A 113,394-nucleotide genomic window follows, 5' to 3' on the forward strand; every position below is an offset into this window, starting at 1 on the left:
CGCCCGCGAGCTGCGGGAGCCGAAGCCGGGCGGCGATGCCGTCGCCACGCGCCTCGCGGACGTCCTGGTCGTCGAGACGGTCCGGGCCTGGCTGGCCGATGCCGAGGCCGACTCGAGCGGGTGGCTCGCGGCGGTGCGCGACCCGCAGCTGGGCGCAGCCCTTGCCGCCGTCCACCGTGATCCAGGGCATCCGTGGACGCTGGACGCCCTGGCTCGGCGCGCCACGATGTCGCGCTCGGTGTTTGCGGCGCGCTTCGCGTCCGTCGTGGGAACGCCGCCGATGACCTACGTGTCGGCGGCGCGCATGCGCGGCGCTCGCGCGATGCTCGCGGAAGGCCGCAGCGTGGCCGCGGTGGCCGCGGCGCACGGCTACGGATCGGAAGCCGCGTTCAGCCGCGCGTTCACGCGCGTGACGGGGGAGACCCCCGGCCGGGTGCGCCGCAGCGCGGCGTGACACGCGCGGTCGGGCCGGGCGTCAGGTGCGCGCGCGTCGGCGCAGCCGGTCCTGCGCGAGGAGGATGCCGAGGAAGACGACGAGCGCGCCGATCGGCTCGTTCCATGTCACCGTCTCGCCGAGGATCACGATGCCGAGGATCACGCCCACGACCGGGGTGATGTAGGTCACGGTCGAAGCGCGGGTCGGCCCCCACGCGCGCACGGTGTTCTGGTTCCACACGTACGCGATGCCGGTGCCGAGGCAGCCGAGCAGCAGCAGGCTGACGATGATCGGGACGTCGAGCCGCACCGGAGTCAGCACGAGGAACGGCGTGAGCAGTGCCATGACGACGCCGGCCATCGCGATGTAACCGAAGGTGAACGCGAGCGCCGACATGCCCGTGTTCGAGACGAACCGCCGCATGTAGGCGAAGCTGAAGCCGTAGCTCGCGGTCGCACCGAGGATGGCGAGCTCGGCGACGAGGCTGCCGTCCAGGGCGATGCCCTGCCATGGCGCGATGATCACGACCACGCCGAGGATGCCGACGCCGATCCCGACGACCTGCAGAGCCTTGAGCCGCTCGACGCGGAAGACGAGCCACGCCATGATCGCGGTCATGATCGGGGTGGTGGCGTTGAAGATGCTGGCCACGCCCGAGCTGACGTGCTGCTGCGCCCAGGAGAACAGCAGGAACGGGATGACGCAGAACGTGAGGCCGAGCACCGTCAGGTGCGCCCAGACCTTGACGCTGCGGGTCAGGTGCTCGCGCCGCAGGAGCACAAGGGCGCCGAGGGTCAGGGCGCCGAGGAGGATGCGGGTCCACGCGACCTGCGCGGGGGAGATGCCGGTGAGCGACACCTTCATGAAGAGGAAGCTCGCGCCCCACACGATGCCGGCGAGCACGAACTGCACCGTGATCCAGCGCGGGGACGGCAGCCGCTCCGCACGCAGTTCCGGGGGAGCGGTTCGAGTCGAGGTCACGGGGGCCACGGTACGCCCGCCCGCCGACGTCGGAGCGCGAGCGGGGATGCGACGTCCGAAATCCGCCGATGTGCGGCGGTCAGGCTACGGTTCGGGTGCCGTCGTCGACCTCGATGCGCTTGATGCGCGCGGTGTGGCCTCGGAGGATCGTGACGCGGCTCGGCGCCACACCGAAATGGGCGGCGAGGGCGCGCACGACGCCCTCGTTCGCGGCGCCGTCCACGGCCCGCTCCTTCACGTGGACGACGAGACCGTCGTCGGATGCCTCGACCAGCGCTCCGCGCCGGCTTCCGGGCTTGACGCGCACGGTGAACTGCACGCGTTCGAGCGTACCCGGGCCGCTCGACGGCCGGTTCGCCGCGGCATCCGTTCGCTGGTAGACTCTTCAGGTTGCCGTTGGATCGGCCGCGGAGAAAGAGAGCTCGCACATCGGGTGACGGGCACCGCGCAACTAGCAGAGAGGGGATCACCTATGGCACTGGAAGCAGACGTCAAGAAGGCGATCATCGAAGAGTACGCGACGCACCCCGGTGACACCGGATCCCCCGAGGTGCAGGTCGCGATGCTGACGCAGCGCATCAAGGACCTCACCGAGCACCTCAAGGAGCACAAGCACGACCACCACTCGCGTCGTGGGCTGTTCCTGCTCGTCGGTCAGCGCCGCCGCCTGTTGGGCTACCTCCAGGACATCGACATCAACCGTTACCGCTCGCTCATCGAGCGCCTCGGTCTGCGCCGCTAAGCGCAGTTCACACTGAGCGAGTCCGCGAGGCGGGCGAGACGAAGTGTCGATAAGGCATCGACCAGCGTTCAATCGCGCAAAACATTCTTGGAAGGCCTCCCCACGGTGTGGGGAGGCCTTCGCCGTCCACTCAGGATGCCGCGGTCCGGGCCGCGACGAGATCCGCGTGGTGGATCTCGGCGACATCGGGGTGCGCGCGCAGGCGCGACTTCAAGGCGTTCTCGCCGTACAGCGCGTGGATCGGGTTGGACGGGTCCTGCGTGACTCCGCGCGCCTGCGCCGCGAGCTCGGCCGGCAGCTCGATCAGGGGCAGGCGCTTGTCGAGGGCGGGGTTGAAGAAGAACGGCACCGAGATGCGGTCGTCGGGGTAGCGCGGTGAGATGACACGGTGCTTGGTCGCGATGAGATAGCCCTGCGTCGCGTACTCGAGCAGTTCGCCGATGTTGACGACGAATGCGCCCGGCACCGGCGGAGCGTCGACCCAGTGCCACTCCCCGGTGGCTCCGTCCTTGCGCTCGACCTGGAGGCCGCCCTTGCCGGGCTCGACCCACAGCAGCGTCAGCACGCCGGAATCCTTGTGGGCGCCGACACCCTGCTGCGGGGTCGGGTCCTCCTTGCCGGGGTAGCGGACGATCTTGATGAGCGTCGAGGGCTCGCCGAAATGCTCGTCGAAGTAGTTCTCTGGGGCGCCGAGTGAGAGGGCCCAGGCGCGCAGCAGCTTGCGGGCGACGCCCGACAGGTGGTCGTGCCACTCCGAGACGACCTCGCGGAGCTCGGGCTGCGCGCTCGGCCACAGGTTCGGGCCGATGAGCCGCGAGAAGTCGGGAGCGTCGGCGTCGGTGATCGCCTCGCGCTCCGGGCCGATGTCGATCTGCTCGCGCCAGTCGACCGTGCCCTGCGTGCGCTCGCCGCCGACGCGCGTGTAGCCGCGGAAGTGTGGGCTGTTGACGTTCTCGATCGCGAGCTTGTCGGCCTCGGGGAGGGCGAAGAAGTCGCGGGCGGCCTGATGCAGGCGCGCCTCGAGCTCGGGCGACACCCCTGTGCCGGTCAGGTAGAAGAAGCCGACGTCGTGGGTCGCGGCGCGCAGGTCGTCGCGGAACTGCGTCGCGGCCTCCGGGCCCGCGTCGAGCCGGGAGAGGTCGAGGATCGGCAGGTTGAGGTCGGTCATGGTGCGAGAGTAGGCGGAGGGCGCAGCATCCGTCCCGTTTGTTGCCGCGGGTTACCGGCGGCTCGCCGTTGCGCGCCCGGCGTTCGTCAGGTGTGCTGGACGCATGACGCGTCCCCCACGCAGCGTGCTCGTGACCGGCTGTTCCACCGGCATCGGCCGTGAGACGGCATCCGTCCTCGCCCTGCGCGGCTGGCGCGTCTACGCGACGGCTCGGCGCCTCGACGCCATCGCGGATCTCGAGAGACACGGATGCCGCCTCCTCGAGCTCGACGTCACCGACGAGGCCTCGCGGGCCGCCGCCGTCGACGCGGTCGTCGCGGCGGAGGGCACGGTCGGGGTGCTGGTCAACAACGCAGGCATCAGCGAGCTCGGGGCGACGGCGGCCATGCCGGTGGCGCATGTGGAACGGATGTTCGCGACCAACGTGTTCGGCATGCTGAGCCTGACGCAGCTCGTCGTGCCCCCGATGCGCGCCCGGGGCGCCGGGCGCATCGTGAACATCGGCTCGATGAACGGGCGCTGGATGATGCCCGGCATGGGCTCGTACTCCGCCACCAAGCATGCGCTCGAGGCGTTCACCGATGCGCTTCGCTACGAGCTCCGGCCCTTCGGGATCGAGGTCTCGCTCATCGCGCCCGGCATGGTGACGACGGGGTTCGGCCACACGGCGGCAGGGCGCAGCGACGCCGCCGTCGATGATCCGCAGTGGGGGGACTTCGCCGCCCGTGTCGCCGACCTGACGCTCACGTGGGATGCCGGGCCGCGCGCCCGCCTCGCGTGTTCGCCGCGTGACGTCGCCGAGCGCGTCGTACGCGCGGCCGAGTCTCCGCGACCGCGGGCCCGGTACCGCGTGGCGCCGTCGGCGACGATGATGCTGGCGCTGCGCCGCGTGCTGCCGGAACGGGCATTCGAGCGCGTGCTGCGCACGCAGTTCCCGTCGCCCCGGCCGTGAGCCTGCGCCGTCGCCGAGGCTCAGCCGTTCTGGCGTGGGTCGGGTCGGGGCATCCGCGGCTGCTCCCGCGGTCGGCGCGAGCCTGTGGGGTCGTTGCGCCGCCCCTCGCGGCGGGCGAGCGTGGGATCGGTGAACAGCCATACGGGGCGCGGCTCGACCAGGGGACGGAAGATGCGGCGCACGGGTTTCGTCGCCAGCCCGAGCGCGATGAGCACGGATCCGACGATCACGAGCGGCAGCCAGAGCCACGTCGGCTCGGCGTTGCGCAGCAGGCCGCTCTCACGGAACGGATAGAGCACGAACGAGTGCAGCAGGTAGACGTACATCGTGTACTGGCCGAAGTGCGTCCACCAGTGCGAGTCTCGCGGCACCAGCGCGAAGAACGCGGCCGACAGCACGACCGCGACGGCCATCAGCGCGAGGCGCACGCCGCCCGCCCACCACTGGGTGCCGCCGATCGACGCGTAGTTCTCGTCGTAGAACAGCCACTCGCGCAGGTTCATCGCGCGCCAGTCGTCGACGAAGAGCCATGCCGCCCATCCGGCGACGGCGAAGAGTCCGAAGCCGCCGGCGAGCACCCACCAGGGGCGACGGTCGAGCAGGCGCAGGCGTGTAACGATGTCGTGCTCGCGCAGCCACCACCCGAGCGTGAAGAACGGCAGCAGTCCGAGTGTGCGCGACAGCGAGAACGTCGAGTCGATGTTGGGCACGTAGCCCGCGCCGATCGAGATCAGGACCGTCCACAGCAGCGGCCAACGCAGCAGGGCCAGGTACGGGAGCACGAGGCGGAAGATGCCGAGGGCCAGCAGGAACCACAGCGTCCACGAGGGCTGGGTGATGTTCGGGTTCGCCTGGCCCTCGACCAGCCACTTGGTCAGGGTCCATAGCCCTTCGAACACGATGTAGGGCACCAGGATGTCGGTGATCACGCGCGCCATCTGCGTCTTGGTGGGCGCATCCGACTTCGAGAAGTAGCCCGAGATGATCGCGAACGCGGGCATGTGGAACGCGTAGATCACCAGGTACAGGCCCAGCGCGATGTCGGAGTCGTACGTCAGTCGCTGCACCGCGTGGCCGAGCACGACGAAGACGATGCACGCGAAACGCGCGTTGTCCCAGAACGGCGTGCGCCGCCGCGGACGGGCGATGGATCCCGTCGGGGTGGGGGTCGTCGCCATGGGCGGAACGCTGCTGCCGGTCATCGTCACCTCTCGCCGGGGCGCAGACCAGACTAGCCGCGTGCGACTTGCCGCGGTGTCGCTTGACACCGAGTCCCACGCTGGCTGAGTCTGAGTACGAGCGTGCCGACGACGGCGGCCGGGAAGGGGACATCGATGACGGATGCTGCGACCCAGGCCGGATCGACGGAGCCCGCGACCGCACGTCCGGTGGTGACGGTCAGCACCGGCGCCGTCCGCGGCACCCGCGAAGGCGAACTCGACCGATTCCTCGGGATCCCCTACGCCGCTCCGCCCGTGGGTGAGCGCCGATTCCGTGCTCCCGAGCCCGCCGTGGCGTGGGAGGGGGAACGGGATGCCTCGGCCTTCGGCCCGACCGCCCCGCAGACCCCGTACAGCCCGGCGATCGCGAGATACCTCGCCTCCGTCGACGTGCCCGGCGACGACATCCTCACCGTGAACGTGTGGACACCCGCCGACCGTGCGCCGGACACCGCGTTGCCTGTGCTGGTGTTCGTACACGGCGGCGCGCTCACGCGGGGCGCCGCAGCGCTGCCCACGTACGACGGCGAGCGGTTCGCCCGGCACGGGATCGTGTATGTGTCGATCCAGTACCGGCTCGGCCAGGAGGGCTTCGCGGTGCTCGACGACGTGCCCGAGAACCTCGGCGTCCTCGACCAGGAGCTGGCCCTGCGGTGGGTGCGGCGCGAGATCGCGGCGTTCGGCGGCGACCCCGCGCGCGTCACCGTCATGGGCCACTCGGCCGGGGCCAACACGCTGACGGCCCTCCTTGCCCTGCCGCACGCGAAGGAACTGTTCGACCGCGCGATCCTGCAGTCCGGACCGCTCGAGGCGCGGACGCCCAAGAAGGCGGGCCGGATGACGCGGGAGATCGCCCAGCGCCTCAAGGTGCCCACCACCCGCGCGGGGTTCTCGTCGGTCCCCGCGCACGACCTGGTCGCGCAGCAGACCGCGCTCGCCGCGGGCGGATCGCCGCTCGGCGGCGGCCCGACGGTCGCTCTCGTCGTCGGCGGCGAGGCCGTGCCCCGCAATCCGCTCGAGGCCCTGCTCGCGGGTGCGGGCCGCGGCATCCCGGTGCTCATCGGCTCGACCAGCGAGGAGTACCGGCTGTGGCTGGTGCCCTCGGGCGCGGTCGACAAGGCGACCTGGCTCACCGTGACCGTCGCGCGGTTGGCCGCACGCGTGCCCGCGCGTATCGTCCGCGCGCACCGCGCGCGCCGCCCGGGCGCGAAGCCGGGGGAGGTGCTGGGCGAGGTCATCGGCGACATCCTGCTGCGCGGCCCGATCACGCGGTTCGCCGACAGCCGGGTCGGGGCGTCGGATTCGCCCACGTGGGTGTACGAATTCCGGTGGCGCAGTCCCGTCGACGGGCTGGGCGCCGCGCACGTCATGGAGCTGGGCTTCGTGTTCGACCGGCTCGCCGAGCCCGACGCGGTCGGCATCGGCGGTCCCGACGGGCCGCAGACGCTCGCCGACGCGATGCATCACGCGTGGGTGTCGTTCGTGGTCGACGGCGATCCGGGCTGGGAGGGGTGGTCGGCGCGCCGTCCCGTGCAGGCGTTCGACGCCGACGGCGGCCACATCGACTACGCGCCGCGTCAGGACGAGCTCGACGGTCTTCCGCAGGGGTAGTCTCACAGGCGCGATGACGACGATCGACGACGCGCTGCAGCGCGACCAGGCCATTCCCGACCTCGACTGGCATATCTTCCCCGCGGGCGCCGAGCGCGACGTGTTCCTCGCCCCCAGTGGCGGTCTCGCACGCGTGCGCCTCGGCGACCCCGACGCGCCGCGGGTCGTGCTCGTGCCGGGCGTCGCAGGTTCCAAGGAGGACTTCGTCCTGCTGTTCCCGCTGCTCGCCGCAGCCGGGTACCGGGTCGAGTCGTACGACATCGCGGGGCACTACGAGTCGGCGGGCGCCGGCCCGCAGCATCTCGACCCGCCGCGAGATCACTACGACTACGCGCTGTTCGTCGACGACCTCGTCGCGATCCTCGAGGACGGCGGCCCTGCGCATGTCCTCGGCTACAGCTTCGCCGGGCTGGTGACCGAGCTCGCGCTCGTCGCGCGGCCCGACCTGTTCCGCAGCCTCACGCTGATGGCCGCTCCGCCCGCGACCGGGCAGGTGTTCCGCGGTGTGAAGCACATCGGGCCGATCTCCGACATGTCGCCGCACCGCGCTGCGGGGCTGATCCTGTGGGGCATCCGCTACAACCTCAACCGCACGCCGCCCGGACGCATCGCCTTCGTGCGCGAGCGGCTCGGCGTCACGGGCCGTGCCTGCATCGACGACGTCGTGGGCCTCATGATGACGACGCCCGACTTCGCCGACGCGGTCGCGGCCACGGGCATCCCGAAGCTCATCGCCGTCGGCGACCAGGACCTGTGGCCGCAAGCGCAGCACGACGCCTATGCGGCGCGCATCGGCGCTCGTGTCGCGACCTATCCCACGGGCCACGCGCCCTGCGAGACCGCCCCGCACCAGCTCGCGCGCGACATGCTGCAGCTCTTCGCGGACGCGCAATGAGGAGGACGGATGCCGCGGGGCGCGGCATCCGTCCCGGTCTCACTTGATCGAGCCCCGCGTCACTCCCGAGATCACCCAGCGCTGGCTGAAGATGTACACGATGAGCAGCGGGGCCATCGCCATCAGGTAGGACGCGAACGCCACCGTGTAGTCGGTGTTGAACTGCCCCTGGAAGACGTACTGCGCGAGCGTCAGTGTGCGGGCCGACGGATCGGTCAGCACGACGAGCGGCATGATGAAGTCGTTCCAGGCCCAGACGCACGTGAGGATGCCGACGGTGGCGTTCATCGGCGCGAGCAGCGGGAAGATCACCGACCAGAACACCCGCCACGTGCTCGCGCCGTCGATCCGGGCCGCCTCCTCGAGCTCGATGGGAATCGAGCGGATGTAGGCGGTGTAGATGAAGATGTTCAGCGACAGTCCGTAGATCGTGTACAGGATGATCAGCCCGGCCTGGTTGTCGAGCCCCAGCAGGGCGGTCTGCTTCACCAGCGGCAGCATGATGATCGGGAACGGGATGAACAGCGCCGCCAGCAGGTAGAAGAAGACTCCCTTGAAGAACGGCCGGTGGATGTTGCGGGCGATCGCGTACGCGACCACCGAGCTCGTGAGAAGGGTGAAGACGACGGAGCCGACCGTGATGAGCGCCGTGTTCATGAGCGCCTGCGGGAAGCTGGTTCGCTCCCATGCTTGGGCGAAGTTCCCCCAGTTGAGGGGGTTCGGCCACTCGAAGCCCGTGCCTTCGGTGAGCTGTGCGGGTGTCTTCAGCGCGACGACGACGGCGAGGTAGAGCGGGACCAGCACGGTGAGCGAGCACACCGCGATGAGGGCAGTCGCCCACCAGTTCGTCCTGCGGGTGTCGTCCTCGTCGCCGGAGCGGCGGCGCCGGCGACGGGGCTGGAGCGCGTCGGCGGACTGCTCGAACTGCGTCGCGGTGGTGGTTGCGGTGGTCATCAGAAATCGGCCTCTCTGCGCTGAAGGACCCGGAACTGCAGGAGCGAGACGATCGTGATCACGATGAAGAAGATCACGGCGTTCGCGGATTGGTAGGCGAACTCGCCGCCGCTGAATCCGCCGCGGAAGATCAGGAGCGTGACGGATTCGGTGGCGGTTCCCGGTCCGCCGTTGGTGAGTGCGACGATCTGCTCGAACACCTGCAGGAAGCCTCGGAGGCTCAGCACGATGTTGATCGTGAAGAACGCGCCGATGAGCGGGAAGGTGATCGACCAGAACTGACGTGCGGGCTTGGCCCCGTCGATGGATGCTGCTTCGTACAGCTCCGCCGGGATGGTCTGGAGTCCCGAGAGGTAGATGATGATCGAGAACGCGCACGCCTGCCAGACCGCGAGACCCACGATGGCGGTCCAGGCCCACGTCTCATTGGTGAGGATGTTGTCGGCGAAGAGCGGGACGCCGGCCAGGATCTTCGGGAGCGAGTTCGAGAAGAAGAACTGGAAGACGTAGCCGATCACCAGGATCGCCAGGACGTACGGGACGAAGTAGACGCCTCGCCAGAAGTTGCGTGCCTTGATCTTCGCGTTCAGCCCGAGCGCGATCGCGAGGGAGATGACGTTGGTCAGGATCGTCGCGACGATCGCGAAGAGGAACGAGAACCCGTACGCGTGCAGCACCCTGTCGTCCTTGAACAGGTTGAGGTAGTTCGACAGCCCGACGAAGTTCCAGTCCCCGTAGCCGGGGTAGTTGGTGAAGCTGAAGAAGATCCCGACGACGACGGGGAGCGTATGGAAGAACGCGAAGGCGATGACCGCCGGCCACACCATCCAGTAGTACGCGCTCGGCGCGCGCCTCGTCTCGGTCCGGGTGCGAGCCGCGCGCTTCTTCGCGTCGCCGCCCGTCGACGAGGCGCGCACGGCCTCAGTCATGGTCGTCACGATCAGTCTCCTGTCACGGGGATCGTGCGAGCGGCCACCTTCGCCCACTCGCTGTCGAGGGTGGCGAGCGCCGCGTCGGCGTCGCCGCTGAAGAGGAACTGCTGGATGATCGCGGCCAGCGGGATGCTGGGCGGGATCTGGTGATCGATGAACCCGGTGATCCTGCCCTCGTCGAAGTACGGCTTCACCGACTGCAGGGCGGGATCGTCGCCGAGCTGGGCGCCTTCAACGGAGGGCACCATGTTCTGGGACGCGGCGAACTCCTCGATCACTCCCTTCTCGAACATGTAGTCGATGAACCGCAGGGCCTCTTCCTTGTGCGGCGTGTCCTTGCCCATCGTCACGACCACGTCGACGCCCGAGACGAGCAGGCGATCCTCGGGATCGTCGGTCGCCGGATAGGGGAAGATGCCGGCGCGGATGTCGGGGTCGACCTGCTTGATGGGGTTGGTCGCCCAGATCCCTTGGAGCAGCATGGCGACCTCGCCGTTCGCGAACGCGGCGTTGCCGTCGTCGTAGGTCTTGCCCCGATAGCCGTCCTGCATGTACTTCGAGTAGAGCTCGTACTGCTGGTCCAGCGCTTCGGGGAATTCCTTCTGGAACGACACCTCGGAGTCGGGACCGACGTTCTCGCCCTCCGCCCGCATCTGGTCCCAGAAGTCGCCCTGCGACGGGTAGGCGCCGAGGGCGTTGAACGACGGGAGGCCGGTCCACGAGTCGGCCAGCGTCCCGTAGAAGGGAGTGATGCCCGCGTCCTCGAGTGCGTCGCAGACCGCGATGAACTCGTCCCAGGTCTCGGGAACCTCGAGCCCCTGCTCTTCGAAGATGTCCTGGTTGTAGATCACGCCGTTCGCGTTGTTGACATAGCCGAGGCCGTTGACCTCGCCCTCCTTGTTCCCGAGGTCGGCAAGGATCTCCTGAACGGCCGGGCTGATCGTCTGCAGCACGGGCTCCTCGGAGAAGTCGTAGAAGACGCCCGCCTGGGCGAGTTTGCCGAACCCTCCGTTCGCATTGAGTGTGATGACATCGGGTGCCTTGTCTTTCACGAGCAGGGTCCGGATCACCGTGTCGGCGTCCGCGACCTGGTTCTGCACCACCTTGATGTCGGGGTTCTCGGACTCGAAGTCCGCGATGATCTTGTCGAAGTCCTCGAGCGCCTCGCCCTTGAACTGGAAGAAGTTCAGGGTGGTGACATCGTCCGACGGATTCTGGGCGCAGCCGCCGAGCGCGGCGGCTGTCGCGGCGAGGGCGACGACCGCGAGCGGCCGGATCCATCGTCGGTGAAGGGTTCTCATCGTGCGCCTCCTTGCGCGTGGGGGTGGGAGTGTTCAGTTCTGGGCGGTGAGTTCGACGACCGTGGCCTGCTGCGGCCGTTGCACGGGTGGCCGCACGCCCACTTCGGCCAGCTGCCGTCCGGTCAGCACAGCGTCGGACTCGGCCCACTCGAGCGGCGACTGCCCCGCGTCGTCGCCGTCGCGTGTCATCACGCGAAGCCGGTACGTCCGGGCGGGGTCGAGCCCCGGCATCCGGACTCGTCCGGGCGGATACGCGGCGCTGGACGCGGTCTGGACGATCGTGAAGACCGCGGAGGTGGCATCCGCTGCCACCACGCCGCGCACGTCGATCCCGGGGTCGATGCCGTCGACATGGACGACGCGCCCCGTCGCGACGAGCGGGCGCAGGTGTTTCGCCAGCGCGACCCATCCCGCGACGTCGGCGCGGCCGGCGTCGTCGAGGGTGGTCAGATCCCATTCGATGCCGAAGTGGCCGAAGAGCGCCACCGCGCCGCTCAGACCGACCGAGACCGTCCGACCCGACGAGTGGACGACGGGGCTCGTCAGGTGCATTCCCAGCATCTCGGGCGGCACGACGAGCCCGGTGTGCTTCTGGTTGTCGAGCCGCTCGAGCGGATCGAGGCTGTCGCTGGTCCACACGCGGTCGGTGCGATCCAGGATGCCGAGATCCACGCGTGCCCCGCCGGAGGCACAGCTTTCGATCTCGAGTCCGGGGTGCGCCGCCTTCAGTTCGTCGATCAGCCGGTAGACGGCGAGCGTGTGCGCGTGCACTCGCGCACCACCGGCCGGTCCGCTCGCGGCGTCGACGAGATCGCGGTTGTGGTCCCACTTGAGGTAGGCGATCGGATACTCGTCCAGCAGGGCGTGCAGACGCCCGGCGATCTGGGCATACGCCTCAGGCTGGGAGAGGTCGACCACCTGCTGCTGACGGGCGGACGGCGGCAGCGACATCCGTCCCCGCAGGATCCAGTCCGGGTGTCGCCGAGCGAGGTCGCTGTCGGGGTTGACCATCTCGGGCTCGACCCAGAGGCCGAACTCCATCCCGAGCGCGCGCACGTGGTCGACGAGCGGGTGCAGGCCGTCCGGCCACACGCCGGTGTCGACCGTCCAGTCGCCGAGACCCGCGGTGTCGTCGCGCCGGCCCTCGAACCAGCCGTCGTCGAGGACGAACCGTTCGACGCCGACGGATGCTGCGGCATCGGCGAGTGCGGTGAGCCGATCGAGCGAGTGGTCGAAGTAGACCGCCTCCCAGGTGTTGAGGGTGACGGGGCGCGGGCGGCGCGGGTGCTGGGGGCGGGCGCGCCACTCGTCGTGGAAGCGCGCCGACAGCTCGGTCAGGCCGTCACCCCATGAGCCGATCACCCACGGGGAGCTGTAGGCAGCGCCGGCGGCGAGCACGATCTCTCCGGGCAGCAGCAGCTCACCGCCCGCGAGGAAGGCGTCGCCCGTGGTCGTGCGCTCAGCAAGCGCGCGGTGGTTGCCGCTCCAGGCCACGTGGATGCCGTGGACGCGCCCGTGCTCGAAGCCGAATCCGGGCCGGCCGGCAGCCAGGAGGATCGTGGAGTCGGCGCCGGGACGGCCACGGCGGGTCTCGCGGACGTGGGCGCCGAGGCCGAGGGAGCTCCGCTGCGGCGAACGCTCGCGGAGGTGGTGGCCCGTGGTGTCGAACACCTCGGTGGCATCCCACGGAATCGGGAACGTGGGCTGCGCGGTCTGCAGCGTGTACGGGGTCGATCCCGCGTTGCGCACCGTCACGCGTTGGTGGAACAGGCCGCTTGGCCCGATCCGCAGCTCGACGCGCACCGCGAGGGCTGCCTCCGCGTCGGCGAGTGCAATGCTCGCGCGGTGCTCGCCGGCCTGCACATCGGCGAGGACGAGACGGATGCTGACACCCGAGCCTTCGCGGTGTCCCTCCAGCCCAGGGGTGGCGAACCACCCCTCGGCGCCGGTGGGTACGAGCGTGAGCGCAGGGGTCGCGTCGAGGCCGCCGGACACCCGCTGTCCGCGCGCGGCGACCGCCAGCGACCGGAGGGTCTCGGGCATGGAGCCCTCGAGTGCCGCGCCCCAGTGCACGATCGCCGGCGCGGGCGTGGCGTCCAGGTCGACGACGACGCTCGTTCCTCCGCGGGTGAGGTGGAGCACGCGGGGTTCGAGGGAGAGGGCGGTGCGTTCGGCGTCGAGCAACCGATCGGTGCTGTGCATGAGTTAGTTCTACCATGGAAGTAATCTGAGGTGCAAGAGGATTCCAGACCTCAAAGCTCTGGGCAATTTGAGGCCTATTCGTGCCACAATGGAACCATTGCCGGTGTGCGAGGGGAGCTCGACGACGATGCTGACGGACAGCGAGCGCGCCCTCGCGCGGGCGGTGCTCATCCACGGCCCGATCTCCCGCAGCGCGCTCACCAACCGGCTCGGCCTGTCGCCGGCGAGCCTCACGCGCCTCGCGAAGCCGTTCCTCGATCGCGGCTACCTCGTCGAATTGGAAGATCTCTCCGACGGCACCGTCGGCCGCCCGGTGCGACCGCTCGATGTCGCCCCCGGTCTCGGGGTCTTCGCGGGGGTCAAGGTCACCGGCGACGCCGTCCACGCGGTGGTGACCGACGTCCGCGCCGGGCTTCTCGACCAGCAGGTGGTACCGCTCGACACGCATGAACCGGAGGGCGTCGCTGCGGTGATCGCCCGAGCGCTCCGAGCGATGACGGACGACGTCCTCGTCGGGGTGGGCGTGGCTCTCGGCGGTGCGGTCGACGACGGCACGGTGCGCTACGCGCCGTTCCTCGGGTGGGAGAACCTGCCCTTCGCCTCGATCCTCGGGCATGAGCTCGATGTGCCCGTGGTGCTGGAGAACGACCTCGTCGCGCTGACCGAGGCGGAGCGCTGGTTCGGCCTCGGGCGCGGCATGCCGGGCTTCGTCGTCCTCACGATCGGGGTGGGCGTCGGCTACGGGCTCGTCGTCGGTGGCGAAGTGGTGCACTCGACGGAGGCCGGTCTCGGACTCGGCGGGCACATCCCGCTCGCTGACGGCGGCCCGCTCTGCCAGGAGGGGCATCGCGGGTGCTCGCAGGCGATGTTGACGTCGGGATCGATCGCCGCGCAGGTGTCGGCGGCGTTGCAGCGCACGGTGACCTACGACGAGGTCCTCGCTATGGCGATCGCGGGCGAGCCGGCCGCAGCCGCGGTGGTCGACGCCGCGGCGGATGCACTAGGACGCTTCATTGCGCTCGCGGCGAATCTGACGTTCCAGAGCGCGGCGGTGCTGGCCGGTGACGGCATCGGGCTGTTCCCGATCGTCGAGGATCGTGTGCGCGCAGCGATATCGGCCGGGAGGGACCCGCGGGCGCAACCCGTGCAGCTCTACGTGGACGACTCTGGCTTCACGGCCTGGGCCCGGGGTGCCGCGGCCGTGGCCATCCAGGCGGCGGTGGACCGGCTTCGCCTCGACTGAGGTGTGTGACGCGATCGCAGGAGTCGCAGCATCCGTTCCGAAACGGTCAGGAATAATCTTGGTGCGCACACGTTGCACGAGATACATTCATTTGCATGGATTCGCACGACGGAGAACCCGCACGGCGAAAGAGCGGAGAAGCGATCGTGAGCGAGAGCACCACGTGGTCGGGTATGCAGTTCGGAATCTTCACGGTGTCCGACATCACCCAGGACCCGACCGACGGCACCACGCCCAGTGAGGCGGAGCGGATCAAGGCGACCCTGAGGATCGCGAAGCACGCCGAGGAGGTGGGCCTCGACGTCTTCGCCCTCGGCGAGCACCACAACCCGCCGTTCTGGTCGTCATCGCCGACCACGACCCTCGCGTACATCGCGGCGCAGACCGAGCGCCTCATCCTGTCGACCGCCACGACGCTCATCACGACGAACGACCCGGTGAAGATCGCCGAGGACTACGCGATGCTGCAGCACGTGTCGGACGGCCGCGCCGACCTCATGATCGGCCGCGGCAACACCGGTCCGGTCTACCCGTGGTTCGGCAAGGACATCCGTCAGGGCCTGCCCCTCGCGATCGAGAACTACAACCTGCTGCACCGCCTGTGGCGCGAGGACGTCGTGGACTGGGAGGGCCAGTTCCGCACGCCGCTGCAGGGCTTCACGTCGACTCCGCGTCCCCTCGATGGCGTCGCGCCGTTCGTGTGGCACGGCTCGATCCGCACACCCGAGATCGCCGAGCAGGCCGCCTACTACGGCGACGGCTTCTTCGCGAACAACATCTTCTGGCCCAAGGAGCACTACCAGCGCCTCATCGCGCTGTACCGCCAGCGCTACGCGCACTACGGCCACGGCACGCCCGAGCAGGCGATCGTCGGCCTCGGCGGGCAGGTGTTCATGGCGGCGAATTCGCAGGACGCGGTGAAGCAGTTCCGCCCGTACTTCGACAACGCGCCGGTCTACGGCCACGGCCCGTCGCTCGAGGACTTCAGCGAGATGACGCCGCTCACGGTCGGCTCGCCCCAGCAGGTGATCGACCGGTACGCCGCCATGCGCGAGACGTACGGCGACTACCAGCGCCAGCTGTTCCTCATGGACCACGCCGGCCTGCCGCTGAAGACCGTGCTCGAGCAGCTCGACATCCTGGGCGGCGAGGTGGTTCCGGTGCTGCGCAAGGAGCTGCAGAAGAACCGTCCGGCGGAGGTTCCGGATGCCCCGACCCACGCGAATCTCGTCGCCGCGAAGTACGGTGACGAGGCGCCGCGCCAGGCGGTGCCCGGTGCGAACCGCGGCGACAACCTCGTGGGCGCGAGCCCGTACCAGGACAGCCCCGCCCCCGCGGGCGCGGCGTTCGGCCTCGGCCGGAAGGAGGCGTGACATGACCAACTCCGCACGCCGCATCGCGGTGATCTCCGCAGGTCTGTCGAACCCCTCGTCGACTCGTATGCTCGCCGATCGGCTCGCCGCCGCGACCGCGAAGCAGCTCTCAGAGCGCGGCATTGAGATCGAGGTGGACGTGTTCGAGCTGCGCGACTACGCGCACGACATCACGAACAACCTCCTCACCGGGTTCGCTCCGCCGGCGCTCGAATCGGTGATCAACGCGGTCGTCTCGGCCGACGCGGTCATCGCGGTCACGCCGATCTTCTCGACGAGCTACTCGGGCCTCTTCAAGTCGTTCATCGACGTGCTCGACCCCGACGCGCTCACCGGCAAGCCGGTGCTGATCGGCGCGAACGCGGGCACCGCTCGCCACTCGCTGGCGATCGACTACGCGATCCGGCCGCTGTTCACGTACCTGCACGCCGAGCCGGTCTCGACCGGTGTGTTCGCCGCGTCGAGCGACTGGGGAGCGTCGGCCGACAACGTCGCCCCGCTGGGCGAGCGCATCGACCGCGGGGCGCGCGAGCTCGCCGACGCCATCGCGCGCCGCGAGCCCGCATCGGACGCCGACCCGTTCGACCCCGCCAACTACCTCGGCGAGGGCCGCTCGTTCGGCCACCTGCTCGGCGGTCTCGCGGGGGAGTAGCCCTCAGCCGAGCACGACATCCTCCGGTTCGCGGAGAGGGCGCCACGCGCCCTCTCCGCGAACGGTCGTCTTCGCGAGCACATCGGCGTCGACGAGGGCACCGAGGCCGATGCCCGACAACTCCTCGATGTCGGCGATCCGCACCTGGAACGTGCGGAAGGCGCCGAGCGTGGGCACATCGAGCACGCCCTCACGAAGGTCGATGAGGTCCGACTGGTCGAGCACGAAGCCCGCAGCCGCGAGGCGCGGAACCCCGTCCCCCCGTGTCGTCCAGGCGGCGACCTTGAAGAACCGGCGCGGGACACGGATGCCGCGGTACGGCGGGTCGTCGTCCTTCAGCACCGGTGCGGTGAAGACGCTGATGCGTTCGTCTGCGGTGTCGGCGAACTCGAGCACGTGGTCTTCGAGCCCGAGCCACAGTTCCTTCGACTGGTTGAACCCGCTCGCCTGCGGCGCCGCGTTCGGGTAGGTGAACGTCGCTTCCGTCGCCCTGCGGGCCTCGGCCTCCGAGCCCCAGCCGGGATCGCGGCGGCGCACCAGATGCCCGCGATCCAGGTCGTTCGAGGAGTAGACCGCAGGGCCCGCCTGCTCGACCGCGGGGATCCGCGGATCGAGATCCCAGTCGCCGGTCCGCGGCAGGTCCTGCAGAGCCGCACCGTCGATGTTCACTCCGGTGACGGCCGCGAGCCGGCGCGCAGGATCGAGCAGCACGGTGAACCGCGGGTAGGTCAGCTCACGCACCTCGCGTTCGTCCTCAGGGCGGGGGAGCGGGAGCAGGATGCCGAGGAAGGCGTCGTCGTATGCGTCCGAGGTCACGTCTGCCACGCCTCCATCATGGCCGCACCGGGCGACATCGCGCGATGCCCCGACTCACTCGCCCTCGGCAGGCTTCCGTGCGCGCAGCCGGCGCGCGAGCACCGCGTCGATCGCCAAGCCGAGCCCGACGGCGCACGCGACCGAGACCACCACCGCCACGACCGGGCCGCCCGGAACGAACGTCGCGACGACCGCCCCGACGAGGGCCTGGTAGATCGCCCACGCGAGCGCCGCGAGCCCGGCAACCGCGAGATAGCGTGGCGCCGGCAACCGGGCGGCGCCCGCCGTGAGGTTCACCGCGAGCCGCGCGAACGGGATGAAGCGTGCGGTGAAGAGCACCAGCGCGGCGCGGCGCTCCAGACGCAGCCGCGCCCACGCGAACGCGGCCTGCGTGCGAGAGGCGCGCATCCAGCGCCAACGCTGGAGACCGATCGTGCGGCCCACGACGTAGCAGGCGGCGTCCCCCGTGAGCGCGGCCGCCGCGGCCACGAGCACGATCGCCGCGAGCGCGGGCTCGCCCTGCGACACCGCGAGCGCACCGAGCGCGGTGACCGCCGCCTCACCGGGGATCACGACCAGGAACGCGTCGCCCAGCACGAGCACGAACAGCAGCGGCAGCGCCCATGCGCTCGAAGCCACGGTGGTGAGCAGGTCCTCGACCATGTCTTCTTGGTAGCCGTCCGCGGTGAACGGCGACCGAACGGGGCACGTCCGGTGACCCGCCGCGGTGCATCCGGTGAACTCTTCCGCACGGACGCCGGTTCGCGGCATCCGTCCTCGTCCGTCCCGTCACCCTGGAGGCGTGAGAGTCGCACTGCTCGCCGAATCGTTCCTGCCCCACATGAACGGGGTGACAGGGTCGGTGCTCCACGTCCTCCGGCACCTCGCCGCCGAAGGACACGAGACGCTCGTCATCGCACCGCGCGCCGGAGAGATCACCACTGATCTCCACGGCGCCCGTACCGAGCTGCTGCGCTCGGCGCCCCTGCCGTCGTATCCCGAGGTGCGCGTCGTGTTCGCCCGCGCCGCGAGGCTGACGGCGATCCTCCGTGAATTCGAGCCGGATGTCGTGCATCTCGCGTCGCCGTTCGTGCTCGGCTGGCAGGGCCTCGCGGCAGCCGACGCGCTGCGCGTGCCCGCCGTCGCCGTCTACCAGACCGATGTGGTCGCGTACGCGGAGAAGTACGGGATGCCGCAGGCCGCCGCGCTGGTCGGCCGCCACATCGGGCGCCTGCATCGGCGGGCGACCCTCACCCTGGCGCCGTCGACCGCGTCGCTGCGGCAGCTCGAGGATCTCGGCGTTGATCGCCTCCGCCGGTGGGGGCGCGGCGTCGACGTCCAGCGTTTCGGCCCCGAGCGGCGCAGCGACGAATGGCGCGCCCGCGTCGCACCCGGCGACACGATCGTCGGCTACGTCGGCCGCCTCGCGCCCGAGAAGCAGGTCGAGGACCTCGCCGCGCTCGCCGCGCTCCCCGGCGCCCGGCTCGTGATCGTCGGCGACGGACCGGCGCGGCCCACGCTCGAGCGCGCGATGCCCGACGCGGTCTTCACCGGGCACCTCACCGGGCCCGCGCTCGCCGAGGCGCTCGCGAGCTTCGACGTGTTCGTGCACCCCGGCGAGAGCGAGACGTTCGGCCAGACCATCCAGGAGGCGCTGGCCAGCGGCGTGCCTGTCGTGGCGACCGGCGTCGGCGGCCCCGTCGATCTGGTGCGGTCGAGCGTCGACGGCTGGCTCTACCGCCCCGGCGACCTCGGCGACCTGCGCGCACGCGTGGCCGACCTCGTCGGCGACGACGGCAAGCGGCGCGCGTTCGCGGCGGCGGCGCGCGAGTCGGTGCGCGAGCGCACGTGGGACGCGGTCTGCAGCCGCCTGGTCGAGCACTATGACGAGGCGCGGATGCTGCGCCCCATCGACGACGCGCAGCCCCAGCGTGCGGCGACCCGCCCTGTGGTGCCGACGCCCGCACCCCGGCGCTCCTGGTCGCGGTTCGTCGCACTCGGCGACTCGATCACCGAGGGACTCTGCGACGCCTCGCGCATGCCGGCGGGGCAGTACCGCGGCTGGGCGGACCGGCTCGCGCAGCTGCTCGCGCACGCAGGCCGCTCCGGCGAGCCGTTCCGCTACGCCAACCTCGCCGTGCGCAGCCGCCGTGTGCGGCATGTCGTGAGCGAGCAGGTGCCGCAGGCGCTCGCCCTCCGGCCGCACCTGGTGTCGATCCTCGTCGGCGCCAACGACCTCGTAGGGCGCCGCGTGGATCCTCCCGCGGTGGCCGCCGATCTCGAGCAGGCGGTGGGGGCGCTGCGCGGCGCCGGCATCGACGTGCTCCTCGTGACGCCATTCCTCCCGCGGCGACGCCTCGCGCGGCTGTTCGCCCGCCGCTTCGCGGTGTTCTCGTCGGAGCTCCGCCGGATCGCCGCGACGACCGGCGCGGTGCTGCTCGACACCGACGCGTTCCTCGACGCACAGGGCCTTCCGGCGATCGGCGACCTGGATCTGTGGGCCGACGACAAGGTGCATCTGCGTCCGCGCGGGCACCGGTACCTGGCGTACCGCGCAGCCGAGGCGCTCGGGGTGCCCGACGCCGAGGCGCTCGGCGAGCTCGACGCCAGTCTGCATGCCGACGACGACCCGGTGCTGCCCGGCACGTGGCTGCGCCGCGACGCCCTGCCGTGGGTGTGGCGGCGACTGCACGGCCGCACGGCCGGCGACGGGCTCGTGGCCAAGCACGCCGACTACGTGCTCATCGGCGGTGCCGGCGACGTGCCCGCTCGCGTGAACGCCGGTTGAGGCATCCGTTCCGTTCTGTCACTCCGCCTCGCCGATCGTGCGGCGGGCGAGGAGGGCCGCCGCGAGGAAGCAGAGGGCGCCGACGCCGGTGCCCAGGTTCGCCCACAGCGGGCTCAGCAGCTCGCCGGTGGAGGGCACCACGAACGCGGCGACCGCCGAGACGCCGAAGGCGATCGACCCCACGAGGTTGAGGCCGGTGCCGTGCCACGTGCGGGCGTCGCGGTCCCACAGCGTTCCGCGCTCCTTCGTCGCCACCACCGCCAGCACGCTGGAGACGAGGAAGGCCACCGAGCCGAACGCGTCCGGCCGCCACCCGGCGCCGACGTAGTCCGGGTCGACGATCGCGGCGATCAGGGCGGCCGCGGTCGACACGTTGAACAGGAGCGTCCCGGCGAACTGGATCGCTGCCGCCCACCAGTCCGCGCGATCCGCCCGGTTCATGCGCGCGTGGGGTGTCTTGCGCCCGCTCAGCAGGAGCTGGATGAGCCCCGCCGTGGTGAAGAAGATGGAGCCCGCGAAGAACGTGATGTTCGCGCCGACCGGGCCCGCCCACGAGGCATAGGGCGGCACCACGCCCAGGAAGAACAGCGCCGAGCCGACCGCGAAGCCCCAGGACTCCCGCCGGAGACGCCGGATCCGCCGCGCGGCCGGATCGACCGATCGTTTCGCACTCAATGGTGGAAGCTGGGACCGATGCCGGGGTGGGGCATGGGGCTGTCGAGCGAGTCGAGGAACGCGGTCTCGCTCTTGATGTCCTTCAGGAGGTCCTCGGCGAGGTCGCGGCTGAGCCCGTTGCGGCACACGATGCGCATCACGGTCTGATCCGACAGCTCGCCCGAGAGGGGATACGCGGGGACGAGCCACCCCTTGATCCGCAGCCGCTCCGACAGGTGGTAGAGCGTCCACTTGTCGGTGTGACCCGGGGTGAGCCGCCAGGCGAATACGGGGATGTCGGTGCCGTCGCTCAGGAGCTCGTAGGCATCGAGCTCGGCGATGGCCGACGAGAGGTACACGGCGACGTCCTGCGAGGCCTGCTGGATCGCGGTGTAGCCGGCACGGCCGAGGCGGAGGAACCGGTAGTACTGCAGCAGCACCTGCGTGCCGGGCCGGGAGAAGTTGAGGGCGAACGTGGGCATGGATCCGCCCAGATAGCTGACTTTGAAGACGAGGTCGTCGGGCAGTGCCGCGGCGTTGCGCCACACCACCCAGCCCACGCCCGGGTAGACGAGTCCGTATTTGTGGCCCGAGGTGTTGATGGACTGCACGCGCTCCACCCGGAAGTCCCACTCCAGGTCGGGCTGCAGGAAGGGCGCGATCATGGCTCCCGAGGCCCCGTCGACGTGCATGGGGATGTCGAGCCCGGTCTTCGCCTGGATCTCGTCGAGCTTCGCGGCGATGGCTTTCACCGGCTCGTAGGCGCCGGTATACGTGACACCCACGATCGCGACGACGCCGATCGTGTTCTCGTCGACGTAGTCCTCGAGCCCCGTGCCGTCCATCAGAGGGTGCTCGGCGGTCACGGGGACCAGCCTCATCTCCACGTCGAAGTAGTTGCAGAACTTCTCCCAGCACACCTGCACCGCCGAGCTCATGATGAGGTTCGGCTTCTCGGTCGACTTCCCCGCAGCGCGACGCGCGTGCTGCCAGCGACGCTTGAGCGCAAGGCCGCCGAGCATGCACGCCTCGGACGAGCCGATCGTCGACGTGCCGATCACATCGTCGTTGTCGGGCACGTTCCACAGGTCGCCGAGGATGCGCCAGCAGCACTCCTCGATGGCGGCCGTGGCCGGGTACTCGTCCTTGTCGATCATGTTCTTGTCGGCGGACTCGACCGCGAGCCGGTTGGCGTAGTCGTCCATCCACGTGCCGACGAACGTCGCGAGATTCAGCCGCGCGTTGCCGTCGAGCATCGTCTGATCGCGGATGACGCGATACGCCGTCTCGGGCAGCATCTCCCCGTCGGGGATGACGTTGTACCTCGCGGTCGTCGCCTCGCCGGCTCGAGTGAAGGTCGGCTGCAGCGCCTCGTCCTGATACATGGATCCTCCATCGCTGGGCGGACCGGCCGCACAGATGCGCGTCGGAGTCTGCGATGCACCGCACCCCCGGTCGGTCCCTTCGGTGCCGAAGGTATACCGCTCAGGGCGCGCCGTCATCCCTCAGATCGCGTGAGGGGCCGATGTTCGATGTCTGTTCGCCTACGGAACGGACGGATGCTGCGCCCACGCGTATTCGGACTCGGGGCGGCCGCGCGTGCCGTAACGGGCGGCGCGTCGCGCGCGTCCCGCGGTCACGAGATGCTCGAGGTAGCGGCGCGCGGCCACGCGCGACATGCCCAGTCGCTCCGCCGCCTCCGCGGCCGAGACCGGGCCGCGTTCACGCACTTCGTCGCTGATGCGAACGAGCGTGTCGGCCGAGAGTCCCTTCGGCAGCGCCACCGGTGTGGCCGGGCGGAGAGCCCCGAGGAGCGCGTCGATCTCGGCCTGCGTCGGCGCCCCGGCGGCCTGAGCCGCACGCCGCCGGAACTCGCGGTACTGCTCCAGGCGTTCGCGGAACATCGCGAACGTGAACGGCTTCACGAGGTACTGCGCGACGCCGAGCGAGACCATCTGCCGCACGACGTCCGCGTCGCGGACCCCGGTGATCGCGATGACATCGACGGCTGCTCCACGCGCCCGCACATGCCGCAGCACGTCGAGGCCGGTGCCGTCGGGCATCGTGACGTCCAGCAGCACGAGGTCGATCTCGTCGCCGCGGTCCAGCACGGCGTCGATCGCCGCCCGTGCTCCTGTGCACTCGCCGACGGGCTCGAAATCGTCCAGTCGCGCGAGGTAGTCGCGATGCAGCTCGAGGGTGAGCGCATCGTCGTCGACGAGCAGCACACGGATCATGTCGTCCTCGCCGGCAGCGTCACCACGAACACCGTCGGGTCCTCCCGCAGCTCGATCTCGCCGCCCGCGCTCGCCACGATGGAGCGGACGAGTGCGAGGCCGACCCCACGGCCCTCGGCACCGCCGGGCTTGGTGGTGAACCCGTGTTCGTAGATGCGCTCGCGCAGCGCCTCCGGCACTCCGGTGCCGCTGTCCGACACCTCCATCCGCAGCGCCGCGGGGGAGGAAGCGGTCTTCCCGAACACGACGCGCACCCAGCGCGGCGCATCGGCGGCAGCCGCAGCATCCATCGCGTTGTCGATCAGATTGCCGACGACCGAGACCGCGTCGACGGGCGTCAGTGCGCTGCGCGGCGCCTCCGGGTCGATCTCGGCCGACCAGTCGATGCCCCGTTCGCGCGCCTGCGCCGCCTTGCCGAGCAGCAGCGCACCCACCGTGGGGTCGCCGCCGCGCCGCGCGGCGACCTGATCGACGAGGTCCTGGGACTGCCGAGACGTCTCGGTCAGGATCTCGATCGCCTCGCCGGTGCGGCCGAGCTCGAGCAGCGACACCGCGGTGTGCATGCGGTTGCCGTGCTCGTGGGTCTGCGCGCGCAGCGCCTCGCCGAGTGTGCGCACCGACTCGTACGACGCGACAGCGTCGCGGATCGTCCCGGCGGGCAGGTCGCCCGCGACGCGCCGCGTGGTGCGGCGCGCGAGCCACGCGCCGACCAGACCCGCCGCGAGGAGCGCGAGCGCGATGGACACGACGAAGGGCAGTCGCGGGATGATCTTCGACCAGATGCTGCCGATCGTGACGCCGACCGAGACCCATCCGACGAGGTCGCCGTCGGCGGTCACCGGCACGATCGTCCGCACCGACGGGCCGAGGGTTCCGGTGAACTCCTCGGTGACCACGCTCGGTGCGGCCGGGATCGTGCCGAGGTAGTGCCGGCCGATCTCGGCGGGGTCGCGGTGGCTGACCCGGATGCCGTCAGGGGTCATGATCGTGATGAAGTCGAGCCCCGTCCGCGCCATCACGTCCGCGGCGAGCGGCTGCAGGGTGTCCGAGGGGGCCGGCGCGGACAGGGCGTCCGCGACCTCGGGCAGCGACGCGAGCGACGTCGCGACGGCGCGCGTCACCTCCTCCGCCTCGCTCCGCTCCGAGCGCTCCGCGTCCAGCACCAGCACGGCGGCGAGGGCGGCGACGATCACGGCGGCCGAGACGGCGACGACGACGAACACGCGCGACGCCGCGCTGCCCTGCTTCGTCGTCGCTGACATGGCTCTCCTCGTCGATGCCGTCGCCTCCATCCTCGCCGGTGAGGGGCGGGAAGAGGGAGCCCCGAGCCGCGACCAATACGACCGCAAATCGCGGCGCGACGGCGAGGCGCGCACGCTGTGGTCACGCCGCACTCTCGAGCGGCACAGCGGAAACACCGCCGTTCATCCCGCAGGAGGCAATGATGGCTCTCTCGACCCGCACCACGTCCTTCACGCTCCCCGGATTCAACTGGAGACGCGGCAAGCAGGCGTGGGACAAGCACACCTGGCTCTATCTCTCGGTCATCGCCGCCGTGGTCCTCGGCGCGATCGTGGGCCTCGTCTGGCCCGATGTCGGCGTGGCGCTCAAGCCGCTCGGCGAGGGATTCGTCGCGCTCATCAAGATGATGATCGCGCCGATCATCTTCTGCACGATCGTGGTGGGCGTCGGCTCGATCGCGAAGGCGGCGACGGTCGGCAAGATCGGCGGCCTCGCTCTGCTGTACTTCATGGTGATGTCGACGTTCGCGCTCGCCATCGGCCTCGTCGTCGGCAACCTGCTGCACCCGGGCGAAGGCCTCAACATGGCGAACGCCACGTACGAGGCGACCGCCGAGGCGAAGACGACGCAGGAGTTCATCCTGGGCATCATCCCGACCACGTTCTTCTCGGCCTTCACCGGTGAGAGCGTGCTGCAGGTGCTCTTCATCGCCCTGCTCGTCGGTTTCGCGCTGCAGCAGATGGGCGACAAGGGCGCGCCGATCATGAACGCCGTGAAGCACCTCCAGGCGCTGGTGTTCCGCATTCTGGGCATGATCCTCTGGCTCGCGCCGGTCGGCGCGTTCGGCGCCATCGCCGCGGTCGTCGGCAACACCGGCATCGCCGCGATCTGGGCCCTCGGCACACTGATGATCGCGTTCTACATCACGTGCGTGCTGTTCATCGTGGGTGTCCTCGGCACTCTCCTGTACGTCGTCACCCGCGTGAACATCTTCAGCCTCATCAAGTACCTCGCGCGCGAGTACCTGCTCATCGTCGGCACGTCGTCCTCCGAGTCGGCGCTGCCGCGCCTCATCGCGAAGATGGAGCACCTCGGGGTGTCGAAGCCGGTGGTGGGCATCACCGTCCCGACGGGCTACTCGTTCAACCTCGACGGCACGGCGATCTACCTGACGATGGCGTCGCTGTTCATCGCGAGCGGCATGGGCGCCCCGATGTCGATCGGCCAGCAGATCGGCCTGCTCGTCTTCATGATCATCGCGTCGAAGGGTGCCGCCGGCGTCACCGGAGCGGGCCTGGCCACCCTGGCCGGCGGTCTGCAGGCGTACCGGCCCGACCTCGTCAACGGCGTCGGGGTCATCGTCGGCATCGACCGGTTCATGTCGGAGGGCCGTGCGCTCACGAACTTCACCGGCAACGCCGTCGCGACGGTGCTGATCGGCACGTGGACGAAGGAGTTCGACGCCGCCCGCGCGCGCCGCGTGCTGGCCGGCGAGCTGCCGTTCGACGAGACGACGCTGTCGGGCGACGGCCACGACGGGATGTCGCCCGCGGCGGACGCGGTCGGCGTGCAGGGTCTCGAAGAGGCCGCGATCACCGAGGCGGAGGCCAAGGAGCGCCGCGCGCGCGAGCGCGAGGAACAGCTCTCCCGCTGACGGACAGGGACGGGCGGGCGCCGGGGGAGACCCGCGCCCGCCCGTTTCAGTCGTCCGGGCTGATCTCGCCCGCTTCGATCGCCGCCTCGCGCTCCTCCAGCTCGAGGTCGTCGACGTCCTCCTCGACCGACTCGAGCGGGTCGATGGTCGGCGGCGGCAGTTCGAACTCCACGCTGTCGTCGACCGGCACGTCCCGTTCGTCGTCGGGGATTCGCTCACGGAAGTCGCTCATGGCCGCCTCGCGATCATTCCTCGCCGTACGGCGGGAGCTCGTCTTCCTCGACGTCCTCCAGGGGAGGGGCGTCATCCTGACCGTCGAGGTCGGGCAGCTGATCGGCCTCGTGAGAGATCTCGTGGAACGTCGGGTCGAAGACCATGACCTGCTCCTATCCGCTCTTGCGACGGAACTCGCGCTTCGTGACCGCTCCGTGCGTGCCGTGGATGGCCGAGTCGCCATCCATGTGGGCTTCGCCCTGACGGTGGTTCGCGTTCTTCTTGTCGAGTGCTTCCTTGAACTTGCGCTTCATCTCATCGGATGCCGCAGACGCCGGCTTCTCGTCGGTGCTCATGCCCCCACCCTAGGCGTGGCACCCGACGCTCGCCAGGGTGGGGGCAGTCGGGAACCCTGCTGATAGGCTTGGGAAGGTTGCCGTGTGGCAACCGCCCAATTCCACATGTGAGCACTGTGCTTCATATGGGCACTGTGGAGCAGGCCGGCAGGAAGCTGGTCCCCTGTGGTGGATTCCCCGCCGGCTGACGTCGGGTGATCTTCTACTGGTGACCAGCGCTGGCGAACCCCGCGGCACCCCCGCGCGCCGAGATCTGCCCGTTCCTGCTCCTTCGCACAAGCTCGTGCGCGAAACGCGCGTGCGAGCCTAAACAGGCCCTCCCCGGGCAGGGGAGAGGTCCAAAGACGGAAAGGGAGACCTCTTGGAAGGTCCTGAAATCACCGCCGCTGAAGCCGTTCTCGACAACGGCCGCTTCGGCACCCGTACCGTCCGGTTCGAGACCGGACGACTCGCGCAGCAGGCACAGGGTGCCGTCGCCGCGTACCTCGACGAGGAGACGATGCTCCTGTCGGCGACCAGCGCCGGCAAGTCGCCCCGCGAGGGCTTCGACTTCTTCCCGCTGACCGTCGACGTCGAAGAGCGTTCGTACGCGGCGGGCAAGATCCCCGGTTCGTTCTTCCGTCGCGAGGGCCGCCCCTCGACCGAGGCGATCCTCGTCTGCCGCCTCATCGACCGCCCGCTGCGCCCGTCGTTCGTCGACGGCCTCCGCAACGAGGTGCAGATCGTCGTCACGGTGCTCTCGATCGCGCCGGGCGAGTTCTACGACGCGCTCGCGATCAACGCGGCGTCGCTGTCGACCCAGATCTCGGGTCTGCCGTTCTCCGGCCCGATCGCCGGTGTGCGCCTCGCGCTCATCCCCGGCCACGGCGAGCACGCCGACCAGTGGATCGCGTTCCCGACCGTGACGCAGCTCGAGGAGGCCGTGTTCGACCTCATCGTCGCCGGTCGCGTGCTGCCCGACGGCGACGTCGCGATCATGATGGTCGAGGCCGAGGCCACCGAGCACAGCTGGAACCTCATCAAGGCCGGCGCCACCAAGCCCAGCGAAGAGATCGTCGCCGCGGGCCTGGAGGCCTCGAAGCCGTTCATCAAGGAGCTCGTTGCGGCGCAGAACGTCGTGGCGAACACCGCCGCGAAGGAGATCCAGCCGTACCCGGTGTTCCCGCCCTACGCGCAGGAGACCTACGACTTCGTCGCCGGCCGCGCGTACGACCAGCTCGTGCCGGTGTACCAGATCGCCGACAAGCAGGAGCGCCAGAGCGCCGACGACGCGATCAAGGACGCCGTCAAGGCTGAGCTGCTCGCCGCCGTCGAGGCCGGCGAACTCCCCGCTGCCGCGACGCTCGAGTTCAGCGCCGCCTACAAGTCGGTCACGAAGAAGATCGTGCGCGGCCGCATCCTCTCCGAGGGTGTGCGCATCGACGGTCGCGGCCTCGCCGACATCCGGCCGCTCGACGCCGAGGTGCAGGTCATCCCGCGCGTCCACGGCTCGGCGATCTTCCAGCGCGGCGAGACGCAGATCCTGGGCGTCACCACGCTGAACATGCTCAAGATGGAGCAGCAGATCGACTCGCTGTCGCCCGTCACGAGCAAGCGCTACATGCACCACTACAACTTCCCGCCGTACTCGACCGGTGAGACCGGCCGTGTCGGCAGCCCGAAGCGTCGCGAGATCGGGCACGGTTTCCTGGCCGAGCGCGCGCTCGTGCCGGTGCTGCCCAGCCGCGAGGAGTTCCCCTACGCGATCCGTCAGGTGTCCGAGGCGCTCGGCTCCAACGGCTCGACGTCGATGGGCTCGGTCTGCGCCTCGACGCTGTCGCTGCTGAACGCGGGTGTGCCGCTGCGCGCGGCCGTCGCCGGTATCGCGATGGGTCTCGTGTCGGACGAGGTCGACGGTCAGACGCGCTACGCCGCGCTGACCGACATCCTCGGCGCCGAGGACGCCCTCGGCGACATGGACTTCAAGGTCGCCGGCACGAGCGAGTTCGTGACCGCGATCCAGCTCGACACGAAGCTCGACGGCATCCCGTCGTCGGTCCTCGCCGCCGCGCTGACCCAGGCCAAGGACGCGCGCCTCACGATCCTCAACGTGCTCAACGCGGCGATCGACGGCCCCGACGAGATGGCGCCGACCGCTCCGCGCGTGATCAGCGTGCAGATCCCGGTCGACAAGATCGGCGAGCTGATCGGCCCGAAGGGCAAGACGATCAACGCGATCCAGGACGAGACCGGCGCGCAGATCTCCATCGAGGAGGACGGCACCGTCTACATCGGCGCGACCGACGGCCCTTCGGCCGAGGCGGCCCGTGCCCAGGTCAACGCGATCGCCAACCCCACCAACCCGGAGGTCGGCGAGCAGTTCCTCGGAACCGTCGTCAAGATCGCGACGTTCGGCGCGTTCATCTCGCTCCTGCCCGGCAAGGACGGCCTGCTGCACGTCAGCGAGGTCCGCAAGCTCGCCGGCGGCAAGCGCGTGGAGAACGTCGAGGACGTGCTCTCGGTCGGTCAGAAGCTGCTCGTCAAGATCACCAAGATCGACGACCGCGGCAAGCTGTCGCTCGAGCCGGTGCTGGAGGAGGCCGCCGACCAGGAGGGTCGCGCCGCGGCCAGCGAGGGTCCGGAGGGTCCCGCCGAAGGCTGACGCGCCTCGCCGTCCGGTGAACCCGGTCGATGGATCACGGATGCCCGTCCCCGCGAGGGGGCGGGCATCCGTCGTAGGTCGTCCGGTAGGCGGTGCGGGCACGCTGCCCGCCGAAAAGGGGACAGATGCCCTGGGGATCAGCGCTCCGTGACCAAAGCGTTATGTAATGTTTGTCCGAAGTTCGCCTGAGTGAACGGCTCTCTGTCCGGACTGGCCTACCCTGTGAGTAAGCGCCGGGGGGCGCGCACAGTGATCACGACATTCCCCAGGGGATTTCGTGAGGGGGTGGCACATGGCTTACTTCGGCGTTGACTCGACGCTTCCGTCGTCGAGTCCGGATGCCGCGTCCGCATCGCTGGGCGCCGCGCGGGGCCCGCATCCCTCCGCCCCGATCCCGGTGCAGGGCCCTTCCATCGGCAGCAACGTGCGCGTCGCTCTCGGCGAGAGCGGCTCGCACATCTTCCCGCTGGCCCTCGGCGCCGCCGAGTTCGGGTGGAACGTCGACCTGGAGTCGAGTCACGCGATCCTCGACACGTATGCCGAACTGGGCGGCAACGCGGTGCACACCGCCGACAGCTACTCGAGCGGTCGCAGCGAGCACATCATCGGCCAGTGGCTTCAGTCTCGCGGTCTCCGCGACGATATCGTCCTTGCGGTCCGCGTCGGCGGCCACGCCGACAACCCGGGCCTCGGGCCGGTCAACCTCGTGCGTGCCGTCGAGGCATCGCTGAACCGGCTGCGCACCGACCGCATCGACGTCCTCTACCTCGACGCGACGACCGATCGCGCCTCGTCGCTCGAAGACACGCTGGCAACGGCCGAGTGGCTCGTCGAGACCGGCAAGGTGCGCGCGCTCGGCGCCATCGGCTACAGCGCCGCGCAGCTCGTCGAGGCGCGCATCTTCGCGTCGGCGGGCTACCCTCGCATCACGGTGCTCGACGTTCCGTTCAACGTGCTGCGCCGTCACGAGTTCGACGCCGATCTCCGCCTCGTCGCGGGGGCGCAGGGCATGGCGGTGACGCCGTCCCACGCGCTGGAGCACGGATTCCTCGCCGGCCGGCAGCGCTCGAAGATCCGCGGGGCCCTCTCGGTGCGCGGCGCACAGCTCGCGGCCAACCTCAACCGCCGGGGGAGCCGCACGCTGCGCGCGCTCGACGCCGTCGGCGCCGAGCTCGGGGTGCCCGACGCCGCGGTCGCCGTCGCGTGGCTGCTCTCCCAGAAGCTTGTCACCGCGCCGATCGTCAACGCCTACGCGCCGCAGCACGTCGAGGAGCTCGTGCAGGGTGTCGGGGTTCGCCTCAGCCGGGGCCAGCTGTCCGACATCGGCCGGGCCTCGGAGTAGTCTCCGGCCCGCCCGGCGCGCGCGTCCACAGGGTCCGGGGCCCCATCCCCGTCGTGTCGTAGGGTGGAGGAAGTGCCTTTCCCAGGCACGCGATCCCCGACGGAGTGAGCTGCGTGACGCACTACATCTACCTCGTGCGGCACGGCGAACATCAGGACGCCGAGCACGGACTCGTCGACGGGCCCCTGTCGCCGCGCGGCCGACGGCAGGCCGCGCTGCTCGCGGACCGGCTCTCGGGTGTGCCGTTCGACGCGCTGTGGCACTCGCCGCTCGAGCGCGCCAGCCAGACCGCTCGCGCGGTCGCCGAGCGGATGCCGTCGCTCACGCCGGAGCCGTCCGCGCTGCTGTTCGACTGCGTGCCGACGGGCATGACCGACGAGACGCCCGCCGCGTTCGAGCCGTTCTTCGGCTCGGTCACCGAGGCCGAGGTCGAAGCCGGCCGCGCGCAGATGTCGGATGCGACGAGCGAGTTCCTGGCGCGCAAGCGCGGCGAGGTGCACGAACTCCTGATCACGCACAACTTCGTGATCGCGTGGTTCGTGCGCGAGGTGCTGCAGGCGCCCGACTGGCGCTGGATGACGCTCAACCAGGCGCACTGCGGACTGACGGTCATCGCGCAGAAGCAGGGCCGCCCGTGGACGCTGCTGTCGCACAACGACCTCGCGCACCTGCCCGTAGAGCTCCGGACCGGTCTCCCCGAGGTCTACCCGGTCTGATCGGCGCTCAGAACGGCTTCCCGTACCACCGTGACGCGTTCGGGTTCTCGTTGTAGGGCTCGATCGCGACGAACCCGGTGCGCGCGTAGAGCGCCCCGGCCGCTTCGAGCGAGTGGTGCGTGTCGAGCACGAGCTCGGCGGCGCCGAACGCGCGGGCGCGCTCCACGAGGTCCTCGACGAGAAGTCGTCCCCACCCTCGCCCGCGCGTGACCGGCCGCAGGTACAGGTGCTTCAGCTCGTACCGCTGGCCGAGCGGCCCCTCGGGGATGAGACGGATGCCTCCGCAGCCCTGGGCGACGCCGTCGTCGTCGTCGAGCACGACGAAGACGCCGGCGGGCGGAACGAACGCCGCCGGGTCGGGGAAGGTCGTGCGATACGCGACGCCCTGGTCGGCAAATCCCTCGGTGCGGGTCCGGAAGTACTCGGCGAGCAGGTCGTGGGCGTCGGGCACGTCGACGGGGGAGGGTCGGAGAGTCACCACGCCTCCAGCGTAGGCGCCCGCCACAGCGGCCCGGCCCGGACCCGCGCCGGGCCGCCGCCTAGGATGGAGGCATGACGACACGCGTGGCCATCGTCGGCGGCACCGGAAAGCTCGGCGCAATCATCCGCGACGTGGTCGAGGCCGAACCGGGTTTCGAGGTCTCCGCGGTCCTCTCGTCCCGCTCGGAGCTGTCGGAGCTCGAGGGTGCAGACCTGGTGGTCGATGCGTCGACGCCCGCGGTCTCGATCGACGTCGTCCGCGCCGCCATCGAGCGCGGCATCAACGTGCTCGTCGGCACCTCGGGGTGGTCCGCCGAGCGCATCGCGCTCGTCCGCCCGCTCGTCGAGGCCGCCGGCACGGGTGCCGTCTTCATCCCCAACTTCTCCCTCGGCTCGGTGCTGGGTTCGGCCCTCGCCGCGGCCGCGGCGCCCTTCTTCCCGTCGATCGAGATCGTCGAAGCGCACCGCGAGACCAAGATCGACTCGCCGAGCGGCACGGCGGTGCGCACGGCCGAGCTCATCGCCGCCGCGCGCGACGGCGTCGGCCCGGTCGAGTCGCCCCACGTCGATCAGCGCGCCCGCGGCCAGCAGGTCGCGAGCGTGCCGATCCACTCGCTCCGCCGCCCGGGCGTCGTCGCCCGTCAGGAGACGATCCTCTCGGGGGCAGGGGAGTCGCTCACGATCGTGCACGACACCGTCGAGCCCGCGCAGGCGTACGGTCCCGGCATCCGGCTCGCCCTCGCCGCCGCACGCGACGCCTCGGGTGTCACCGTCGGCCTCGACAGCCTGATCGACATCGGCATCGGGCGCCGGAGGGCTCAGCCCGACGGGCGACCGGTCGACGAGGGCGGAGTGCCCGGCCAGGTCGCGCGCGCGACCGGCGCATGAGCGCTCGCATCGGCGTCGCCGTCATGGCGGCGCTGCTCGCGCTGTACATCGTGCTCGTCGGGCAGCGCGCGTGGCTGCTGCTCATGAGCGGCGACCCCGTCGGCATCGCGATGGGCGCTGCCCTCGTCGTGCTTCCGCTCATCGCCGCGTGGGCGCTCGGGCGGGAGGTGTGGTTCGGGGTGCGCGCACAGCAGCTGGGCAGGCGGCTCGAGGCCGAGGGCGCGCTTCCGCAGGAGGAGGTCGCGGTGCGTCCCAGCGGCCGCGTGATGCGCGAGGACGGGGACGCCGTCTTCCCTGCATACCGCGCCGACGTCGAGGCGCATCCCGACGACTGGCGCGCGTGGTACCGGCTCGGGCTCGCCTACGACGCGGCCGGCGACCGCCGTCGCGCGCGCGAAGCGGTGCGAGCCGCCATCCGACTCGAGAAGACCGACCGCCGCGCCTGAGCCCCGCGCGACATCAGGATGCCGCGGGCACGGCCGCGGCGACCGCGTCCTCGACCGTCGCGCTCGAGAACACGAAACCCGACTTCTCCAGAGCCTCGGGTACGACGTGGGCGTCGGCGGTGAGGATCGCCTCGGTGGCGTCCGCACCGAGCACGAGCTTCATGCCCCACACCGGCGCGCGCAGCAGGAACGGCCGGTTCATGCGCACGGCGAGGGCGAACCCGAGATCGTTCGCCGTTGCCCGGGTGGGGCCAGAGAGGTTGACCGGACCGGTGAGTCGCGCGTCGATGACGTGGCGGATCGCCCGCACCTCGTCGTCGAGCGAGATCCACGGCCACGCCTGCGTCCCGCGGCCGATCGGTCCGGAGAGACCGGCCTTCGTGAGGAGCATCAACGGCTTCAGCACGCCGTCGGTGTGCACGACCGGTGCCGTGCGCAGCACCGAGACCGCAGCATCCGTCCCCGCTCCGAAAGCCGCAGCCTCCCACTCTCCGCAGAGGTCCGCGAGGAACGTGTCGCCGCGCGGCGCGTCCTCCGTCAGCCGGGCGCCGGGGTGCGAGCCGTAGTACCCCACGGCCGACGCCGACACGAAGTGGGGGGCGTCCGTCCCCAGTTCGCGCACGGCGCGGGCGAGCGCGCGCGTCGGCGAGATGCGCGACCACAGCAGCGTGCCCTTGTACGACGACGTCCAGGGGAACCGCCCGATGCTGGCACCGTTCATCCCGACCACCGCACGGGCGCCCTCGAGCACCGCCGGGTCCAGCGGCTCGGGGGTCGTGAGCCATTCGACCTCGTGCGGGGCCTCTGCGGGGCGACGGACGAGGGTCGTCACTTCGACGCCGTCGTCGCGGAGGCTGTCGACGAGCGCCCGGCCGATGGGGCCGGACGCCCCGGCGACGACGATCCGCCGACCGTCGTCGCCGCCCGGAGGGCCTTCAGGCAAGCGTGGCCTCGATCGTGATCTCGATGCCCGCCAGGGCCTGCGAGACGGGGCAGCCGGCCTTCGCGCTCTGGGCGAGTCGCTCGAAGTCCTCGGGCTCGAGTCCCGGAACGACGGCGTTGACGTTCAGGTGGCTGCCGGTGATGCCCGTGCCCGGCTTGAAGGTGACGGACGCGGTCGTGTCGATCGACTCCGGGGGAGTGCCGTTCTCGGCCAGAGCGAGCGAGAAGGCCATGCTGAAGCACGATGCGTGCGCGGCGGCGATGAGCTCCTCCGGCGTCGTGACCGACGTGGAGCCCTCGCTGCGGGCTTTCCAGTTGACGGGGAAGGTTCCCATGCCCGACGACACGAAGGTGGTCTCGCCGGAGCCGTCGAACAGCCCGCCCTTCCATACCGTGGTTGCTTCGCTCGTGACGGTCATGTGGGCCTCCTCGCTGGCGGGTCGCCCGCGTGCCGGGCGTCTCGCGTCAGCCTAGGGCGTCGAGCTGCCGGACCGCGATGGGTTGACACCGGATGCTGCGCCCCTCGGCATCCGCCGGCGCCTGCGTCGCGTCAGGCCGAGGCCGGGCGAGCGCGGCCGACGATTCCCGCGCGCTGCAGCAGGAGGTACAGCTGGCAGCCGAGACAGAGCCCGAAGACGGCGTTGAGGAATGCCGCGATGAACGCGGCCGCCGCGGCGACGGTGAGCGCCCACGGCACGCCGAACAGCTGCAGCACCAGGCCGAGGGCTGTGACGAACAGCCCGACACCCTGCGCGAACCGCGGCGGGCGCGGGTCCTCAAGCTCGGTCGGCGGCGACAGACGCGGAGCAACGAGTCTGCGGAACAGGACGCCCCACGGCGCCGTCCGCGGTGAGAGCACACCCCACACGAACAGGAGCGTGGTCACGAGCAGCAGCAGGAACGCGGGATCGAGGAAACGCTCGGCGACGCTGGCCGACGAGATCTCCCAGCCCTCGGCCGTCTGCGCAGTCGACAGCCCCGTAAGGCCGAGGAACACCGCGATGAGCAGAAGGACGGCGGTGATCCCCGCCGCGAAGCGCGGACCCCGGGGATCGATGCCGCGCGGGGCCGTAGCATCCGTTCGCTCAGACACTGGCGTCCTCCGCGATCAGCCGGTTGAGTTCCAGCTCGAGCACGTCGCGACCCGGAGCGCCGCCGAAACGCGTCTGCACGACGCCGTTGCGGTCGAGCACGAGCGTGGTGGGCGTCTGGAGCACGTGGAAGTGCTTGGCGATGTCGGGACGGTGGGTGAGGTCGACGTCGAGGTGGCGCACGCCCTCGTGGTCGTCGGCGATCGCCGCGAGCGTGCGGTGCACGCCGGGACACCGCGCACAGAGCTCCGTGCTGAACTGCAGGAGTGTGGCGACTTCGCCGAGTCCGTCGGCGCCGAGACGGTGAGGCTCGACGACCTCGTGCGCGACGTTGCGGCGGGCGTGGGACTGACGCCAGTTCAGGAAGACACCGAGTGCCACCGTCGCCGCGAGGAGCGCGGCGAGGGCGATGAGGGCGCCGACGAGGTTCACAGCAGATCAGGCTAATCCCTTTCACCTGAATGGAGGCCGAATCGGTGAATATGACGCGACGGATGTAACAGAAGGCGGGCGACGGCGTGAGGATGTCTGTGCAGGGATCAGTTGGAGATGTCGATCTCGCAGCTGATTGGTCCACGGCGTGTCCATCCGGACATTTCGGCGCTCGATGGAGGTTGTTGTGCTGTCGCCGGTGTCGGAAGTGGTTGGGATGATCGCGTGGTGAGCGCTTCTGCGAATCGGTTGCCGGTCGTACTTCTTCACGGTTGGCCGGTTACGCAGGAGCACTGGCGGCATATCGTTCCGCTCCTGCAACGCGCGGGGTTCGCTCCGCACCCCATGACGATGCCCGGCCTCGGCGAGGCCGCCGGGGAATTCGACCGCTTCCGAAAGAGCGAGCTCGCCGGATGGGTGCGCGACCGTCTCGTCGAGCGGGAACTCACGCGCTTTGCTCTCGTAGGTCATGATTGGGGTGGAACGGTCGCGGTCCATGTGGCTGCCGTCATGCCCCGTGCAGTCGTTGCGCTTGTGGTTGAGGAAGAGATTCTCCCCGGCGTGGACGTGGAGATCCCCGCACCAGGGAGCGAGCGCTATCCGACCTGGCACGGGCCGTTCAACCGTGTGCACGGTCTCGCTGAGCAGCTGGTTCCGGGACGCGAGGCCGCGTACTACGGCACCTTCCTCGAGGAAAGCGCGGGACCGGGAGGGCTCGAACCGATGGCTCTGCGCGCCTACATTGACGCGTACACGACGCCGGGTGTCCTCGAATCCGGGCTCGGTTACTACCGCACCCGAGTCGATGACATTGTCGATGTGAAACGGCTCCACGAGGTTCGTGTGCACACGCCTGTGCTCGCCATCGGTGGCCGTTACGCCATGGGGTCCGCCGTCGCCGAGGGGTTGCGACCGGTTGCGCCCGATGTCACAGCGCTGGTTCTGGATCAGTCCGGTCACTACCCCCTGGAGCAGGAACCTGGCCTGGCTGGCCGTGCCATCATCGAGTTCCTTCGACGGCACGCTGCTGAGACGACTGCCCGATAGAGCCTCGGGCGGACGGACAACCCCGAGAGCGTCGCGGGCAACGCAGTAGGGACAGATCGTATTCGCTGGCAGCAGCGCGCAGCCGTGGAATAGGCATCTCCGAGGGGTGCCTGCAGTCGGCGGCGGCGCGGGCAGGGCCGAGATGCCGCCAGCCGCGGGTATCGTGGCAGCCGTGACGACGCCGATCCCGACCCCGTACGAAGATCTTCTGCGCGATGTGCTCGAGCACGGCACCCATAAGGACGACCGCACCGGCACCGGCACGACGAGTGCGTTCGGCCGACAGATCCGGTTCGACCTGTCGCAGGGCTTCCCACTCATCACGACCAAGCGGGTGCACTTCAAGTCGATCGCGTACGAGCTGCTGTGGTTCCTGCGCGGCGAGTCGAACGTCGCGTGGCTGCAGGAGAACGGCGTCACGATCTGGGACGAATGGGCGGATGCCTCGGGCGAGTTGGGGCCGGTCTACGGCGTGCAGTGGCGGTCGTGGCCGACACCGTCGGGCGAGCACATCGATCAGATCGCGCTGGTGCTCGACCAGATCCGGGCGAACCCCGACTCCCGCCGCCTGATCGTCTCGGCGTGGAACCCCGCCGACATCCCCGACATGGCCCTCGCGCCGTGCCACGCGATGTTCCAGTTCTACGTCGCCGACGGCAAGCTCTCGTGCCAGCTGTACCAGCGCAGCGCCGACCTCTTCCTCGGCGTGCCCTTCAACATCGCGTCGTACGCGCTGCTCACGCTCATGGTGGCGCAGCAGGCCGGGCTCGAGCCGGGCGACTTCGTGTGGACGGGCGGCGACTGCCACATCTACGACAACCACCTCGAGCAGGTGCGCGAGCAGCTCCGCCGCGAGCCGTACCCGTATCCGACTCTCCGCATCGCCCGGACGCCCGACTCGATCTTCGACTACCGCTACGACGACTTCGTGGTCGAGGACTACCAGCACCACCCCGCCATCCGCGGGGCGGTCGCGGTATGACAGCCCCGATCGGCCTGATCTGGGCGGAGGCCCATGACGGCGTGATCGGTGCCGACGGCGGCATGCCGTGGCACGTTCCGGAAGACCTCGCCCACTTCAAGGCGCTCACGCTCGGCACACCGGTGGTGATGGGTCGTCGCACGTGGGAGTCCTTCCCGCCGCGCTTCCGCCCGCTGCCGGGGCGGCGCAACATCGTGGTCACGCGCCAGGAGGACTGGACGGATGCCGGCGCCGAGCGCTCCGCCTCGCTCGAGGCTGCGCTGGCACTGGCCGACGACGGTGAGCCCGACCGCATCTGGGTCATCGGCGGCGGCCAGCTCTTCGGCGAGGCCATCGGCCTCGCCGATCTCCTCGAGGTCACCGAGCTCGACGTCCGTGTCGAGGGCGACACCCTGGCGCCCGACCGCGACGGCTGGGTCACGGTCGCGACGGACCCGGAAGACGGCTGGCACACGTCGGGGGGCGGCATCCGTTATCGCTTCCTGAGACTGGTCCGGCCGCCCGAGCGCGGCACGGACTGACGCGGCAATAGGCTGGCGCCCATGGCGAAGACGGCGCTCATCACCGGTGCGAGTTCGGGTCTCGGAGCGGAATACGCACGCCAGCTCGCGGCGAAGGGTGCGCACCTCGTGCTCGTCGCCCGCGACCGGCAGGCGCTCGAGGAGCTCGCGGTGCGGCTGCGTTCGACGTACGGCGTCGAGGTCGAGGTGCTCGCCGCCGACCTGCTGAAGCGCCGCCAGCGCGAGCGTGTCGAGACGCGCGTGGCCGACGAGGCCCGGCCGATCGAGATCCTCGTGAACAACGCCGGGTTCGGGCTGCCGCTGGCGTTCGAGCGCAACGACATCGAGGACGAGGTCCGTCACCTCGAACTGCACGTCGAGGTGCCGATGCGCCTCACGCACGCCGCGCTCGGCGCGATGCTGGCTCGCGGGCACGGGCGCATCATCAACGTCGCGTCGGTGGCGGCGTTCATCCCGCGCTCGACCTACGGCGCCTGCAAGGGATGGCTCGTGAGCTTCAGCCGGTGGGCCAAAGGCCGTTACGGCCCGCGCGGAGTGACGGTGACCGCGGTGTGCCCGGGGTACACGCACACGAACTTCCACGAGCGCCTCGGGCTGCCGCCAGGGAAGGAGGGCGTGCCCGAGGGGATGTGGCTCGACGCGCGCGACGTCGTGGCCGAGTCGCTGCGGGATGCCGCCCGGGGCGTGCCGGTGTCGATCCCGTCGCTGCGGTACAAGCTGCTCGTCGCGCTCGCCCGCTTCGCCCCGCCGTCGGTCGCCGCCCGCCTCGGCGAGCGCGGTCGCTGAGCGGCGCCGGGGTTCACCGGGCGCGCCGGGGCGCGGCATCCCGATAACCTGAGTGCATGACGCATACGGGCAATCCATTCGGACAGGTGCTCGTCGCGCTCGTCACCCCCATGACGGCCGACGGCGAAGTCGACTGGCCCGCTGTCGAGAAGCACATCGACGACGTCATCACAGCAGGCGCCGACGGCATCGTCGTCACCGGCACCACCGGTGAGACGTCGACCCTCACCGATGCGGAGAAGATCCGCCTCGTCGAGGTCGGGAAGGATGTCGCCGCCGGCCGCGCCAAGATCATCACGGGTGGCGGGTCGAATGAGACCGCCCACGCGATCGAGCTCTACAAGGCCAGCGAGAAGGTCGGCGCCGACGGCATCATGATCGTCACGCCGTACTACAACAAGCCCACGCAGGCCGGCATCCTCACGCATTTCCGCCTGGTCGCCGACGCGACCGATCTGCCGGTGATCCTGTACGACATCCCCGGCCGCACCGGCGTGCCGATCCGCTACGAGACGATCCTGCGCCTCGCCAAGCACCCCAACATCCTCGCCATCAAGGACGCCAAGGGCGACTTCAGCGAGGTGAGCCGGGTGCTCAACCAGACCGACCTGATGTACTTCTCGGGCGACGACGCCAACGTGCTGCCGCACCTCGCGATCGGGGCCACCGGCCTGATCGGGGTCACCGCGAACATCGCGGCCCAGCCGTACCGCGTGATCGTCGACGCCGTGAACGCCGGCGACCTGAAGACCGCGACCGCCGCGCACCAGCAGCTCGAGCCGCTCGTGCGCGCCGTGATGACGCACGTGCCCGGCACCGTGTCGGCGAAGTACATCCTCCACGGCCTGGGCCGCATCGGCAGCCCGCGCGTGCGGCTGCCGCTGGTCGGACCGGAGGAGTGGGAGGCCGCCAAGATCGAGGACGAGCTCGCGCTCGTGAGCGCCGTTCCCGGTGCCGACTTCTCGAACTTCCGCCCCGACCGCAACGCCGCCGCCGGCGGCGCGCTGCCGAAGGTCTCGGGCACCACGAGATGACGAAATCGCGCCGTCGCCGAACTGTCGACGGCGCGCAGATGACGGGCGTTCCCGCGCCCGGAGGAGGCTTCGCAATGCCCACCACCCCGTACGACCCGCCGGAGCTTCCGGCAGGAACCCTCCGGATCGTCCCGCTCGGCGGCCTCGGCGAGGTCGGCCGCAACATGACGGTGTTCGAGTACGGCGGGAAGCTGCTCGTCGTCGACTGCGGCGTCCTGTTCCCCGAGGAGCACCAGCCCGGTGTCGACCTGATCCTCCCCGACTTCGAGCCGCTCAAGAAGCGGCTCGACGACATCGTCGGCGTCGTGCTCACGCACGGCCACGAGGACCACATCGGCGCGGTGCCGTACCTGCTGAAGCTCAAGAGCGACATCCCGATCATCGGCTCCGGGCTCACGCTCGCGCTCACCGAGGCGAAGCTCAAGGAGCATCGCATCAGGCCCTACAGCCTCACGGTCGCGGAGGGCCAGCGCGAGAACCTCGGGCCGTTCGAGCTCGAGTTCGTCGCGGTGAACCACTCCATCCCCGACGCCCTCGCCGTCGCGATCCGCACCCCGGCGGGGCTCGTGCTCGCCACCGGCGACTTCAAGATGGACCAGCTGCCGCTCGACGGCCGGCTGACCGACCTCCGCGCGTTCTCGCGGCTGGGGGAGGAGGGCGTCGACCTCTTCCTCGTCGACTCCACCAACGCCGACGTGCCGGGCTTCACGCCGCTCGAGCGATCGATCGGCCCGGTGCTCGACCAGGTCATTGGCAAGGCGCCGCGGCGCGTCATCGTCGCGAGCTTCTCGAGCCACGTCCACCGCGTTCAGCAGGTGCTGGACGCGGCCGCCGCCCACGGGCGCCGCGTGGCCCTGCTCGGCCGCAGCATGCTGCGCAACATGACGATCGCCGAGGACCTCGGCTATCTCCACGTGCCCGAGGGCGTACTGATCGACTACAAGAAGGCGCGCGACCTGCCCGACGACCAGATCGTCTACATGTCGACGGGCTCGCAGGGCGAGCCGATGGCCGTCCTCAGCCGCATGGCCAACCTCGACCACGCGATCGAGCCGGGTCCGGGTGACACGGTGATCCTCGCATCGAGCCTCATCCCGGGCAACGAGAACGCGGTCTACCGCGTGATCGACGGGCTGACGAAGCTGGGCGCGAACGTCGTGCACAAGGGCAACGCCAAGGTGCACGTGTCGGGCCACGCCGCGGCCGGCGAGCTGCTCTACTGCTACAACATCCTGAAGCCGAAGAACGTGCTGCCGGTGCACGGCGAGTACCGTCACCTGATGGCGAACGCCCGCCTCGCCCAGGACACCGGCATCGACCCCGAGCGGACGATCATCGGCGAGAACGGCACCGTCGTCGACCTGAAGGACGGCGACGCGCGAGTGGTCGGCCAGCTCGACCTCGGCTTCGTCTACGTCGACGGGTCGACCGTCGGAGAGATCACGGATGCCGACCTCAAAGACCGCCGGATCCTCGGCGAAGAGGGCTTCATCTCGGTGATCGTGGTGGTCGACGCGACGACGGGCAAGGTCATCTCGGGTCCGGAGATCCACGCGCGCGGCTTCGCCGAGGACGACGCCGTCTTCGAGGATGTCAAGCCGAAGATCGCCGCGGCGCTCGCCGAGGCCGCGAAGTCCGGCGTCCGCGACCAGCATGCGCTGTCGCAGGTGGTGCGCCGCACGATCGGCCGGTGGGTCAACCAGTCGCTGCGCCGCCGGCCGATGATCGTGCCGCTCGTCATCGAGGCGTAACACGCGAGCCGTACGATCGGCGTCGTGGCCTCCTCGTTCCGCATCCGCCCCGCCGTGTCGGCCGACGGCGCGTTCCTCGGCGACATGGTCGTCGAGGCGGCGAACTGGCGTCAGGGCGGCGCCATGCCCCGTCACGAGGTGATCGGCGGCGTCGATCACCGGCGCTACGTGGCCGGCTGGATGCGGCCGGGCGACGCCGGCTTCGTCGCCGAGGACGCCAACGGCGAGCCGGTGGGCGCCGCCTGGTACCGGATGCTGCCGCGCGACGACCCGGGCTTCGGATACGTCGGCACCGGGGTCCCCGAGCTCATCATCGGCGTCCGCCCGATCTGGCGTGCCCACGGCGTCGGCCGCGCGCTGCTGCAGCGGCTGTGCGAGCACGCGGGCGCGCAGGGTTTCGCGCGGATCAGCCTCAGCGTCGAACGGGGGAACTTCGCCTCGACGCTGTACCGCAGCGAGGGCTTCGCCGTCACGCAGAGCGGATCGGGCCGCGACACGATGGTCAAGCGCCTGCGCTGAGGCATCCGTCCTTCCGGTGCGCTCCGCGACGCGCCCGGCCTGCGGCCTCTCGGCGGCGTGGTTGCGGGCAAATGTCCGGGTGTCGGCCTACCGTGGGGGAATGGCCAGGAGCACAAGCCCGACCAAGGGGTCGCGTGCGTCTTCGAGCGCGTCGGCGAACGCGCGTTCGAGCGCGTCCTCGTCGGCGCGCAAGCCCGCGGCGGCCAAGCCGGCACCCGCACCCAAGCACTACGTGAACGAACCAGACCGTCCGCCGATCATCGTGCGGGCCTGGATGGGCCTCGCGCACGCCACCGGCGGTCTCTTCCGCGCGTTCGGTCCCGAGGCGCTCGAGAAGGACCAGCGGCGCGACGGCTTCCCGCTCCTTCTCGTGCTGCTCGCGATCGCGGGCGCCGTGAACGAGTGGTTCTTCATCGGCAACGAGGTCGCCAAGACCATCAGCGCGTACACCGTCGGGGGCCTCATCGGCCGCGAGGCGTTCGTGCTCCCGGTCCTCCTGCTCATGCTCGCGGGCTGGATGTTCCGCCACCCGTCGTCCGTGCACGACAACGGCCGCGTCGGCATCGGCTTCGGGCTGTTCGTCCTCACGATCGCCGGCTTCTGCCACGTGGCCGGCGGGCGTCCGCAGCCGAACGAGGGGCTCCCCGCGCTGAGCGAGGCGGGCGGCCTCTTCGGCTGGATGCTCGGCGAGCCGCTTGCGCTCGTTCTCACCGATGTCGGCGCCTACATCGTGCTGTCGCTGCTGGCGGTGCTCAGCATCCTGATCATCACGAAGACGCCGCCGAACCGCATCGGCCGCCGCCTGGGCGAGCTGTACGCCTGGATGTTCGGCGCCGAGCCGCGGGAAGAGAAGGCGACGACGGATGCTGCGGCCCCGGCCGCCGCGGACGACGAGGGCGACTCCTCGCTGCCGTTCTGGCGCCGCAACAAGACGGGGCGCGAGAAGGACCCCGAAGGCGGACTGGGCTCGCAGGATCTCACCGAGCTGCTGCCGGCGGGCTCATCGCAGGGCGGCTTCGAGCAGGCCATCGCCCCCGTCGCGCCGGCGCCGGCACCGCCGGCGGACGCGCTCACCGAGGTCATCGACCCCGCGGTGCTGTCGGCGGCGAAGGCGGCGACCTCGTCGCGCACGTCGCTGCGCGACGACGCCGAGGTCATCGAAGACGACGGGACGCTTCCCGGACTCGACGGCATCGGCTCCGCCGCGACGGTCGACTCGCCGTCCGCGCCGTACCGGCTGCCCTCGGTCAACTCGCTCGCCGCCGGCTCACCGCATGTGGCGCGCTCGCAGGCCAACGACGACACCGTGCGGGCCATCACGAGCGTGCTCGACCAGTTCTCGGTCGACGCGCGCGTGACGGGCTTCTCTCGGGGGCCCACCGTGACGCAGTACGAGATCGAGCTCGGCCCCGGCGTCAAGGTCGAGCGCATCACTGCGCTCACCAACAACATCGCCTACGCGGTGGCCTCGAACGAGGTGCGCATCCTCGCGCCCATCCCGGGCAAGAGCGCCATCGGCGTCGAGATCCCCAACACCGACCGCGAGATCGTGACGCTCGGCGACGTGCTGCGCTCGCAGACCGCGACCAGCCAGACGCACCCCATGACGATCGGCGTCGGCAAGGACGTCGGGGGCGGCTACGTCGTGGCGAACCTCGCGAAGATGCCCCACCTGCTCGTCGCCGGCTCGACCGGCTCGGGCAAGTCCAGCTTCGTGAACTCGATGATCACAAGCCTCTTGATGCGGGCGAAGCCCGCGGACGTGCGCATGGTGCTCATCGACCCGAAGCGCGTGGAGCTCACGTCCTACGCGGGCGTGCCGCACCTCATCACGCCCATCATCACGAACCCGAAGAAGGCGGCCGAGGCGCTGCAGTGGGTCGTGAAAGAGATGGACATGCGCTACGACGATCTCGCGTCGTTTGGCTTCCGTCACATCGACGACTTCAACAAGGCCGTGGTCGCGGGCGAGATCACGCTCCCTCCGGGCAGCGAGCGGGTGCTCAAGCCGTATCCGTACCTGCTCGTCGTCGTCGACGAGCTCGCCGACCTCATGATGGTGGCGCCCCGCGACGTCGAGGACTCGATCGTCCGCATCACGCAGCTCGCCCGCGCCTCCGGCATCCACCTCGTGCTCGCGACGCAACGCCCCTCGGTCGACGTCGTGACGGGCCTCATCAAGGCCAACGTGCCCTCGCGCCTCGCCTTCGCGGTGACGAGCGTCACCGACTCGCGGGTCATCCTCGACCAGCCCGGTGCCGACCGTCTCATCGGTCAGGGCGACGGCCTGTTCCTGCCCATGGGGGCGTCGAAGGCGCTCCGCGTGCAGGGCGCATGGGTCAGCGAGAAGGAGATCGAAGAGGTCGTCAAGCACGTCACGCACCAGGCACGGCCCGAGTACCGCGCCGATGTGGCCGCGGTCGCCGAGAAGAAGGAGATCGACGCCGACATCGGTGACGACCTCGAGCTGCTGCTCGCGGCGGCCGAGCTCGTCGTGTCGAGCCAGTTCGGCTCGACCTCGATGCTCCAGCGCAAGCTGCGTGTCGGCTTCGCGAAGGCCGGCCGCCTCATGGACCTCCTCGAGTCCCGCGAGATCGTCGGCCCGTCCGAGGGTTCGAAGGCCCGCGACGTGCTGGTGACGGTCGAGCAGCTGCCGTCGGTGCTCGCGCGCCTGCGCGGCGAGGACGTGCCCGACCAGGCTCCCGCGGCCCCGGCTGCGGCGGCCCCCGCTGCCGCGGCAGACGATCGCTACGGACCGGATGCCGTGGCCTCGCAGTACGACGGCTACCCCGTGGTCGAGAGCGACGACGACGGCTCCGAAGACGCGTGGGGTCTCACCGGTCGCGACTGACCGCGCCGCGCGGCGCCGGTCCGCCGCACCGCGACGGCACGCGCCGATAGGCTCGGGCCATGGCGATCCCCCGGCAGCTGCCCAATGCGATCACGATCGTGCGCATCCTGTGCGCACCGGTCTTCCTGTGGATGCTCCTGGCCGACGGGGGAGCGGACGGTGCCCTGCGGTGGTGGGCGGCCGTGCTGTTCATCGTCGCAATCGCCACCGACGGGATCGACGGCTACCTCGCGCGCAAGTACGAGATCGTCACCGACCTCGGCAAGCTCCTCGATCCCATCGCCGACAAGGTGCTCACCGGCTTCGCGTTCATCGGGCTGTCCGTCCTGGGGGAGCTCCCGTGGTGGATCACGATCGTCGTGCTCATCCGTGAGATCGGCATCACCGTGTACCGGTTCATGGTGGTGAGCGACCACGTGCTGGCCGCCGCCTGGATGGGCAAGCTCAAGACGCTCGCGCAGGGGCTCGCGCTCTCGTTCGCCCTTCTGCCGCTGTGGACGGTCGTCGGGGACTGGATCTTCTGGGTCAACGGCGTGCTCATGACGATCGCGGTGATCCTCACGATCGCGAGCGGCATCGACTACATCGTGACCGAGATGCGCGCCGCGCGCGCGAAGCGGAGCGGCTCGTGACGGATGCCTCGCCCCTCGGCGCTGCGGTGCTGCACGCGCTCGACGGACGAGGCTGGTCGATCGCCGCTGCCGAGTCGCTGACGGGTGGACGGGTCATCGCGACGCTCGTCGACGTGCCGGGGGCGTCCGCACACGTGCGGGGAGGCATCGTGGCGTACGCCACCGACGTCAAGGCGAGCCAGCTGGGTGTGGACGCCGACCTGCTGGCCGCTCGCGGCCCCGTCGACGCCGACGTCGCGGTGCAGATGGCACAGGGCGTCCGCCGCGCGCTGAGGGCCGATGTGGGCCTCTCGACGACCGGAGTCGCCGGCCCCGAACCGCAGGACGGCAAGCCCGTCGGCACCGTCCACATCGCCGTGGTGACCCCCGATGAGATCGCGGCGTCGTCCCTCGAACTGACCGGAACGCGCGACGAGATCCGCACCCGGACGGTGCAGAGCGTGCTGGAACTGGCGCTCACCGTGGTGGGAGGCATTCGTCATCCGTGACACCGAGTCCGGGAACAGATGGTGTTTCGTCTCGGTTACATTCGGAGATTCCCACCCATTGCCCAGTCCACGGGATTAGATTGACATCATCCGGTGCTGTACTGTTGGCCACCCGGACGACGGTGGAATCAGAAGTGAGGAGGGGCCCTGATGATCCTGGTACGTCAAGAGATCGGCGAAGTGCTTCGTGATTTCCGCCAGCAGAAGGGGCGGACTCTCCGCCAGGTGGCCAGCCGCGCGAGCGTCGCGCTGGGCTATCTGAGCGAGGTGGAGCGCGGTCAGAAGGAGGCCTCGAGCGAGATCCTCGCGTCGGTGGCCGAGGCGCTCGATGTTCCCATCTCGATCATCATGCGCGAGGTGGGCGACCGCATCTCGGTCCTCGAGGGCCTGCAGACCTTCCCCGACGTCGTCCCCGACGACCTCGTGGCGTCGGTCGACGCCGAGCTGTCGCTGCGCTGATCGCGTCGCTTTGTCTGTATGCGTCGCAGTGAGTTCAATCGTGCCGTGAACGACGAGTTCGGCGTGCGCGCGAACGCCGTCGTGACGGATCTGTACCTGTCGAAGGTGGGCGGTCGCACGGCCGCCGAGGCGATCGACGCCGGTGTCGACCCCCGCGAGGTGTGGCTCGCGCTGTGCGAGGAGCTCGATGTTCCGGCCGAACGCCGCTACGGCGTAGGCCGACTCGAGCCGCGCCGCCACTGACCTCCTCGCGGTGCGTTTGTGTGCGCCCGCGCCCGGCGTGTCATCGAAGAAGTGTTCGAGATCCGCGTAGGCTCCTGCACAGCAGGTGTCGAGAGCGTGTTTTCCACGGACCGGGAAGGAGCGATGACGGATGTCGGAGCCCTTCCCTAACGTGAACAGCGTCGAACGACACCTCACGCCTTGTCGCAGCATCCGTCCCACCGGGGTGGAACGCGACAGCCTACAGGCGACGGAACGCGAGCATAGAGGAGCACGTCATGCCATCACCCGTTGACCGCGAGAAGGCCCTGGAATCGGCCCTCGCCCAGATCGACCGGCAGTTCGGGAAGGGCTCGGTGATGCGCCTCGGCAGCGACGAGCGCGCTCCCGTCGAGGTCGTGCCCACCGGCTCGATCGCCCTGGATGTCGCGCTCGGCATCGGCGGTCTGCCACGCGGCCGCATCATCGAGATCTACGGACCGGAGTCGTCGGGTAAGACGACGCTGACCCTGCACGCGATCGCCAACGCCCAGCGCGCCGGCGGCATCGCGGCGTTCATCGATGCGGAGCACGCGCTCGACCCCGACTACGCGCAGAAGCTCGGCGTCGATATCGATGCGCTGCTCGTGTCGCAGCCCGACACGGGTGAACAGGCGCTCGAGATCGCCGACATGCTCGTGCGCTCCGGCGCGATCGACCTCATCGTGATCGACTCCGTCGCCGCCCTCGTACCCAAGGCCGAGATCGAAGGCGAGATGGGCGACTCCCACGTAGGTCTGCAGGCGCGCCTCATGTCGCAGGCGCTGCGCAAGCTCACCGGTGGCCTCAACCAGACCAACACCACGATGATCTTCATCAACCAGCTGCGCGAGAAGATCGGCGTGTTCTTCGGCTCGCCCGAGACCACCGCCGGCGGTAAGGCGCTCAAGTTCTACGCCTCGGTCCGTCTCGACATCCGTCGTATCGAGACCCTGAAAGACGGAGCGGAGGCCGTCGGTAACCGCACGCGCGTCAAGGTCGTCAAGAACAAGATGGCGCCGCCGTTCAAGCAGGCAGAGTTCGACATCCTCTACGGCGTGGGCATCTCGCGCGAGGGCAGCCTCATCGACTTCGGCGTGGAGCACGCCATCGTCAAGAAGTCCGGCGCCTGGTACACCTACGAAGGCGAGCAGCTCGGGCAGGGCAAGGAGAACGCCCGCAACTTCCTCCTCAAGAACCCGGACGTCGCGGCCGAGATCGAGACGAAGATCAAGACGAAGCTCGGCATCGGCGTGCCCAAGGCCACGGGCGAGGTCGCGGACGAGCTGGCGGCGCGCCGCCCGGCCTGATGGTCCGTTTCGTCGACAGCGGCGGCGAGTCCGACGTCCGGAATGACGACGGACTCGCCCCCGTGACCTCGCTCTTCGGTGACCGCGGAGCGCGGGTGTTCCCGAAGACCGCGGCCGATGTGCGCCAGGAGCTCGAAGGCCGAGTTCCTGCGAGCCGTGGCAAGACGGACTCCTGGTCCGCGCCCAGCCCGTCGCTTTCGCCGTCCGCGGCTGAATGGCGGGCGGAATGGGACGACGGACCGAGCCCACAGACGAGCCCCAGCGCCGACACAGTGCCTGAGCGGGAAGCCCGTCCCATCGACCTCGACATCGAGCGCGCCGGCAGAGCCCGCTCCGGCGGGAGTCGAGGAAGTGCACCGGAGAGCGCGGGTTCCGCAGACGCCGCCGAGCTCGGCCTGCTGAAGAAGCTCCGTGCCCGTCAGCTCTCCGTCTCGGAGGCGAAGACGTATCTCGGCCAGTTCGAACTCGGCGGCGAAGGCGTCGAGGTGATCCTCGATGCCTTCCTCGTGCGCGGCTACCTCGACGACGCCCGGCTCGCGGAACAGCTCGTCCACGCCGGCGTCGACCGCAAGGGCCAGGGGCGCCAGGCGATCTCGCAGAGCCTGGCGAAGCGGGGTGTGCCGCGCGACATCGCCGACGCGGCACTCGCGGAGCTGCCCGACGACGACGCCGAGCGCGCGCTCGAGTTCGCGCGATCCAAGGCGGGTTCCATGCGCGGGCTCGAGCGAGACGTCGCGCTCCGCCGCCTCGCCGGCCAGCTCGCGCGACGCGGCTACGGCGGCTCGTCGGCGCTCAACGCCGCACGGCAGGCGCTGGACGAAGCGACCCGTCCGTCCGGGCGCGTGCGATTCGACTGACGCCGGGAGCTCGCTGAGCGCCAGGGACGCGGCATCCACGACCAGCCTCCGTGCATGCGGACGGCTCGTAGAATGGCGGGATCATGTCTTCGCCTTCCGCCACCCCGACTCTCATCGCGCCGTCCACGGCAGCGCACGATGTCGACGGGCGTGCTCGCACCTACGAGGTGCGCACGTTCGGCTGCCAGATGAACGTGCACGACTCCGAGCGCCTCTCCGGTTCGCTCGAGAGTGCCGGCTACGTCCGCGCCGAGGCGGGCGAGGAGGCCGACGTCGTCGTCATCAACACCTGCGCCGTGCGCGACAACGCGGCAGGAAAGCTCTACGGCACGCTCGGTCACCTCAAGTCCCGCAAGGACAAGCACGAGGGCATGCAGATCGCCGTCGGCGGCTGCCTCGCGCAGATGGACAAGGACGTCGTCCAGCAGAAGGCGCCGTGGGTCGACGTCGTCTTCGGCACCCACAACATGGGGTCGCTGCCGAGCCTCCTCGAGCGCGCGCGTCACAACGGCGAGGCCGAACTCGAGATCCTCGAGGCCCTGGAGATCTTCCCCTCGACGCTGCCCACCAAGCGCGACAGCATCTACAGCGGATGGGTGTCGATCTCGGTCGGCTGCAACAACACCTGCACGTTCTGCATCGTGCCGAGCCTGCGTGGCAAGGAGAAGGATCGCCGGCCCGGCGACATCCTGAACGAGATCCGCCTGCTCGTCGACGACGGCGCGATGGAGGTCACCCTCCTCGGCCAGAACGTCAACTCGTACGGCGTGGAGTTCGGCGACCGCCAGGCCTTCGGCAAGCTGCTGCGCGCCGCCGGCGAGATCGGCGGCCTCGAGCGCATCCGCTTCACGAGCCCGCACCCGGCCGCGTTCACCGACGACGTCATCGACGCGATGGCCGAGACCCCGGCCGTCATGCCGCAGCTGCACATGCCGCTGCAGTCGGGCAGCGACCGCATCCTCAAGGCGATGCGCCGGTCGTACCGCAGCGAGAAGTTCCTCGGCATCCTCGATCGCGTGCGCGCGAAGATGCCCGACGCGGCGATCTCGACCGACATCATCGTCGGCTTCCCCGGTGAGACGGACGAGGACTTCGAAGACACCATGCGCGTCGTCGAGAAGGCGCGGTTCGCGAGCGCGTTCACCTTCCAGTACTCGATCCGCGAGGGCACGCCGGCGGCCACCATGCCCGACCAGGTGCCCAAGGAGGTCGTGCAGGCGCGCTACGAGCGCCTGGTCGCCCTGCAGGAGCGCATCTCGCTGGAGGAGAACGAGAAGCAGCTCGGCCGCGAACTGCAGGTGCTCGTCTCGACGGGCGAGGGCAAGAAGGACGCCGAGACCCACCGCCTCACCGGCCGCGCGGAAGACAACCGGCTCGTGCACTTCGAGGTGCCGGCAGGCTCCGCCATCCCGCGCCCGGGCGACGTCGTCTCGGTCGTCGTGACGCACGCCGCGCCGTTCCACCTGCTCGCCGACTCGACCGACGGTGCGCCGCTGCGCATCCGCCGCACGCGGTCCGGCGACGCGTGGGATCGGTCGCAGGCCGAGTCGTGCGGCATCCCGGCACCCGCGGGCGAGTCCGGCGCGCCGCGCGCCGTCTCACTCGGGCTGCCGACGCGGCGCGTCGGCGTCTGATCCGGCTGTGAGCGCCCCGGCTGACGCCGCAGCGACGCCGCCGCAGCTGTGGGCCGTCGTCGGTGCGACGGGCACGGGCAAGACCGCGCTGTCGCTCGAGCTCGCCGGGGCCCTCGCGGCCCACGGCCGCCCGGCCGAGATCGTGAACGCCGACGCCATGCAGCTGTACCGCGGCATGGATATCGGCACCGCGAAGCTTCCCGAAACCGAGCGGCGCGGCATCCGTCATCACCTCTTCGACGTGCTCGACGTCACCGCCGACGCGGCGGTCGCCTGGTATCAGGATGCTGCGCGCACGGCGATCCGCGAGATCCACGGGCGCGGCGCCGAGGCGGTGCTGGTCGGCGGGTCGGGGCTGTACGTGTCGAGCGTGCTGTTCGACTTCCGCTTCCCGCCGCGCGACGAGGAGCTGCGCGGACGCCTCGAGGCCGAGCTCGACCAGCACGGCCCCGGCGCCCTCTACGCCCGCTTGCGCGAGCTCGACGCCGCGACCGCGGCCAAGGTCGATCCGCGCAACGGCCGCCGCATCGTGCGCGCCCTCGAGGTGCTCGAGCTCGGCGAGCGTACGCACGGCGCGATGCTGCCCGAGCAGCCTGAGCTCTGGCACGACGACACCCGCATCGTCGGGGTCGCGCTGCCGCGCGACGAGCTCGTGGTGCGCCTCGACGCGCGTGTGGAGGCGATGTGGCAGGACGGGCTCCTCGACGAGGTGCGGACGCTGCGCGAGCAGGGCCTCGAGCGGGGGGTGACGGCGCGCCGTGCCATCGGCTACGCGCAGGCGCTCGCGCAGCTCGAGGGCGAGATGACCGAGGCCGAGGCGATCGCCGAGACGCAGGCGCTCACCCGCCGGTACGCGCGGCGCCAGGTGTCGTGGTTCAAGCGGTACGACGGTCTGCGGTGGGTGGATCCGGGAACGGATGCCGCGGCCCTGGCAGACTCGTGGGTATGAGCATCGCGATCCGGGCCTTCGACCTTCCCGACACCGAGGCCGTCGTCTCCCTGTGGCAGCAGACGGGGCTCACGCGGCCGTGGAACAACCCGTACCAGGACATCCGCCGCAAGCTCTCCGTGCAGCCCGAGCTGTTCCTCGTCGCCGTCGACGACCGCACGATCGTCGGCACCGTCATGGCCGGCTACGACGGACACCGCGGGTGGCTCTACTACCTCGCCAGCGCGCCCGAGCGACGCGGCGAGGGGATCGCGCGCAAGCTCGTCGCGGAGGCCGAGGAGCTGCTCATCGAGATGGGCTGCCCCAAGGTGCAGCTGATGGTGCGGCCCGAGAACGGGATCGCTCGCGGGTTCTACGACGCTCTCGGCTACGAGCCGTTCGAGACGTGGAACACCGGCAAGCGACTCATCGCCGACTGACGGGAAGCTGCGCGCGGTCCGCCTGCGGCGCTGCGGCGTCGATGCGGTCTTCCGCGTAGAACGCCCACAGGCGTGCGCGCACACGCCGGCCGACGGTTCGCGTGCCGCGCTGGTCCGGGCCGAGGTCGGGCGGCGACGGCGCCGGCGGCGGCGCGATGCGTGCCCGCTCCGCGTCGTCGAGCGGCTGGTGCACCTCGACGTACTCCCCACCGGGAAGGCGCACGATGCGTCCCGTCTCGTATCCGTGCTCCAGCAGATCGCGGTCCTTGCGCTGCAGGCCCAGGCAGACGCGGCGCGCAGCGGAGAACCCGATGACCGGTCCGATGACGAGGGCGCACTGCAGCGACAGGATCACGTGCTCGATGCTCACGCTGAATGCGCCCGCGATGACATCGGCGCCCCCTGCGGCCCACAGCACGCCCGCGAACACGAGGCCGGCCACCCCGATCCCCGTGCGGGTCGGCGCGACCCGCGGCCGATCGAGCAGGTCGTGCTCGCGGCGGTCATCCATCACCCACGCCTCGACGAACGGGTACGTCGCGACGACGGCGAAGAAGGCGCTGACGACGGCGAGCGGCGCCAGGACCGCGAACGTCCAGGTGCGACCCAGCCACGTGATCTCCCACCCGGGTGGCACCAGCCGCAGCGCCCCGTCCAGGAACCCGGTGTACCAGTCGGGCTGGCTGCCCGCACCGGCACTGCCCGGGTCACCGGGACCGTAGAGCCAGATCGGGCTCACCGTCACGGTGGCCGCCATGAGCACGAGCAGACCGGTCACGACGAGGAACAGCCCTCCGGCGCGGGCGGCCGCGGTGGGGAGCAGCGGCAGTCCGTGGCGCGCGGCGCCCCGGCCGCCCGGGAACCGCGGTGAGCCGTGCCGCCCGGCCGCGATGCCCCGCAGGGCGACGAACAGGACGAGCGCCGCGGGGAACACGACGGTGTGGAGGGGGTAGACGTTCTCGATGATGCGTCCTGGGAACGACCCGCCGAAGAGTGCGGTCTTGAGCGCGGTGCCGACGACCGGGATGCCGAGCACGATGCCTTCGACGATGCGCAGGCCGGTGCCCGAGAGCATGTCGTCGGGGAGGGCGTAGCCGCTCCATCCCGTCGCGAGCACGGCGATGAACGCGAGCATCAGCAACACCCACATGCCGCGGCGCGGCCGTCGGAATCCGCCCGTGAAGAAGGTCGCCACCAGCTGCAGGACGATCGAGGCGGGCAGCAGCAGCGCCGCCCAGTGGTGCGTCTGCCGGAGCAGTCGCCCGCCGGGCACATCGAACGTGACGTTCATCGTCGACGCGAACGCCTTCGAGACCTCGGCGCCGTGGAGCGGGCCGTAGGAGCCGGCGTAGGTGGTCGGTTCCCCCGAGGGCGTGTAGAAGAACATGAGCAGCACGCCCGTCACGGTCACCACGACGAGCGCCGCGAAGGTCACCACACCGAACAAGCTCGTCCAGTGGCCCGACGCGCGGCGGCGCCGCAGTCCGGTCCAGACGCTGTCGATCCGATGTCCGAACGCGGTGGCCCGTCCGACCCGCTCAGCGAGCCGGTCGGTGACTGAGCGCCGCCGAGCTCGCGCCTCGTGGTGCCGATCCGTCTTCATCGGGCTGCCGTGCACGCTGCCTCCTCGTGTCTTCTCGCACATACGACACCGGCGCGCGGCAGCGTGTGACAGCGCGGCGCCCGTACCCGGCCGACGCCGCGGAGCGCGCCCGTAGACTGGTGCGATGCCGCAGACGATCGCGTTCACCAAGGGCCACGGCACCGGCAACGACTTCGTGATCGTCCCCGACCCCGAGGGCGCGCTCGAGCTCAGCGACGACCAGGTCGCGGTGCTGTGCGACCGGCGCTTCGGCATCGGCGGCGACGGGATCCTGCGCGTGGTGCGCGCGAGTGCGATCGAGGAGGGCGCCGAGGCGGCGGCATCCGGAGCCGCATGGTTCATGGACTACCGCAACGCCGACGGCTCGAAGGCGGAGATGTGCGGCAACGGCGTGCGGGTCTTCGTGCGCTACCTCGTCGACGTGGGCTGGGCCGATGTCGACGGCACGCCCCTCAAGGTCGGCACGCGCGCGGGCATCAAGACGGTGACCCGCAGCGACCGTGGGTACGAGGTCGACCTCGGCCCGTTCGTCGTCGACGACTCCGGCGTGCTCGTGCGCACGCGCGGTGGCGGGGCACCGCGCCCCGGCGTCGGCATCGACGTGGGCAACCCTCACGTCGTGGTGGCGCTGCCCGACGACACCGAGCTCGAGGGCCTGGATCTTGCCGCGCAGCCGCTGCTGCAGCCCGAGCCGCCCCAGGGCGCCAACGTCGAGTTCGTGGTGCCGAGCGATCCGCTCGTACACGAGGGCGTCGGCTCGATCCGCATGCGCGTGTTCGAGCGCGGTGTGGGCGAGACGCTGAGCTGCGGCACGGGCGTCGCCGCGGCGGCGCTCGCGGTGCGCCACTGGGCCGGCCCCGCGGCCCCGGATCACTGGGTCGTCGAGGTACCCGGCGGCACGCTCGGCGTGCGGATGCCGGAGGTCGACGGTGAGCGGCACGTGCTGCTGTCGGGCCCCGCCACCCTCGTCTACACCGGCGAGGTCACGCTCGCGTAGCGGACCTCAGGGCTCGGGGAGCTCGGGCAGGTCGATCGGCTCGCTCGGCGGCGAGCCGTGACGGCGCACCCTGAGCACGCGGAAGCCCCTCGCGGTCGCCGCACGATGCACGCTGAAGCGCCGGTCGAGCGTCGCGGCGAGCCACCGCTGCAGCGAGTCCGACCCCAGGTTGCGCTGGACCACGAGCCACGCATCCGCGCGCTCGTCGAGCCGGGGGAGCCAGCGCTCCAGCAGACCGTGCAGCTCGTTCTTGCCCACACGGATCGGCGGATTCGACCGGATCGTGCGGAACAGGACGTCGTCGGGAACATCGTCGGGCAGCGAGGCGTTGACGTTGTCGAGCCCGAGTGCCGAGGCGTTCCGGCGCACCAGGTCCAGCGCTCGTTCGTTCACGTCGACGGCCCACACCGTCGCGTGAGGCGCATCGAGCGCGAGGCTGAGTGCGATCGGTCCCCACCCGCACCCGAGGTCGAGGAAGTTCCCGCTCGCCGGAGGCGGGGGAGTGTTCGACAGCAGCACCGCGGTTCCCGAGTCCACGTGATCGGGGCTGAAGACGCCCCCGGCGGTCGTGACCTCGAGGTCGCGACCGGCGAGTGTGACCCGGATGCGGCGCAGATTCTCGGGGCTGGCGGGCGTCGCACTGAAATAGTGGTCACTCCCCATAGCCGATGAGCCTAGCGGAGGTGCTCCGCATGGCGGGAAGCTAGAATTCACGGATGCCGCGAACCGGCCGATGAACGCGGGAAAACGGCATCCAACGCCAACAACCAAAGGAACACATGACGGATACCACGACACCCCAGAGCACCGACGAGACGCCGGTGGACCCGGTGGATCGGGTGCTGGCGCGCGCCGAAGCGCGTTCGGGGGTGCACGTCTTCGGGGCCGCCCAGGCGCTCCAGGACGAGGCGACGATCGGGCGTGCCGACAGCGATGGCGAGCAGTGGGACCGCGAGGAGCGTGCCGCGCTGCGCCGCGTCCCGGGGCTCTCCACCGAGCTCGAGGACGTCACCGAGGTCGAGTACCGGCAGCTGCGCCTCGAGAACGTCGTTCTCGTCGGCGTGCACGCCCAGGGCGAGACGGAGGACGCCGAGAACTCGCTGCGCGAGCTCTCGGCGCTGGCGGAGACCGCCGGCGCCGTCGTCCTCGACGGCGTGCTGCAGCGCCGCCCGCACCCCGACCCCGCGACCTACGTGGGTCGCGGCAAGGCGGAGGAGCTGCGCGACATCGTCGCCTCGGTCGGCGCCGACACCGTGATCGCCGACACCGAGCTCGCGCCCAGCCAGCGGCGCGCCCTTGAGGACGTCGTCAAGGTCAAGGTGATCGACCGCACCACGGTGATCCTCGACATCTTCAGCCAGCACGCCAAGAGCCGCGAGGGCAAGGCCCAGGTCGAGCTCGCACAGCTCGAGTACCTCCTCCCGCGCCTGCGCGGGTGGGGTGACTCGATGAGCCGCCAGGCCGGTGGCCAGGTGGGCGCCGGCGGCGCGGGCATGGGCTCGCGCGGTCCCGGTGAGACGAAGATCGAGCTCGACCGTCGCCGCATCCGCACCCGCATGGCGCAGCTGCGCAGGCAGATCCGCGACTTCGCGCCTGCGCGCGACGCCAAGCGTGCCGAGCGCAAGCGCAACACGATCCCGTCCGTCGCGATCGCCGGCTACACCAACGCCGGCAAGTCGTCGCTGCTCAACCGCCTCACGAGCGCGGGTGTGCTCGTCGAGAACGCCCTGTTCGCGACGCTGGACGCCACCGTGCGGCGCACCGAGACCGGCGACGGCCGCATCTACACGCTCACCGACACCGTCGGGTTCGTGCGGAACCTGCCCCACCAGCTCGTCGAGGCATTCCGCTCGACGCTCGAAGAGGTCGGCGACGCCGATGTCATCGTGCACGTGGTCGACGGCTCGCACCCCGACCCGGCCGCCCAGCTGGCGACGGTGCGCGATGTCATCGGCGACGTGGGTGCGCGCGAGATCCCCGAGATCGTCGTCTTCAACAAGGCCGATCTGATCGACGACGACGCCCGCCTGCTGCTGCGCGGACTCGAGCCGAAGGCCGTGTTCGCGTCCTCCCGCACCGGCGAGGGGATCGACGAGCTGCGGGCCCTCATCGAGGACACGCTGCCGCTGCCGGCTGTCGAGGTGCGGGCGCTCGTGCCCTACGACCGCGGCGACCTGGTCTCCGCGATCCATGAGCAGGGCATGATCCTGTCGCAGGAGCACGAGGAGGGCGGTACCGCCGTGCACGCGCGCGTCGGCGAGCACCTCGCCGCGCGCCTCGCCCCCTTCACGGTCTGAAACCGGAGCCGCCGCTCGAGCCCCTAGGCGAGCTCGAGCGGCGGCACACCCGGCGTCTCGAAGCCGAACACCTGGCCCAGGAACGCGAGCTCGGCCTCCATCGTGCGCACGAGGGTCGTCGCCGCCCGGAAGCCGTGCCCCTCGCCCTCGAATGCGAGGTAGGCGTGCGCGACGCCGTTCGCGGCGAGGGCATCCCGCACAGCCTCGGACTGCGACGGCGGCACGACGAGGTCGTCGAGGCCCTGCTCGATGAGCAACGGGGTGCAGAGGCGATCGAGGTGTGACAGCGGCGACCGCTCGACGTACAGCGCCTCGGCCTCGGGGAGAGGCCCGACCATGCCGTCGAGGTAGCGGGCTTCGAAGTCGTGCGTGTCTTCGGCCAGCTTGCGGAGGTCGGCCACGCCGTACCGGCTGATGCCGGCGCCGAACGCGTCGGAGTTCGTCAGCGCGCACAACACCGTCCATCCGCCCGCCGAGCCGCCCGCGATCGCGAGCCGGCGCTCGTCGGCCGCGCCGGCCTCCGCGAGTCCGCGCGCTGCCGCCACGACGTCGTCCACGTCGACGACTCCCCACTGCCCGAGCAGGCGCTCGCGGTAGGCGCGGCCGTAGCCGCTGGATCCGCCGTAGTTCACATCGAGCACGCCGATTCCGCGGCTGGTCAGGTAAGCGATCTTCCCGGATGCTGCGCCCCCGACGTGATCGGTCGGACCGCCGTGCACGAACACGACGTACGGCGGCCGCTCGTCGTCGGGGCCGACGACGCCCGGGTTCACGGGCGGGTAGTCGAAGGCGTGCACGGGCCCGTGCGGCCCAGGCACGGTGACCGCGCGGGAGCGCGGCATCCACTCGGCTCCCCACGGTGAACCGCCTCCCACGACGAGACGCGTCGCGGCGGGGTCGTCGACGTCGACCTCCCAGAGCCCCGCGCCGCCGGAGCCGGCGCCAGAGACGAGCACGCGCCGGCCGCGGGCGTCTTCGATCGACAGGCGGGTGACGGCGTCGACGTGCAGCGGGCGGCTGCCGCCGGTGCCGTCGAGCAGCACGAGCTCTTCAGCCCCGTTCGTCTGCACCGCCACGATGCCCCCGTCGCCGAGCAGGGCGAACCACCGCGTCCCCAGCACCCAGAGCGGACCACCGGTGTCGGCATCCACCTCGGCCACCGGCTCGTGGCGGAGGTCCGCCGTGAGCCGCAGCCGCCACAGGTTCCAGCGGCCGGACGGATCGTCGGCGTAGACGAGGTCGTCGTCGTCGACCCACGCGGGCTGCAGCGGCGACGAACCGCCGCCCGCGACGATGGTCCACTCCGGGCCGTCGCCGCCCTCGAGCCGGCCGACGCGCAGCTCCGCGCGGTCCCAGGCCATGTGCGGGTGATCCCAGGCGATCCACGCGAGACGCGTTCCGTCAGGCGACAGCGCGGGATGGGCGACGAAGTCGCTGCCGCCCGCGAGAGAGCGCAGGCGCGCAGCATCCGTTCCCCCGCCGTCGAGGGGGACCTCCACGATGTCGCGCACGGGCACCTCGCTGCCGCGGGTGTGGTCCTCGCGCACGGCGAGCAGCCGGCCGTGCTGCAACGTCAGGCCGCCGAAGCGCACGTCGCCCGCCGCGGGAGTCAGCGGGCGCGGCTCGCCGCCGGGCACCAGCCGCCAGATGCGCTGGTCGGTCTTCTCGACGAAGTACAGCACGCCGTCGTCGTCGGCGGTCCACGAGCCGCCGCCGTACTCGTGCACGCGCGATCGGGCGCTCCACGGTGCCCCCAGCACGTCGACGACGGCTCCGGATGCCGCCCTCCGGCGCACGGCCGAGCGGCCGCCCTCCTCGGGCACCGACTCGCCCCACCACACCTCGGGCTCATGGGCGCCGACGAAGCGCGCGCCCTCGAGCCGGGGGGAGGCGGCGGACACCTCCGCGGCGGTGATCGGGGAGGGCCAGCTGCCGTAGGGGAGCACCTCGGGTGTCGTCACGCACACCACGGTACGACGAAGCCGGTGGTGCCGCGACCGAAACAGAACGTCACAGGCGACACGACGACTGCGAGCTCCGCTACCGTGGACGCATCGTCGCCCGGTCGTCCTCACGGACGTCCCCGAACCTCGGGGGCACCGGGCAGGAGCGACAGCCGAGCCCGGCACCCGCCCGCGATGACACCCCTTCCGCCGCCGTGGTGGAGGGAGGTGCCGCGGCCGCCCGGGCCTTCCCGTACGGCTCAGCCCTGTCCGCCGATCCCTGAGAAGCAGGCCATGTCGATCGACCTGAGCACTCCTCCCGTGCCGATCTCCTTCGAGGTGTACCCGCCGCGCTCCGACGCGGGCTTCGCCGCCCTCCACGAGACGATCCGCCACCTGGCGTCGGTCGACCCGAGGTTCATCTCGGTGACCTATGGGGCCGGCGGCTCCACCGGTGGCCGGTCGCTCGAGCTGCTCACCCACATCCTCCGCGAGACCCACGTCGAGCCGCTCGCGCACCTCACGTGCGTGGGGAACACCTACGCCGGCGCGAACGCGCTGATCCGGGAGTTCCTGGATGCCGGGATCACGAGCTTCCTCGCGCTCCGCGGCGATCCGCCGGCCGGCGTGTCGGAGGATGACGTCTTCCTCGGGGATCTCGACGGCGCGGCGCAGCTCGTGCAGCTCATCGACCGGGTCCAGGCGGAGCGCGAGCCCTACACCGAGGCGCCGATCCCCGGCGTGCCGGGCGCGGTGCGCCTCACGGAGCGGCCCCGAGTCGACATCGCCGTGGCCGCGTTCCCCAACGGCCACCCGCGGTCGCGGCATCCGTTCGAAGACATCGATGCTCTCCTCGCCAAGCAGGCGGCCGGCGCGACGCTCGCGATCACGCAGCTCTTCTTCCACGCCGACGACTACCTCGCGTTCGTGGAGCGATCTCGGGAGGCCGGCGTCACGATCCCCATCCTCCCCGGCATCATGCCGATCACCTCGCCCACGCGACTGCGCCGCGTGCTCGAGCTGACCGGGGAGCGGCTGCCGGCGGACCTCGCCATCGCGCTCGATCTCGAGCCGACGGCGGAAGGGCAGCGCGAGGTGGGAGTCGCGCACGCCGCGCGTCTCGCCCGCGAGGTCGTGGACGGCGGCGCCCCCGGCGTCCACCTGTACGCGTTCAACAACCACGACACGGTCCTCGACGTGCTGCGTGAAGCCGGGGTGCTCGCCCCGGCCGAGCGAATGCCCGACGCCGTCCGCTGATCCGGACGCCGCGATCCGTCGGATGCCCCGACGGTCTCTTCGGCGACCCCGAAAACCCCCCACCCCGAGAAGAACGAAGCGAAAGAGAGAGCACGATGACCGAACCCCGCGCCACCTTCCCGCACGGCACGATCCTGGGTTATCCCCGCATCGGGCGCCGCCGCGAGCTCAAGCGCGCCGTCGAGGCGTACTGGTCCGGCAAAACCGACGCCGAAACCCTGGAGCAGACGGCGGCCGACCTGCGCCGCGCGACGCGCGAGCGCCTCGCCGAGCTCGGCCTCGGCCGCGACGACTCGTCGATCCCGGAGTCTTTCTCGTTCTATGACCAGGTGCACGACGCGGCCGCCGCCGTCGGCGCGCTGCCCGAGCGCTTCGCCGCGCTGCGCGACGCCGACGGCCGCATCGGCCTGGACGCGTACTTCACCGCTGCCCGCGGCGCGGGCGAGGACGCCCCGCTCGAGATGACCAAGTGGTTCGACACGAACTACCACTACCTCGTGCCCGAGATCGGCCCCGAGACGGTCTTCGCCCTCTCGAACGACCGCTTCGCGCGCCAGGTGGCCGAGGCGAAAGCCGACGGCATCACCGTGCGCCCGGTGATCGTCGGTCCGGTGACGCTCCTGGCTCTCGCGAAGGCGACGGATGCCGCCCCCCAGGGCTTCGACCCCCTCCAGCGTCTCGACGATCTGCTGCCGGTCTACACCGAGCTGCTCGCAGGCCTGAGGGCTGCGGGCGCCGAGTGGGTGCAGCTCGACGAGCCCGCGCTCGTGAGCGAGAGCCTGCCCTCGGACGCGGCGGCATTGGCGGATGCTGCCGCGCGGGCCTACACCGCGCTGGGCGTCCGCGCCGACCGACCCGCGATCCTCGTCGCGGCGGGCTACGCACAGCTGTCGCGCGAGGCCTGGACGGCGCTCGCTGCGGCTCCGATCGAGGCCGTCGCCATCGACCTGACCCGCGGTGCGGTGCCCGAGGCCGTGCCGGGCCTCGAGCGCAAGACGCTCGTGGGCGGTGTCATCGACGGGCGGAACGTCTGGCGCGGCGATCTCGACGCGGCGTGGGAGCGACTCCAGGCGCTGAACGCGCTCGGGGCGTCGGAGATCAGCGCCGGCACCTCGACCTCGCTCCAGCACGTGCCTCACGACGTGGCCGACGAGTCCGCGCTCGACCCGCGACTCGCCTCGTGGCTCGCGTTCGCCGACCAGAAGGTCGGGCAGGTGGTGACGCTCGCAACGGGTCTGGTCGACGGGCGCGAGGCCATCGCGGAGCCGCTGGCCGCAGCATCCGCTGCCCTGGCGGATCGCCGGAGCGCACCCGGTGTGCGCGACGGCGCGGTGCGCGAGCGGGCGTCCGTGCTGGGTGCCGGAGACTTCGAGCGCGGCGACTACGACGCCCGCGTCGCCGCGCAGGACGCCGAGCTCGGGCTGCCCGTACTGCCCACCACCACGATCGGGTCGTTCCCGCAGACGGGCGAGATCCGCCGTGCCCGCGCCCGCCACGGCCGCGGCGAGCTCAGCGCCGAAGAGTACGAGCGGTTCCTCCGCGACGAGATCGCCCGCGTCGTGACGCTCCAGGAGGACATCGGCCTCGACGTCCTGGTGCACGGCGAAGGCGAGCGCAACGACATGGTGCAGTACTTCGCCGAGAACCTCGACGGCTTCGCCGTGACCGAGAACGGCTGGGTGCAGTCGTACGGCTCGCGGGCCACGCGCCCGTCGATCCTGTGGGGCGACGTCTCGCGCCCCGCGGCGATCACCGTCGGCTGGTCGACGTTCGCGCAGTCCTTGACCGACAAGCCGATGAAGGGGATGCTGACGGGTCCGGTGACGATCCTCGCGTGGTCGTTCGTGCGCGACGATCAGCCGCTGGGGGAGACCGCGAACCAGGTGGCGCTGGCGCTGCGCGATGAGATCGCGGACCTCGAGGGCGCCGGCATCCGTGTCATCCAGGTCGACGAGCCCGCGCTGCGGGAGCTGCTCCCGCTCAAGACGGCCGATCAGCCGGCATACCTCGAGTGGTCGGTCGGCTCGTTCCGCCTCGCGACCGCGGGCGCCGCGCCGGCGACGCAGGTGCACACGCACCTGTGCTACTCGGAGTTCGACGTGGTCATCGACGCGATCGCCGCTCTCGACGCCGACGTGACCTCGATCGAGGCCGCCCGCAGCCGCGGCGAGGTGATCGGCGACATCGCGACGTCGGGCTTCGCGGCCGGCATCGGCCCGGGCGTCTACGACATCCACTCGCCGCGCGTGCCCTCGGTCGACGAGATCACCGACCTCCTCGACCGCACGGTCGTCGAACTCGCCCTGCGACGCGTCTGGGTCAACCCCGACTGCGGGCTCAAGACCCGCGGGTACGACGAGACGGTCGCCTCACTGAAGAACCTCGTCGAGGCGACCGAGCTCGTACGTGAGCGCGTGGAGGCCGGCCGCTAGGCGCGGCGGGGCTTCTTCGCGGATGCCTCGGCCGGCGCAGATGCGTCGGTCGGGGCATCCACCGTCTCGGGGATCACCTCGGTGTCGTTCGCGTCGTCCACGACGACCGTGTCGGCGTCGATCACGAGGGTGTCGGCGTTCCCGTCGGCATCGGCGTCTTCGGGCGGGGTCTCGTCAGTGACGACCACCTCGTCGGGGCGGACCTGCAGCAGCTCGAGGATCCACGTCACGACCAGCGCGACGATGAGCACGAGGAAGATGTCGCCCGCCGACAGCGGTCGCAGCGCGAACAGCCAGATCACGGCCAGGATGATGACCAGCGTGCGCACCAGGGTGCGGTAGCGGGAGAGCCAGGCGCCGAAGCGTCCGGTGTGGAGGCCGTGGCTCGACAGCTGACGGCGCGCCGACGAGTTGAGGCTGCCGATCGCCTGGCGCGAGCGCACGGCCGGGGTCCATCGCCCGGCGAACCAGCCCAGGATCGCGATGACGACGCCGAGCAGCACCGCGATGGCAGCCGTCTGCTGCATCGCCCCGACGAGGCTCTGGTAGACCACGTCGAGAGCCGTGGTGGAAAGCCCGAGCTGGACAGCGGTCTGTCCGATGACGGGGTAGCCGATGGCGAATGCCAGAGCCAGGGCCCCGCCGCCGAGCGCGAAGCCGATGCCCGAGCCGAGCACGGCGGTGCTGCGACGGCGTGCGATCAGGATGCCCAGCACGAAGAGACCGATCGTGATGATCGGCAGCCACCAGCCGAGTGCCGTGGCCAGCGCGTACGTCGTGCGGATCGTGACGAGGGTGTCGCCGGTGCCGATGATGACGACCTTGTCGACGGCCGGGATCAGCTGGGCGATGCCCACGCCGCGGTCGATCAGGTTCTGCTTGACGCGCTCGACGATCGCGCCCAGCTGGATGCCGAGACCGTCGTCGCTCATGACGACGATGCCGCCACCGTCGGACGTTGCCGCAGCCGTGAGGGCGCGATGGGCGGCGCGCGTGGTCGCGGTCCAGGTGTCGGCGAAGGCGTCCGACTCGACGACGCGCGTCACGGTCTGCGTGAGGAGGTTCTCGAGACCCTGCGCCGCCGGTGCCTGGAGCAGTTGGAGCGCCTGCGAGGCCCGCGGCGGCAGTCCGAGCTGCTCGATCCCGTCGAACACGTTCGCCGTCAGCTCTTCGAAGTCGACCTGCGCCTGGACGGCCTCGACCGTCTCGTCGATGATCATCTGCTGGACGGCGGGATCGTCGGCGAGCGGAGCGAGAGTCTGTACGAACGCCGACTCGTCGACCAGTTCCAGCCGCGCCCATGCGGTCACGATCGAGATCGGGACGAGGATCGACGCGATCACGATGCATAGCGCGGAGAAGAACGCGCGCCACCCGCTGCCCGCAGGACGGTTCGCCGTCCTGCCGGTCGGCGGTGCGGCAGCGGCGCCCGCTTTGAGCAGGGCGTTCTCCGCCTCGAGCGCGTCCAGGCGGGCCTGGAGGTCGGGAACGTCTGGCGAGGGCGTGACGGCGGTCATTCCACCTTCATAGCGCGTCGCGCGGGGTGCTCACCACCTCTGGCGTCGCGCGATTCGTGCGAAACGGCCTCAGACCGCGCGCAGCACCGCGACGACCTTGCCGAGCACGGTCGCGTCGTCGCCCAGGATCGGCTCGAACGCGGAGTTGCGGGGGAGGAGCCAGGTGTGGCCGTCGCGCTGGCGGAACGTCTTGACGGTCGCCTCGCCGTCCAGCATCGCCGCGACGATGTCGCCGTTGTCGGCGGTGGCCTGCGATCGCACCACGACCCAGTCGCCGTCGCAGATCGCGGCGTCGATCATCGACTCGCCCGAGACCTTGAGCATGAACAGGTCGCCCTTGCCGACCAGCTGGCGGGGGAGCGGGAAGATCTCCTCCACCTGCTGCTCCGCCGTGATGGGGACGCCCGCGGCGATGCGGCCGACCAGTGGGACGAGCGCGGCATCGCCGACCGACGGTGCGGCGTCGGCGGGGCTCTCGGTGGCCGTGCCGGGCAGATCGATGAGCACCTCCATCGCGCGGGTCTTGCCGGCGTCGCGTCGCAGATAGCCGCTCAGCTCGAGCTGGTTGAGCTGGTGCGTGACGCTGGACAGCGACTTGAGGCCGACCGCGTCGCCGATCTCGCGCATGCTGGGCGGGTAGCCGTGACGGGCGATCGAGCGCTGGATCACCTCGAGGATCGCGAGCTGCTTGTCGCTCAGGCTCTTGCGCCGGCGGGTCTGGGGCTTCTCTCGCCCGGCCGCGTCGCTCATCTTCCGGCTCCGTCCTGCGCTCGGCCTCCGAGCGCTGTTTCTTCGAATGTCGGAGGCCCGTGGTGGGGTTCTCGTATCGAAACCGTATCCGGATCGCACGCGATGAGGTGGCAACCTCGCCGCGTGTCGCGTTCGAGAGATCGACGCCCGAATCCGGTATTGACATCGTACAGACTCGAAGATAGCTTCGGAAGAGAGGTTCGCTTTCTCCACTCCCGGCCGAGTGGACAATGCGAATCTCTCCCCATCAGGAGGAGACGAGCATGACCGCGATCGACTTCACGACGTCCGTCCCGTCGCCGGCCCGTGCCGCCGGCGCGGCAGCCCAGCGCGCGACGCGCGCCATGGCGGGGCGATCCACGCGTCTCCGCCTGACCGTGCGCGGTCGTCGTGTGCTCGCCGTGCTGGCCGCGCTGCCGGCGGTCGTCGCCCTGAGCGTCGCGGTGCTCGGCGGCGGCGCGGCACTCGCCTCTCGAGACGCGGGCGCACCCGCGGGTTCGTTCACCACGGTCACCGTCTCCGCCGGCGAATCGCTGTGGACGATCGCCGAAGAGGTGGCGCCCGACCGCGACCCGCGCGACGTCGTCGACGAGCTCGTGCGACTGAACGCGCTCGACACCGTCCTCGTCCAGGCGGGGCAGCGCCTCGCGGTCCCGACGGCATACGACCGCTGATCCCGGGGTCCGTCGCGCGACGTCACGCGGCGAGAGGGTGATGACGGGCGGGCCTACCATGGGAGGGGTGAGTGCACGTCTCGAAGACCTCCCCATACGCGCCGATCTCCGGGGGCAGAAGCCCTACGGCGCCCCGCAGGCACCGCTTCCGGTGGCCCTCAACGTCAACGAGAACACGCATCCGGTTCCGGCCGAGGTCGCCGATGACATCCTCGACTCGATCGCTCTCGCCCTGCGCGACGTCAACCGCTATCCCGACCGTGAGTTCACCGCACTGCGGGAAGGATTCGCCGACTATCTCGGCCACGGCCTGACACGCGACCAGATCTGGGCGGCGAACGGGTCGAACGAAGTCCTGCAGCACATCCTCCAGGCGTTCGCCGGTCCCGGTCGCACCGCCTTCGGGTTCACCCCTACCTACTCGATGTACCCGTTGCTCACGCGCGGCACCGGAGCGGAGTGGATCTCGGGCACGCGATCGTCCGACTACACGATCGACGCGGAGGACGCGGCATCCCAGATCTCGGATGCCTCGCCCGACGTGATCTTCCTCTGCTCGCCGAACAACCCGACCGGGACCCCGCTCGGCCTCGACGTCGTCGAGGCGGTGTATGAGGCCAGCGATGGAGTCGTCATCGTCGACGAGGCGTACTTCGAGTTCGCCCCGCACGACGAGCGTTCGGCGCTGACGCTGCTGCCCGGTCGCGAGCGACTCGTCGTCTCGCGCACCATGAGCAAGGCGTTCGCGTTCGCGGGTGCCCGCGTCGGCTACCTCGCTGCGGATCCTGCCCTGATCGACGCGCTGCGGCTGGTGAGACTCCCTTACCACCTGAGTGCGCTCACGCAGGCGGCGGCGTCCGCTGCACTGCGCCACGCGCCGGTCATGCTGGGCATGGTCGACGAGATCGTCGCCCAGCGCGACCGCATCTCGGCGACCGTCGAGGCGCTCGGCTACACGCCCCACGAGTCGTGGACGAACTTCGTGCTGTTCGGCGGCGTCGACGATCCGGCCGCGACCTGGAAGGCGCTCTACGACGAGGGTGTGCTCATCCGCGACGTCGGAATCCCGTCGCACCTGCGGGTCACCGCGGGTACCGAGGACGAGACCACCGCGTTCCTCGACGCCCTCGCCTCGGTAGGATCGGCCGCATGAGCGCCGCACCACGCACCGCCTCGCTGCGCCGGGCGACGAGCGAGTCGACCGTCGAGCTCGACCTCGACCTCGACGGCACCGGCCGCAGCCGCATCGACACCACGGTGCCGTTCTTCGACCACCTCCTGACCGCGTTCGCGAAGCACTCGCTCACCGACCTCACGGTCCGTGCGTCGGGCGACACCGAGATCGACGCCCACCACACCGTGGAAGACATCTCGATCGTGCTCGGTCAGGCGATCCGCGAGGCGCTCGGCGACAAGTCCGGCATCTCGCGGTATGGCGACGCGCTCGTCCCCCTCGACGAGGCGCTCGCGCAGGCCGTGGTCGACATCAGCGGCCGCCCCTACCTCGTGCACACCGGCGAGCCCGCCGGCTTCGAACACCACCTCATCGGCGGCCACTTCACCGGCTCGCTCGTGCGCCACACGTTCGAGGCGATCGCGTTCAACGCGGCGCTGACCGTGCACGTGCGCGTGCTGTCGGGCCGCGACCCGCACCACATCGCCGAAGCGGAGTACAAGGCGTTCGCCCGCGCGTTCCGGCAGGCGAAGGCGCTCGACCCGCTCGTCGACGGCATCCCGAGCACGAAGGGCGCCCTGTGACCGCAAGCGCTCCCTCCGAACAGGAGAAGCCGCTCGTCGCCGTCCTCGATTACGGGTCGGGCAACGTGCACTCCGCCGTCAAGGCGCTGGTCGCGGCCGGTGCCGACGCGCGTCTGACCTCTGATCGCGGCCTCATCATGGACGCGGACGGGCTCTTCGTGCCCGGCGTCGGCGCGTTCCGCGCGGTGGCCGAGGCGCTGCGCGCCAGCCGCGGCGACGAGCTCATCGAACGCCGCCTCGCCGGCGGGCGCCCGGTGCTCGGCGTGTGCGTCGGCATGCAGATCTTCTTCGAGCGGGGCGTCGAGCGCGGCGTCGACACCGAGGGGATGGGCGAGTGGCCCGGCGTCGTGACCGAGCTCGACGCCCCCGTCCTGCCCCACATGGGCTGGAACACCGTCGAGCCCGGCGAGGGCTCGCGCCTGTTCCGCGGCGTCGAGGACGAGCGCTTCTACTTCGTGCACTCGTTCGGCGCGCAGAAGTGGCTGCTCGATGTGCAGCCGCCCTTCCCCGAGCCCGTTCTGACGTGGTGCGAGTACGGCACGCCGTTCCTCGCGGCCGTCGAGAACGGGCCGCTGTCGGCCACGCAGTTCCACCCGGAGAAGTCCGGGGAAGCCGGCATCCGTCTCCTCACGAATTGGATCGAGGGCCTCGGCGGGTCTACTCTCTGAGACCGTGCCGTCCGCGGGAGCCCGTGCTTCCGTGATCCGCCCCACAGCTTCCCCACGTCTGAGTCAGGATCCATGAACGATTTCGCGTCAACCCCCAAGCTCGTCCTCCTGCCCGCGGTCGATGTGGCCGACGGCAAGGCCGTCCGCCTGACGCAGGGCGAGGCCGGCACCGAGACGAGCTACGGCGATCCCGTCGACGCGGCGCTCGACTTCGCGCGGCAGGGCGCCGAGTGGATCCACCTCGTCGACCTCGATGCCGCCTTCGGTCGTGGCAGCAACGCCGGCGTGCTGCGCAAGGTCATCAAGCAGGTCCGCGGCGTTCAGGTGGAGCTGTCGGGCGGCATCCGCGACGACCGCACGCTCGAGGCTGCCCTCGAGAGCGGCGCGTCGCGCATCAACCTCGGCACCGCCGCGCTCGAGAACCCCGAGTGGGCCGCCGACGTCATCGGCCGCTACGGCGACGCCATCGCGGTCGGCCTCGACGTGCGCGGAACCACGCTCGCCGCCCGCGGCTGGACGCGCGAAGGCGGCGACCTGTGGACGGTGCTCGACCGCCTCGAGGCGGCCGGATGCAGCCGCTACGTCGTCACCGACGTCACCAAGGACGGCACCCTCAGGGGCCCGAACCTCGACCTCCTGCGCGAGCTGACCACGCGCACCCCGAAGCCCGTCGTCGCCTCGGGCGGCGTGTCGAGCCTCGACGACATCGCCGCGCTGCGCGATCTCGTCCCGCTCGGCGTCGAGGGCGCGATCGTGGGCAAGGCGCTGTACGCCGGCGCCTTCACGCTCGCCGAGGCGCTGGATGTCGCCGGACACTGACCCGCACGCCGCCCACCACGGCCATGCGCACGGCGGCGACTCCGCCGGCGTGCCGTGGGAGGGGCGCAGCTTCCAGGCGAACCCGCACGCCTCCGACGACGGCTCCGCCGATCCGGCGCTGCTGGCGGCGCTCACCGCGTTCCGCGCGGGCACCGGCGGCCAGCGCGAGGTCGTCGACGCCTACCGCACTGCGCGCCTGCTGATCCCGCTGGTCGCCGAGAAGGGCGACCACGGCATCGGGGCGCACGGCCTCGAGGTCGACAAGACGCAGGAGCTCTCCATCGTCACGGTGGCCGCCCCCGACGGCCGTCGGGTGCTTCCGGTGTTCACATCGGTCGACACGATGAGGCGGTGGGATGCTGCGGCCCGGCCGGTTCCGGCCGACGGCGTCCGCACCGCACTCTCGGCGGCCGCCGAAGACACCGATCTGATCGTGGTCGACCCGACGTCGGAGACCGAGTTCGTCATCCGCCGTCCGGCGGTCTGGGCGATCGGCCAGGCTCAGCCCTGGGAGCCGAGCTTCCTCTCGCCCGAGGTGTACGCGGGCCTGCAGGCGAGCATCGGCGGCGAGCTGTCGGTCATCGACCTCGGGGTGGAGGCCGGCGATCCCGACGCGCGCCTGCGCGGACCCGAGCTGGTCGTGCGCCTCCACCTCATGGACGGGCTCGAGAAGACCGAGCTCGACGCCGTGCTCGCCCGCCTCGCGAAGCGCTGGGCCGCCGATGACCGCATCGCCGTGCTCGTGGATTCCTTGACGGTCAAGCTCGTCCGCGCCTGACGCTCGAGCCCTTGCGGCTTTCGGTCGGCCGGTGGATGATCGGCCGCGGAGGTGGCCGGATGGAGCACGGCGCGCGGAGCGAGTACGCACGGGCGCTGCACACGGCGCACCGCCACGCGATGGCGTGGCTCGACTCACTCGACGAGCGCCCGATTCGCCCCGAGCTCGGTGCCGACGCGATCCTCGACCGGTTCCCGGACGAGCTGCCCGACGACGCCCGCGACGAGGTCGCCGTCGTCGAGGAGCTCGTCGCGGCCGCGGAGCCCGGTCTCATGGCGATGGGGTCCTCGCGGTTCTACGGTCTCGTGACCGGTGGCGCCTATCCTGCCGCGCTGGCGGCCGACTGGCTCGTGTCGGCCTGGGACCAGAACACCGGGCCGCGTCAGGTCGCCGGGGCCACGGCAGCGGTCGAAGAGATCGCTGCGCGCTGGCTTCTCGATGTGCTCGGGCTCCCTCCCGACAGCGGAGTGGGCTTCTCGACCGGCGCGACGAATGCGAACCTGGCCTGCCTGATCGCCGCCCGCGATGCCGTCATCCGCGAACGCGGGGGCGATCCGGCTCTCGGACTGCACGACGCACCGCCCGTCCGCTTCCTCGCGGGCGATGCGGTGCACACCTCGGTCGTGCTGGCGGGACGGATGGCGGGGGTGGGTGCCCCCCGAACCGTCGGCGCGGACGCCGAGGGCAGAATCGACCTCGACGGACTCGCACGGGCGCTGCACGAGCACGGCGACGCCCCCGCGATCGTCGCTCTGCAGGCGGGTGACGTGCACTCGGGCGCGTTCGACGACTTCGTCGCGGCCGTGGAAGTGGCGCATCTGACGGGTGCGTGGGTGCATGTCGACGGCGCGTTCGGCCTGTGGGCCGCCGCGAGCCCGCGGTCGCGGCACCTGGTCGAGGGGCTCGCGCACGCGGATTCGTGGGCGACCGACGCCCACAAGACGCTGAACGTGCCCTATGACTGCGGGGTCGCCATCGTCCGCGACGAGGCGGCGATGACCGCGGCCCTCGGCGCGCATGCGGCCTACCTCCCGGAGATGGCCGGTGTCGCCGATCCGTACGACCACGTCACGGAGATGTCACGCCGCGCGCGCGGGGTTCCGGTGTGGGCGGCCCTGCGGTTCCTGGGCCGGAGCGGCGTGGCGGGTCTGGTCGATGGGCTGACGGATGCTGCAACCGCCCTCGCCGAGGGCTTCGACGCGATCCCCGGCCTCGAAGTGCTCAACGATGTCGTCTTCACGCAGGTGTGCCTCGCGGCGCGCGACGACGCGTCGACCGCGGCCTTGGGGGAGTGGCTACGCGCGGAGGGCACGGCGTGGGCCTCGTCCTCGACGTGGCACGGACGCACCGTGGTGCGCTTCTCCGTGAGCAACCGCGGCACCGACGACCAGGCCGTGCGTCGTACGATCGACGCCGTCGCGCGCGGCGCCGCTGCCCTCGGAATCGACGGGCGGGCCCCGGCGCCTCAGGGGCGGTCCGTCAGGTGACCGGGCCCGTCCACTTCTCGCCGGGCCCCTTGCCGATCGGGTCGGGGATGACCGAGGCCTCGCGGAACGCGAGCTGAACCGACCGCAGCCCGTCGCGCAGCGACCGGGCGTGCATGTCGCTGATCTCGGGGGCGCCCGCGGTGATGAGCCCGGCGAGGGCGTTGATGAGCTTGCGGGCCTCGTCGAGGTCGGTCTGAGTCGCAGGGTCGTCGGCCAGCCCTACCTTCACGGCGGCGGCGCTCATCAGGTGCACGGCGGCCGTCGTGATGACCTCGACGGCCGGCACATCGGCGATGTCGCGCGAGGCGGAGGCGGCCGCTCGCTCCTGCTCTTCCCAGCGCGCCTGACGGTCAGCATCCACTGCCGTCGTGCTCGTCGGATCGCCGTCCTTGTCTCGAATCGTGTCCACGCCGTTCTCTCTGATAGACTGCTGCGGTCTCCGGTGCGTTCTGTACCGGATCGGAAAGTGGATCACATCCCACCCGCGCTTGCCGTTCCAGGCTACCGGGTCATGCACTCCGCCCCGACCGTTCCGCGGCCGGGGTAGCCGTCGGGGCGACCGGGCGGGAACTCCATCACCGGAGAGGGTGCAGGAAGTCGGCGCTCGAAGCGTCTGACGGGTGGAGTGGATCTTCCTCCGCCCGCGATACGACAGTGTGTCGCGGTGGTCCAGCCCATATACCCAAGGAGTTCCGCATCAGCGATCCCCGCACCAACGACCGCATCCGGGTGCCCGAGGTCCGCCTCGTCGGCCCGAACGGAGAGCAGGTCGGCGTCGTCCGCATCGAGGTGGCGCTGCGCCTGGCTCAGGAGGCCGACCTCGATCTCGTCGAGGTGGCCCCGAACTCGAAGCCGCCCGTGGTCAAGATCATGGACTACGGCAAGTTCAAGTACGAGGCTGCGCAGAAGGCCAAGGAAGCGCGTCGCAATCAGGCGAACACCGTCCTCAAGGAGGTCCGGTTCCGTCTGAAGATCGAGGCCCACGACTACATCACCAAGCTCAAGCGCGCAGAGGGCTTCCTCCAGTCCGGCGACAAGGTCAAGGCGATGATCCTGTTCCGCGGTCGCGAGCAGTCGCGTCCCGAGCAGGGTGTGCGTCTGCTCCGCAAGTTCGCGGAGGACGTCGCCGAGTTCGGCACGGTCGAATCGAACCCCACGATCGACGGCCGCAACATGGTGATGGTGGTCGCACCGCACAAGAACAAGTCCGAGGTGAAGACCGAGCAGAACGCTCAGCGCGCCGCGAACAAGGAAGCTGCCCGCTCCGCCCGCAGCGGCGGTGCGACGCAGGCCGGTGCGGCGCCCGCAGCCCCCGAGGCCCCCGCGGCCGACGCTCCGGCCGCCGCCCCCGAGGCAGCCACGGCCGAGTAAGGCCCCACAGACTCCCGCACCGCGGGATACCGACTCCCGCCTGGGCGGGAAGTGAAACGAAGGAAGAAGAGATGCCGAAGCAGAAGACCCACTCGGGCGCCAAGAAGCGCTTCAAGGTCACCGGCAGCGGGAAGCTCATGAAGCAGCAGGCGAACCTCCGCCACAACTTCGAGGGCAAGCCCAGCCGCCGCACCCGCCGCCTGTCGCAGGAGCAGGTCCTCGCCCCGGGCGACGCCAAGGTCGCGAAGAAGCTCCTCGGCCGCTGACGCGCGCCGACGCAAGTTAGGAACATCAAGAAATGGCTAGAGTCAAGCGGGCCGTCAACGCCCACAAGAAGCGCCGCGTCATCCTCGAGCGCGCCTCGGGTTACCGTGGCCAGCGTTCGCGCCTGTACCGCAAGGCGAAGGAGCAGGTCACCCACTCGCTCGTCTACGCGTACCGCGACCGTCGCAAGCGCAAGGGCGACTTCCGCCGCCTGTGGATCCAGCGCATCAACGCCGCTGCCCGTCAGAACGGCATCACGTACAACCGCTTCATCCAGGGCCTCGGCCTCGCTGGTGTGCAGGTCGACCGTCGCATGCTCGCCGAGCTCGCGGTGAACGAGCCCAAGACGTTCGCGTCGCTCGTCCAGACCGCCAAGAAGGCGCTGCCCGAGAACGTCAACGCTCCGAAGAGCGCCTGACACGCGGCATCCGTTGTCTCGAAAGAGGCGTCCTCCTCGCGGAGGGCGCCTCTTTCGCATTCCCGCGGCGCGCAGCAGGCCGCGAGAAACGCATTCCGGGATGGGGATGCCGCGACTCTAGACTGAGAGCCGTGCTCGAGAACCCTCGCTCTCCGCGTGTCCGCGCCGTCGCGAAGCTGACGAAGCGCAGCGCCCGTCAGGAGACCGGCCTGTTCCTGCTGGAGGGTCCGCAGGCCGCGCGGGAGGCACTGGCGTACCGGCCCGACACCCTCGTCGAGATCTTCGCCACCCCCACCGCGCTCGAGAAGCACACCGACGTGCGCGACGCCGCGAAGGACGCCGGACTCGAGATCGTCTACACGACCGAGGCGGTGCTCGACGCGATGGCCGACACCGTGACGCCGCAGGGGATCGTCGCGGTCGCCCGTCAGTCGCCCACGTCGCTGCGCGACGTCTTCGCCGCCTCTCCGCGCCTCGTCGCGATCTGCGAAGAGGTGCGCGACCCCGGCAACCTCGGCACCATCATCCGCGCGGCCGATGCCGCCGGAGCGGATGCCGTGGTCCTCACCGGGCGCACGGTCGACCCGTACAACCCCAAGGTCGTGCGGGCGACGACCGGATCCCTGTTCCACGTGCCCGTCGTCGTCGGAGTCGATCTCGCCACAGCTGTCGCGAAGGCGCACGAGGCCGGCGTCCGGGTCATCGCCGCCGATGTCGGGGGAGGGGACTTCCTCGCGTCGCGCGACGTGCTCGCCGAGCCCACGGCGTGGCTCTTCGGCAACGAGGCGCGAGGTCTCGAGGAGGACGCGCTCGCTCTCGTCGACCTGTCGCTGCGGCTCCCCATCTACGGCGCGGCCGAGTCGCTGAACCTGGCCACGGCGGCGAGTGTCTGCTTGTACGAGACCGCTTTCGCGCAGCGCGCGGCTGGTTGATGGCGGCCTGTTCCGAAGCTGTTACGGATCGGTAAAGGCGCGCGCCGCCTACTGGCCGAGTGTCGACACGCACCCCTAGTGTGAAGGGCATGGCGACACCTGATGCACCGGCAGCGGCGCCGCGCACTTCGAACATCAACGTCCGTCGCGGCGAGCCGCTCGTGGTCGTCGATCACGTCGACAAGCACTTCGGCGATCTCCATGTCCTGAGGGACATCAACACCGTGGTCAACCGCGGTGAGGTCGTGGTCGTGATCGGGCCGTCCGGCTCGGGCAAGTCGACGCTGTGCCGCGCGATCAACCGCCTCGAGACGATTGACTCCGGCAGGATCACGATCGACGGTGTGCCCCTCCCCGAAGAGGGCAAAGCGCTGGCCAAGCTGCGCGCCGACGTGGGCATGGTCTTCCAGTCGTTCAACCTCTTCGCGCACAAGACGGTGCTCGAGAACGTGACGCTGGGCCCCACCCGCGTGCGCGGCGTCAAGAAGAGGGAAGCCGACGAGAAGGCCATGCAGCTTCTCGACCGCGTGGGGGTGGCCAACCAGGCCAAGAAGATGCCGAACCAGCTCTCCGGCGGGCAGCAGCAGCGTGTGGCGATCGCGCGGTCGCTCGCCATGAACCCGAAGCTCATCCTCATGGACGAGCCGACGAGCGCCCTCGACCCCGAGATGATCAACGAGGTCCTCGATGTGATGATCGGCCTCGCGCAGGAGGGGATGACGATGATCGTCGTCACCCACGAGATGGGCTTCGCCCGCAAGGCGGCCGACCGCGTGCTGTTCATGGCCGACGGCGCGATCGTGGAAGAGGCGACGCCCGACCAGTTCTTCACGAACCCGCAGAGCGACCGGGCCAAGGACTTCCTGTCCAAGATCCTCGAGCACTGACACAGACTCCCGCCGTCCCCCAACGGCCGGGATCCGAGAGGACCGTCACAAACGGTCCGCACACAGCAAAGGACGAAGACATGAAGCGAATGCGACTTCCTTTGATCGCCCTCGCGGCGGCAGGGGCGCTCGCGCTGTCGGCGTGCGCCGGCGGCGGAACGCCGGGCGCCGAAGACACGGCGACGCCGGAGCCGGAGCCCACGTTCGAGGCCGGCACGACGATGGCCGAGCTGGCCGAGGCCGGCTCGATCACGATCGGCACGAAGTTCGACCAGCCCCTCTTCGGCCTCAACGGGCCAAACGGGCCGGAGGGCTTCGACGTCGAGATCGGCAAGATCATCGCGTCCGAGCTCGGCATCGCCGAGGAGGACATCGAGTGGAAGGAGGCCGTGTCGGCCAACCGCGAGCCGTTCATCCAGAACGGCGAGGTCGACATCGTCATCGCCACCTACACGATCAACGACAAGCGCAAGGAGGTCGTCTCCTTCGCCGGTCCGTACTACATGGCGGGTCAGTCGATCCTGGTGCTCGCCGACAACGAAGACATCGAGAGTGAAGACGACCTCGTCGGCCAGCCGGTCTGCTCGGTCACGGGTTCGACCCCGGCGGCGAAGCTCGCTGAGATCGGCGCCGAGCCGGTGCTCACCGACACGTACTCGAACTGCCTCGAGCCGCTGCGCAGCGGTGCCGTCGTCGCGGTGTCGACCGACAACGTGATCCTCGCAGGCCTCGCGGCCCAGAACGAGGGCGAGTTCAAGGTCGTCGGCGAGCCGTTCACCGAGGAGCCCTACGGCATCGGCCTCGCGCTCGAAGACACCGACTTCCGCATGTGGATCAACGACGTGCTGGAAGAGGCGTACGAGGACGGCCGGTACGAAGAGGCGTGGAACGCGACGGCCGGAACGGTCCTGCCGTTCGTCGACCCGCCGGCTCCCGACCGCTACTGATCGAAGGCGGATGCCTCGGGCCGGCCGCACGCGTCGGCCCGAGGCATCCGCTCCCCGCCTGATCCCCTTCCCGAAAAGAGACGCATGGAGCAGCTCTGGTCGCTGATGCCGACCTTCCTCGAAGGTTTCCGCGTGACGCTCATCCTTCTCGCGGTGTCGGGCGTATGCGCGCTCATTCTGGGCACGCTCATCGCGGCGATGCGCATCTCCCCGGTCGGGGCGCTGCGGGTCTTCGCCGCGTTCTGGACGGAGATCGCACGGAACACGCCGCTGACGCTGGTCTTCATCTTCACGGCCTTCGTGATGCCCATGCTCGGCGTCCGGCTGCCGTACCTCCTCCTGGCGTTCATCGCACTCACCTACTACACGTCGCCTTTCGTCGCGGAGGCGCTGCGATCGGGTATCAACGGCGTCCCCGTCGGTCAGGCCGAGGCCGCGCGCAGCATCGGACTCGGCTTCGGGCAGACGGTCTCGCTGGTCGTCCTGCCGCAGGCGTTCCGCATGACGATCCCGCCGCTCATCAACGTCTTCATCGCCCTCACCAAGAACACGTCGGTGGCCGGCGGATTCTTCGTGGTCGAACTGTTCGCGACGACGCGCCAGCTCGCCAATGACAACGGGAACATCGTGATCCAGATCCTCCTGACCGCGGCCGTCCTGTATCTCGTGATCACCGTGCCGCTCGGCTTCCTCGCGGGGCGGCTCGAGAAGCGTTGGGTGGTGCGGCGATGACCGGCTCGAGCGTTCTCTTCGACGCCCCCGGCCCTCGGGCGCGGCGGCTGTCGCTGATCTTCTCGATCGTCGCGGCCCTGCTGATCCTCGCGGGAGCGGCGTGGGTGATCATGACGCTCGCGGCGCCGCGCACGTCCGGTGGCATCAACCTCCCCGGTATGTTCGACGGGTCGCGGTGGAACATCTTCACCGATCCCGCCGTGTGGGGATTCATCGCCGAGGGCATCGTGGCGACGCTGCAGGCCGCCGCGGTGGCTGCCGTGGGCGCGATCGCGCTCGGAATCCTGTTGTCGCTGCTGCGGAGCTCGCTCATTCCGTGGGTGCGCATCCCGACGGCCTGGGTGATCGAGTTCTTCCGCGGCATGCCGGTCCTGCTGATGATGCTGTTCATCCTGCTCGTCGCCTCCACGGGCGCCTTCTGGGCCGTCGTCATCGCGCTCATCCTCTACAACGGCACGCTGATCGGCGAGATCCTGCGTGCCGGTCTGGCGGCACTGCCGAAGGGCCAGCGCGAGGCCGCGCTCAGCGTGGGCATGCGCGAGTTCCAGTCGAAGATGCTCGTGGAGTTCCCGCAGGCGTTCCGCCAGATGCTGCCGATCATCGTTGCGCAGCTGGTCGTGCTCCTGAAGGACACGTCCCTCGGCTACATCGTCGGCTACAACGAGATCATCCGGAACAACATCAACAACCTGGGCAGCTTCTACGGCAACCGGTACCTGTTCTCGCTGTTCGTCGTCACGCTCGCGATCTACCTGACGATCAACCTGCTGCTGTCGTGGTTCGCGCGCTGGCTCGCACGCCGCACGGCCAGCGGCGGCCGCAAGGGCGGACGCGGGAAGGGCGTCGATCCGATGAACCCGGCCACTCTGCTCGAGGTGGAGGCGACCGCGGATCAGACGGACCAGCTCGCGGCGAACCGTGGCCTCGGCCGACACGACGGCACCGCCCAGTAACGCGGACACGTCGCCGCGAGGGTCGGTCGTCTGCCGTCGGTAGACTCGTCTCTCGTGTCCGACGCTCCCGAAACCACCGAGATCACGCCTGAGGCGGTGAACGCCGCCGTCGACGCCGCCCTCGTGGCCATCGCCGCCGCCGGCGACACCGCAGCGCTGAAGGCCGCCCGCTCCGCGCACTCCGCCGAAGGCTCGCCGCTGGCGAAGCTCAACGCGCGGCTGCGCGACGTGCCGAACGACAAGAAGGCCGAGTTCGGCAAGCTCGTCGGCCAGGCCCGTGGCCGGGTGAACCAGTCGTTCGCCGCCCGCGAGGAGGAGCTCGCCGCGGCGGAGACCGCCGCGAAGCTCGAGGCGGAGCGCGTCGACATCACGGCGCTCGCGGCTCGCGCGCGCGTCGGGGCGCGGCATCCGATCTCCCTCCTCCAGGAGCAGATCGCCGACATCTTCGTCGGGATGGGCTGGGAGATCGCGGAGGGTCCCGAGCTCGAGCACGAGTGGTTCAACTTCGACGCCCTGAACTTCGACGTCGATCATCCCGCCCGTCAGATGCAGGACACGTTCTTCGTCGACCCGGTGGAGCGCCACCTCGTCATGCGCACCCACACGAGCCCCGTCCAGGTGCGCTCGATGCTCGAGCGCGACCTGCCGCTGTACGTGCTGTGCCCGGGGCGCGTCTACCGCACCGACGAGTTCGACGCGACGCACCTGCCGGTCTTCACCCAGTTCGAGGGCATCGTCGTCGACAAGGGCATCACGATGGCCCACCTCAAGGGCACGCTGGACCACGCCGCGAAGGTGCTGTTCGGCGCCGAGGCGAAGACCCGCTTCCGCGCGAACTTCTTCCCCTTCACCGAGCCGTCGGCCGAGCTCGACCTGTGGCACCCGACCTTCAAGGGCGGCGCCCGATGGATCGAGTGGGGCGGCTGCGGCATGATCAACCCGAACGTGCTGCGCGCGGCGGGGATCGACCCGGAGGAGTACTCGGGCTTCGCGTTCGGTATGGGCATCGAGCGCACGCTGATGTTCCGCAGCGATGTGCAGGACATGCGGGACATGGCCGAGGGCGATGTCCGTTTCAGCGAGCAGTTCGGAATGGTGGTCTGATGCGCGTCCCGCTCTCATGGCTTCGTGAGTACGTCGACGTCCCGACGGATGCTGCGCCCGAGGACGTCCTCGCGGCGCTCGTGCGCGTCGGGTTCGAAGAGGAGGACATCCACCACTTCGACCTGCAGGGTCCGATCGTCGTGGGCGAGGTCCTCGAGTTCGTCGAAGAGCCGCAGTCCAACGGCAAGACGATCCGCTGGTGCCAGGTGCGTGTCGCACCCGTCGGTGAGACCGCCGCGGACGGGGGCGACGCCGTGCATGGCATCGTCTGCGGTGCGCGCAACTTCTTCGTCGGCGACAAGGTCGTGGTGACGCTGCCCGGGGCAGTGCTGCCCGGCCCGTTCCCGATCGCCGCGCGCAAGACGTACGGGCACGTGTCGGACGGCATGATCGCGTCCGCCCGTGAGCTGGGTCTCGGCGACGAGCACAACGGCATCCTGCGTCTGGTCGAGCTCGGCATCGACGCGCCTGTCGGCACCGACGCCATCTCCCTCCTCGGTCTCGACGACGTCGCCGTCGAGATCAACGTGACGCCCGACCGCGGCTACGCGCTGTCGATCCGCGGTGTCGCGCGCGAGTACTCGCACTCGACCGGCGCGGCGTTCCGCGACCCCGCCGACCGCGCGTGGGAAGACATCGCGCCGGGCGCGGGCTTCCCGGTCAGCGCCGAGGACCTCGCGCCGATCCGCGGCCGCGCCGGCGTCACCGAGTTCGTGGCCCGCGTCGTGCGCGATGTCGACCCCACCAAGCCGACCCCGGCGTGGATGATCGCCCGCCTGTCTCTCGCGGGCATCCGCTCGCTCGGCATCCTGATCGACATCACCAACTACGTGATGCTCGAGCTCGGCCAGCCGATCCATGGCTACGACCTCGACAAGCTGCAGGGCGGTATCACGGTCCGTCGTGCGACCCCCGGCGAGAAGCTCGAGACCCTCGACGGCAAGGTCCGCACGCTCGACCCCGAGGACCTCCTGATCACCGACGAGTCCGGTCCCATCGGCCTCGCCGGCGTCATGGGCGGAGGCACGACCGAGATGGGCGACGCGACCCGCAACGTGCTCATCGAGGCCGCCACGTTCGACACCGTGTCGATCGCGCGCACGGCCCGCCGCCACAAGCTGCCGAGCGAGGCATCCCGTCGCTTCGAGCGCGGTGTCGACCCGCTCGTGCCGTTCGTCGCCGCGCGTCGCGTCGCCGACCTCATGGTCGAATACGCCGGCGGCACCAGCGACGACGCCTACGGCGCGGCCCTGTTCGCCGAGGTGTTCATCCCCGGCATCGAACTGCCGCCGACGTTCGTGCAGCGCCTCATCGGCGTCGACTACACGCCGGGCCAGATCGAGGCCGCGCTGCGGCTCATCGGCTGCGAGGTCGTCGGCGCCGAGGGAGGCGAAGGGTGGCAGGTCATCCCGCCGTCGTGGCGTCCCGACCTCACCGACAAGTGGACGCTCGCCGAGGAGGTCGCCCGCATCGAGGGCTACGACCGCATCCCGTCCGTGCTGCCGCTGCCGCCGTCGGGCCGCGGCCTCACGGCCGCGCAGCAGGGCCGACGTCGCGTGGCGAACGCGCTCGCCGCCGCGGGATTCGTCGAGACCCCCTCGTTCGGGTTCACCACCGAGGACCAGAACGACCTCCACGGCTCGGCGTCTGGTGGGCATCTGCCGAGCGTGAAGCTCGCGAACCCCCTCGACGGACAGGCGCCGTTCCTGCGCCGCTCGCTCGTGCCCGGCCTCTTGCAGGTCGCCCACCGCAACGTGTCGCGGGGGTTCACCGACCTCACGCTGTTCGAGACCGGCGTCGTTTTCCTCCCGCAGCCGGGTGTGCGGTACGGCACGTCTTTCGTGCCGCCGCTGGCCGTTCGACCGGATGCGGCGACCCTGGCCGAGCTCGACGCGTCGATCCCGCCCCAGCACCGCCACGTCGCGGTGCTGCTCACGGGCAGCCTCGTCGCGAAGCAGCCCGGTGTCGCGCCGGTGACGGCGGAACTCGCCGACGCGCTCGACGCGGTCCGCACGATCGCGGCCGCGGCGGGCGTCACGATCGACGTCGCGCAGGGTCAGCGCGCCGCGCTGCACCCGGGCCGCACCGGCGTGCTGTCCGTCGACGGCACCGAGGTCGGCTACGTGGGCGAACTGCTGCCGGCCGTGGCCGAGGCATCCGATCTTCCGGGCCGCGTCATCGTCGCGGAGCTCGATCTCGACCTCGTGCTCTCGCTCGCGGGCGAGAAGGTCGTCGCGGCGTCGTTGTCGGGCTTCCCCGCCGCGACCCAGGACGTGTCGCTCGTGCTCGGGGCCGACATCCCGGCAGCCGAGGTCCGCGCTGCGCTCGTCGCGGGGGCGGGGGAGCTGCTCGAGTCCGTGCGCCTGGTCGACGACTACCGCGGACAGGGAGTGCCCGAGGGCGAGAAGAGCCTCACGTTCGCGCTGCGCTTCCGCGCTCCCGACCGCACGCTCACGGCCGCCGAGGCGACCGAGGCGAAGCTCGCGGGTGTGGCCGTCGCGACCGAGCGTTTCGCGGCGGCGCTGCGCGAGTAGCATCCGTATCGGAGGGGCGCCATGTCGGAGATGATCGCGGTTCCGCTCGACGACGGCGAGCTGCTCGACGTGTACGTCGCCCACCCCGCGGGCGACCCGATCGGCGGACTCGTGCTCATCCACGAGATCTGGGGTCTGGTCGGCCACATCACGGACGTGGCCGACCGCTTCGCCGCCGAGGGATGGCTGGTCGCAGCGCCCGACATCCTGAGCCACGGCGGCGTCGCACCGGCCCTGGGCGCGGAACTCTTCGCGCTGATGAACAGCGACGACGAGGAGGCCCGCACCGCCGCGCAGCCGCGCATGCGCGAGGCGATGGCGGGCATGCGGGCGCCCGAGTACGCGGGCTGGGCGGTCGGCGCGCTCCGCGCGACGGTCGACTGGCTCGCCGGGCAGCCCGGGGTCGACGACCGGATCGCCGCGACCGGCTTCTGCTTCGGCGGCACCTACGCGTTCCTCCTCGCCGCTCACGACGACCGCCTGCGCGCCGTCGCGCCGTTCTACGGCACGGCGCCGTCGGCCGACCTCATCACCGGCCTCGCCGCGCCGGTGCTGGCGATCTACGGGCAGCACGACCCCGCGCTCATCGACGCGCTCCCGGCGGTGACCGAGGCCATGGCCGAGGCGGGCGTCGATTTCACGGCCGTCGTGTACCCCGACTCGGCCCACGCGTTCTTCAACGACACCGGTCGCCGGTACAACCCGACCGACGCGGCCGACGCCTGGCGGCGCGTCACGGCATTCCTCCGCGACCGCGTCTGACGTTCCGCTGTCGCCGGATGCCGGATGCCGGATGCTGCGGCCCGGCGCACCGGGGCTCGCGATCTACTCTCGACCCGTCGCTGCGATGGCGTCACGCAATCGGGGGAGCGCTACGCGGACGGCTTCGTCGTCGATGTCGCCGAAGCCGATCACGAGCGACGGCGGGAGGTCACCGCGGTCACGTGCGAAGGACGTGAGACCGATCACGCGCACCCCGCGAGCCGCGGCCGCCGCCACCACCGCCGACTCGTCCGCGGCGGCGGGCAGCGCGAGCAGGCCGTGGAATCCCGCTGAGACGCCTGTGAGCGCGAGCCCCGCGCCCAGGCGGCCGAGCGTGTCTAGGACGACCTCGCGCCGGGCGGCGTACACGGCACGCATCGCCCTCACATGCTTGTCGTGGCGTCCGGAGTCGAGGAGAGCCGCGAACGCGAGCTCGCCCAGCACCGGACCGCCTCGATCGGCGATGCGGCGGCGCGCGGCGAGCACGTCGATCAGCGCGACCGGCGCGGCGATCCACGCCGTGCGCACGGCGGGGGCGTGACTCTTGCTGGCCGACCCGATGAGCACGACGCGCTCGGGTGCCAGACCCTGCAGCGCCCCGACCGGCTGCCGGTCGTACCGGAACTCCGAGTCGTAGTCGTCCTCGATGATCCACCCGCCGGTCCGCGCGGCCCACTCGACGAGTTCGCGACGGCGCGAGGCCGAGAGCACGACGCCTGTCGGCGACTGGTGCGCGGGGGTCACGAGGACAGCGTGCGCCTGCGCCGGCTCGAGCAGATCGACCCGGATGCCGTGCGCATCGACGGGGATGGGCGTCAGGGCGACGCCCGCGGCCAGAGCCACGGCGTCGATTCCGCGGTCGCCCGGGTCTTCCACCGCGAGGACGCGGACTCCGCGTTGGGCGAGTGCGGGCAGGAGCAGGGTGAGCGCCTGAGCGAAGCCCAGGCACAGCACGACGCGGTCGGGATCGGTGTCGGCCGCGCGCACCCTGCGCAGGTGATCCGCCACCGCCGCGCGTGCCCGAGGGTGCCCTCGCCCGTCACCGTAGTCGACGTCCGCAGCGCCGATGCTCCGCGCTGCCTCGGCGTGCGCCCACGCCCAGTCGCCGGCGGGGAAGCGACGGAGATCGGGAACGCCCGGACGAAGATCCAGCCGCGGCGACGCAGCCGCGCGGACCTTCGGGGGTGAGGCGGTGGACGGCGTCGCTCCGGAGGCCACGCGGGTGCGGCCGCCCGACTGTGCGACGAGGTACCCCTCGGCGGCGAGCTGTTCATAGACGTGGACCACGGTTCCTCGTGCGACGCCCAGTTCGACCGCGAGCTCGCGGGTCGCCGGCAGGGCGTCGCCGGGACGCACCACACCGCCGCGGACCGCGTCACGCAGCGCGGCCTGCATCCGCATTCCGAATCTGGCGCCGCGGGGGATGGCCAGTGCGAGAACCAGATCCGAAGTGGTCCATTTCTGTGCCACGGAACTGGACCATATCACTGGTCCGTTGCCGCCGTACGCTCCTCGTGTCCGAGCATCGGATCACGGAAGGAGCCGCTCATGGGTTCGACAGTGCTGTACGTCACCGTCTCGGTAGACGGATTCGCGACGGGGCCGGGCGACGACCTCTCCCGGCTGCACCGCTGGCTCGATGACGCTGACGGCGCCGACCCCGATCCGGCGGCGGTCGAGTTGATCGACCGCTTCCGGCGGGCGGGAGCGATCATCTTCGGACGGCGCACGTGGAACGCCGGCCAGGAGCCGTGGGGGGACGACGACGTGTTCTCGAGCCCGGTCTTCGTGCTCACCCATGAGCGGCGCCCGGCGGAGACGAAGAACGGGACGGTCTTCACCTTCGTGTCGGAAGGTCCGGCGAATGCCCTCGCACAGGCGCAGCGCGCCGCCGGCGAGCGCGACGTGGTGATCATGGGCAGCCCCGACGTCGCGCAGCAGTTCCTCCGCGACGGCCTCATCGACGAGATCCTGCTGCATGTCGTGCCGGTCCTGCTGGGACGCGGCATCCGGCTGTTCGCCGAGCTTCCGGCCCCGCGGGAGCTGGAGCTGCGGTCGTGTCGGCGCGGGCGCGACGTGACAGGAGCCGGGTTCGCAGTGCTCTCCGGCTGACCTCGCTCCACCGTCGGCGGAGAACGGATGCTGCACCCCGGCCCGTCTGGTTGGGTGGAGCCATGACCGACGTACTGATGCTGGGCGGGACGGGCTGGCTGAGCGGGCGCATCGCCGAGCGGTGGGCCGATGCCGGAGCCTCCGTCACGTGTCTCGCCCGAGGCGGACGCGAAGCACCGTACGGCACGACGCTGGTCGCCGCCGATCGCGCGGAAGCAGACGCGTACGACGAAGTCGCCCGCCGCCCGTGGGACGAGATCGTCGACGTGTCGTCGAACCCCGACCACGTCGCCGCGGCGGTCGCCGCCCTGGGGGAGCACACCCGGCACTGGACGTACATCTCGACAGTCTCCGTGTACGCCGCCGACGACGTGCCCGGCGCCGACGAGACGGCCGAGCTGCTGACGCCTGCCGGCCCCGATGAGGACGAGGACTACGGTCGGGCGAAGGTGCGGGCCGAGGCATCCGTCCGCTCCGGTCTCGGGTTCCGCGCGGCGATCGTGCGTCCGGGACTGATCGTGGGGCCCGGCGACCCCACCGACCGGTTCGGCTACTGGGTGGGCCGGTTCGCGCTCGCGGGCGCGGACGACGTGCTCGTGCCCGAGACCGCCGATCGGGGCGCGCAGGTGATCGACGTCGACGACCTCGCCGAGTTCGCGCAGGCGGTCGGCCACGAGCGGTGGACCGGTGTCGTGAACGCGGTCGGCGATCCCGTCGCCCTCGACCGGCTCTTCGCGGACGCCCACGAGATGGCGGGGCACACGGGGTCCCTCGTGGCCGCCGCCGACGACTGGCTGGCACAGCACGAGGTCGCGTACTGGATGGGCCCGCGATCCCTGCCGCTGTGGCTGCCGGCGGGCATGCCGGGGTTCTGGACCCGCTCGAACTCCGCCTACCGGCTGCTCGGCGGCCGCCTCCGCCCGCTGGGCGAGACGCTCGCGCGCACGCTCGCCGACGAGCGCACCCGCGGCCTCGAGCGCGAGCGTCGCGCCGGGCTCACGCGCGCTGACGAACGCGCGCTCCTCGCCGAGCTTCAGCGTCATGGATGACGGGCCGGATTTGCGGATGCTGCGACCCGACGACTATCGTCGGCGCATGCCTTCGGCGACCCAGGGACTCTCGACGCTCGTTCCGAGCGCCGCTCCCGCGCGCCGACGCCGTCTGGGCGAGCGCCGACTGTAGGCGGCCCCGCACGCCGTCCGTCATGGACCGTCGCGAGTGGGCGTCGCCGTCTCCGGCCCCTGCACCCAGACTCTAAGGTGGAATCCATGACATATTCGGTCGCCGTCTCCGGCGCATCCGGCTATGCGGGCGGCGAGATCCTGCGGATCCTCGCCGCGCATCCCGACGTCGAGATCCGCACCGTGACCGCGCACTCCAACGCGGGACAGCCGCTCATCCAGCACCAGCCCCACCTGCGCTCCCTCGCGCACCTGACCCTCGCCGAGACCTCGCCCGAGGTGCTCGCCGGCCACGACATCGTCTTCCTGGCACTGCCGCACGGCCAGTCGGGGCAGTACACCGACGCCCTCGGCGACACACCGCTGGTGATCGACGCCGGCGCCGACCACCGCCTCGAGTCGGTCGCCGACTGGGACCGCTTCTACGGCGGCGACTTCCACGAGCCGTGGGTCTACGGTGTTCCCGAGCTTCCGGTCGCGGGTTCGAAGCAGCGCGAGCGCCTGGTCGGGGCATCCCGCATCGCGGCCCCCGGGTGCAACGCCTCCACGGTGAGCCTGAGTCTTGCGCCGGGCGTCGCGGCGGGCGTCCTCGACCCCTCCGACATCGTGACGGTGCTCGCGGTCGGCCCCTCGGGCGCCGGCAAGAGCCTCAAGACGAATCTCCTCGCCGCCGAGATCCTCGGGTCGGCGAACCCGTACGCCGTGGGCGGCTCGCATCGGCACATCCCTGAGATCCGCCAGGCGCTCGCCGCCGCGCGTGCGTCGGGTGCCGAACCCGGCGCCACGGCAGACGAGGGGATCCGCATCTCCTTCACGCCGGTGCTCGTGCCGATGTCGCGGGGCATCCTCGCGACCTCGACGGCGCCGATCGTGGCCGGCGCGACCGACGATGAGATCCGTGCCGCGTGGGAGTCCGCGTACGGCGACGAGACGTTCGTGCAGCTGCTGCCCGCAGGGCAGTTCCCGCGCACGGCCGACGTGCTCGGCGCGAACACGGCGCTGATGGGCCTCGCGATCGACCGCGCGGCGAACCGCGTGACCGTCGTGACGGCGGTCGACAACCTCGTCAAGGGCACGGCCGGAGCCGCCGTGCAGTCCATGAACATCGCGCTGGGGCTCGCCGAAGGCACCGCGCTGTCTGTGAACGGAGTAGCCCCGTGAGCGTCACCGCGCCCCAGGGATTCGAGGCGGCGGGAGTCGCCGTCGGACTCAAGTCGACCGGCAAGCCCGATGTGGCGGTGGTCGTCAACCGCGGACCGCTGAAGGTCGGCGCCGCGGTGTTCACGAGCAATCGTGCGAAGGCGAACCCCATCATGTGGTCGCAGGAGGTCATCCGTGACGGCGTGGTCGAGGCCATCGTCCTGAACTCGGGCGGCGCGAACTGCTTCACCGGCTCCTTCGGCTTCCAGACCACGCACCAGACCGCCGAGAAGGCCGCGCAGCTGCTCGACGTCAGCGCCGGCGACGTCCTGGTCTGCTCCACCGGACTCATCGGCACCGGCGACGAGGTGTTCCGCGCGAAGGTGCTCGCCGGCACCGAGCAGGGCATCGCCGAGCTTTCCGCCGCCGGCGGGGAGGCAGCATCCCTCGCGATCATGACCACGGATTCGAAGCCGAAGCGCTCCGTCGCAACGGGCGACGGCTGGTCGATCGGCGGCATGGCGAAGGGCGCCGGGATGCTGGCACCCGGCCTCGCGACGATGCTCGTGGTGATCACGACCGATGCCGTGCTCGACGCGGCGCAGGCCGACGCCGCGCTGCGGGCGGCCACCGGACGCACCTTCGACCGACTCGACTCGGACGGCTGCATGTCGACGAACGACCAGGTCACCCTGATGGTCAGCGGTGCGTCGGGCGTCACCCCTGACCCCGATGCGTTCGCCGCGGCGCTCGCCGAGGTCTGCCAGGACCTCTCCCAGCAGCTGCAGGGCGATGCGGAGGGCGCGAGCCACGACATCACCATCGAGGTCATCAACGCGGCGTCGGAGGAAGATGCGGTCGAGGTCGGCCGCTCGGTTGCCCGCAACAACCTCTTCAAGGCCGCGATCTTCGGCAACGACCCGAACTGGGGCCGCGTACTGGCCGCCATCGGCACGACGCAGGCCGCGTTCGACCCGTACGACGTCGACGTGTGGATGAACGGCGTGCGCGTGTGCAGCGCCGGCGGCCCCGATGCCCCGCGCGAAGCCGTCGACCTCACGCCCCGGGCGACGCACCTCGTGATCGACCTGAAGGTCGGCGCGGCGACGGCGACGATCCTCACCAACGACCTCACGCACGACTACGTCCACGAGAACAGCGCCTACTCCTCATGACCGACCTGCAAGAGACCGATCCCGGCGAAGCCAGCGCCCGGGCGGTGACCCTCATCGAGTCGCTGCCCTGGCTCAAGCGCTTCCGCGACCAGATCGTCGTCGTGAAGTACGGCGGCAACGCGATGGTGTCGGAGGAGCTGCAGGATGCCTTCGCCGCCGACATCGCCTACCTCCGGTATGTCGGGGTGAAGCCCGTCGTGGTGCACGGCGGCGGCCCGCAGATCTCGTCGATGCTCGACCGTCTCGCGATCCCGAGCGAGTTCAAGGGCGGCTACCGCGTCACCTCGACCGAGGCGATCTCGGTGGTGCGCATGGTGCTCACCGGGCAGATCAACCCGCAGCTCGTGTCCAAGATCAACGCCCACGGCCCGGTCGCGACCGGACTCAGCGGTGAGGACGCCGGCCTCTTCGGCGGCCGCCGCCGCGGTGTCGTCATCGAGGGCGTCGAGCACGACCTGGGCCGCGTCGGCAATGTCGTCGAGGTCGACCCGCAGCCGGTGCTCGACCAGATCGAGGCGGGCCGCATCCCCGTGGTCTCGAGCATCGCCCCCGACCTCGACCACCCCGGACACTCGCTGAACGTGAACGCCGATGCCGCGGCATCCGCTCTCGCCGTCGCACTCGGCGCGGCGAAGCTCGTGGTGCTCACCGACGTCGCGGGGCTGTACGCCGACTGGCCCAACCGCGACTCGCTCGTGTCGCACCTGACCTCGACGGAGCTCAAGGCGATGCTGCCGAAGCTCGAGTCGGGCATGATCCCGAAGATGGCGGCGTGCCTGGAGGCCGTCGAAGGCGGCGTCGAGACCGCGGCAATCATCGACGGGCGGGTGCCGCACTCGGTACTCGTGGAGATCTTCACCAGCAAGGGAATCGGAACAGAGGTGGTGCTCGGATGACGTGGCAGGACGATGCGGGGCGCGACCTCGTCAAGAGCTTCGGTGCTCGCATGCAGATGTTCGTGCGGGGTGAGGGCTCCTACCTGTGGGACGCCGACGGCAAGCGCTACCTCGACTTCCTCGCGGGGATCGCGGTGGACTCGCTCGGTCACGCGCACCCGGTGTTCGTCGACGCGATCGCGACCCAGGCCGCGACGCTCGCGCACGTGTCGAACTACTTCGCGACCCCGCCGCAGCTCGCGCTCGCCGCGACGCTCAAGCGGCTCGCCGGCACCGGTGACTCCGGCCGCGTGTACTTCGGCAACTCGGGAGCCGAGGCGAACGAGGCCGCGTTCAAGCTCGCCCGCCTCCACGGCGGCACGGAGCGCCCCCGCATCCTGGCCCTCACCGACGCCTTCCACGGCCGCACGATGGGCACGCTCGCCCTCACCGGCAAGCCGTACATGCAGGAGCCCTTCCTCCCGATGACGCCGGGCGTCGAGTTCGTCGACTCCACGGTCGAGGCGCTCGAGGCCGCCATCGACGACCGCGTCGCGGCCCTCTTCGTCGAGCCCGTGAAGGGCGAGGCCGGTGTGCTGCCGCTGCCCGAGGGATACCTCACGGCGGCGCGCGAGATCACCGAGCGCCACGGCGCGCTGCTCATCATCGACGAGATCCAGACCGGCGCCGGCCGCACGGGGGAGTGGTTCGCCTTCCAGCACGAGGGCATCACCCCCGACGCGATCACCGTCGCCAAGGGCATCGGCGGCGGCTTCCCGATCGGCGCGCTCATCACCTTCGGCGCCGCGAGCGAGCTGTTCTACCCGGGCACGCACGGCTCGACGTTCGGCGGCAACGCGCTCGGCACCGCCGTCGCGGGCGCCGTCCTCGGTGAGATCGAACGGGCCGAACTGGTGCGCAACGCCGCAGAGCGCGGCGCGCAGCTGCGCGTGGCGATCGAGGGGATCGGTTCGGATCTGATCGACGGATGCCGCGGCTCGGGCCTTCTGATCGGCATCGGGCTGAAGCATCCTGTCTCGAAGGCACTCGTGGCCGCGGCGCAGGAGCACGGTCTCGTGATCAACGCCCCGAACGACGAGACGATCCGTCTCGTCCCCGCCCTGACGATCGGCGACGTCGAGATCGACGAATTCGTCGAACTCTTCACCGCGTCGCTGCGCACGGTCGAGGACGCACTCGTGCTCGACGCTTCGACGGAGGTTCCCGCATGACCCGCCACCTGCTGCGCGACGACGACCTGACGCAGGCCGAGCAGGACGAGATCCTCGACCTCGCCGTCGCGCTCAAGAAGGACCGCTGGAAGCTCAAGCCCCTCGAGGGTCCGCAGACGGTCGCGGTCATCTTCGACAAGTCCTCGACGCGCACGCGCGTCTCGTTCGCGGTCGGCATCGCCGACCTGGGCGGCTCGCCGCTCATCATCTCGACGGCGAACAGCCAGCTCGGCGGCAAGGAGACGCCGGCCGACACGGCTCGCGTCCTCGAGCGCCAGGTGGCGGCCATCGTCTGGCGCACGTACGCGCAGGCGGGCCTCGAGCAGATGGCGGAGGGTACCCGCGTGCCCGTCGTCAACGCGCTGAGCGACGACTTCCACCCGTGCCAGCTGCTCGCGGACCTCCTCACCATCAAGGAGCACAAGGGCGAGCTGGCGGGGCTGACGCTCTCCTTCTTCGGCGACGGCAAGTCGAACATGGCCCACTCGTACGTCCTCGCGGGCGTGACCGCGGGCATGCACGTGCGCGTCGCGTCGCCCGAGGCGTACGCACCCCGCGACGACGTGATCGCCGACGCCGACCGGCGCGCCGCCGAGACCGGTGGGTCGGTCACCCTCTTCACGGACCCCAACGAGGCCGCGGCCGGCGCCGATGTCGTCGTCACGGACACCTGGGTGTCGATGGGCAAGGAGGAGGAGAAGCTCGAGCGCCTGCGCGACCTCGGCGGGTACAAGGTGACCCAGGAACTGATGGGTCTCGCGAAGGACGACGCGATCTTCATCCACTGTCTGCCCGCCGACCGCGGCTACGAGGTCGACGCCGAGGTGATCGACGGTCCGCAGAGCGTCGTCTGGGATGAGGCGGAGAACCGCCTCCACGCACAGAAGGCCCTGCTCGTCTGGCTCCTCCGCCAGGACTGAAGGCGCCCGGGTCGGTGAGCGCGCGAGGCACGAGCGAGACCGAGCGCTCCGCGCCGCGCGCCGACAGCTGGCTCGCCACGCGCTGGGAGCGCCTGAACGGCCCCGCCCGCATCGGCGGGGTCGATCTCGCGCGAGGACTGGCCGTGCTCGGCATGTTCGCCGCGCACCTGCTCTGGATCACCGAGCCCTTCGACGTGCTCGACCCCGGCACGTGGGTCGCGGTCGTGTCGGGTCGTTCGTCGATCCTGTTCGCGACGCTCGCCGGCGTCTCGATCGGACTGGTCACCGGAGCGCGGTCGCCGCTCGCCGGCGTCGCGATGAAGACCGCGCGCGGACGCCTCGCCGTGCGCGCGGGACTGCTCTGGGTGCTCGGCATCCTTCTCATCGCCACCGGCGTGCCCGTGTTCGTGATCCTGCCGGCCTATGCGCTCATGTTCCTGCTGGCGCTGCCGCTGACCTCCCTGCCGGCGCGCGTGCTGCTGCCGCTCGCCGCCGTGCTGGCGCTGACCATGCCGTTCGTGCAGATCGTCCTCGACGCGCTGCCCTTCTGGAGTTCGCCGATCGGCGAACCGGTGTCGCTCGGACTCGGCTGGCACTACCCGTTCACGACCTGGATCGCGTTCGTCGTGGCCGGTCTCGGCGTCGCCCGCGCCGGGGTGACGCGGCTGCGGGTGCAGGTGTGCCTCGTCGCGGCCGGCGCTGTGCTCGCCGCGATCGGCTATGGCCTCGGCGCCGCGACGGGCTCCGACCCCGGGGCCGAGGCGGCGTCGTACCTCGGTGCGCTCTGGACCGTCAGGCCGCATTCGACCGGCCTGCTCGAGGTGATCGGTTCCGGCGGCTTCGCCCTCGCCGTGCTGGGCGTGTGCCTCCTCGCCTGCCGCACGGTCCTCGCGTGGGTCGTCCTGCCTCTGCGCGCCGTCGGCGCGATGCCGCTGACCGCGTACACGCTGCAGCTCGTGGTCTGGGCCGCCGTCGCCGGCGCCGTCCTGCCCCGCGTCGGCGATCTCGCCGGATTCCGTGCTCTCGAGCCGTTCCGGCCGCTCACCCTCGGCACCATCGTGCTGTGCACCGCGTGGGCGCTCCTCGTCGGCCGCGGCCCGCTCGAGACAGTGCTCGACGCGGCCTCGCGCTTCGCCGTCCCCGGCGATCGTCGGGAATGACACAGCGGCGGTGGGGTCTGCGGCGCGTCGGTAGGCTGGTCGAGTGAGTGAATCGAAGGGCGACGGCACCAACGAAGGCGCACTGTGGGGAGCCCGTTTCGCGACGGGACCATCCCCGGAGCTGGCGGAACTGAGCCGATCGACCCATTTCGACTGGGACCTCGCGCTGTACGACATCGCCGGTTCGCACGCGCACGCCAAGGCGCTCGCCGCGGCGGGGTATCTCACCGCCGACGAAGAACGGGCCATGCACGAGGGCCTCGACGAGCTCGCGCGAGGCGTCACCGACGGGACGCTTCGGCCCGCAGCATCCGATGAAGACGTCCACGGCGCTTTGGAGCAGGCGCTGATCGGCGTCGTCGGCGCCGAGCTCGGCGGCAAGCTGCGCGCCGGCCGCAGCCGCAACGACCAGATCGCCACGCTCGTGCGCATGTATCTGCTCGACCACTCGCGCACGATCGCACGTGAGATCCTCCGCCTCGTCGACGCGCTCGTGGCGCAGGCCGACGCGCACCCCGACGCGATCATGCCCGGCCGCACCCACCTGCAGCACGCGCAGCCCGTGCTCCTCGCACACCACCTGCAGGCCCACGCCTGGCCGCTCGTGCGCGACCTCGAGCGCCTGCGCGACTGGTCGGCGCGCGCGGCGGTGTCGCCGTACGGCGGCGGCGCGCTCGCCGGCTCGACGCTCGGACTCGACCCTCAGCTGGTCGCCCGGGAGCTCGGGCTCGACCGTCCGGCCGAGAACTCGCTCGACGGCACGTCCTCGCGCGACGTGGTCGCCGAGTTCGCGTTCGTCACGGCGATGATCGGCATCGACGTCTCGCGCTTCGCGGAGGAGATCATCCTCTGGAACACGCGCGAGTTCGGCTTCGTGACGCTGGACGACGGTTACTCGACGGGCTCGAGCATCATGCCGCAGAAGAAGAACCCCGACATCGCCGAGCTCGCGCGCGGCAAGGCGGGGCGGCTCATCGGCAATCTCAGCGGCCTGCTCGCCACCCTCAAGGCCCTCCCGCTCGCGTACAACCGCGACCTGCAGGAAGACAAGGAGCCGGTCTTCGACTCGGTGCGCACCCTCGAGACGGTGCTGCCCGCGTTCGCAGGCATGGTCGCGACCCTGCGCTTCCACACCGACCGCATGGCGGCGCTCGCGCCGCAGGGCTTCTCGCTTGCGACCGACGTCGCCGAGTGGCTGGTGAAGCGGGGCGTCCCGTTCCGCGACGCGCACGAGATCTCCGGACACCTCGTCCGGGTGTGCGAGGAGAACGGCCTCGAGCTGCATGAGGTCTCCGACGCGCAGCTGGCCGACGTCTCGGAGCAGCTGACGCCCGAGGTCCGCGAGGTGCTGAGCGTCGAGGGCTCGGTCGCGAGTCGCACCGGCGCCGGCGGTACGGCGCCCGTGCGCGTCGCCGAGCAGCGGGCCGAGCTGGTCCAGCGCGTGCAGGACGCCGCGCACGCCCTCGGTCTGTAGGCCTCAGCCGCGATGCAGGCTTGCGCTCACCAGATCGCGAGGCGTACCAGGGCCGCGACGATGCACGCCCACACCAGGCTCGCCAGCGTGCCGATGATGAAACGCTCGCGAGCCTCAGCGCTCGCGAGCTCCGAGAATCGGCCGATGCCCTTGAGCGCCACGACCACGGCGATCGCCTCGGGGAATCCGGCGATGATCCCGAGCGTCACCGCCACCCGCTCGAGGTAGCCGATCGTGGTGCCGCCGCGCATCACCTCACGGACGGCGCCCTCGCCGGCCACGGCGCCCGGGAGCGCCGGAGCGCGCAGGAGGATGCCGCCGTTGTCGCCCTCCTCGACGCGCCCGTGGCTCGCGATCTCGAGGACGCGCCGCGTGATCGGGTTGCCGCCGAGCACGCCGAGGGCGGTTCCGAGCATCGCGATTCCGAGGCCGAGCAGGAGCGGCACGTTCGCCGGCGACACCGTCACGGCGAGCAGGCACAGCACGACCAGCACGGCCGCCACGACGAGCGGGATGGTCGAGGGCTTGCGAAGGCTGATCACCACCAGCACGAGTGCCCCGCAGAGCGCGAGGAACAGGAAGATCGTGAGCGCGGCGACGAGGATCACGTCGGGGGAGACCATGGCGTCAGTCTGGCACGGGCCCCGGACTCAGCCGGGCGAGCACGCGGGCGAGCGCGGGCACGGCCGCCTCCTCGGTGCGCAGGCCCGCCGACTTCACGCGCAGGCTCACCGCGCCCTCCGAGATGCCGAGGCGTGCGGCGGCTTCGCGCTGCGTGATCCCCTCGGCCAGGAGGTCGTAGACCTCCCATCCCTCGGCGGTGCGCCGATCGCGCAGTTCCACCAGCAGGCGCACGAGGGCCTCGGCGTCGGCTCCGCCTTCCGGTGCGGTGATCGCGACGCGGGTGGCGGCCTTCTTCGCTCGATCGACAGCGTCGCGCGCGTTCACGAAGGCTTCGCCGCGCGCGGCCCGGACGCTGTCCGGCAGGGGCGACTCGATCTCCCCGACCCCGACCCCGACGCTCCACTGCTCCGAGCGGGTCAGGTCGAGCACGATCGCGAGCAGCGCTCCGGCATCGGCGAGCGCCACCTGCACCTCGTCGCCCGCGGTGCGCTCGGGGGCCAGCACGAGCCCCTGGTGCGCGTGAACGGAGGCGACGGCGGCGGGCACGAGGTCGGCGCTGCTGCGGCTGTTGCGCTGGTCGCTGGTGATCACGAACATGGACGTGCCTTATGTGTGAGAGCTCAAGTGATCTCAAGTTTAGCCTGGCCACTTCACCTAGGCAAGGTTCCAGGCTAAAGGTGGCAATACGTAAGCGTGGAAACTAAAGCGGGCACGTCCGCGCGGGGGAGCGTCGAGCCGGCCCGGCGCGGACGGGACGAGGCATCCGTCGCTGATAGCCTGGCGAGCGTGTCTGAAACCGTCGTGAGCGCGACTGCGCCCGCGATCGACCCCGCGTTCGAGAACGTGTGGGACGAGATCGTGTGGCGTGGGCTCGTGCATGTGTCCACCGATCAGGAGGCGCTGCGCGCCCTTCTCGCCGGGGACCCGATCACGTATTACTGCGGCTTCGACCCGACCGCGCCGAGTCTGCACCTCGGCAACCTCGTGCAGTTGCTCACGATGCGCCGTCTGCAGCTCGCCGGCCACAAGCCGCTCGGCCTCGTGGGTGGCTCCACCGGACTCATCGGCGACCCGCGTCCCTCGGCCGAGCGCACGCTCAACACGCGCGAGACCGTGGCCGAATGGGTCGGCTACCTGCGCTCGCAGGTCGAACGGTTCCTGAGCTTCGAGGGTGACAACGCCGCGCGCATCGTCAACAACCTCGACTGGACCGCGCCGCTGAGCGCCATCGACTTCCTGCGCGAGATCGGCAAGCACTACCGCGTCGGCACGATGCTCAAGAAGGATGCCGTCGCCGCTCGTCTCAACTCCGAGGCGGGCATCAGCTACACCGAGTTCAGCTACCAGATCCTGCAGGGCATGGACTACCTCGAGCTGTACCGTCAGTACGGCTGCGTGCTGCAGACCGGCGGCAGCGACCAGTGGGGCAACCTCACGAGCGGCACCGACCTCATCCACCGGGTCGAGGGCACGCATGTCCACGCGATCGGGACGCCACTGATCACCAACAGCGACGGCACCAAGTTCGGCAAGAGCGAGGGCAACGCGATCTGGCTCGATGCCGCGATGTGCAGCCCGTACCGCATGTACCAGTTCTGGCTCAACACCGACGACGCCGACGTCATCCAGCGCCTGAAGATCTTCACGTTCCTGACGCGCACCGAGATCGAGGAGTACGAGCGTCTCGTCGCCGACGAGCCGTTCCGTCGCGCCGCGCAGAAGCGCCTGGCCCTCGAGGTCACCGCTTTCGTGCACGGGACGGATGCTGCCGCCGCCGTGATCGCGGCGTCCGAGGCTCTCTTCGGCCAGGGTGACCTGGCCGCGCTCGACGCGACCACGCTGCGCCATGCGCTGGAGGAGCTTCCCCACGCCACCGTCGCCACCGGAACGAACGTCGTACAGGCGCTCGTCGACACGGGGCTCGTCTCGAGCCTGTCGGAGGGTCGCCGGGCGATCGCCCAGGGCGGAGTCTCGCTCGACGGCGCCAAAGTCGAGGACGAATCCGCGACCGTGTCGGGTGGGCTGCCCGGCGGGGTCTCGGTGCTCCGGCGCGGTAAGAAGACCCTCGCGGGTGTGTTCGTCGGCTGACGCCGCGTGACGAGCGGCGTGGCTCTGCGGACGGGCGACTGATCGATGCCGTTCACCCCCAGCCACGCCGTCGTCGCGCTCCCGTTCGTGCGCACGCCGCTGGTGCCCGCGGCGATCGCTATCGGCGCGATGACGCCGGATCTGCCGCTGTTCGTCCGAGGGCTGCCTCTGCACTACGGCGTCACCCACGGGTTCGCGTGGCTTCCCGTCACGATCGCGCTGGCGTTCGCGCTGCTCCTGGTCTGGCGCCTGGTGATCCGACCGGCAGTCCGTGAGCTCTCCCCGCGATGGCTGGCCCGGCGGCTGCCGGGGGAGTGGGACGCCGGCGCCGGCTCGACCCTCCGCGAGACCCTCGCGATTTCGGGATCGCCCGCTCGGGTGTCGTGGAGCGGGATGCTGCTGCTCGTGCTCTCCCTTGCGATCGGCGTCGTGAGCCACATCGTGTGGGACCTGTTCACCCATGAAGGCCGATGGGGGACGACGGCGATCCCGGCACTCGAGTCCGAGTGGGGACCCCTTCCCGGCTTCAGATGGCTGCAGCACGGGTCGAGCGCGATCGGGCTGGCGATCATCGGGATCTGGATGCTGGTGTGGCTGGTGCGCCGGGCCCCTGAGGCATCCGCGTCGTGTGTTCTTCCCCCGTGGGTCCGCTGGGTGTGGTGGGTGTCGCTGCCGGTGATGCTGCTGGCGGCGTGGCTGTGGGGACTCGCCGTCTTCGGACCACTCGACGCGGCGTTCACAGTCGCCCACCTCGGCTACCGGGTGCTCCCGCCGGCGTGCGCGATCTGGGGCACCATCACGCTCGCGCTGTGCATCGCCGTGCAGGTGCTTCGGCGCAGCCGTGGCGTTCACCCGGAGTGACGCGCCGGACGCCTCGCTTCCGCATGTTTCCGGGGTTATCGGCGCGCGACACGCCCGGGGTGCGGGCCCGATTCGACGGGACACCAGGACGCACGTAGAGTCTTATCTGTTCGCCCCACAGGGAAGCGGAGAGGTCGAGAGCCTTACCCCCCTCAAGAGGAGAACCACCCCATTCCTTCAACACTCCCTTTGAGTGTGCCCGCGTGCGGGTTAGGATGGGTTTCTTCCACTTCTGCGACTGCTCGTCGCCGACTGTGGTGGGGTCTCGCACCTCGCTCAGTCGGATTGACAGCGCGGCCAGGATGTGTAAGATAGAGAAGTTGCCCTGCGGAGATGGCTGTGAAGCCGGAACGCGGGTGCGTCCGATCTTTGAGAACTCAACAGCGTGCACTTGTCAAATGCCAATTTTTTTCTCTGTCGACCGTTTTTTGGTTGGTGGGGGTCTTTTTTGGATCAATTCATGGATGTCAGTTTGATATTCGTTTTTGGTCATGGTTGAACTCGCTGCTGTCTCATCGTTTTCCCGGTGGGTGGTGGCATCATTTTTTTATGGAGAGTTTGATCCTGGCTCAGGATGAACGCTGGCGGCGTGCTTAACACATGCAAGTCGAACGGTGAAGCCAAGCTTGCTTGGTGGATCAGTGGCGAACGGGTGAGTAACACGTGAGCAACCTGCCCTGGACTCTGGGATAAGCGCTGGAAACGGCGTCTAATACTGGATATGAGCTCTCATCGCATGGTGGGGGTTGGAAAGATTTTTTGGTCTGGGATGGGCTCGCGGCCTATCAGCTTGTTGGTGAGGTAATGGCTCACCAAGGCGTCGACGGGTAGCCGGCCTGAGAGGGTGACCGGCCACACTGGGACTGAGACACGGCCCAGACTCCTACGGGAGGCAGCAGTGGGGAATATTGCACAATGGGCGGAAGCCTGATGCAGCAACGCCGCGTGAGGGATGACGGCCTTCGGGTTGTAAACCTCTTTTAGCAAGGAAGAAGCTTTTGTGACGGTACTTGCAGAAAAAGCGCCGGCTAACTACGTGCCAGCAGCCGCGGTAATACGTAGGGCGCAAGCGTTATCCGGAATTATTGGGCGTAAAGAGCTCGTAGGCGGTTTGTCGCGTCTGCTGTGAAATCCCGAGGCTCAACCTCGGGCCTGCAGTGGGTACGGGCAGACTAGAGTGCGGTAGGGGAGATTGGAATTCCTGGTGTAGCGGTGGAATGCGCAGATATCAGGAGGAACACCGATGGCGAAGGCAGATCTCTGGGCCGTAACTGACGCTGAGGAGCGAAAGGGTGGGGAGCAAACAGGCTTAGATACCCTGGTAGTCCACCCCGTAAACGTTGGGAACTAGTTGTGGGGTCCTTTCCACGGATTCCGTGACGCAGCTAACGCATTAAGTTCCCCGCCCTGGGGAGTACGGCCGCAAGGCTAAAACTCAAAGGAATTGACGGGGACCCGCACAAGCGGCGGAGCATGCGGATTAATTCGATGCAACGCGAAGAACCTTACCAAGGCTTGACATACACGAGAACATCCCAGAAATGGGGGACTCTTTGGACACTCGTGAACAGGTGGTGCATGGTTGTCGTCAGCTCGTGTCGTGAGATGTTGGGTTAAGTCCCGCAACGAGCGCAACCCTCGTTCTATGTTGCCAGCACGTAATGGTGGGAACTCATGGGATACTGCCGGGGTCAACTCGGAGGAAGGTGGGGATGACGTCAAATCATCATGCCCCTTATGTCTTGGGCTTCACGCATGCTACAATGGCCGGTACAAAGGGCTGCAATACCGTGAGGTGGAGCGAATCCCAAAAAGCCGGTCCCAGTTCGGATTGAGGTCTGCAACTCGACCTCATGAAGTCGGAGTCGCTAGTAATCGCAGATCAGCAACGCTGCGGTGAATACGTTCCCGGTCTTGTACACACCGCCCGTCAAGTCATGAAAGTCGGTAACACCTGAAGCCGGTGGCCCAACCCTTGTGGAGGGAGCCGTCGAAGGTGGGATCGGTAATTAGGACTAAGTCGTAACAAGGTAGCCGTACCGGAAGGTGCGGCTGGATCACCTCCTTTCTAAGGAGCACCTCAGTCTTTCGGGGCTGTAGGAACCTCAGCAGAGCGAATGTCTCTGCGGGGGCTCGTGGGTGGAACATTTGACATGGCATCAGCGCGGCTGATTCTCATTAGTACGCCGGTTCTTCGGAGCCGGTTGGAGGGTGGGGGTTGGGGAGCGGGGTGCCTGCACGCTGTTGGGTCCTGAGGGACCGGACGCCGCATGTCGCCTCTTTTGGGGGTGGGTGCGGGTGACTGACTCTCTGGGCTTTTTCTGCTGCCGGCTTTTGTTGGTGGGTGGGGGAAGTGCCGCCCGTACTTTGAGAACTACACAGTGGACGCGAGCATCTTTGCAAGATGACCCTTTGGGGTTGTTTTGTGTTGATGATCTTAAAGATCATTAGTCAATTTCTGTCGCACATCCTTTTGGGGTGTGTGGCTGAGTTTTGATTCTCATGTTTTCAAGTCTTTAAGAGCAAACGGTGGATGCCTTGGCATCTGGAGCCGAAGAAGGACGTAGCAATCTGCGATAAGCCTCGGGGAACTGATAAGCAAGTTTTGATCCGAGGGTGTCCGAATGGGGAAACCCCGCTGGGCGGCGTGCTGACCCAGTGACTCCCGCCTGAATATATAGGGCGGGTAGAGGGAACGTGGGGAAGTGAAACATCTCAGTACCCACAGGAAGAGAAAACAACCGTGATTCCGTGAGTAGTGGCGAGCGAAATCGGATGAGGCTAAACCGAGTGCGTGTGATATCCGGCAGGAGTTGCGCATTCGGGGTTGCGGGACTTTCCATACCATTCTGCCGAGTGGTGGACGTGATGCGTCGATATAGATGAACGGTCTTGAAAGGCCGGCCAGAGTGGGTGCCAGCCCCGTAATCGAAATGTCGGACGCAGCGTGGAGAGTATCCCAAGTAGCACGGGGCCCGAGAAATCCCGTGTGAATCTGTCAGGACCACCTGATAAGCCTAAATACTCCCAGATGACCGATAGCGGACAAGTACCGTGAGGGAAAGGTGAAAAGTACCCCGGGAGGGGAGTGAAATAGTACCTGAAACCGTTTGCTTACAAACCGTTGGAGCACCCCTGGTAGGTGTGACAGCGTGCCTTTTGAAGAATGAGCCTGCGAGTTAGCGATATGTGGCGAGGTTAACCCGGGTGGGGTAGCCGTAGCGAAAGCGAGTCTGAATAGGGCGATTTTAGTCGCATGTCCTAGACCCGAAGCGAAGTGATCTATCCATGGCCAGGCTGAAGCGACGGTAAGACGTCGTGGAGGGCCGAACCCACTTAGGTTGAAAACTGAGGGGATGAGCTGTGGATAGGGGTGAAAGGCCAATCAAACTTCGTGATAGCTGGTTCTCTCCGAAATGCATTTAGGTGCAGCGTTGCGTGTTTCTTGCCGGAGGTAGAGCTACTGGATGGCCGATGGGCCCTACAAGGTTACTGACGTCAGCCAAACTCCGAATGCCGGTAAGTGAGAGCGCAGCAGTGAGACTGTGGGGGATAAGCTTCATAGTCGAGAGGGAAACAACCCAGACCACCATCTAAGGTCCCTAAGCGCGTGCTAAGTGGGAAAGGATGTGGAGTTGCTTAGACAACCAGGAGGTTGGCTTAGAAGCAGCCACCCTTGAAAGAGTGCGTAATAGCTCACTGGTCAAGTGATTCCGCGCCGACAATGTAACGGGGCTCAAGCACGCCACCGAAGTTGTGGCATTGACATTATTGGTAGGCCTTCGTGGTCCAGCCGTGTTGATGGGTAGGAGAGCGTCGTGTGGCGAGTGAAGCGGCGGGGTGACCCAGCCGTGGACGCTACACGAGTGAGAATGCAGGCATGAGTAGCGAAAGACGTGTGAGAAACACCCTCCGAAAGACCAAGGGTTCCAGGGTCAAGCTAATCTTCCCTGGGTAAGTCGGGACCTAAGGCGAGGCCGACAGGCGTAGTCGATGGACAACGGGTTGATATTCCCGTACCGGCGAAGAACCGCCCCAATCAATCCAGTAGTGCTAAGTATCTGAATCCCCATGACCGGATCCTTCGGGTGATGGCGTGGGGCCTAGCGTACGACCCCATGCTGGTGCGGTTAGCGTATTAACAGGTGTGACGCAGGAAGGTAGCCCATCCCGGGCGATGGTTGTCCCGGGGCAAGTGCGTAGGCCGAGTCATAGGCAAATCCGTGACTCATACAGGCTGAGACACGATGCGGATGAAAAGTGGGTGATCCTATGCTGCCGAGAAAAGCATCGACGCGAGGTTCTAGCCGCCCGTACCCCAAACCGACTCAGGTGGTCAGGTAGAGAATACCGAGGAGATCGAGAGAATCGTGGTTAAGGAACTCGGCAAAATGCCCCCGTAACTTCGGGAGAAGGGGGGCCATCCACTTATACCACCTTGCGTGGAAAAGGGTGTGGTGGCCGCAGAGACTAGTGGGTAGCGACTGTTTACTAAAAACACAGGTCCGTGCCAAGTCGCAAGACGATGTATACGGACTGACGCCTGCCCGGTGCTGGAAGGTTAAGAGGACGGGTTAGCCGCAAGGCGAAGCTCAGAATTTAAGCCCCAGTAAACGGCGGTGGTAACTATAACCATCCTAAGGTAGCGAAATTCCTTGTCGGGTAAGTTCCGACCTGCACGAATGGCGTAACGACTTCCCAACTGTCTCAACCGCGAACTCGGCGAAATTGCAATACGAGTAAAGATGCTCGTTACGCGCAGCAGGACGGAAAGACCCCGTGACCTTTACTACAGCTTGGTATTGGTGTTCGGTGTGGCTTGTGTAGGATAGGTGGGAGACTGTGAAACCATGACGCCAGTTATGGTGGAGTCGTTGTTGAAATACCACTCTGGTCACTCTGGATGTCTACTTCGAACCGTAATCCGGTTCAGGGACAGTGCCTGGTGGGTAGTTTAACTGGGGCGGTTGCCTCCCAAAAAGTAACGGAGGCGCCCAAAGGTTCCCTCAACCTGGTTGGCAATCAGGTGGCGAGTGTAAGTGCACAAGGGAGCTTGACTGTGAGACTGACAGGTCGAGCAGGGACGAAAGTCGGGACTAGTGATCCGGCAGTGGCTTGTGGAAGCGCTGTCGCTCAACGGATAAAAGGTACCTCGGGGATAACAGGCTGATCTTGCCCAAGAGTCCATATCGACGGCATGGTTTGGCACCTCGATGTCGGCTCGTCGCATCCTGGGGCTGGAGTAGGTCCCAAGGGTTGGGCTGTTCGCCCATTAAAGCGGTACGCGAGCTGGGTTTAGAACGTCGTGAGACAGTTCGGTCCCTATCCGCTGCGCGCGTAGGAAGTTTGAGAGGATCTGACCCTAGTACGAGAGGACCGGGTTGGACGAACCTCTGGTGTGCCAGTTGTACTGCCAAGTGCACCGCTGGTTAGCTACGTTCGGGATGGATAACCGCTGAAAGCATCTAAGCGGGAAGCCGGCCTCAAGATGAGACTTCCATACCCTTCGGGGTGAGAGGCTCCCAGCCAGACTACTGGGTTGATAGGCCAGATGTGGAAGCACGGCAACGTGTGCAGCTGACTGGTACTAATAAGCCGATGACTTGATAACATTCCCCCACCCCCGGGTGGGTTGGTTGCTCGCGTCCACTGAGTGGTTCCCGATGTACGGTCGGGATACCGCAACTGAACACAGAATTTTTCACGTTGTGAACACCTGAAACATCGACAGAGTTTCGGCGGCCATAGCGAGAGGGAAACGCCCGGTCCCATTCCGAACCCGGAAGCTAAGCCTCTCAGCGCCGATGGTACTGCAGGGGGGACCCTGTGGGAGAGTAGGACACCGCCGGACACCCATTCACGAAATGGCCACCCACAGACGGGTGGCCATTTCGCGTTAACACGGTGGATTGCCGACGTACACAGCATCCAGGAGGATCGAACAATGGCAGAGCAGGAGCCGCGCGACGATCGACGCGCGCCGCGCGAACGATCCGGAAAGCCCGCGTCGGCAGGTGGCGACCGTAAGCCCTACGCGAAGCGTGATGGCGACCGTCCCTACGCCAAGCGCGACGGTGACCACAAGCCGTACGCGAAGCGTGACGGGGACCGTTCCTACGCCAAGCGCGACGGTGACCACAAGCCGTACGCCAGGCGTGACGGTGACCACAAGCCGTACGCCAAGCGCGATGGCGACCGTCCGTACGCGAAGCGTGACGGTGACCACAAGCCGTACGCCAAGCGCGATGGCGACCGTCCGTACGCGAAGCGTGACGGTGACCACAAGCCGTACGCGAAGCGTGATGGCGACCGTCCCTATGCGAAGCGCGATGGGGACCACAAGCCGTACGCGAAGCGTGATGGCGACCGTCCTTACGCGAAGCGTGACGGTGAGCGTCCGTACGCGAAGCGTGACGGGGACCACAAGCCGTACGCGAAGCGCGATGGCGACCGTCCGTACGCGAAGCGCGATGGGGACCACAAGCCGTACGCGAAGCGCGATGGCGACCGTCCGTACGCGAAGCGCGATGGGGACCACAAGCCGTACGCGAAGCGCGATGGCGACCGTCCGTACGCGAAGCGTGACGGTGACCACAAGCCGTACGCCAAGCGCGACGGTGACCACAAGCCGTACGCGAAGCGCGACGGCGATCGTCCCTACGCGAAGCGTGACGGCGACCGCACGCCCTCCGAGCGCACTGCGCGCCCGACCCGTGGGGGAGCGAACCGCCCCGACCGTGCCGTCCGCGAAGGCGAGATCCGCCCGGTCCGCGCTCGGCACGACGACCCGGTCATCCCCGAGGATGTCACCGGGCGCGATCTGCCGCCGGCCGCCCGCAACGAGCTGAAGACTCTGAGCAAGGAGAACGCCGAAGATGTCGCGCGTCACCTGGTGATGGCGTCGCAGCTGATCGACGAAGACCCGGCGCTGGCCCACCAGCACGCGTTGTCGGCTTCTCGCCGCGCCGGTCGGATCGCCGTCGTGCGCGAGACGCTCGCGATCACCGCCTACGCCACGGGCGATTTCGCACTCGCCCTGCGGGAGCTGCGCACCTACCGACGGATCTCGGGTCGCGACGACCAGATCGCCCTGATGGTCGACAGCGAGCGGGGCGTCGGCCGTGCCGATCGTGCGCTCGAGGTCGGCCGCGCCGTCGACCGCTCCACGCTCGAGACGCCGGTGCGCGTCGAGCTGGCGATCGCGATGTCGGGTGCCCGCCTCGACCTCGGCGAGCCCGAACGCGCGCTGCAGGAACTCGACATCCCCGAACTCGATCCCGACCGCGCGTTCGAGTGGAGCCCCGCTCTGTTCGCCGCCCGTGCCGCGGTGCTCGAGGAGCTCGGCCGCACGGACGAGGCCGCACAGTGGCAGCGGCGCGCCGTGGTCGCCGCCGAAGCGATCGACGCAGCATCCGGTATCGACGATCTTGAGACGGTCTTCGTCGAGGAGGTCATCGAGATGGACCTCGACGAAGACGAGGACGAAGACGAGGACGAAGGCGCGGACGACACCGGTGACGAGCCCGGGACGCCCGCGGATGTCGACGAGTCCGCAACGCCCGAGGACGTCGACGACGCCGCGCCCGCTGACGCCGAGCCGGAGGAGATCTCCGTCGCCGACGAGGTCGCCGAGATCCTCGTGGACGCGGGCGTCGACGAGCCCGCTGGCGACGAGGCCGACCGCTGATGGCCCTGTTCGGGCGGCGGGCTGCGACGCCCGCCCCGCTCGACGGCGTCGACGTGGTGCTGGCCGACCTCGACGGGGTCGTCTACGCGGGTGCCGGCGCGCTGCCGCACGCAGTCGAGAGCCTCAACCGCGCCCGTGACGGCCGCTCGCTGGCGTACATCACGAACAATGCTGCGCGCACGGATGCGTCGGTCGCAGCCCACCTGAGCGAACTCGGGCTCGTGACGACTCCGCGTGATGTCGTCACCAGCCCGCAGGCCGCGATGCGGCTGCTGGCGGAGAAGATCGCCCCCGGGTCCACCGTGCTCGTCGTCGGTGGCGACGGTCTCGTCGTCGAAGTCGAGCGAGCGGGCTTCGTCGTGACGCGCAGCGCCGACGACGCGCCGTCCGCGGTGGTGCAGGGATTCGCGCCGGAGGTGGGCTGGACCCAGCTCGCCGAGGCGGCCTTCGCGCTCAAGACGCCGGAAGAGGACGGCGGCATCCCGTGGGTGGCGACGAACACCGACTGGACGATCCCGCAGTCCCGCGGCATCGCTCCCGGCAACGGCACGCTGGTCTCCGCGGTGCACACGGCGGTCGGGCGGCTCGCGACCGTCGCCGGCAAGCCCGAGGTGCCGATCTTCCAGGAGGCCGTCGCGCGGTTCGAGGCGCAGCATCCGTTGTTCCTGGGCGACCGTCTCGATACCGACATCCTGGGCGCCAACCGTGCCGGCATCCCCTCGGCGCTCGTGCTGACGGGCGTGGATCGACCGAAGCACGTGCTGGCGGCGCCTGAGAACTCGCGTCCGACGTACATCCTGGGCGACCTTCGTGAGCTCCACGAGCCGTACCCCGAGGTGCAGGTGAAAGACGGCGTCGCGACGGTGCGCGGCGCGCGCGTCGCGATCGACGGACCCGACGTCCGCATCATCAGCGAAGGCGACCGGCCGGTCGATCTCGTGCGCGCCGGTGCGGCGGCGATCTGGTCGACCGGCCGGGCGATCTTCGGCTTCCGTGTGCCCGAGCGCCTCTACGCGGACCCGTTTCACCGACCCTGATCCTCGCCGCGGCGCAGCGGGCAGTGTCGGGCGACCCCCGTAGTCTGGAGGGCATGGATCGAGCCGACGGGCATGAGGACGAGCACGGCGACCTGTTGTCGACCCTCGAGGTGATCGAGGCGCAGCCGCTGGACACCCGTGCCGACGCCTACGACACGCTGCACGACACGCTCGCCCGTCGCCTCGAAGCGAGCCCCGGCACCCCGTCATGACGGGCCGCCTCGATGCCGTTCTCGCCGCCCGTGGCCTCGCGCGCTCCCGCACCCACGCCGCCACCCTCATCTCCGAAGGACTGGTGACGGTCGACGGCCGTCCGGTGGTGAAGGCGTCGACGCCGGTCGGCGACGATGCCGTGATCGAAGTCGCCGTCTCCGATCACTACGTGAGCCGAGCTGCGCACAAGCTCATCGCGGGCCTCGACGCCTTCGAGGTCGACGTCCGCGGCCGGGTGGCGCTCGACATGGGCGCGTCCACCGGCGGCTTCACGCAAGTGCTGCGCGAGCGCGGCGCCGAGCCGGTGATCGCCGTGGATGTCGGTCACGGGCAGCTCGCAGCATCCGTCGCACAGGATCCCGGGGTCGTGTCGGTCGAGGGCTTCAACGTCCGCTATATGACCTGACACCCTCGCCGGGGCGAGCGGCGTCGCCGAACCGCCGTCGGTGATCACGGGCGACCTGTCGTTCATCTCGCTCACCCATGTGCTGCCCGCAGCGCGCAGGGTCGCAGCATCCGATGCCGATCTCGTGCTGCTGATCAAACCGCAGTTCGAAGTCGGGCGCACGGCGGTGAAGGGCGGACTCGTGACGAACCCGGTGCTGCGCGCGGACGCGGTCGCCCGCGTGCTGTGGTCGGCATGGGATGCAGGGCTCGGCACCCGTGGCGTCGTCTCCTCCCCGATCGCCGGAACGCACGGCAATTCCGAGTTCATCGCGCACCTCGCACCGGGGCGGGGGAGCAATCCGACAGAATGGTTGAGCACCGTGAACCGACTGGCGGGGAGCCGATGAACGACGCCGACACCGAGGCCCAGCGCAGCATCCTGGTGGTGGCGCACGCCCATCGCGCCGACACCGTCTCTGCCGCGGAGCGGGTCGTCGCCGCGCTGCGCGCCGCGGGCGCCCGCCCCGTGCTCGCCCTCGACGACGGCGAAGACCTGGTGCAGGCGGGGCCCTCGCTGGCCGACGTCGCGGTGCTCGGCATCGACGTGCCGGTGACCGACATCGAGCTGGCGATCGTGCTCGGCGGTGACGGCACGATCCTGCGTGCGGCGGAGCTCGTGCGCGACGGGAGTGCGCCGGTCCTCGGCATCAACATGGGCCACGTCGGGTTCCTCGCCGAGATCGAGCGCGACGACATGGACGAGGCCGTCCGCCGCGTCATCGCGCGCGAGTACGAGGTCGAGGAGCGCATGGCGCTCCAGGTGCGAGTCAAAGACACCGGCGACTCCGTCATCTACGAGACATGGGCGCTCAACGAGGCGACGGTCGAGAAGGCGAGCCGTGAGCGTCTGCTCGAGGTGGTCGTCGAGATCGACGGCCGTCCGCTGTCGACGTTCGGCTGCGACGGCATGGTCGTCTCGACGCCGACGGGGTCGACCGCGTACAACTTCTCCGCCGGCGGCCCGGTGATCTGGCCGACCGTCGAGGCGATCGCCGTGGTGCCGTTGTCGGCGCACGCGCTTTTCGCCAAGCCCCTGGTCGTCGGACCCGAGCACTCGGTCGCGATCGAGGTGCTCGAGCGCACCAACGGCACCGGCATCCTGTGGTGCGACGGGCGCCGGTCGCACGACCTGCCTCCGGGCGCGCGCGTCGTCGTGCGGCGGTCCGATCGCCCGGTGCGTCTCGCGCGCCTGCACCCCGCCCAGTTCACGGATCGCCTCGTGCGCAAGTTCCGCCTCCCGGTCGAGGGCTGGCGCGGTCCGGCCGCGATCACCGGCGTCCTGCCGACGCAGACGGAGCTGATCACGGATGCCGCCACCGCCGTCGACGCCGAGACCGACGTGGTCGGCAGCGAGGTCGCCCCGTGATCGAAGAGATGCGCCTGCGCGACCTGGGCGTGATCGCCGAGGCGACGCTGCCGATCGGCGCGGGATTCACGGCGATCACCGGTGAGACCGGCGCCGGCAAGACGATGGTCGTGACCGGGCTCGGGCTGCTGCTGGGCCAGCGCGCCGACTCCGGCGCCGTGCGTGCCGGCGCCACCCAGGCGACGGTCGACGGCGTGTGGATCGTCCCCGAGGACGGACCCGTCGCCGCGCGCGTGCGCGAGGCCGGCGGCGACGTCGAGCCCATCGGCGGCGGCCGCGCCGAGCTGTACATCGGGCGCTCGATCTCGAGCGAAGGCCGAGGGCGGGCCTCCGTCGGCGGGCGGGCCGCGCCGGCCGGCGTGCTCGCGGATCTCGCCGACGAACTGGTGGTCGTGCACGGGCAGTCCGACCAGCTGCGGCTGCGCTCCGCGGCCGCTCAGCGCGACGCACTCGACCGCTTCGGCGGCGAGGCCGTCCACACCGCGCGCGATGCCTATCGCCGCGCCTTCGAGCACTGGCGTGCGATCGATCGCGAGCTCTCGCAGCTCACCGAGGATCGCGACGCGCGGGCGCGCGAGGCCGAAGACCTCCGTGCGCAGCTCGCCGAGATCGAGCAGGCGGCCCCCGAGTCCGGCGAAGACGCGGAGCTGGCCACCCGCGCCGAGCGCCTCGCGAACGCCGAGGAACTCCGTGTCGCCGCCGCGACAGCCCATGACGGACTCTCCGGCGACGGCGACGAACCCGACGCCGGGGCACTCCTCGCCGAGGCGCGCCGCGCCCTCGAACGCGTGCACGACCCCGTGCTGGCAGAGCTCGGCGGGCAGCTCGCCGACGTCGGCTATCGCGTCGCCGACATCGCCGCAGCGCTGGCAGGCTACCTCGCCGACCTCGACGAATCGGGGCCGCACGAGCTCGCCGCGGTCGAAGAGCGCCGCGCCGTGCTCGCCGGCCTGGTCCGCGCGCACGGCACCCTCGATGCCGCCATCGAGCTGCTCGACACCGGCTCCTCGCGTCTGGCGGAACTCGACGACGACTCGGGTCGCTCCGACCGGCTGGCGGCGGAACGGGATGCCGCAGCATCCGTCCTCGACGAGACGGCGGCCGCGCTGACCGCGGTCCGCACCGAAGCGGCCGGGCGGCTGGGTGCGGCGGTCACGACCGAGCTGCGTGCACTCGCGATGCCGGACGCGCGCCTCGAGGTCGCCGTGACACCCGGAACCGAATCCGCGTCGGGGCGTGACGACGTCGCCATCCTGCTGGCCCCGCACCCCGGCGCCGAGCCGCGCGCCGTCTCCCGCGGCGCGAGCGGCGGGGAGCTCAGCCGCGTCATGCTCGCGATCGAGGTCGTGATCGCGGCCGTCGACCCGGTGCCGACATTCGTGTTCGACGAGGTGGACGCCGGCATCGGCGGCGCCGCCGCGATCGAGGTCGGCCGGCGTCTCGCGCGGCTGTCGGAATCGTCGCAGGTGATCGCGGTCACCCACCTCGCGCAGGTGGCGGCGTTCGCGGCCAACCACCTGACCGTCGTGAAGGCGAACGACGGCTCGGTCACGGCATCCGACGTCCGCCGCCTGGACGGCGCCGATCGCGAGGCCGAGATGGCCCGCCTGCTGTCGGGCATGCCCGACTCGGACGCGGCCCTCACGCACGCACGCGAGCTGCTCAGCCTTCGCACCGAAGTCGGCTGAGCGCTGCCCGCCTCCGCGTGTCCCCAGGTTCTGCGAAGCTCATCGAAACACTGCCTGATAGGATAAAAGCCCGTGATGCAGACTTCTGATTCTTTCCGCGGCGACACTTCGAACGACACCACCAAGCACATCTTCGTGACCGGTGGTGTCGTTTCCTCGTTGGGCAAGGGTCTCACCGCGGCCAGCCTCGGAAACCTCCTCACCGCCCGCGGTCTGCGCGTCGTGATGCAGAAGCTCGATCCCTATCTGAACGTCGATCCGGGCACGATGAACCCGTTCCAGCACGGCGAGGTCTTCGTGACCGACGACGGCGCCGAGACCGACCTCGACATCGGCCACTACGAGCGCTTCCTCGACATCGAACTCAGCCAGGCAGCCAACGTCACGACCGGCCAGATCTATTCGCAGGTCATCGCGAAGGAGCGGCGCGGCGAGTACCTCGGCGATACCGTGCAGGTGATCCCGCACATCACCGACGAGATCAAGCGCCGCATGCGCCTGCAGGCCGACGAGACGCCCAAGCCCGACGTGATCATCACCGAGATCGGCGGCACCGTCGGCGACATCGAGTCGCAGCCGTTCATCGAGTCCGCCCGCCAGATCCGTCATGAGCTGGGCCGCAACAACGTCTTCTTCGTGCACGTGTCGCTGGTGCCGTTCATGGGTGCGTCTGGCGAACAGAAGACCAAGCCGACGCAGCACTCGGTCGCGGCGCTGCGCTCCATCGGCATCCAGCCCGACGCGCTGGTGCTGCGCAGCGACCGCCCCGTCACCGAGTCGAACAAGCGCAAGATCGCGCTCATGTGCGACGTCGACGAGGGCGCGGTCGTGAACGCGGTCGACGTGCCGAGCATCTACGACATCCCGTCGATGCTCAACGAGCAGGGCCTCGACGAGTACATCGTCCGTGCGCTCGGTCTGTCGAAGGCCGCCGACGTCGACTGGTCGCGCTGGCAGCGCGTGCTGAACGCCGTGCACAACCCGAAGCACGAGGTCACGATCGGCCTCGTCGGCAAGTACATCGACCTGCCCGATGCCTACCTCTCGGTCACGGAGGCGCTGAAGGCCGGCGGGTTCGCGCAGGAGACGCACGTCAACATCCGCTGGATCCCCTCGGACGAGTGCGAGACGCCGGAGGGCGCCGCCAAGGCGCTCGGCCCGCTCGACGGCATCGTGATCCCCGGCGGCTTCGGCATCCGCGGCATCGAGGGCAAGATCGGCGCGCTCAAGTTCGCGCGCGAGCAGGGCATCCCGACGCTCGGCATCTGCCTCGGCCTGCAGTGCATCGTGATCGAATACGCGCGTCACGTCGCCGGGATCGCGGATGCCTCGTCCAGCGAGTTCGACCCCGACACGCAGCATCCCGTCATCGCCACCATGGAGGAGCAGGTCGACATCCTCGACCACGGCGACCTCGGCGGCACGATGCGGCTCGGCCTGTACCCGGCCGACCTCGCGGAGGGCTCGATCGCGGCCGAGGTGTACGGCGGCGACCGCGCGTCGGAGCGCCACCGCCACCGCTACGAGGTGAACAACCGCTACCGCGACCAGATCGCGGAGGCCGGCCTGGTGTTCTCGGGCATCAACCCGGACCTGAACCTCGTGGAGTACGTGGAGCTGCCGCGCGACGTGCACCCGTACTACATCGCGACGCAGGCGCACCCTGAGCTGCGTTCGCGTCCGACCGACGCGAACCCGCTGTTCCGCGGTCTCGTCGGCGCGGCGCTCGACCGGCACCGCGCGAGCGAGCTCTTCGAGGTCGAGCCCGATGAGCTCACGGTCGCCTGACGTGACGGAAGAACTCCTCGCCGACGAGCCCGTCGACGCCACCGTCCTCGACAGCGACCTGGTCTACGAGGGCCGGGTGTGGGATGTGCGCAGTGACACCGTCGCCTACGGCGACGGGCAGATCGTGCGTCAGTACGTCGATCACCCCGGCGCGGCCGCGGTCGTGGCGGTGGACGACGAGGGGCGGGTGCTGCTGATCCAGCAGTACCGGCACCCGATCCGCCACCGCGACTGGGAGATCCCGGCCGGCCTGCTCGACATGGCCGGCGAGACGCCGCTCGAGACCGCCCGGCGCGAGCTCGCCGAGGAGGTCGACCTCGTCGCCTCGTCGTGGGAGCCGCTGGTGAGCATCTTCACCACGCCCGGAGGGAACGACGAGATCGTGCACCTGTTCCTCGCGCGCGGGCTGACCCCCGCGAACGAGGTGCACGCGCGGGCGGACGAGGAAGCCGACATCCGTCTGGAGTGGCTGCCGCTCGCCGACGCCGTCGCGGGGGTCCTCGCCGGACGCCTGCGCAACGGCATCCTCGCGGTGGGCCTGCTCGCCGCCGCCGAGCGACTCCGCCAGGCGGGCTCCACCGGAGCCTGACGAACCCTCCGAAGTTCGCCGACAGCCCCGCCGAACGTGAGACCCTCGTGACAGGAGGCGCCTGACATGCAGATCGCTCGAGCGGTGGACTCGTACCTGCGCCACGTCGCGATCGAGCGCGGGCTGTCGGAGAACACCGTCGCGGCGTACCGACGGGACCTCGCCGGCTACGCCGAGTGGCTGCGCGAGCAGCATGTCGACGACACGGCCGCGGTCACGTCGGTGACCCTCGCGAGCTTCATCGCCGACCGCGCGGCCGCCCAGCCGCCGATGGCGGCGTCGTCGCTCGCGCGGTTGCAGTCGTCGGTGCGGGGGCTGCACCGGTTCCTCGCCCGCGAAGGCATCGAGCCGGCCGACCCATCGTCGAACCTGCGCCCGCCGAAGCAGCCGCGGCGGCTGCCCAAGGCGCTCACGATCGAGCAGGTCGAGAGCCTGTTGGATGCCTCGGGCCCGGCGCCGGCGACCGAGGCCGACGTGTCCGGCAGCGGGGGAGCGGCGGCGGGAGACCTGCTGGGCATGCGCGACCGCGCCCTGCTCGAGCTGCTGTACGCCACCGGCGCACGCGTCTCGGAGATCGTGCAGCTCGACGTGGACGACGCGGCGCACGGCGACGTGCTGCGCGTGCGCGGCAAGGGATCGAAGGAGCGCATCGTCCCCGTGGGGTCGTACGCGCGTGCCGCCGTCGACGCGTACCTCACCCGCGCGCGGCCGGAGCTCTCCCACCGCGGCCGGTCGACGCCGAAGCTCTTCCTCGGTGCGCGCGGAGCACCGCTCTCGCGGCAGAGCGCCTGGCTGATCATCCAGTCGGCGGCCGAGCGCGCCCACCTCACCGCGCACGTGTCGCCGCACACCCTCCGGCATTCCTTCGCAACCCACCTCCTGCAGGGCGGCGCCGACGTCCGCGTCGTGCAGGAGCTGCTCGGCCACGCCTCCGTCGCGACGACGCAGATCTACACGTACGTGTCGGTCGACGCCCTCCGCGACGTGTACGCGACGTCGCATCCTCGCGCCCGCTGACCTCGGCGACCGCCGCGCCGCAGGCGTTCCCGTGCGCGGCGTGACTAGAATCGGTGGACACGAAGCACGTAGGTGGGAGCATTGGTGGCGGGCAAGGCACAGGCGGCGACGAAGGCCGCCACGGGGGACACTCCGATCGGACCCACCGGTCGTCCCTATCAGGGCTTCCCCACCCCGCCGAAGCTCGCCGGTCACGGCCCCGCCCGCATCATCGCGCTGTGCAACCAGAAGGGCGGCGTCGGCAAGACGACGACGACCATCAACCTCGCAGCCGCGCTCGCCGGTTACGGCCGCAAGGTGCTCGCGGTCGACTTCGACCCGCAGGGCGCACTGTCGGCGGGTCTCGGCATCCAGACTCACGAGATCCCGACGATCTACGACCTGCTGCTCGACGGCAAGCGCGACCCGCACGAGGTCATCGTGCACACCCGTGTCGAGAATCTCGACGTGATTCCGGCGAACATCGATCTCTCGGCCGCCGAGGTGCACCTGGTGAACGAGGTCGCGCGCGAGCAGACGCTGTCGCGGGCGCTGCGCAAGGTCACGGGCGATTACGACGTGATCCTCATCGACTGCCAGCCGTCGCTGGGCCTCCTGACGGTCAACGCGCTCACCGCGAGCCATGGTGTCGTCATACCGCTCGAGTGCGAGTTCTTCGCCCTCCGCGGAGTCGCGATGCTCATCGAGACGATCGACAAGGTGCGCGACCGACTCAACCCCACCATCACGCTCGACGGCGTGCTGGCCACGATGTACG

General features: G+C 69.9%; 106 protein-coding genes, 3 rRNA genes and 1 pseudogene (2 of these 110 running past the window's edge). 78 read left to right on the plus strand and 32 right to left on the minus strand.

From position 1 onward, the window contains the following. Positions 1 to 454: the 3' portion of an AraC family transcriptional regulator gene (locus ACEYYH_RS07675; RefSeq protein ID WP_374977629.1), read on the plus strand. 494 nt of this gene lie to the left of the window's left edge; the window shows 454 of its 948 coding nt (coding positions 495–948); its start codon lies beyond the left edge, outside the window; its stop codon occupies positions 452 to 454. A gap of 21 nt (positions 455 to 475) precedes the next feature. On the opposite strand, the gene ACEYYH_RS07680 is transcribed toward ACEYYH_RS07675, so the two are convergent. Beyond that, entirely contained in the window at positions 476 to 1,417 is a 942-nt protein-coding gene (locus ACEYYH_RS07680; protein WP_374977630.1) for a DMT family transporter, read from the minus strand. Positions 1,418 to 1,496: 79 nt separating this feature from the next. Beyond that, on the minus strand, positions 1,497 to 1,736 hold the full coding sequence (locus tag ACEYYH_RS07685; protein ID WP_374977631.1) for a DUF167 domain-containing protein: 240 nt from the start codon (positions 1,734 to 1,736) through the stop codon (positions 1,497 to 1,499). Positions 1,737 to 1,889: 153 nt separating this feature from the next. Here ACEYYH_RS07685 and rpsO point away from each other — a divergent pair, with 153 nt between their 5' ends. Continuing rightward, entirely contained in the window at positions 1,890 to 2,159 is a 270-nt protein-coding gene (gene rpsO, locus ACEYYH_RS07690) for a 30S ribosomal protein S15 (protein ID WP_005048780.1), read from the plus strand. A gap of 130 nt (positions 2,160 to 2,289) precedes the next feature. On the opposite strand, the gene ACEYYH_RS07695 is transcribed toward rpsO, so the two are convergent. Next, positions 2,290 to 3,327, minus strand: a complete 1,038-nt coding sequence (locus ACEYYH_RS07695; RefSeq protein WP_374977632.1) for an isopenicillin N synthase family dioxygenase — start codon at positions 3,325 to 3,327, stop codon at positions 2,290 to 2,292. A 103-nt stretch (positions 3,328 to 3,430) separates the two neighbouring features. On the opposite strand from ACEYYH_RS07695, the gene ACEYYH_RS07700 reads away from it, so the two are divergent. Continuing rightward, positions 3,431 to 4,279 carry an SDR family NAD(P)-dependent oxidoreductase gene (locus ACEYYH_RS07700; protein ID WP_374977633.1) on the plus strand — a complete coding sequence of 283 codons (849 nt, stop codon included), beginning with the start codon at positions 3,431 to 3,433 and terminating at the stop codon, positions 4,277 to 4,279. 20 nt (positions 4,280 to 4,299) lie between these two features. Here the strand turns inward: ACEYYH_RS07700 and ACEYYH_RS07705 are convergent, their stop codons facing one another. Further along, positions 4,300 to 5,457, minus strand: a complete 1,158-nt coding sequence (locus ACEYYH_RS07705) for an acyltransferase family protein (RefSeq protein ID WP_374977634.1) — start codon at positions 5,455 to 5,457, stop codon at positions 4,300 to 4,302. A gap of 156 nt (positions 5,458 to 5,613) precedes the next feature. On the opposite strand from ACEYYH_RS07705, the gene ACEYYH_RS07710 reads away from it, so the two are divergent. Together ACEYYH_RS07710 and ACEYYH_RS07715 are read left to right on the plus strand one after the other, a co-directional pair. After that, positions 5,614 to 7,110: a carboxylesterase/lipase family protein gene (locus tag ACEYYH_RS07710; protein ID WP_374977635.1), complete on the plus strand. Its 1,497-nt coding sequence runs from the start codon at positions 5,614 to 5,616 to the stop codon at positions 7,108 to 7,110. 13 nt (positions 7,111 to 7,123) lie between these two features. Continuing rightward, positions 7,124 to 8,005, plus strand: a complete 882-nt coding sequence (locus ACEYYH_RS07715) for an alpha/beta fold hydrolase (RefSeq protein WP_374977636.1) — start codon at positions 7,124 to 7,126, stop codon at positions 8,003 to 8,005. Between the two features lie 39 nt (positions 8,006 to 8,044). Here ACEYYH_RS07715 and ACEYYH_RS07720 read toward each other — a convergent pair whose 3' ends face one another. The 4 genes from ACEYYH_RS07720 to ACEYYH_RS07735 are packed head-to-tail and all read right to left on the minus strand — an operon-like array spanning position 8,045 to position 13,394. After that, positions 8,045 to 8,959, minus strand: coding sequence for a carbohydrate ABC transporter permease (locus tag ACEYYH_RS07720; protein WP_374977637.1), 915 nt, complete (start codon positions 8,957 to 8,959; stop codon positions 8,045 to 8,047). Beyond that, positions 8,959 to 9,888, minus strand: coding sequence for a carbohydrate ABC transporter permease (locus ACEYYH_RS07725; RefSeq protein ID WP_374978183.1), 930 nt, complete (start codon positions 9,886 to 9,888; stop codon positions 8,959 to 8,961). The genes ACEYYH_RS07720 and ACEYYH_RS07725 overlap by 1 nt, the downstream gene beginning before the upstream one ends. 11 nt (positions 9,889 to 9,899) lie before the next feature. Then, a complete protein-coding gene (locus tag ACEYYH_RS07730; RefSeq protein ID WP_374977638.1) occupies positions 9,900 to 11,192 on the minus strand; it encodes an ABC transporter substrate-binding protein in 1,293 nt (430 codons plus the stop codon). Between the two features lie 33 nt (positions 11,193 to 11,225). Then, entirely contained in the window at positions 11,226 to 13,394 is a 2,169-nt protein-coding gene (locus ACEYYH_RS07735; protein ID WP_374977639.1) for an alpha-galactosidase, read from the minus strand. Positions 13,395 to 13,521: 127 nt separating this feature from the next. On the opposite strand from ACEYYH_RS07735, the gene ACEYYH_RS07740 reads away from it, so the two are divergent. The 3 genes from ACEYYH_RS07740 (at position 13,522) to ACEYYH_RS07750 (ending at position 16,662) form a co-directional block, all read left to right on the plus strand. Further along, on the plus strand, positions 13,522 to 14,637 hold the full coding sequence (locus ACEYYH_RS07740) for an ROK family protein (protein WP_374977640.1): 1,116 nt from the start codon (positions 13,522 to 13,524) through the stop codon (positions 14,635 to 14,637). A gap of 173 nt (positions 14,638 to 14,810) precedes the next feature. After that, complete coding sequence (locus ACEYYH_RS07745) at positions 14,811 to 16,010, plus strand: LLM class flavin-dependent oxidoreductase (RefSeq protein WP_374978184.1); 1,200 nt, start codon at positions 14,811 to 14,813, stop codon at positions 16,008 to 16,010. A 1-nt stretch (position 16,011) separates the two neighbouring features. After that, positions 16,012 to 16,662, plus strand: a complete 651-nt coding sequence (locus ACEYYH_RS07750; RefSeq protein ID WP_374977641.1) for an FMN reductase — start codon at positions 16,012 to 16,014, stop codon at positions 16,660 to 16,662. Positions 16,663 to 16,665: 3 nt separating this feature from the next. Here ACEYYH_RS07750 and ACEYYH_RS07755 read toward each other — a convergent pair whose 3' ends face one another. Beyond that, a complete protein-coding gene (locus ACEYYH_RS07755; protein ID WP_374978185.1) occupies positions 16,666 to 17,478 on the minus strand; it encodes a DNA/RNA non-specific endonuclease in 813 nt (270 codons plus the stop codon). Positions 17,479 to 17,532: 54 nt separating this feature from the next. After that, the gene (locus ACEYYH_RS07760) at positions 17,533 to 18,141 is read right to left on the minus strand and encodes a DedA family protein (protein ID WP_374977642.1); all 609 of its coding nucleotides are present in this window, start codon (positions 18,139 to 18,141) and stop codon (positions 17,533 to 17,535) included. A gap of 139 nt (positions 18,142 to 18,280) precedes the next feature. Between ACEYYH_RS07760 and ACEYYH_RS07765 the strand changes: the two genes are divergently transcribed. Then, entirely contained in the window at positions 18,281 to 20,266 is a 1,986-nt protein-coding gene (locus tag ACEYYH_RS07765; protein ID WP_374977643.1) for a glycosyltransferase, read from the plus strand. An 18-nt stretch (positions 20,267 to 20,284) separates the two neighbouring features. Here ACEYYH_RS07765 and ACEYYH_RS07770 read toward each other — a convergent pair whose 3' ends face one another. The 4 genes from ACEYYH_RS07770 to ACEYYH_RS07785 all read right to left on the minus strand — a co-directional run bounded on the left by ACEYYH_RS07770 (position 20,285) and on the right by ACEYYH_RS07785 (position 24,419). Next, on the minus strand, positions 20,285 to 20,941 hold the full coding sequence (locus ACEYYH_RS07770) for a hypothetical protein (protein ID WP_374977644.1): 657 nt from the start codon (positions 20,939 to 20,941) through the stop codon (positions 20,285 to 20,287). Further along, the gene (locus ACEYYH_RS07775; protein WP_374977645.1) at positions 20,938 to 22,305 is read right to left on the minus strand and encodes a glutamate decarboxylase; all 1,368 of its coding nucleotides are present in this window, start codon (positions 22,303 to 22,305) and stop codon (positions 20,938 to 20,940) included. The genes ACEYYH_RS07770 and ACEYYH_RS07775 overlap by 4 nt, the downstream gene beginning before the upstream one ends. Positions 22,306 to 22,464: 159 nt before the next feature. Further along, positions 22,465 to 23,157 carry a response regulator gene (locus ACEYYH_RS07780; RefSeq protein WP_374977646.1) on the minus strand — a complete coding sequence of 231 codons (693 nt, stop codon included), beginning with the start codon at positions 23,155 to 23,157 and terminating at the stop codon, positions 22,465 to 22,467. Then, on the minus strand, positions 23,154 to 24,419 hold the full coding sequence (locus ACEYYH_RS07785; protein WP_374977647.1) for an ATP-binding protein: 1,266 nt from the start codon (positions 24,417 to 24,419) through the stop codon (positions 23,154 to 23,156). The genes ACEYYH_RS07780 and ACEYYH_RS07785 overlap by 4 nt, the downstream gene beginning before the upstream one ends. A 182-nt stretch (positions 24,420 to 24,601) precedes the next feature. Between ACEYYH_RS07785 and ACEYYH_RS07790 the strand changes: the two genes are divergently transcribed. Beyond that, a complete protein-coding gene (locus ACEYYH_RS07790) occupies positions 24,602 to 26,053 on the plus strand; it encodes a cation:dicarboxylate symporter family transporter (protein ID WP_374977648.1) in 1,452 nt (483 codons plus the stop codon). Positions 26,054 to 26,099: 46 nt separating this feature from the next. Here ACEYYH_RS07790 and ACEYYH_RS07795 read toward each other — a convergent pair whose 3' ends face one another. From ACEYYH_RS07795 to ACEYYH_RS07805, 3 genes are read right to left on the minus strand one after another with little or no spacing between them, the layout of a single operon-like run. Then, on the minus strand, positions 26,100 to 26,285 hold the full coding sequence (locus tag ACEYYH_RS07795) for a hypothetical protein (RefSeq protein ID WP_374977649.1): 186 nt from the start codon (positions 26,283 to 26,285) through the stop codon (positions 26,100 to 26,102). 13 nt (positions 26,286 to 26,298) lie between these two features. After that, positions 26,299 to 26,430: a hypothetical protein gene (locus tag ACEYYH_RS07800; RefSeq protein WP_374977650.1), complete on the minus strand. Its 132-nt coding sequence runs from the start codon at positions 26,428 to 26,430 to the stop codon at positions 26,299 to 26,301. Positions 26,431 to 26,439: 9 nt separating this feature from the next. Further along, complete coding sequence (locus ACEYYH_RS07805; RefSeq protein WP_116193844.1) at positions 26,440 to 26,622, minus strand: DUF5302 domain-containing protein; 183 nt, start codon at positions 26,620 to 26,622, stop codon at positions 26,440 to 26,442. Between the two features lie 361 nt (positions 26,623 to 26,983). On the opposite strand from ACEYYH_RS07805, the gene ACEYYH_RS07810 reads away from it, so the two are divergent. The 3 genes from ACEYYH_RS07810 (at position 26,984) to ACEYYH_RS07820 (ending at position 31,321) form a co-directional block, all read left to right on the plus strand. After that, complete coding sequence (locus ACEYYH_RS07810; RefSeq protein ID WP_374977651.1) at positions 26,984 to 29,263, plus strand: polyribonucleotide nucleotidyltransferase; 2,280 nt, start codon at positions 26,984 to 26,986, stop codon at positions 29,261 to 29,263. 292 nt (positions 29,264 to 29,555) lie between these two features. Beyond that, positions 29,556 to 30,605: an aldo/keto reductase gene (locus tag ACEYYH_RS07815; RefSeq protein ID WP_374977652.1), complete on the plus strand. Its 1,050-nt coding sequence runs from the start codon at positions 29,556 to 29,558 to the stop codon at positions 30,603 to 30,605. Positions 30,606 to 30,718: 113 nt separating this feature from the next. Then, positions 30,719 to 31,321 (plus strand): histidine phosphatase family protein, encoded by a 603-nt coding sequence (locus ACEYYH_RS07820; RefSeq protein WP_374977653.1) that lies wholly within the window; start codon positions 30,719 to 30,721, stop codon positions 31,319 to 31,321. 7 nt (positions 31,322 to 31,328) lie between these two features. Here the strand turns inward: ACEYYH_RS07820 and ACEYYH_RS07825 are convergent, their stop codons facing one another. Continuing rightward, positions 31,329 to 31,802, minus strand: a complete 474-nt coding sequence (locus tag ACEYYH_RS07825) for a GNAT family N-acetyltransferase (RefSeq protein ID WP_374977654.1) — start codon at positions 31,800 to 31,802, stop codon at positions 31,329 to 31,331. A gap of 71 nt (positions 31,803 to 31,873) precedes the next feature. Here ACEYYH_RS07825 and ACEYYH_RS07830 point away from each other — a divergent pair, with 71 nt between their 5' ends. Next, positions 31,874 to 32,689, plus strand: a complete 816-nt coding sequence (locus ACEYYH_RS07830) for a 4-hydroxy-tetrahydrodipicolinate reductase (RefSeq protein ID WP_374977655.1) — start codon at positions 31,874 to 31,876, stop codon at positions 32,687 to 32,689. Further along, complete coding sequence (locus ACEYYH_RS07835) at positions 32,686 to 33,135, plus strand: hypothetical protein (RefSeq protein ID WP_374977656.1); 450 nt, start codon at positions 32,686 to 32,688, stop codon at positions 33,133 to 33,135. Before ACEYYH_RS07830 ends, ACEYYH_RS07835 begins: the two co-directional genes overlap by 4 nt. Positions 33,136 to 33,148: 13 nt before the next feature. Here the strand turns inward: ACEYYH_RS07835 and ACEYYH_RS07840 are convergent, their stop codons facing one another. The 4 genes from ACEYYH_RS07840 to ACEYYH_RS07855 all read right to left on the minus strand — a co-directional run bounded on the left by ACEYYH_RS07840 (position 33,149) and on the right by ACEYYH_RS07855 (position 35,600). Continuing rightward, on the minus strand, positions 33,149 to 34,078 hold the full coding sequence (locus ACEYYH_RS07840) for a TIGR01777 family oxidoreductase (RefSeq protein WP_374977657.1): 930 nt from the start codon (positions 34,076 to 34,078) through the stop codon (positions 33,149 to 33,151). Then, positions 34,071 to 34,496, minus strand: coding sequence for an OsmC family peroxiredoxin (locus ACEYYH_RS07845; protein ID WP_116193836.1), 426 nt, complete (start codon positions 34,494 to 34,496; stop codon positions 34,071 to 34,073). Before ACEYYH_RS07845 ends, ACEYYH_RS07840 begins: the two co-directional genes overlap by 8 nt. 131 nt (positions 34,497 to 34,627) lie before the next feature. Next, on the minus strand, positions 34,628 to 35,170 hold the full coding sequence (locus tag ACEYYH_RS07850; protein WP_374977658.1) for a DUF4395 domain-containing protein: 543 nt from the start codon (positions 35,168 to 35,170) through the stop codon (positions 34,628 to 34,630). Continuing rightward, positions 35,163 to 35,600: a TlpA family protein disulfide reductase gene (locus ACEYYH_RS07855; RefSeq protein WP_374977659.1), complete on the minus strand. Its 438-nt coding sequence runs from the start codon at positions 35,598 to 35,600 to the stop codon at positions 35,163 to 35,165. Before ACEYYH_RS07855 ends, ACEYYH_RS07850 begins: the two co-directional genes overlap by 8 nt. 117 nt (positions 35,601 to 35,717) lie before the next feature. On the opposite strand from ACEYYH_RS07855, the gene ACEYYH_RS07860 reads away from it, so the two are divergent. The 17 genes from ACEYYH_RS07860 (at position 35,718) to ACEYYH_RS07940 (ending at position 52,079) form a co-directional block, all read left to right on the plus strand. Beyond that, entirely contained in the window at positions 35,718 to 36,647 is a 930-nt protein-coding gene (locus tag ACEYYH_RS07860) for an alpha/beta fold hydrolase (protein WP_374977660.1), read from the plus strand. A 142-nt stretch (positions 36,648 to 36,789) separates the two neighbouring features. After that, positions 36,790 to 37,629 (plus strand): thymidylate synthase, encoded by an 840-nt coding sequence (locus ACEYYH_RS07865; RefSeq protein WP_374978186.1) that lies wholly within the window; start codon positions 36,790 to 36,792, stop codon positions 37,627 to 37,629. Continuing rightward, positions 37,626 to 38,150 carry a dihydrofolate reductase gene (locus ACEYYH_RS07870; protein ID WP_374977661.1) on the plus strand — a complete coding sequence of 175 codons (525 nt, stop codon included), beginning with the start codon at positions 37,626 to 37,628 and terminating at the stop codon, positions 38,148 to 38,150. Before ACEYYH_RS07865 ends, ACEYYH_RS07870 begins: the two co-directional genes overlap by 4 nt. Before the next feature lie 21 nt (positions 38,151 to 38,171). Next, positions 38,172 to 38,936 (plus strand): SDR family NAD(P)-dependent oxidoreductase, encoded by a 765-nt coding sequence (locus ACEYYH_RS07875; protein ID WP_374977662.1) that lies wholly within the window; start codon positions 38,172 to 38,174, stop codon positions 38,934 to 38,936. Between the two features lie 56 nt (positions 38,937 to 38,992). Then, positions 38,993 to 39,970 carry a 4-hydroxy-tetrahydrodipicolinate synthase gene (dapA, locus tag ACEYYH_RS07880; protein WP_116193831.1) on the plus strand — a complete coding sequence of 326 codons (978 nt, stop codon included), beginning with the start codon at positions 38,993 to 38,995 and terminating at the stop codon, positions 39,968 to 39,970. A gap of 74 nt (positions 39,971 to 40,044) precedes the next feature. Beyond that, positions 40,045 to 41,721 carry a ribonuclease J gene (locus ACEYYH_RS07885; RefSeq protein WP_116193830.1) on the plus strand — a complete coding sequence of 559 codons (1,677 nt, stop codon included), beginning with the start codon at positions 40,045 to 40,047 and terminating at the stop codon, positions 41,719 to 41,721. A 24-nt stretch (positions 41,722 to 41,745) separates the two neighbouring features. Beyond that, positions 41,746 to 42,240 carry a GNAT family N-acetyltransferase gene (locus ACEYYH_RS07890; protein ID WP_374977663.1) on the plus strand — a complete coding sequence of 165 codons (495 nt, stop codon included), beginning with the start codon at positions 41,746 to 41,748 and terminating at the stop codon, positions 42,238 to 42,240. 100 nt (positions 42,241 to 42,340) lie between these two features. Continuing rightward, complete coding sequence (locus ACEYYH_RS07895) at positions 42,341 to 45,091, plus strand: DNA translocase FtsK 4TM domain-containing protein (protein ID WP_374977664.1); 2,751 nt, start codon at positions 42,341 to 42,343, stop codon at positions 45,089 to 45,091. 59 nt (positions 45,092 to 45,150) lie between these two features. After that, positions 45,151 to 45,723, plus strand: coding sequence for a CDP-diacylglycerol--glycerol-3-phosphate 3-phosphatidyltransferase (gene pgsA, locus ACEYYH_RS07900; protein WP_374977665.1), 573 nt, complete (start codon positions 45,151 to 45,153; stop codon positions 45,721 to 45,723). Continuing rightward, on the plus strand, positions 45,720 to 46,211 hold the full coding sequence (locus tag ACEYYH_RS07905) for a CinA family protein (RefSeq protein ID WP_374977666.1): 492 nt from the start codon (positions 45,720 to 45,722) through the stop codon (positions 46,209 to 46,211). Before pgsA ends, ACEYYH_RS07905 begins: the two co-directional genes overlap by 4 nt. Positions 46,212 to 46,361: 150 nt before the next feature. Beyond that, positions 46,362 to 46,670 (plus strand): helix-turn-helix domain-containing protein, encoded by a 309-nt coding sequence (locus tag ACEYYH_RS07910; protein WP_018172206.1) that lies wholly within the window; start codon positions 46,362 to 46,364, stop codon positions 46,668 to 46,670. An 18-nt stretch (positions 46,671 to 46,688) separates the two neighbouring features. After that, on the plus strand, positions 46,689 to 46,913 hold the full coding sequence (locus ACEYYH_RS07915; protein WP_374977667.1) for a DUF3046 domain-containing protein: 225 nt from the start codon (positions 46,689 to 46,691) through the stop codon (positions 46,911 to 46,913). A 257-nt stretch (positions 46,914 to 47,170) separates the two neighbouring features. After that, the gene (gene recA / locus ACEYYH_RS07920; RefSeq protein ID WP_045297268.1) at positions 47,171 to 48,220 is read left to right on the plus strand and encodes a recombinase RecA; all 1,050 of its coding nucleotides are present in this window, start codon (positions 47,171 to 47,173) and stop codon (positions 48,218 to 48,220) included. Further along, entirely contained in the window at positions 48,220 to 49,077 is an 858-nt protein-coding gene (locus tag ACEYYH_RS07925) for a regulatory protein RecX (RefSeq protein ID WP_374977668.1), read from the plus strand. Before recA ends, ACEYYH_RS07925 begins: the two co-directional genes overlap by 1 nt. Positions 49,078 to 49,160: 83 nt before the next feature. Beyond that, on the plus strand, positions 49,161 to 50,711 hold the full coding sequence (gene miaB / locus ACEYYH_RS07930; RefSeq protein ID WP_374977669.1) for a tRNA (N6-isopentenyl adenosine(37)-C2)-methylthiotransferase MiaB: 1,551 nt from the start codon (positions 49,161 to 49,163) through the stop codon (positions 50,709 to 50,711). Positions 50,712 to 50,718: 7 nt separating this feature from the next. Further along, complete coding sequence (miaA, locus tag ACEYYH_RS07935; RefSeq protein ID WP_374977670.1) at positions 50,719 to 51,660, plus strand: tRNA (adenosine(37)-N6)-dimethylallyltransferase MiaA; 942 nt, start codon at positions 50,719 to 50,721, stop codon at positions 51,658 to 51,660. Beyond that, complete coding sequence (locus ACEYYH_RS07940; RefSeq protein WP_374977671.1) at positions 51,657 to 52,079, plus strand: GNAT family acetyltransferase; 423 nt, start codon at positions 51,657 to 51,659, stop codon at positions 52,077 to 52,079. Before miaA ends, ACEYYH_RS07940 begins: the two co-directional genes overlap by 4 nt. On the opposite strand, the gene ACEYYH_RS07945 is transcribed toward ACEYYH_RS07940, so the two are convergent. After that, positions 52,066 to 53,697, minus strand: a complete 1,632-nt coding sequence (locus ACEYYH_RS07945; protein ID WP_374977672.1) for a cytochrome bc complex cytochrome b subunit — start codon at positions 53,695 to 53,697, stop codon at positions 52,066 to 52,068. The two genes, ACEYYH_RS07940 and ACEYYH_RS07945, sit on opposite strands and share 14 nt — an antisense overlap. 109 nt (positions 53,698 to 53,806) lie before the next feature. On the opposite strand from ACEYYH_RS07945, the gene dapF reads away from it, so the two are divergent. Then, on the plus strand, positions 53,807 to 54,679 hold the full coding sequence (dapF, locus tag ACEYYH_RS07950; RefSeq protein ID WP_374977673.1) for a diaminopimelate epimerase: 873 nt from the start codon (positions 53,807 to 53,809) through the stop codon (positions 54,677 to 54,679). Between the two features lie 6 nt (positions 54,680 to 54,685). Here the strand turns inward: dapF and ACEYYH_RS07955 are convergent, their stop codons facing one another. Continuing rightward, entirely contained in the window at positions 54,686 to 55,342 is a 657-nt protein-coding gene (locus tag ACEYYH_RS07955; protein WP_374977674.1) for a class I SAM-dependent methyltransferase, read from the minus strand. Between the two features lie 116 nt (positions 55,343 to 55,458). On the opposite strand from ACEYYH_RS07955, the gene hflX reads away from it, so the two are divergent. Continuing rightward, entirely contained in the window at positions 55,459 to 56,976 is a 1,518-nt protein-coding gene (hflX, locus tag ACEYYH_RS07960; protein WP_374977675.1) for a GTPase HflX, read from the plus strand. A gap of 23 nt (positions 56,977 to 56,999) precedes the next feature. Here the strand turns inward: hflX and ACEYYH_RS07965 are convergent, their stop codons facing one another. Together ACEYYH_RS07965 and ACEYYH_RS07970 are read right to left on the minus strand one after the other, a co-directional pair. After that, on the minus strand, positions 57,000 to 58,937 hold the full coding sequence (locus ACEYYH_RS07965) for a prolyl oligopeptidase family serine peptidase (protein ID WP_374977676.1): 1,938 nt from the start codon (positions 58,935 to 58,937) through the stop codon (positions 57,000 to 57,002). Positions 58,938 to 59,047: 110 nt separating this feature from the next. After that, positions 59,048 to 59,116, minus strand: a complete 69-nt coding sequence (locus ACEYYH_RS07970) for a hypothetical protein (RefSeq protein WP_116196755.1) — start codon at positions 59,114 to 59,116, stop codon at positions 59,048 to 59,050. A gap of 97 nt (positions 59,117 to 59,213) precedes the next feature. Here ACEYYH_RS07970 and ACEYYH_RS07975 point away from each other — a divergent pair, with 97 nt between their 5' ends. Then, a complete protein-coding gene (locus ACEYYH_RS07975; RefSeq protein ID WP_374977677.1) occupies positions 59,214 to 60,176 on the plus strand; it encodes a methylenetetrahydrofolate reductase in 963 nt (320 codons plus the stop codon). Positions 60,177 to 60,271: 95 nt separating this feature from the next. Beyond that, positions 60,272 to 62,608 (plus strand): 5-methyltetrahydropteroyltriglutamate--homocysteine S-methyltransferase, encoded by a 2,337-nt coding sequence (metE, locus tag ACEYYH_RS07980; protein ID WP_374977678.1) that lies wholly within the window; start codon positions 60,272 to 60,274, stop codon positions 62,606 to 62,608. On the opposite strand, the gene ACEYYH_RS07985 is transcribed toward metE, so the two are convergent. Together ACEYYH_RS07985 and lexA are read right to left on the minus strand one after the other, a co-directional pair. After that, entirely contained in the window at positions 62,605 to 64,125 is a 1,521-nt protein-coding gene (locus ACEYYH_RS07985; RefSeq protein ID WP_374977679.1) for a hypothetical protein, read from the minus strand. The genes metE and ACEYYH_RS07985 overlap by 4 nt on opposite strands. A gap of 69 nt (positions 64,126 to 64,194) precedes the next feature. Next, positions 64,195 to 64,875 carry a transcriptional repressor LexA gene (lexA, locus tag ACEYYH_RS07990; RefSeq protein WP_045297256.1) on the minus strand — a complete coding sequence of 227 codons (681 nt, stop codon included), beginning with the start codon at positions 64,873 to 64,875 and terminating at the stop codon, positions 64,195 to 64,197. 263 nt (positions 64,876 to 65,138) lie between these two features. On the opposite strand from lexA, the gene ACEYYH_RS07995 reads away from it, so the two are divergent. The 7 genes from ACEYYH_RS07995 (at position 65,139) to ACEYYH_RS08025 (ending at position 71,059) form a co-directional block, all read left to right on the plus strand. Next, positions 65,139 to 65,549 carry a LysM peptidoglycan-binding domain-containing protein gene (locus tag ACEYYH_RS07995; RefSeq protein WP_374977680.1) on the plus strand — a complete coding sequence of 137 codons (411 nt, stop codon included), beginning with the start codon at positions 65,139 to 65,141 and terminating at the stop codon, positions 65,547 to 65,549. A 58-nt stretch (positions 65,550 to 65,607) separates the two neighbouring features. Then, positions 65,608 to 66,702, plus strand: coding sequence for a histidinol-phosphate transaminase (locus tag ACEYYH_RS08000; protein ID WP_374978187.1), 1,095 nt, complete (start codon positions 65,608 to 65,610; stop codon positions 66,700 to 66,702). Then, complete coding sequence (gene hisB, locus ACEYYH_RS08005; RefSeq protein ID WP_374977681.1) at positions 66,699 to 67,307, plus strand: imidazoleglycerol-phosphate dehydratase HisB; 609 nt, start codon at positions 66,699 to 66,701, stop codon at positions 67,305 to 67,307. The genes ACEYYH_RS08000 and hisB overlap by 4 nt, the downstream gene beginning before the upstream one ends. Continuing rightward, positions 67,304 to 67,975, plus strand: coding sequence for an imidazole glycerol phosphate synthase subunit HisH (gene hisH / locus ACEYYH_RS08010; protein WP_374977682.1), 672 nt, complete (start codon positions 67,304 to 67,306; stop codon positions 67,973 to 67,975). The genes hisB and hisH overlap by 4 nt, the downstream gene beginning before the upstream one ends. Positions 67,976 to 68,047: 72 nt before the next feature. Then, complete coding sequence (gene priA / locus ACEYYH_RS08015; RefSeq protein ID WP_374977683.1) at positions 68,048 to 68,794, plus strand: bifunctional 1-(5-phosphoribosyl)-5-((5-phosphoribosylamino)methylideneamino)imidazole-4-carboxamide isomerase/phosphoribosylanthranilate isomerase PriA; 747 nt, start codon at positions 68,048 to 68,050, stop codon at positions 68,792 to 68,794. Then, positions 68,778 to 69,572: an SseB family protein gene (locus tag ACEYYH_RS08020; RefSeq protein WP_374977684.1), complete on the plus strand. Its 795-nt coding sequence runs from the start codon at positions 68,778 to 68,780 to the stop codon at positions 69,570 to 69,572. Before priA ends, ACEYYH_RS08020 begins: the two co-directional genes overlap by 17 nt. 59 nt (positions 69,573 to 69,631) lie before the next feature. Next, on the plus strand, positions 69,632 to 71,059 hold the full coding sequence (locus tag ACEYYH_RS08025; RefSeq protein ID WP_374977685.1) for a pyridoxal phosphate-dependent decarboxylase family protein: 1,428 nt from the start codon (positions 69,632 to 69,634) through the stop codon (positions 71,057 to 71,059). On the opposite strand, the gene ACEYYH_RS08030 is transcribed toward ACEYYH_RS08025, so the two are convergent. Further along, a complete protein-coding gene (locus ACEYYH_RS08030) occupies positions 71,052 to 71,420 on the minus strand; it encodes a DUF1844 domain-containing protein (protein WP_374978188.1) in 369 nt (122 codons plus the stop codon). The genes ACEYYH_RS08025 and ACEYYH_RS08030 overlap by 8 nt on opposite strands. A 368-nt stretch (positions 71,421 to 71,788) precedes the next feature. Between ACEYYH_RS08030 and infC the strand changes: the two genes are divergently transcribed. From infC to ACEYYH_RS08085, 11 genes are all read left to right on the plus strand, one after another. Continuing rightward, entirely contained in the window at positions 71,789 to 72,430 is a 642-nt protein-coding gene (gene infC, locus ACEYYH_RS08035) for a translation initiation factor IF-3 (RefSeq protein WP_374977686.1), read from the plus strand. Positions 72,431 to 72,501: 71 nt separating this feature from the next. Next, a complete protein-coding gene (gene rpmI, locus ACEYYH_RS08040; protein ID WP_045297246.1) occupies positions 72,502 to 72,696 on the plus strand; it encodes a 50S ribosomal protein L35 in 195 nt (64 codons plus the stop codon). A gap of 32 nt (positions 72,697 to 72,728) precedes the next feature. Continuing rightward, a complete protein-coding gene (rplT, locus tag ACEYYH_RS08045; protein WP_045297244.1) occupies positions 72,729 to 73,112 on the plus strand; it encodes a 50S ribosomal protein L20 in 384 nt (127 codons plus the stop codon). Between the two features lie 131 nt (positions 73,113 to 73,243). After that, the gene (locus ACEYYH_RS08050; RefSeq protein ID WP_374977687.1) at positions 73,244 to 74,044 is read left to right on the plus strand and encodes a TrmH family RNA methyltransferase; all 801 of its coding nucleotides are present in this window, start codon (positions 73,244 to 73,246) and stop codon (positions 74,042 to 74,044) included. A gap of 89 nt (positions 74,045 to 74,133) precedes the next feature. Beyond that, entirely contained in the window at positions 74,134 to 74,931 is a 798-nt protein-coding gene (locus tag ACEYYH_RS08055) for an amino acid ABC transporter ATP-binding protein (protein ID WP_374977688.1), read from the plus strand. 80 nt (positions 74,932 to 75,011) lie between these two features. Continuing rightward, positions 75,012 to 75,878 carry a glutamate ABC transporter substrate-binding protein gene (locus tag ACEYYH_RS08060; protein WP_159844927.1) on the plus strand — a complete coding sequence of 289 codons (867 nt, stop codon included), beginning with the start codon at positions 75,012 to 75,014 and terminating at the stop codon, positions 75,876 to 75,878. Positions 75,879 to 75,962: 84 nt separating this feature from the next. Then, positions 75,963 to 76,610 carry an amino acid ABC transporter permease gene (locus ACEYYH_RS08065; protein WP_374977689.1) on the plus strand — a complete coding sequence of 216 codons (648 nt, stop codon included), beginning with the start codon at positions 75,963 to 75,965 and terminating at the stop codon, positions 76,608 to 76,610. Continuing rightward, positions 76,607 to 77,563 (plus strand): ABC transporter permease subunit, encoded by a 957-nt coding sequence (locus ACEYYH_RS08070; protein ID WP_374977690.1) that lies wholly within the window; start codon positions 76,607 to 76,609, stop codon positions 77,561 to 77,563. The genes ACEYYH_RS08065 and ACEYYH_RS08070 overlap by 4 nt, the downstream gene beginning before the upstream one ends. Before the next feature lie 54 nt (positions 77,564 to 77,617). Further along, a complete protein-coding gene (gene pheS / locus ACEYYH_RS08075) occupies positions 77,618 to 78,667 on the plus strand; it encodes a phenylalanine--tRNA ligase subunit alpha (RefSeq protein WP_116193803.1) in 1,050 nt (349 codons plus the stop codon). Then, a complete protein-coding gene (gene pheT, locus ACEYYH_RS08080; RefSeq protein WP_374977691.1) occupies positions 78,667 to 81,201 on the plus strand; it encodes a phenylalanine--tRNA ligase subunit beta in 2,535 nt (844 codons plus the stop codon). Before pheS ends, pheT begins: the two co-directional genes overlap by 1 nt. A 21-nt stretch (positions 81,202 to 81,222) precedes the next feature. Then, the gene (locus tag ACEYYH_RS08085; RefSeq protein WP_374977692.1) at positions 81,223 to 81,963 is read left to right on the plus strand and encodes a dienelactone hydrolase family protein; all 741 of its coding nucleotides are present in this window, start codon (positions 81,223 to 81,225) and stop codon (positions 81,961 to 81,963) included. A 63-nt stretch (positions 81,964 to 82,026) separates the two neighbouring features. Here the strand turns inward: ACEYYH_RS08085 and ACEYYH_RS08090 are convergent, their stop codons facing one another. Further along, complete coding sequence (locus ACEYYH_RS08090) at positions 82,027 to 83,433, minus strand: PLP-dependent aminotransferase family protein (protein ID WP_374977693.1); 1,407 nt, start codon at positions 83,431 to 83,433, stop codon at positions 82,027 to 82,029. Positions 83,434 to 83,511: 78 nt separating this feature from the next. Here ACEYYH_RS08090 and ACEYYH_RS08095 point away from each other — a divergent pair, with 78 nt between their 5' ends. From ACEYYH_RS08095 to argH, 9 genes are all read left to right on the plus strand, one after another. Beyond that, entirely contained in the window at positions 83,512 to 84,075 is a 564-nt protein-coding gene (locus ACEYYH_RS08095) for a dihydrofolate reductase family protein (RefSeq protein ID WP_374977694.1), read from the plus strand. Positions 84,076 to 84,137: 62 nt separating this feature from the next. Continuing rightward, positions 84,138 to 85,124, plus strand: a complete 987-nt coding sequence (locus tag ACEYYH_RS08100) for an NAD-dependent epimerase/dehydratase family protein (protein ID WP_374977695.1) — start codon at positions 84,138 to 84,140, stop codon at positions 85,122 to 85,124. A 219-nt stretch (positions 85,125 to 85,343) separates the two neighbouring features. Continuing rightward, a complete protein-coding gene (gene argC, locus ACEYYH_RS08105; RefSeq protein WP_374977696.1) occupies positions 85,344 to 86,417 on the plus strand; it encodes an N-acetyl-gamma-glutamyl-phosphate reductase in 1,074 nt (357 codons plus the stop codon). Then, entirely contained in the window at positions 86,414 to 87,571 is a 1,158-nt protein-coding gene (gene argJ / locus ACEYYH_RS08110; RefSeq protein WP_374977697.1) for a bifunctional glutamate N-acetyltransferase/amino-acid acetyltransferase ArgJ, read from the plus strand. Before argC ends, argJ begins: the two co-directional genes overlap by 4 nt. Continuing rightward, the gene (argB, locus tag ACEYYH_RS08115; protein ID WP_116193797.1) at positions 87,568 to 88,467 is read left to right on the plus strand and encodes an acetylglutamate kinase; all 900 of its coding nucleotides are present in this window, start codon (positions 87,568 to 87,570) and stop codon (positions 88,465 to 88,467) included. The genes argJ and argB overlap by 4 nt, the downstream gene beginning before the upstream one ends. Further along, positions 88,464 to 89,678 (plus strand): acetylornithine transaminase, encoded by a 1,215-nt coding sequence (locus ACEYYH_RS08120; protein ID WP_374977698.1) that lies wholly within the window; start codon positions 88,464 to 88,466, stop codon positions 89,676 to 89,678. The genes argB and ACEYYH_RS08120 overlap by 4 nt, the downstream gene beginning before the upstream one ends. Further along, on the plus strand, positions 89,675 to 90,598 hold the full coding sequence (gene argF, locus ACEYYH_RS08125; protein WP_374977699.1) for an ornithine carbamoyltransferase: 924 nt from the start codon (positions 89,675 to 89,677) through the stop codon (positions 90,596 to 90,598). Before ACEYYH_RS08120 ends, argF begins: the two co-directional genes overlap by 4 nt. Positions 90,599 to 90,612: 14 nt before the next feature. Beyond that, complete coding sequence (locus ACEYYH_RS08130) at positions 90,613 to 91,758, plus strand: heparan-alpha-glucosaminide N-acetyltransferase domain-containing protein (RefSeq protein ID WP_374977700.1); 1,146 nt, start codon at positions 90,613 to 90,615, stop codon at positions 91,756 to 91,758. A 43-nt stretch (positions 91,759 to 91,801) separates the two neighbouring features. Next, a complete protein-coding gene (argH, locus tag ACEYYH_RS08135; protein ID WP_374977701.1) occupies positions 91,802 to 93,232 on the plus strand; it encodes an argininosuccinate lyase in 1,431 nt (476 codons plus the stop codon). Positions 93,233 to 93,258: 26 nt separating this feature from the next. Here the strand turns inward: argH and ACEYYH_RS08140 are convergent, their stop codons facing one another. Both ACEYYH_RS08140 and ACEYYH_RS08145 read right to left on the minus strand, forming a co-directional pair. Continuing rightward, the gene (locus ACEYYH_RS08140) at positions 93,259 to 93,855 is read right to left on the minus strand and encodes a hypothetical protein (RefSeq protein WP_374977702.1); all 597 of its coding nucleotides are present in this window, start codon (positions 93,853 to 93,855) and stop codon (positions 93,259 to 93,261) included. A 4-nt stretch (positions 93,856 to 93,859) separates the two neighbouring features. Next, entirely contained in the window at positions 93,860 to 94,453 is a 594-nt protein-coding gene (locus ACEYYH_RS08145; RefSeq protein WP_374977703.1) for a DNA-binding protein, read from the minus strand. 189 nt (positions 94,454 to 94,642) lie between these two features. On the opposite strand from ACEYYH_RS08145, the gene tyrS reads away from it, so the two are divergent. The 15 genes and pseudogenes from tyrS to ACEYYH_RS08220 all read left to right on the plus strand — a co-directional run. After that, positions 94,643 to 95,944, plus strand: coding sequence for a tyrosine--tRNA ligase (gene tyrS / locus ACEYYH_RS08150; RefSeq protein WP_374977704.1), 1,302 nt, complete (start codon positions 94,643 to 94,645; stop codon positions 95,942 to 95,944). A gap of 45 nt (positions 95,945 to 95,989) precedes the next feature. Next, positions 95,990 to 96,805 carry a DUF4184 family protein gene (locus tag ACEYYH_RS08155; protein ID WP_374977705.1) on the plus strand — a complete coding sequence of 272 codons (816 nt, stop codon included), beginning with the start codon at positions 95,990 to 95,992 and terminating at the stop codon, positions 96,803 to 96,805. 546 nt (positions 96,806 to 97,351) lie between these two features. Beyond that, positions 97,352 to 98,873, plus strand: a 16S ribosomal RNA gene (locus ACEYYH_RS08160). Positions 98,874 to 99,311: 438 nt separating this feature from the next. Beyond that, positions 99,312 to 102,416: ribosomal RNA gene (locus ACEYYH_RS08165) — 23S ribosomal RNA — on the plus strand. Between the two features lie 123 nt (positions 102,417 to 102,539). After that, positions 102,540 to 102,656, plus strand: a 5S ribosomal RNA gene (gene rrf, locus ACEYYH_RS08170). Together the 16S, 23S and 5S rRNA genes form the textbook arrangement of a ribosomal RNA operon. A 93-nt stretch (positions 102,657 to 102,749) precedes the next feature. Next, on the plus strand, positions 102,750 to 104,492 hold the full coding sequence (locus ACEYYH_RS08175; RefSeq protein WP_374977706.1) for a primosomal protein: 1,743 nt from the start codon (positions 102,750 to 102,752) through the stop codon (positions 104,490 to 104,492). Further along, positions 104,492 to 105,529: an HAD-IIA family hydrolase gene (locus ACEYYH_RS08180; RefSeq protein ID WP_374977707.1), complete on the plus strand. Its 1,038-nt coding sequence runs from the start codon at positions 104,492 to 104,494 to the stop codon at positions 105,527 to 105,529. Before ACEYYH_RS08175 ends, ACEYYH_RS08180 begins: the two co-directional genes overlap by 1 nt. A gap of 53 nt (positions 105,530 to 105,582) precedes the next feature. Continuing rightward, positions 105,583 to 105,741 (plus strand): hypothetical protein, encoded by a 159-nt coding sequence (locus ACEYYH_RS08185; RefSeq protein ID WP_374977708.1) that lies wholly within the window; start codon positions 105,583 to 105,585, stop codon positions 105,739 to 105,741. Continuing rightward, positions 105,738 to 106,536: pseudogene (locus ACEYYH_RS08190) on the plus strand (TlyA family RNA methyltransferase). Before ACEYYH_RS08185 ends, ACEYYH_RS08190 begins: the two are co-directional and overlap by 4 nt. Further along, entirely contained in the window at positions 106,533 to 107,555 is a 1,023-nt protein-coding gene (locus ACEYYH_RS08195) for an NAD kinase (RefSeq protein ID WP_374977709.1), read from the plus strand. The pseudogene ACEYYH_RS08190 and the gene ACEYYH_RS08195 overlap by 4 nt, the downstream one beginning before the upstream one ends. After that, complete coding sequence (recN, locus tag ACEYYH_RS08200) at positions 107,552 to 109,243, plus strand: DNA repair protein RecN (protein WP_374977710.1); 1,692 nt, start codon at positions 107,552 to 107,554, stop codon at positions 109,241 to 109,243. The genes ACEYYH_RS08195 and recN overlap by 4 nt, the downstream gene beginning before the upstream one ends. Positions 109,244 to 109,318: 75 nt before the next feature. Beyond that, positions 109,319 to 111,031: a CTP synthase gene (locus ACEYYH_RS08205; protein WP_374978189.1), complete on the plus strand. Its 1,713-nt coding sequence runs from the start codon at positions 109,319 to 109,321 to the stop codon at positions 111,029 to 111,031. 1 nt (position 111,032) lies between these two features. Then, the gene (locus ACEYYH_RS08210) at positions 111,033 to 111,620 is read left to right on the plus strand and encodes an NUDIX domain-containing protein (protein WP_374977711.1); all 588 of its coding nucleotides are present in this window, start codon (positions 111,033 to 111,035) and stop codon (positions 111,618 to 111,620) included. Between the two features lie 66 nt (positions 111,621 to 111,686). Beyond that, positions 111,687 to 112,637 (plus strand): site-specific tyrosine recombinase XerD, encoded by a 951-nt coding sequence (xerD, locus tag ACEYYH_RS08215; RefSeq protein ID WP_374977712.1) that lies wholly within the window; start codon positions 111,687 to 111,689, stop codon positions 112,635 to 112,637. An 84-nt stretch (positions 112,638 to 112,721) separates the two neighbouring features. Continuing rightward, on the plus strand, positions 112,722 to 113,394 hold the 5' portion of the coding sequence (locus ACEYYH_RS08220; protein WP_374977713.1) for a ParA family protein. It continues 212 nt past the right edge of the window; 673 of the gene's 885 nt are visible here — the first part of the coding sequence; its start codon is at positions 112,722 to 112,724; its stop codon lies off the right edge, out of view.

The organism is Microbacterium trichothecenolyticum, from assembly GCF_041938625.1.
Classification (GTDB): domain Bacteria; phylum Actinomycetota; class Actinomycetes; order Actinomycetales; family Microbacteriaceae; genus Microbacterium; species Microbacterium trichothecenolyticum_D.

Bases quoted from the DNA above. Each gene is read 5' to 3' on its own strand.
- ACEYYH_RS08155 (WP_374977705.1), top strand. From the start codon at position 95,990: ATGCCGTTCACCCCCAGCCACGCCGTCGTCGCGCTCCCGTTCGTGCGC.
- ACEYYH_RS07865 (WP_374978186.1), top strand. From the start codon at position 36,790: ATGCCGCCAGCCGCGGGTATCGTGGCAGCCGTGACGACGCCGATCCCG.
- ACEYYH_RS07875 (WP_374977662.1), top strand. From the start codon at position 38,172: ATGGCGAAGACGGCGCTCATCACCGGTGCGAGTTCGGGTCTCGGAGCG.
- ACEYYH_RS08205 (WP_374978189.1), top strand. From the start codon at position 109,319: ATGCAGACTTCTGATTCTTTCCGCGGCGACACTTCGAACGACACCACC.
- ACEYYH_RS08180 (WP_374977707.1), top strand. From the start codon at position 104,492: ATGGCCCTGTTCGGGCGGCGGGCTGCGACGCCCGCCCCGCTCGACGGC.
- ACEYYH_RS07915 (WP_374977667.1), top strand. From the start codon at position 46,689: ATGCGTCGCAGTGAGTTCAATCGTGCCGTGAACGACGAGTTCGGCGTG.
- ACEYYH_RS07715 (WP_374977636.1), top strand. From the start codon at position 7,124: ATGACGACGATCGACGACGCGCTGCAGCGCGACCAGGCCATTCCCGAC.
- rpmI (WP_045297246.1), top strand. From the start codon at position 72,502: ATGCCGAAGCAGAAGACCCACTCGGGCGCCAAGAAGCGCTTCAAGGTC.
- ACEYYH_RS07985 (WP_374977679.1), bottom strand. From the start codon at position 64,125: ATGACCGCCGTCACGCCCTCGCCAGACGTTCCCGACCTCCAGGCCCGC.
- ACEYYH_RS08185 (WP_374977708.1), top strand. From the start codon at position 105,583: ATGGATCGAGCCGACGGGCATGAGGACGAGCACGGCGACCTGTTGTCG.
- lexA (WP_045297256.1), bottom strand. From the start codon at position 64,875: ATGAGCGACGCGGCCGGGCGAGAGAAGCCCCAGACCCGCCGGCGCAAG.
- ACEYYH_RS08020 (WP_374977684.1), top strand. From the start codon at position 68,778: ATGTCGCCGGACACTGACCCGCACGCCGCCCACCACGGCCATGCGCAC.
- ACEYYH_RS07705 (WP_374977634.1), bottom strand. From the start codon at position 5,457: ATGGCGACGACCCCCACCCCGACGGGATCCATCGCCCGTCCGCGGCGG.
- ACEYYH_RS07725 (WP_374978183.1), bottom strand. From the start codon at position 9,888: ATGACTGAGGCCGTGCGCGCCTCGTCGACGGGCGGCGACGCGAAGAAG.
- ACEYYH_RS07735 (WP_374977639.1), bottom strand. From the start codon at position 13,394: ATGCACAGCACCGATCGGTTGCTCGACGCCGAACGCACCGCCCTCTCC.
- rplT (WP_045297244.1), top strand. From the start codon at position 72,729: ATGGCTAGAGTCAAGCGGGCCGTCAACGCCCACAAGAAGCGCCGCGTC.
- ACEYYH_RS07740 (WP_374977640.1), top strand. From the start codon at position 13,522: ATGCTGACGGACAGCGAGCGCGCCCTCGCGCGGGCGGTGCTCATCCAC.
- ACEYYH_RS08175 (WP_374977706.1), top strand. From the start codon at position 102,750: ATGGCAGAGCAGGAGCCGCGCGACGATCGACGCGCGCCGCGCGAACGA.
- argB (WP_116193797.1), top strand. From the start codon at position 87,568: ATGACCGACCTGCAAGAGACCGATCCCGGCGAAGCCAGCGCCCGGGCG.
- ACEYYH_RS08140 (WP_374977702.1), bottom strand. From the start codon at position 93,855: ATGGTCTCCCCCGACGTGATCCTCGTCGCCGCGCTCACGATCTTCCTG.
- ACEYYH_RS07785 (WP_374977647.1), bottom strand. From the start codon at position 24,419: ATGTCAGCGACGACGAAGCAGGGCAGCGCGGCGTCGCGCGTGTTCGTC.
- ACEYYH_RS08065 (WP_374977689.1), top strand. From the start codon at position 75,963: ATGGAGCAGCTCTGGTCGCTGATGCCGACCTTCCTCGAAGGTTTCCGC.
- ACEYYH_RS07750 (WP_374977641.1), top strand. From the start codon at position 16,012: ATGACCAACTCCGCACGCCGCATCGCGGTGATCTCCGCAGGTCTGTCG.
- recA (WP_045297268.1), top strand. From the start codon at position 47,171: ATGCCATCACCCGTTGACCGCGAGAAGGCCCTGGAATCGGCCCTCGCC.
- ACEYYH_RS07910 (WP_018172206.1), top strand. From the start codon at position 46,362: ATGATCCTGGTACGTCAAGAGATCGGCGAAGTGCTTCGTGATTTCCGC.
- ACEYYH_RS07730 (WP_374977638.1), bottom strand. From the start codon at position 11,192: ATGAGAACCCTTCACCGACGATGGATCCGGCCGCTCGCGGTCGTCGCC.
- ACEYYH_RS07700 (WP_374977633.1), top strand. From the start codon at position 3,431: ATGACGCGTCCCCCACGCAGCGTGCTCGTGACCGGCTGTTCCACCGGC.
- ACEYYH_RS07760 (WP_374977642.1), bottom strand. From the start codon at position 18,141: ATGGTCGAGGACCTGCTCACCACCGTGGCTTCGAGCGCATGGGCGCTG.
- priA (WP_374977683.1), top strand. From the start codon at position 68,048: ATGAACGATTTCGCGTCAACCCCCAAGCTCGTCCTCCTGCCCGCGGTC.
- rpsO (WP_005048780.1), top strand. From the start codon at position 1,890: ATGGCACTGGAAGCAGACGTCAAGAAGGCGATCATCGAAGAGTACGCG.
- ACEYYH_RS07870 (WP_374977661.1), top strand. From the start codon at position 37,626: ATGACAGCCCCGATCGGCCTGATCTGGGCGGAGGCCCATGACGGCGTG.
- ACEYYH_RS08100 (WP_374977695.1), top strand. From the start codon at position 84,138: ATGACCGACGTACTGATGCTGGGCGGGACGGGCTGGCTGAGCGGGCGC.
- ACEYYH_RS08000 (WP_374978187.1), top strand. From the start codon at position 65,608: ATGGGAGGGGTGAGTGCACGTCTCGAAGACCTCCCCATACGCGCCGAT.
- dapF (WP_374977673.1), top strand. From the start codon at position 53,807: ATGCCGCAGACGATCGCGTTCACCAAGGGCCACGGCACCGGCAACGAC.
- ACEYYH_RS07885 (WP_116193830.1), top strand. From the start codon at position 40,045: ATGCCCACCACCCCGTACGACCCGCCGGAGCTTCCGGCAGGAACCCTC.
- ACEYYH_RS07775 (WP_374977645.1), bottom strand. From the start codon at position 22,305: ATGTATCAGGACGAGGCGCTGCAGCCGACCTTCACTCGAGCCGGCGAG.
- ACEYYH_RS07790 (WP_374977648.1), top strand. From the start codon at position 24,602: ATGGCTCTCTCGACCCGCACCACGTCCTTCACGCTCCCCGGATTCAAC.
- ACEYYH_RS08085 (WP_374977692.1), top strand. From the start codon at position 81,223: ATGTCGGAGATGATCGCGGTTCCGCTCGACGACGGCGAGCTGCTCGAC.
- ACEYYH_RS07925 (WP_374977668.1), top strand. From the start codon at position 48,220: ATGGTCCGTTTCGTCGACAGCGGCGGCGAGTCCGACGTCCGGAATGAC.
- ACEYYH_RS07995 (WP_374977680.1), top strand. From the start codon at position 65,139: ATGACCGCGATCGACTTCACGACGTCCGTCCCGTCGCCGGCCCGTGCC.
- hisB (WP_374977681.1), top strand. From the start codon at position 66,699: ATGAGCGCCGCACCACGCACCGCCTCGCTGCGCCGGGCGACGAGCGAG.
- pheT (WP_374977691.1), top strand. From the start codon at position 78,667: ATGCGCGTCCCGCTCTCATGGCTTCGTGAGTACGTCGACGTCCCGACG.
- argC (WP_374977696.1), top strand. From the start codon at position 85,344: ATGACATATTCGGTCGCCGTCTCCGGCGCATCCGGCTATGCGGGCGGC.
- ACEYYH_RS07780 (WP_374977646.1), bottom strand. From the start codon at position 23,157: ATGATCCGTGTGCTGCTCGTCGACGACGATGCGCTCACCCTCGAGCTG.
- ACEYYH_RS07745 (WP_374978184.1), top strand. From the start codon at position 14,811: ATGCAGTTCGGAATCTTCACGGTGTCCGACATCACCCAGGACCCGACC.
- hflX (WP_374977675.1), top strand. From the start codon at position 55,459: ATGACGGATACCACGACACCCCAGAGCACCGACGAGACGCCGGTGGAC.
- ACEYYH_RS08055 (WP_374977688.1), top strand. From the start codon at position 74,134: ATGGCGACACCTGATGCACCGGCAGCGGCGCCGCGCACTTCGAACATC.
- ACEYYH_RS07940 (WP_374977671.1), top strand. From the start codon at position 51,657: ATGAGCATCGCGATCCGGGCCTTCGACCTTCCCGACACCGAGGCCGTC.
- ACEYYH_RS08095 (WP_374977694.1), top strand. From the start codon at position 83,512: ATGGGTTCGACAGTGCTGTACGTCACCGTCTCGGTAGACGGATTCGCG.
- ACEYYH_RS08025 (WP_374977685.1), top strand. From the start codon at position 69,632: ATGGAGCACGGCGCGCGGAGCGAGTACGCACGGGCGCTGCACACGGCG.
- pgsA (WP_374977665.1), top strand. From the start codon at position 45,151: ATGGCGATCCCCCGGCAGCTGCCCAATGCGATCACGATCGTGCGCATC.
- ACEYYH_RS07830 (WP_374977655.1), top strand. From the start codon at position 31,874: ATGACGACACGCGTGGCCATCGTCGGCGGCACCGGAAAGCTCGGCGCA.
- ACEYYH_RS07815 (WP_374977652.1), top strand. From the start codon at position 29,556: ATGGCTTACTTCGGCGTTGACTCGACGCTTCCGTCGTCGAGTCCGGAT.
- xerD (WP_374977712.1), top strand. From the start codon at position 111,687: ATGCAGATCGCTCGAGCGGTGGACTCGTACCTGCGCCACGTCGCGATC.
- ACEYYH_RS07895 (WP_374977664.1), top strand. From the start codon at position 42,341: ATGGCCAGGAGCACAAGCCCGACCAAGGGGTCGCGTGCGTCTTCGAGC.
- ACEYYH_RS07720 (WP_374977637.1), bottom strand. From the start codon at position 8,959: ATGACCACCGCAACCACCACCGCGACGCAGTTCGAGCAGTCCGCCGAC.
- dapA (WP_116193831.1), top strand. From the start codon at position 38,993: ATGACGCATACGGGCAATCCATTCGGACAGGTGCTCGTCGCGCTCGTC.
- ACEYYH_RS08195 (WP_374977709.1), top strand. From the start codon at position 106,533: ATGAACGACGCCGACACCGAGGCCCAGCGCAGCATCCTGGTGGTGGCG.
- ACEYYH_RS07955 (WP_374977674.1), bottom strand. From the start codon at position 55,342: ATGGGGAGTGACCACTATTTCAGTGCGACGCCCGCCAGCCCCGAGAAT.
- miaB (WP_374977669.1), top strand. From the start codon at position 49,161: ATGTCTTCGCCTTCCGCCACCCCGACTCTCATCGCGCCGTCCACGGCA.
- ACEYYH_RS08070 (WP_374977690.1), top strand. From the start codon at position 76,607: ATGACCGGCTCGAGCGTTCTCTTCGACGCCCCCGGCCCTCGGGCGCGG.
- ACEYYH_RS08060 (WP_159844927.1), top strand. From the start codon at position 75,012: ATGAAGCGAATGCGACTTCCTTTGATCGCCCTCGCGGCGGCAGGGGCG.
- ACEYYH_RS07795 (WP_374977649.1), bottom strand. From the start codon at position 26,285: ATGAGCGACTTCCGTGAGCGAATCCCCGACGACGAACGGGACGTGCCG.
- ACEYYH_RS08120 (WP_374977698.1), top strand. From the start codon at position 88,464: ATGACGTGGCAGGACGATGCGGGGCGCGACCTCGTCAAGAGCTTCGGT.
- ACEYYH_RS07835 (WP_374977656.1), top strand. From the start codon at position 32,686: ATGAGCGCTCGCATCGGCGTCGCCGTCATGGCGGCGCTGCTCGCGCTG.
- ACEYYH_RS07860 (WP_374977660.1), top strand. From the start codon at position 35,718: ATGTCGATCTCGCAGCTGATTGGTCCACGGCGTGTCCATCCGGACATT.
- ACEYYH_RS07710 (WP_374977635.1), top strand. From the start codon at position 5,614: ATGACGGATGCTGCGACCCAGGCCGGATCGACGGAGCCCGCGACCGCA.
- ACEYYH_RS07805 (WP_116193844.1), bottom strand. From the start codon at position 26,622: ATGAGCACCGACGAGAAGCCGGCGTCTGCGGCATCCGATGAGATGAAG.
- ACEYYH_RS07975 (WP_374977677.1), top strand. From the start codon at position 59,214: ATGTCGATCGACCTGAGCACTCCTCCCGTGCCGATCTCCTTCGAGGTG.
- ACEYYH_RS07695 (WP_374977632.1), bottom strand. From the start codon at position 3,327: ATGACCGACCTCAACCTGCCGATCCTCGACCTCTCCCGGCTCGACGCG.
- ACEYYH_RS07845 (WP_116193836.1), bottom strand. From the start codon at position 34,496: ATGACCGTCACGAGCGAAGCAACCACGGTATGGAAGGGCGGGCTGTTC.
- metE (WP_374977678.1), top strand. From the start codon at position 60,272: ATGACCGAACCCCGCGCCACCTTCCCGCACGGCACGATCCTGGGTTAT.
- argF (WP_374977699.1), top strand. From the start codon at position 89,675: ATGACCCGCCACCTGCTGCGCGACGACGACCTGACGCAGGCCGAGCAG.
- ACEYYH_RS08145 (WP_374977703.1), bottom strand. From the start codon at position 94,453: ATGTTCGTGATCACCAGCGACCAGCGCAACAGCCGCAGCAGCGCCGAC.
- ACEYYH_RS07800 (WP_374977650.1), bottom strand. From the start codon at position 26,430: ATGGTCTTCGACCCGACGTTCCACGAGATCTCTCACGAGGCCGATCAG.